The organism is Paenibacillus sp. F411 (assembly GCF_017582705.1).
Lineage (GTDB): Bacteria > Bacillota > Bacilli > Paenibacillales > Paenibacillaceae > Paenibacillus_AQ > Paenibacillus_AQ algicola.
On the sequence record NZ_JAGFIP010000009.1, the window covers coordinates 1 to 115,343 of the forward strand.

General features: G+C 51.9%; 96 protein-coding genes and 1 tRNA gene (1 of these 97 running past the window's edge). 75 read left to right on the plus strand and 22 right to left on the minus strand.

All coding sequences use genetic code 11. The annotated features are described in order from the left end of the window. Positions 1 to 326: 326 nt before the first annotated feature. Together JJQ72_RS10830 and gyrA are read right to left on the minus strand one after the other, a co-directional pair. Positions 327 to 1,439 (minus strand): HD-GYP domain-containing protein, encoded by a 1,113-nt coding sequence (locus JJQ72_RS10830; protein WP_208203689.1) that lies wholly within the window; start codon positions 1,437 to 1,439, stop codon positions 327 to 329. 168 nt (positions 1,440 to 1,607) lie between these two features. Further along, positions 1,608 to 4,103, minus strand: a complete 2,496-nt coding sequence (gene gyrA, locus JJQ72_RS10835) for a DNA gyrase subunit A (RefSeq protein ID WP_208203690.1) — start codon at positions 4,101 to 4,103, stop codon at positions 1,608 to 1,610. 351 nt (positions 4,104 to 4,454) lie between these two features. On the opposite strand from gyrA, the gene JJQ72_RS10840 reads away from it, so the two are divergent. Beyond that, complete coding sequence (locus JJQ72_RS10840; protein WP_208203691.1) at positions 4,455 to 5,240, plus strand: YheC/YheD family protein; 786 nt, start codon at positions 4,455 to 4,457, stop codon at positions 5,238 to 5,240. 58 nt (positions 5,241 to 5,298) lie between these two features. Here JJQ72_RS10840 and gyrB read toward each other — a convergent pair whose 3' ends face one another. The 8 genes from gyrB to JJQ72_RS10880 all read right to left on the minus strand — a co-directional run bounded on the left by gyrB (position 5,299) and on the right by JJQ72_RS10880 (position 14,528). After that, complete coding sequence (gyrB, locus tag JJQ72_RS10845; RefSeq protein WP_208203692.1) at positions 5,299 to 7,209, minus strand: DNA topoisomerase (ATP-hydrolyzing) subunit B; 1,911 nt, start codon at positions 7,207 to 7,209, stop codon at positions 5,299 to 5,301. A 42-nt stretch (positions 7,210 to 7,251) separates the two neighbouring features. After that, on the minus strand, positions 7,252 to 7,503 hold the full coding sequence (gene remB / locus JJQ72_RS10850) for an extracellular matrix regulator RemB (protein ID WP_208203775.1): 252 nt from the start codon (positions 7,501 to 7,503) through the stop codon (positions 7,252 to 7,254). A 13-nt stretch (positions 7,504 to 7,516) separates the two neighbouring features. Then, the gene (recF, locus tag JJQ72_RS10855; protein WP_138223896.1) at positions 7,517 to 8,629 is read right to left on the minus strand and encodes a DNA replication/repair protein RecF; all 1,113 of its coding nucleotides are present in this window, start codon (positions 8,627 to 8,629) and stop codon (positions 7,517 to 7,519) included. Positions 8,630 to 8,683: 54 nt separating this feature from the next. After that, complete coding sequence (yaaA, locus tag JJQ72_RS10860; RefSeq protein WP_138223895.1) at positions 8,684 to 8,899, minus strand: S4 domain-containing protein YaaA; 216 nt, start codon at positions 8,897 to 8,899, stop codon at positions 8,684 to 8,686. Positions 8,900 to 8,938: 39 nt separating this feature from the next. Next, positions 8,939 to 10,081 (minus strand): DNA polymerase III subunit beta, encoded by a 1,143-nt coding sequence (gene dnaN, locus JJQ72_RS10865; RefSeq protein WP_138223894.1) that lies wholly within the window; start codon positions 10,079 to 10,081, stop codon positions 8,939 to 8,941. 196 nt (positions 10,082 to 10,277) lie between these two features. Then, positions 10,278 to 11,624: a chromosomal replication initiator protein DnaA gene (dnaA, locus tag JJQ72_RS10870; RefSeq protein WP_138223893.1), complete on the minus strand. Its 1,347-nt coding sequence runs from the start codon at positions 11,622 to 11,624 to the stop codon at positions 10,278 to 10,280. Between the two features lie 553 nt (positions 11,625 to 12,177). Then, a complete protein-coding gene (gntK, locus tag JJQ72_RS10875; protein ID WP_208203776.1) occupies positions 12,178 to 13,713 on the minus strand; it encodes a gluconokinase in 1,536 nt (511 codons plus the stop codon). Positions 13,714 to 13,853: 140 nt separating this feature from the next. Further along, positions 13,854 to 14,528, minus strand: coding sequence for a GntR family transcriptional regulator (locus JJQ72_RS10880; protein WP_138227937.1), 675 nt, complete (start codon positions 14,526 to 14,528; stop codon positions 13,854 to 13,856). A 512-nt stretch (positions 14,529 to 15,040) separates the two neighbouring features. Between JJQ72_RS10880 and rpmH the strand changes: the two genes are divergently transcribed. From rpmH to JJQ72_RS10940, 12 genes are all read left to right on the plus strand, one after another. Further along, positions 15,041 to 15,175 (plus strand): 50S ribosomal protein L34, encoded by a 135-nt coding sequence (gene rpmH, locus JJQ72_RS10885; RefSeq protein ID WP_138227544.1) that lies wholly within the window; start codon positions 15,041 to 15,043, stop codon positions 15,173 to 15,175. Positions 15,176 to 15,360: 185 nt separating this feature from the next. Then, a complete protein-coding gene (gene rnpA, locus JJQ72_RS10890; RefSeq protein ID WP_138227543.1) occupies positions 15,361 to 15,711 on the plus strand; it encodes a ribonuclease P protein component in 351 nt (116 codons plus the stop codon). A gap of 74 nt (positions 15,712 to 15,785) precedes the next feature. Further along, positions 15,786 to 16,658 (plus strand): YidC/Oxa1 family membrane protein insertase, encoded by an 873-nt coding sequence (locus tag JJQ72_RS10895; protein ID WP_138227542.1) that lies wholly within the window; start codon positions 15,786 to 15,788, stop codon positions 16,656 to 16,658. Next, positions 16,655 to 17,428 (plus strand): RNA-binding cell elongation regulator Jag/EloR, encoded by a 774-nt coding sequence (gene jag / locus JJQ72_RS10900; RefSeq protein WP_138227541.1) that lies wholly within the window; start codon positions 16,655 to 16,657, stop codon positions 17,426 to 17,428. The genes JJQ72_RS10895 and jag overlap by 4 nt, the downstream gene beginning before the upstream one ends. A gap of 149 nt (positions 17,429 to 17,577) precedes the next feature. Further along, complete coding sequence (gene mnmE / locus JJQ72_RS10905; RefSeq protein ID WP_138227540.1) at positions 17,578 to 18,954, plus strand: tRNA uridine-5-carboxymethylaminomethyl(34) synthesis GTPase MnmE; 1,377 nt, start codon at positions 17,578 to 17,580, stop codon at positions 18,952 to 18,954. A 118-nt stretch (positions 18,955 to 19,072) separates the two neighbouring features. Beyond that, positions 19,073 to 20,965, plus strand: coding sequence for a tRNA uridine-5-carboxymethylaminomethyl(34) synthesis enzyme MnmG (mnmG, locus tag JJQ72_RS10910; protein WP_208203693.1), 1,893 nt, complete (start codon positions 19,073 to 19,075; stop codon positions 20,963 to 20,965). A 3-nt stretch (positions 20,966 to 20,968) separates the two neighbouring features. Then, the gene (gene rsmG / locus JJQ72_RS10915; RefSeq protein WP_138227936.1) at positions 20,969 to 21,691 is read left to right on the plus strand and encodes a 16S rRNA (guanine(527)-N(7))-methyltransferase RsmG; all 723 of its coding nucleotides are present in this window, start codon (positions 20,969 to 20,971) and stop codon (positions 21,689 to 21,691) included. 465 nt (positions 21,692 to 22,156) lie between these two features. Beyond that, complete coding sequence (gene noc, locus JJQ72_RS10920; protein ID WP_138227538.1) at positions 22,157 to 22,975, plus strand: nucleoid occlusion protein; 819 nt, start codon at positions 22,157 to 22,159, stop codon at positions 22,973 to 22,975. A gap of 247 nt (positions 22,976 to 23,222) precedes the next feature. Continuing rightward, positions 23,223 to 23,984 (plus strand): ParA family protein, encoded by a 762-nt coding sequence (locus JJQ72_RS10925; RefSeq protein ID WP_138227537.1) that lies wholly within the window; start codon positions 23,223 to 23,225, stop codon positions 23,982 to 23,984. Beyond that, positions 23,977 to 24,822 carry a ParB/RepB/Spo0J family partition protein gene (locus JJQ72_RS10930; RefSeq protein WP_138227536.1) on the plus strand — a complete coding sequence of 282 codons (846 nt, stop codon included), beginning with the start codon at positions 23,977 to 23,979 and terminating at the stop codon, positions 24,820 to 24,822. The genes JJQ72_RS10925 and JJQ72_RS10930 overlap by 8 nt, the downstream gene beginning before the upstream one ends. Before the next feature lie 103 nt (positions 24,823 to 24,925). After that, complete coding sequence (locus tag JJQ72_RS10935; RefSeq protein WP_208203694.1) at positions 24,926 to 26,074, plus strand: aminotransferase class V-fold PLP-dependent enzyme; 1,149 nt, start codon at positions 24,926 to 24,928, stop codon at positions 26,072 to 26,074. Between the two features lie 35 nt (positions 26,075 to 26,109). Then, positions 26,110 to 26,610 carry a DUF4446 family protein gene (locus JJQ72_RS10940; protein ID WP_208203695.1) on the plus strand — a complete coding sequence of 167 codons (501 nt, stop codon included), beginning with the start codon at positions 26,110 to 26,112 and terminating at the stop codon, positions 26,608 to 26,610. Here JJQ72_RS10940 and yyaC read toward each other — a convergent pair. After that, a complete protein-coding gene (gene yyaC, locus JJQ72_RS10945; RefSeq protein ID WP_138227534.1) occupies positions 26,582 to 27,187 on the minus strand; it encodes a spore protease YyaC in 606 nt (201 codons plus the stop codon). The genes JJQ72_RS10940 and yyaC overlap by 29 nt on opposite strands. Before the next feature lie 136 nt (positions 27,188 to 27,323). Between yyaC and JJQ72_RS10950 the strand changes: the two genes are divergently transcribed. From JJQ72_RS10950 to JJQ72_RS10975, 6 genes are all read left to right on the plus strand, one after another. After that, the gene (locus JJQ72_RS10950; RefSeq protein ID WP_138227533.1) at positions 27,324 to 27,572 is read left to right on the plus strand and encodes a putative Se/S carrier protein; all 249 of its coding nucleotides are present in this window, start codon (positions 27,324 to 27,326) and stop codon (positions 27,570 to 27,572) included. Positions 27,573 to 27,601: 29 nt separating this feature from the next. After that, entirely contained in the window at positions 27,602 to 28,483 is an 882-nt protein-coding gene (locus tag JJQ72_RS10955; RefSeq protein WP_138227532.1) for a mechanosensitive ion channel family protein, read from the plus strand. Positions 28,484 to 28,559: 76 nt separating this feature from the next. Next, positions 28,560 to 28,778 carry a DUF951 domain-containing protein gene (locus tag JJQ72_RS10960; RefSeq protein WP_208203696.1) on the plus strand — a complete coding sequence of 73 codons (219 nt, stop codon included), beginning with the start codon at positions 28,560 to 28,562 and terminating at the stop codon, positions 28,776 to 28,778. Positions 28,779 to 28,884: 106 nt separating this feature from the next. Then, positions 28,885 to 28,975 (plus strand) — tRNA-Ser (locus tag JJQ72_RS10965). 600 nt (positions 28,976 to 29,575) lie between these two features. After that, positions 29,576 to 30,802, plus strand: a complete 1,227-nt coding sequence (locus JJQ72_RS10970) for an S-layer homology domain-containing protein (protein WP_208203697.1) — start codon at positions 29,576 to 29,578, stop codon at positions 30,800 to 30,802. Between the two features lie 20 nt (positions 30,803 to 30,822). After that, positions 30,823 to 31,257 (plus strand): hypothetical protein, encoded by a 435-nt coding sequence (locus tag JJQ72_RS10975; RefSeq protein ID WP_208203698.1) that lies wholly within the window; start codon positions 30,823 to 30,825, stop codon positions 31,255 to 31,257. A gap of 235 nt (positions 31,258 to 31,492) precedes the next feature. On the opposite strand, the gene JJQ72_RS10980 is transcribed toward JJQ72_RS10975, so the two are convergent. Further along, the gene (locus tag JJQ72_RS10980; protein ID WP_397333208.1) at positions 31,493 to 31,690 is read right to left on the minus strand and encodes a YjzC family protein; all 198 of its coding nucleotides are present in this window, start codon (positions 31,688 to 31,690) and stop codon (positions 31,493 to 31,495) included. Between the two features lie 278 nt (positions 31,691 to 31,968). Between JJQ72_RS10980 and rpsF the strand changes: the two genes are divergently transcribed. The 32 genes from rpsF (at position 31,969) to JJQ72_RS11140 (ending at position 66,063) form a co-directional block, all read left to right on the plus strand. Then, the gene (rpsF, locus tag JJQ72_RS10985; protein WP_138227529.1) at positions 31,969 to 32,253 is read left to right on the plus strand and encodes a 30S ribosomal protein S6; all 285 of its coding nucleotides are present in this window, start codon (positions 31,969 to 31,971) and stop codon (positions 32,251 to 32,253) included. 43 nt (positions 32,254 to 32,296) lie between these two features. Then, the gene (ssb, locus tag JJQ72_RS10990) at positions 32,297 to 32,785 is read left to right on the plus strand and encodes a single-stranded DNA-binding protein (RefSeq protein WP_138227528.1); all 489 of its coding nucleotides are present in this window, start codon (positions 32,297 to 32,299) and stop codon (positions 32,783 to 32,785) included. 20 nt (positions 32,786 to 32,805) lie between these two features. Beyond that, entirely contained in the window at positions 32,806 to 33,078 is a 273-nt protein-coding gene (gene rpsR / locus JJQ72_RS10995; protein WP_138227527.1) for a 30S ribosomal protein S18, read from the plus strand. A gap of 477 nt (positions 33,079 to 33,555) precedes the next feature. Then, positions 33,556 to 34,236 carry an SOS response-associated peptidase gene (locus tag JJQ72_RS11000; protein ID WP_138227526.1) on the plus strand — a complete coding sequence of 227 codons (681 nt, stop codon included), beginning with the start codon at positions 33,556 to 33,558 and terminating at the stop codon, positions 34,234 to 34,236. Positions 34,237 to 34,830: 594 nt separating this feature from the next. Next, positions 34,831 to 36,591 (plus strand): ABC transporter substrate-binding protein, encoded by a 1,761-nt coding sequence (locus JJQ72_RS11005; RefSeq protein ID WP_208203699.1) that lies wholly within the window; start codon positions 34,831 to 34,833, stop codon positions 36,589 to 36,591. Positions 36,592 to 36,662: 71 nt separating this feature from the next. Next, the gene (locus tag JJQ72_RS11010; RefSeq protein WP_138227524.1) at positions 36,663 to 37,625 is read left to right on the plus strand and encodes an ABC transporter permease; all 963 of its coding nucleotides are present in this window, start codon (positions 36,663 to 36,665) and stop codon (positions 37,623 to 37,625) included. A gap of 12 nt (positions 37,626 to 37,637) precedes the next feature. Then, a complete protein-coding gene (gene opp4C, locus JJQ72_RS11015; protein ID WP_208203700.1) occupies positions 37,638 to 38,561 on the plus strand; it encodes an oligopeptide ABC transporter permease in 924 nt (307 codons plus the stop codon). Between the two features lie 11 nt (positions 38,562 to 38,572). After that, positions 38,573 to 39,550: an ABC transporter ATP-binding protein gene (locus tag JJQ72_RS11020; protein WP_138227522.1), complete on the plus strand. Its 978-nt coding sequence runs from the start codon at positions 38,573 to 38,575 to the stop codon at positions 39,548 to 39,550. After that, positions 39,547 to 40,512 (plus strand): ABC transporter ATP-binding protein, encoded by a 966-nt coding sequence (locus tag JJQ72_RS11025; protein WP_138227521.1) that lies wholly within the window; start codon positions 39,547 to 39,549, stop codon positions 40,510 to 40,512. The genes JJQ72_RS11020 and JJQ72_RS11025 overlap by 4 nt, the downstream gene beginning before the upstream one ends. A gap of 161 nt (positions 40,513 to 40,673) precedes the next feature. After that, the gene (locus JJQ72_RS11030; protein ID WP_208203701.1) at positions 40,674 to 41,627 is read left to right on the plus strand and encodes a D-alanyl-D-alanine carboxypeptidase family protein; all 954 of its coding nucleotides are present in this window, start codon (positions 40,674 to 40,676) and stop codon (positions 41,625 to 41,627) included. Positions 41,628 to 41,887: 260 nt separating this feature from the next. Then, a complete protein-coding gene (locus JJQ72_RS11035; protein WP_208203702.1) occupies positions 41,888 to 42,901 on the plus strand; it encodes an LCP family protein in 1,014 nt (337 codons plus the stop codon). Positions 42,902 to 43,138: 237 nt separating this feature from the next. Beyond that, positions 43,139 to 43,579: a CBS domain-containing protein gene (locus JJQ72_RS11040; protein WP_138227518.1), complete on the plus strand. Its 441-nt coding sequence runs from the start codon at positions 43,139 to 43,141 to the stop codon at positions 43,577 to 43,579. A gap of 161 nt (positions 43,580 to 43,740) precedes the next feature. Further along, the gene (locus tag JJQ72_RS11045) at positions 43,741 to 44,043 is read left to right on the plus strand and encodes a MazG-like family protein (protein ID WP_138227517.1); all 303 of its coding nucleotides are present in this window, start codon (positions 43,741 to 43,743) and stop codon (positions 44,041 to 44,043) included. Beyond that, a complete protein-coding gene (locus JJQ72_RS11050) occupies positions 44,040 to 44,966 on the plus strand; it encodes a DUF2232 domain-containing protein (RefSeq protein WP_347880745.1) in 927 nt (308 codons plus the stop codon). Before JJQ72_RS11045 ends, JJQ72_RS11050 begins: the two co-directional genes overlap by 4 nt. A gap of 11 nt (positions 44,967 to 44,977) precedes the next feature. Beyond that, a complete protein-coding gene (locus JJQ72_RS11055; RefSeq protein WP_138227515.1) occupies positions 44,978 to 46,969 on the plus strand; it encodes a DHH family phosphoesterase in 1,992 nt (663 codons plus the stop codon). Further along, positions 46,966 to 47,409, plus strand: a complete 444-nt coding sequence (rplI, locus tag JJQ72_RS11060) for a 50S ribosomal protein L9 (RefSeq protein WP_138227514.1) — start codon at positions 46,966 to 46,968, stop codon at positions 47,407 to 47,409. Before JJQ72_RS11055 ends, rplI begins: the two co-directional genes overlap by 4 nt. Next, the gene (dnaB, locus tag JJQ72_RS11065) at positions 47,409 to 48,773 is read left to right on the plus strand and encodes a replicative DNA helicase (protein ID WP_138227513.1); all 1,365 of its coding nucleotides are present in this window, start codon (positions 47,409 to 47,411) and stop codon (positions 48,771 to 48,773) included. The genes rplI and dnaB overlap by 1 nt, the downstream gene beginning before the upstream one ends. 241 nt (positions 48,774 to 49,014) lie before the next feature. After that, on the plus strand, positions 49,015 to 50,301 hold the full coding sequence (locus tag JJQ72_RS11070; RefSeq protein ID WP_138227512.1) for an adenylosuccinate synthase: 1,287 nt from the start codon (positions 49,015 to 49,017) through the stop codon (positions 50,299 to 50,301). Between the two features lie 246 nt (positions 50,302 to 50,547). Continuing rightward, a complete protein-coding gene (locus tag JJQ72_RS11075) occupies positions 50,548 to 51,201 on the plus strand; it encodes an ICP22 family protein (RefSeq protein ID WP_208203704.1) in 654 nt (217 codons plus the stop codon). Positions 51,202 to 51,408: 207 nt separating this feature from the next. Next, positions 51,409 to 52,995, plus strand: a complete 1,587-nt coding sequence (locus JJQ72_RS11080; RefSeq protein WP_208203705.1) for a M23 family metallopeptidase — start codon at positions 51,409 to 51,411, stop codon at positions 52,993 to 52,995. A gap of 235 nt (positions 52,996 to 53,230) precedes the next feature. Continuing rightward, on the plus strand, positions 53,231 to 53,953 hold the full coding sequence (gene yycF / locus JJQ72_RS11085) for a response regulator YycF (protein ID WP_138227933.1): 723 nt from the start codon (positions 53,231 to 53,233) through the stop codon (positions 53,951 to 53,953). Positions 53,954 to 53,961: 8 nt separating this feature from the next. Beyond that, complete coding sequence (gene walK / locus JJQ72_RS11090; protein ID WP_208203706.1) at positions 53,962 to 55,791, plus strand: cell wall metabolism sensor histidine kinase WalK; 1,830 nt, start codon at positions 53,962 to 53,964, stop codon at positions 55,789 to 55,791. Beyond that, positions 55,788 to 57,074: a YycH family regulatory protein gene (locus JJQ72_RS11095; protein WP_208203707.1), complete on the plus strand. Its 1,287-nt coding sequence runs from the start codon at positions 55,788 to 55,790 to the stop codon at positions 57,072 to 57,074. Before walK ends, JJQ72_RS11095 begins: the two co-directional genes overlap by 4 nt. A 65-nt stretch (positions 57,075 to 57,139) precedes the next feature. Beyond that, a complete protein-coding gene (gene yycI / locus JJQ72_RS11100) occupies positions 57,140 to 57,877 on the plus strand; it encodes a two-component system regulatory protein YycI (RefSeq protein ID WP_208203708.1) in 738 nt (245 codons plus the stop codon). 25 nt (positions 57,878 to 57,902) lie between these two features. After that, positions 57,903 to 58,706 carry an MBL fold metallo-hydrolase gene (locus JJQ72_RS11105; protein WP_138227506.1) on the plus strand — a complete coding sequence of 268 codons (804 nt, stop codon included), beginning with the start codon at positions 57,903 to 57,905 and terminating at the stop codon, positions 58,704 to 58,706. A 567-nt stretch (positions 58,707 to 59,273) separates the two neighbouring features. Continuing rightward, positions 59,274 to 60,638: a S1C family serine protease gene (locus JJQ72_RS11110; RefSeq protein ID WP_208203709.1), complete on the plus strand. Its 1,365-nt coding sequence runs from the start codon at positions 59,274 to 59,276 to the stop codon at positions 60,636 to 60,638. Positions 60,639 to 60,866: 228 nt separating this feature from the next. After that, a complete protein-coding gene (locus JJQ72_RS11115; RefSeq protein WP_138227932.1) occupies positions 60,867 to 61,034 on the plus strand; it encodes a CxxH/CxxC protein in 168 nt (55 codons plus the stop codon). Between the two features lie 370 nt (positions 61,035 to 61,404). Then, positions 61,405 to 61,884 (plus strand): 23S rRNA (pseudouridine(1915)-N(3))-methyltransferase RlmH, encoded by a 480-nt coding sequence (rlmH, locus tag JJQ72_RS11120; RefSeq protein ID WP_138227504.1) that lies wholly within the window; start codon positions 61,405 to 61,407, stop codon positions 61,882 to 61,884. Positions 61,885 to 62,170: 286 nt separating this feature from the next. Continuing rightward, on the plus strand, positions 62,171 to 63,022 hold the full coding sequence (locus JJQ72_RS11125) for a hypothetical protein (protein WP_208203710.1): 852 nt from the start codon (positions 62,171 to 62,173) through the stop codon (positions 63,020 to 63,022). A gap of 90 nt (positions 63,023 to 63,112) precedes the next feature. Further along, positions 63,113 to 63,298: a hypothetical protein gene (locus JJQ72_RS11130; protein ID WP_208203711.1), complete on the plus strand. Its 186-nt coding sequence runs from the start codon at positions 63,113 to 63,115 to the stop codon at positions 63,296 to 63,298. Positions 63,299 to 63,426: 128 nt separating this feature from the next. Continuing rightward, positions 63,427 to 64,113, plus strand: a complete 687-nt coding sequence (locus JJQ72_RS20755) for a helix-turn-helix domain-containing protein (protein ID WP_208203712.1) — start codon at positions 63,427 to 63,429, stop codon at positions 64,111 to 64,113. Between the two features lie 201 nt (positions 64,114 to 64,314). Continuing rightward, the gene (locus tag JJQ72_RS11140) at positions 64,315 to 66,063 is read left to right on the plus strand and encodes an ABC-F family ATP-binding cassette domain-containing protein (RefSeq protein ID WP_208203713.1); all 1,749 of its coding nucleotides are present in this window, start codon (positions 64,315 to 64,317) and stop codon (positions 66,061 to 66,063) included. A gap of 105 nt (positions 66,064 to 66,168) precedes the next feature. Here the strand turns inward: JJQ72_RS11140 and JJQ72_RS11145 are convergent, their stop codons facing one another. Further along, positions 66,169 to 66,642 (minus strand): DinB family protein, encoded by a 474-nt coding sequence (locus tag JJQ72_RS11145; protein ID WP_138227490.1) that lies wholly within the window; start codon positions 66,640 to 66,642, stop codon positions 66,169 to 66,171. Positions 66,643 to 66,772: 130 nt separating this feature from the next. Between JJQ72_RS11145 and JJQ72_RS11150 the strand changes: the two genes are divergently transcribed. Then, positions 66,773 to 67,507 carry a class I SAM-dependent methyltransferase gene (locus JJQ72_RS11150; RefSeq protein WP_138227489.1) on the plus strand — a complete coding sequence of 245 codons (735 nt, stop codon included), beginning with the start codon at positions 66,773 to 66,775 and terminating at the stop codon, positions 67,505 to 67,507. Between the two features lie 39 nt (positions 67,508 to 67,546). Here the strand turns inward: JJQ72_RS11150 and JJQ72_RS11155 are convergent, their stop codons facing one another. From JJQ72_RS11155 to nikA, 5 genes are read right to left on the minus strand one after another with little or no spacing between them, the layout of a single operon-like run. Continuing rightward, the gene (locus JJQ72_RS11155) at positions 67,547 to 68,308 is read right to left on the minus strand and encodes an ABC transporter ATP-binding protein (protein ID WP_138227488.1); all 762 of its coding nucleotides are present in this window, start codon (positions 68,306 to 68,308) and stop codon (positions 67,547 to 67,549) included. Further along, positions 68,305 to 69,114, minus strand: coding sequence for an ATP-binding cassette domain-containing protein (locus tag JJQ72_RS11160; RefSeq protein ID WP_208203714.1), 810 nt, complete (start codon positions 69,112 to 69,114; stop codon positions 68,305 to 68,307). Before JJQ72_RS11160 ends, JJQ72_RS11155 begins: the two co-directional genes overlap by 4 nt. Further along, the gene (nikC, locus tag JJQ72_RS11165; protein ID WP_138227486.1) at positions 69,111 to 69,947 is read right to left on the minus strand and encodes a nickel transporter permease; all 837 of its coding nucleotides are present in this window, start codon (positions 69,945 to 69,947) and stop codon (positions 69,111 to 69,113) included. Before nikC ends, JJQ72_RS11160 begins: the two co-directional genes overlap by 4 nt. Next, positions 69,944 to 70,903 (minus strand): nickel ABC transporter permease, encoded by a 960-nt coding sequence (nikB, locus tag JJQ72_RS11170; protein ID WP_138227485.1) that lies wholly within the window; start codon positions 70,901 to 70,903, stop codon positions 69,944 to 69,946. Before nikB ends, nikC begins: the two co-directional genes overlap by 4 nt. Continuing rightward, complete coding sequence (gene nikA / locus JJQ72_RS11175; RefSeq protein ID WP_208203777.1) at positions 70,900 to 72,450, minus strand: nickel ABC transporter substrate-binding protein; 1,551 nt, start codon at positions 72,448 to 72,450, stop codon at positions 70,900 to 70,902. The genes nikB and nikA overlap by 4 nt, the downstream gene beginning before the upstream one ends. A 368-nt stretch (positions 72,451 to 72,818) precedes the next feature. On the opposite strand from nikA, the gene JJQ72_RS11180 reads away from it, so the two are divergent. After that, complete coding sequence (locus JJQ72_RS11180) at positions 72,819 to 74,000, plus strand: stalk domain-containing protein (protein ID WP_138227484.1); 1,182 nt, start codon at positions 72,819 to 72,821, stop codon at positions 73,998 to 74,000. Between the two features lie 184 nt (positions 74,001 to 74,184). On the opposite strand, the gene JJQ72_RS11185 is transcribed toward JJQ72_RS11180, so the two are convergent. Continuing rightward, positions 74,185 to 74,682 (minus strand): lactoylglutathione lyase family protein, encoded by a 498-nt coding sequence (locus JJQ72_RS11185; protein WP_138227483.1) that lies wholly within the window; start codon positions 74,680 to 74,682, stop codon positions 74,185 to 74,187. Between the two features lie 108 nt (positions 74,683 to 74,790). Continuing rightward, on the minus strand, positions 74,791 to 75,540 hold the full coding sequence (locus JJQ72_RS11190; protein WP_233281082.1) for a hypothetical protein: 750 nt from the start codon (positions 75,538 to 75,540) through the stop codon (positions 74,791 to 74,793). 299 nt (positions 75,541 to 75,839) lie between these two features. On the opposite strand from JJQ72_RS11190, the gene JJQ72_RS11195 reads away from it, so the two are divergent. The 13 genes from JJQ72_RS11195 to JJQ72_RS11255 all read left to right on the plus strand — a co-directional run bounded on the left by JJQ72_RS11195 (position 75,840) and on the right by JJQ72_RS11255 (position 97,809). Next, on the plus strand, positions 75,840 to 76,904 hold the full coding sequence (locus JJQ72_RS11195) for a GGDEF domain-containing protein (protein WP_279591717.1): 1,065 nt from the start codon (positions 75,840 to 75,842) through the stop codon (positions 76,902 to 76,904). 55 nt (positions 76,905 to 76,959) lie between these two features. Continuing rightward, positions 76,960 to 81,342 (plus strand): helix-turn-helix transcriptional regulator, encoded by a 4,383-nt coding sequence (locus JJQ72_RS11200; RefSeq protein ID WP_208203716.1) that lies wholly within the window; start codon positions 76,960 to 76,962, stop codon positions 81,340 to 81,342. A 139-nt stretch (positions 81,343 to 81,481) separates the two neighbouring features. After that, on the plus strand, positions 81,482 to 88,624 hold the full coding sequence (locus JJQ72_RS11205) for an InlB B-repeat-containing protein (protein ID WP_208203717.1): 7,143 nt from the start codon (positions 81,482 to 81,484) through the stop codon (positions 88,622 to 88,624). A 191-nt stretch (positions 88,625 to 88,815) separates the two neighbouring features. Then, positions 88,816 to 89,403 carry a sigma-70 family RNA polymerase sigma factor gene (locus tag JJQ72_RS11210; RefSeq protein WP_208203718.1) on the plus strand — a complete coding sequence of 196 codons (588 nt, stop codon included), beginning with the start codon at positions 88,816 to 88,818 and terminating at the stop codon, positions 89,401 to 89,403. Further along, the gene (locus JJQ72_RS11215; protein WP_208203719.1) at positions 89,378 to 90,079 is read left to right on the plus strand and encodes a DUF3600 domain-containing protein; all 702 of its coding nucleotides are present in this window, start codon (positions 89,378 to 89,380) and stop codon (positions 90,077 to 90,079) included. The genes JJQ72_RS11210 and JJQ72_RS11215 overlap by 26 nt, the downstream gene beginning before the upstream one ends. Before the next feature lie 121 nt (positions 90,080 to 90,200). After that, a complete protein-coding gene (locus JJQ72_RS11220; protein WP_243896027.1) occupies positions 90,201 to 91,160 on the plus strand; it encodes a sigma-70 family RNA polymerase sigma factor in 960 nt (319 codons plus the stop codon). A 74-nt stretch (positions 91,161 to 91,234) separates the two neighbouring features. Further along, a complete protein-coding gene (locus JJQ72_RS11225) occupies positions 91,235 to 91,660 on the plus strand; it encodes an SRPBCC family protein (protein WP_138227476.1) in 426 nt (141 codons plus the stop codon). Beyond that, on the plus strand, positions 91,657 to 92,085 hold the full coding sequence (locus tag JJQ72_RS11230) for a VOC family protein (protein ID WP_208203720.1): 429 nt from the start codon (positions 91,657 to 91,659) through the stop codon (positions 92,083 to 92,085). Before JJQ72_RS11225 ends, JJQ72_RS11230 begins: the two co-directional genes overlap by 4 nt. A 140-nt stretch (positions 92,086 to 92,225) precedes the next feature. Further along, entirely contained in the window at positions 92,226 to 93,674 is a 1,449-nt protein-coding gene (locus JJQ72_RS11235; protein WP_208203721.1) for a DEAD/DEAH box helicase, read from the plus strand. 245 nt (positions 93,675 to 93,919) lie between these two features. Beyond that, positions 93,920 to 94,978 carry a siderophore ABC transporter substrate-binding protein gene (locus JJQ72_RS11240; protein ID WP_208203722.1) on the plus strand — a complete coding sequence of 353 codons (1,059 nt, stop codon included), beginning with the start codon at positions 93,920 to 93,922 and terminating at the stop codon, positions 94,976 to 94,978. 37 nt (positions 94,979 to 95,015) lie between these two features. After that, positions 95,016 to 96,017, plus strand: coding sequence for an ABC transporter permease (locus tag JJQ72_RS11245; protein WP_243896035.1), 1,002 nt, complete (start codon positions 95,016 to 95,018; stop codon positions 96,015 to 96,017). Next, complete coding sequence (locus tag JJQ72_RS11250; protein ID WP_208203723.1) at positions 96,014 to 97,060, plus strand: iron chelate uptake ABC transporter family permease subunit; 1,047 nt, start codon at positions 96,014 to 96,016, stop codon at positions 97,058 to 97,060. The genes JJQ72_RS11245 and JJQ72_RS11250 overlap by 4 nt, the downstream gene beginning before the upstream one ends. Beyond that, positions 97,057 to 97,809, plus strand: a complete 753-nt coding sequence (locus tag JJQ72_RS11255; RefSeq protein WP_208203724.1) for an iron ABC transporter ATP-binding protein — start codon at positions 97,057 to 97,059, stop codon at positions 97,807 to 97,809. The genes JJQ72_RS11250 and JJQ72_RS11255 overlap by 4 nt, the downstream gene beginning before the upstream one ends. 83 nt (positions 97,810 to 97,892) lie before the next feature. Here JJQ72_RS11255 and JJQ72_RS11260 read toward each other — a convergent pair whose 3' ends face one another. Next, positions 97,893 to 98,129 (minus strand): DUF6953 family protein, encoded by a 237-nt coding sequence (locus JJQ72_RS11260; RefSeq protein ID WP_138227469.1) that lies wholly within the window; start codon positions 98,127 to 98,129, stop codon positions 97,893 to 97,895. A gap of 297 nt (positions 98,130 to 98,426) precedes the next feature. Here JJQ72_RS11260 and JJQ72_RS11265 point away from each other — a divergent pair, with 297 nt between their 5' ends. Further along, the gene (locus JJQ72_RS11265; protein ID WP_208203725.1) at positions 98,427 to 101,396 is read left to right on the plus strand and encodes an S-layer homology domain-containing protein; all 2,970 of its coding nucleotides are present in this window, start codon (positions 98,427 to 98,429) and stop codon (positions 101,394 to 101,396) included. Between the two features lie 427 nt (positions 101,397 to 101,823). On the opposite strand, the gene JJQ72_RS11270 is transcribed toward JJQ72_RS11265, so the two are convergent. Beyond that, entirely contained in the window at positions 101,824 to 103,347 is a 1,524-nt protein-coding gene (locus JJQ72_RS11270; RefSeq protein WP_208203726.1) for a chitobiase/beta-hexosaminidase C-terminal domain-containing protein, read from the minus strand. Positions 103,348 to 103,608: 261 nt separating this feature from the next. Between JJQ72_RS11270 and JJQ72_RS11275 the strand changes: the two genes are divergently transcribed. The 8 genes from JJQ72_RS11275 to JJQ72_RS11310 all read left to right on the plus strand — a co-directional run. Next, entirely contained in the window at positions 103,609 to 104,721 is a 1,113-nt protein-coding gene (locus JJQ72_RS11275; protein WP_208203727.1) for an MBL fold metallo-hydrolase, read from the plus strand. A gap of 233 nt (positions 104,722 to 104,954) precedes the next feature. Beyond that, on the plus strand, positions 104,955 to 107,525 hold the full coding sequence (locus tag JJQ72_RS11280) for a choice-of-anchor I family protein (protein WP_208203728.1): 2,571 nt from the start codon (positions 104,955 to 104,957) through the stop codon (positions 107,523 to 107,525). 32 nt (positions 107,526 to 107,557) lie between these two features. Next, positions 107,558 to 109,264 carry an S-layer homology domain-containing protein gene (locus tag JJQ72_RS11285; protein WP_208203729.1) on the plus strand — a complete coding sequence of 569 codons (1,707 nt, stop codon included), beginning with the start codon at positions 107,558 to 107,560 and terminating at the stop codon, positions 109,262 to 109,264. A gap of 159 nt (positions 109,265 to 109,423) precedes the next feature. After that, entirely contained in the window at positions 109,424 to 110,548 is a 1,125-nt protein-coding gene (locus JJQ72_RS11290; RefSeq protein WP_208203730.1) for a glycosyltransferase family 2 protein, read from the plus strand. Beyond that, positions 110,545 to 111,699, plus strand: coding sequence for a glycosyltransferase family 4 protein (locus JJQ72_RS11295; protein ID WP_208203731.1), 1,155 nt, complete (start codon positions 110,545 to 110,547; stop codon positions 111,697 to 111,699). The genes JJQ72_RS11290 and JJQ72_RS11295 overlap by 4 nt, the downstream gene beginning before the upstream one ends. Next, on the plus strand, positions 111,696 to 112,625 hold the full coding sequence (locus tag JJQ72_RS11300) for a glycosyltransferase (RefSeq protein ID WP_208203732.1): 930 nt from the start codon (positions 111,696 to 111,698) through the stop codon (positions 112,623 to 112,625). Before JJQ72_RS11295 ends, JJQ72_RS11300 begins: the two co-directional genes overlap by 4 nt. Then, on the plus strand, positions 112,618 to 114,291 hold the full coding sequence (locus JJQ72_RS11305; protein ID WP_208203733.1) for an ATP-binding cassette domain-containing protein: 1,674 nt from the start codon (positions 112,618 to 112,620) through the stop codon (positions 114,289 to 114,291). The genes JJQ72_RS11300 and JJQ72_RS11305 overlap by 8 nt, the downstream gene beginning before the upstream one ends. Before the next feature lie 16 nt (positions 114,292 to 114,307). Continuing rightward, positions 114,308 to 115,343, plus strand: the 5' portion of a protein-coding gene (locus tag JJQ72_RS11310; RefSeq protein ID WP_208203734.1) for a glycosyltransferase. 353 nt of this gene lie beyond the right edge of the window; only the first 1,036 of its 1,389 coding nucleotides appear in the window; the start codon lies at positions 114,308 to 114,310; the stop codon falls past the right edge of the window.

Below are 115,343 nucleotides of genomic sequence, written 5' to 3' on the forward strand. Positions count from 1 at the left end.
CCTGAGCCAGGATCAAACTCTCCATGAAAGTTGAGTTCAATTGCTCATTTCAAAACTGACGAGATTATAAAATCTCATTGTTGATCTCACCGTAAGGCAAGATCGGTTTAACTCACTCGTTGTTCAGTTTTCAAAGATCAATTCTGTTTCTTTCGCTTCGACAACCTCTCGTCTCAGCAACTTTTATAGTATATCACGTTCCAAGCAACTTAGCAAGCACTTTTTTGAGGCTTTTTAAATTTGATGGATGCTGTGATTAACATCATCGCTCGAAGCGACAAGAAATAATATATCACAGCATCACGGCTAGAGTCAACCTAGTTAGCTCAGGAAATAACTTCCTCAATATGGAGCTGCCTTTGCTGCATCAAATTTATGATCTGTCCCTCAATAGATACCATTGGACGTGTGGGGTGCTGGCTGTCTGTAAATACAATCTCTCCTACCTTTTGCGAGCTGAGCTTAACCTTGGTTCCATGATGCAGTGCAGTTACCTTTTGAATAAAGGTCTGCACAATGACGGGATCCAGCTTGCCGAATGCCTCCAGCTGAATCTGCTCCAGGACCAGGTATGGGGACTGCGCGCTGCCATAGAACTTGTCCAGCGTCATCGCGTGGAAAATGTCAGTCACGGCCACAATCTTGGAATAGATATGGATCTTGCTTCCGTCCAGCTTCAGAGGATAGCCAGAACCGTCCACTTTCTCATGGTGCTGAAGCGCGGCAAGACGTACGCCCTCATTAATAGCGGCTACATTCTTGAGGATCTGATAGCCGTACGTGGTATGCCGGCGCATCTCCTCATTCTCTTCCCCGGTAAGGCGGTTCGGCTTGTTCAGCAGCAGAGGATCAATCCTTACGTTTCCGATATCATGCAGTAGTCCTGCAAAGGCGACCTGAATCCAGTCCTTCGACGGGAGGCCCAGCCATTGGGCGAGCTTGTACGAAGACAGCGCACACAGAACCGCATTATGGTATCGATAATCATTCCGATTGGTCATGCGTGGAGCAAATTTGAGAACATCATACTCTTTTTGGTGCTCCATCAGATGCTCCATCTGCTTTCGGACCTCATAGATGCGCAGCTCGCCAGCAATGGCGGATTGATAGCAGGACTTCACCAGCGTCAGCATTCTATCGTATTCTTCATGCAGCGGCAGATCCTTCTTGAAGGACTGCTCATGAGCTTCTGGACTCACATCGGGGTCAGCAAACAGCAGAGAAGGCTTCTGTCCTGCTGTTTTTACGGCCGGAATCTTGTTGCCATCCCCCTCGGCACCTTCGATATCGACCTGCTGCACCATAAATGCTTTGAGAACGTCCAGATCCCGGGGCAGCAAAATCTTCCCCTTCTGCATCAAAAGGCCGCCCAAAGGCGTATGTACATCCTGGGTTAATTTGACTCCGGCTTTTAAATCACTAACGGATTTGATCGTCATGATTAAACCTCTCCACCTGTTCTGTCAACGGATTCCTTGCGCTTGGTATACAAATTTTTACTTATTTATCCATAGTATATTACTACCTGATCCATCTGCACAAGGCTTATCTCACGTAAAAAAAAGAAAGCATGGATGCTTCCAGCACCCATGCCCCTCTCTTGCTGCCTACACATCCTGCTCAGTCGAAGGCTCGTCTCCTTCAAATGGAGCATCTTCATCCTCATCCTCAGCAGGCTCCTCGCTCTTATCTACACGGCAGACGGTCGCCACATGGTCATCCTCGCGAATGTTAATCAAGCGGACGCCTTGGGTGTATCTGCCCATGGTAGAGATGCCCTCCATGCTTGTACGGATAATCGTTCCGCTGGCGGTAATCACCATCAGGTCCTCTTCCGATTTCACGACCTTCAGGCTGACAACAGGACCGTTCTTCTCCGTTACATTAATCGTCTTGATGCCGCGTCCGCCGCGGGTCTGGGAACGATAGTCTGAGACCGGTGTACGTTTGCCGTAGCCCTTGCTCGTAACGATCAGGATATCCAGCTCCTTGTCCACCACATCCATGCCGATGACAGAATCCCCGTCGCCCAGCGTAATGCCCTTGACTCCGGTTGCACTCCGTCCCATGGATCTGACGTCACTCTCTCCGAAGCGTATAGACATCCCGTGTGCGGTACCCATAATGATCTCCTGCTGGCCGTCGGTCAGCTTCACATCGATCAGAGAATCCTCTTCCCGCAGATTAATGGCGATCAATCCGCCCTTGCGGATGTTCACATAATCCTCGAGCGGTGTTTTTTTCACGATACCTTCACGGGTGGCAAAGAACAGATAGTCATTGTTCTCAAAGCTCTCTACCGGAATAACAGCGTTAATGGTCTCTCCCTGTTCAATCTGGATCAGGTTGATGATCGGGGTTCCACGTGCAGTCCGGCTCAGCTCTGGAATCTCATACGCCTTCAGGCGGTACGCCTTGCCCTTATCCGTGAAGAACATGAGATAGTGGTGCGAATTGGTACCGAACAGGTGCTCCACGAAATCCTCGCTCTTCGTCCCCATACCGACCACGCCCTTGCCGCCGCGCTTCTGACTCCGATAGGTGTTGGCAGGCAGACGCTTGATATAGCCAGTATGGCTGATCGTAATGATAACCTCTTCGCGTGGAATCAGGTCTTCATCCAAAATGCTGTCCTCGCCCACAATAATCTCTGTGCGACGATCATCATTAAAGCGTGACTTGATCTCTTCCAGCTCATCGCTGATGATCTGCAGCACAAGAGATTCATTAGCCAAAATTTCTTTCAGCTCGGCAATCTTGGTCAACAGCTCCTGATATTCATTCTCGATCTTCTCACGCTCGAGACCTGTCAGGCGCTGCAGACGCATATCCAGGATGGCCTGAGACTGCTCATGGCTAAGCCCAAAGCGCTCCATCAAGCCCTCGCGTGCCGCCTCTGTGGTCTGTGAAGCCCGGATTAGAGCAATAACCTCATCCAGATGATCCAGCGCAATACGGAGACCTTCGAGAATATGGGCTCGTGCTTCTGCTTTTCTTAATTCGAATTCTGTACGCCGGCGAATAACGATCACCTGATGATCCAGGTAATGGTGCAGCACATCGCGCAGGTTCAGGATCTTCGGCTCATTGTTCACGATCGCGAGCATGTTGATACCGAAATTAGACTGCATCGCAGTATGCTTATACAAGTTATTCAGCACCACGTTAGGATTCACATCGCGTCTGAGCTCGATTACAATACGCATCCCGTTACGGTCGGACTCATCGCGCAGATCTGTAATGCCGTCAATCCGCTTCTCACGCACCAGCTCTGCAATCTTCTCCACCAGCCGCGCCTTATTCACCTGATAAGGAATCTCATGCACCACGATCCGGGCCTTGTGATTGTTCTCCTCAATGGTAGCCTTCGCGCGCATCGTCACTGAGCCCCGGCCGGTCTGGTAAGCCTGGCGAATGCCGGCGCGCCCTACGATATAACCGGAGGTTGGGAAATCCGGGCCCTGAATGTAATCCATCAGCTCCAGCGGCGTAAGGTCCGGGTTCTTGATCAGTGCCTGAACGCCGTCGATGACTTCACCCAGATTATGCGGTGGAATATTGGTAGCCATTCCGACCGCGATCCCCGATACGCCGTTGACCAGCAGATTCGGATAGCGCGCCGGCAGCACAACCGGTTCATGCTCTTCTCCGTCATAGTTCGGTGCAAAATCAATCGTTTCTTTATTAATATCCCGCAGCATTTCCATTGCCAGCTTGGATAGACGGGCTTCGGTATAACGCATTGCAGCCGCCATATCTCCGTCAATGGAGCCAAAGTTACCGTGGCCGTCGACCAGCATATAGCGCATGGAGAAATCCTGAGCCATCCGTACCATGGATTCATAGACCGCAGAATCACCGTGCGGATGATACTTACCAATGACCTCACCGACAATTCTTGCGGACTTCTTATAGGGTTTATCGGGTGCCATGCCAAGCTCGGACATCGCGTACAAAATACGGCGGTGTACCGGCTTCAGTCCGTCACGCACGTCTGGCAGAGCCCGGCTGACAATGATACTCATCGCGTAATCCATAAAGGATTCACGCATTTCCGTACCGATGTCACGATCTTTAATTTGGGAGAAATTTTCTTCCGCCATGCTGGGCCTCCTTCATTTTCCTATCAACCATGCCCTCATCTATGTGAAAAAAGCAGAAAAGTAACCATGAAAACGTCTGCATATACCCATAATTATATTACTTTCACAAAAAGAGTACAATTAAACGTCAACGCACTCCGGCCTATGAAAACTGTACTTTTTGGCTTCAGGCTAGGGATACGCCCTGCCTTCTGCATCCATCTTCACATACACTGCAAAGCAAGGGATTTGAATAATTCTTCGAAAAGAAATGCAAATCTTCGCATCTTTATATTATACCATTGTTTGCAGTCCTTGTCCTGACTTTTCAAGAGACCGGACCCCAATGAAACCGGAAAGGAATGAGCAAGGTTGACTGTACAACGCGTTTCCAGCAAATGGGCTAAAACAAAGATCCTGCTTCTTAACAAAGACCTGGCCTCCTATGTACCGGATACTCGAATTTACTCCTTGTCGGAACTGCAGCAGATGCTTGATGCGTACACTCTCGTATACATCAAACCGGATCAGGGCACGTACGGCAACGGGGTTATGTGTGCTGAAAAAGTTACAGTTCCGCTGTCAGAGCATTCCGGCGGCATTTCCGCCCAGTACATCCTTCGCTATGAAACCAGCACGGAAGCCTATAAAGAGCTCGACTCGCTGCACAGGGCGATCACCCAGCTTTGCGCCGGCAAAGAATATATTATTCAAAAGGGAATTCGGCTGCTGAAGCAGGGCGGAAGTCCTTTCGATCTAAGAGTGCTTACGCAAAAAACTCCTGACGGCGGCTGGGAAAGCACTGGAATCATCGGCCGGGTCGCCGCCCATCAAAAAATCATCACCAATCATCACAGTGGGGGCACGACCGCCCATTTCAGAAGTCTGATGAAAGAGCATATGAACATGGAGGAAACCGAGCAGCTTCGCCGGAAGCTAAAGGACCTTGGTGTGCGGACCGCAAAGCAGCTACAGAAGAAATACCGAAACCTGAAGGAAATTGGCTTAGATATCGCAATTGATGAACGCTTTGATATCTGGATCCTGGAGGTCAACACCAAGCCGGCGCTATTCCCTTTCAAGAAGTTTTTTAAAAATCCTGCTGTCTACCGCAAGGTCAAAAAATACGCGCTTGCTTATGGGCGCCGCAAGCTCTGAGGCTGCAAAAAAGCGTGCCGCTTTCCATCTCGGGAAGGGCACGCTTTCCATATATTATTTAGATATCCAGGTTACGCACAGACTTGGCATGCTCCTGAATGAAGTCCCGCCGCGGCTCAACATTATCCCCCATGAGGGTATCAAAAATGCTGTCGGCAATAATAGCATCCTCAATCGTAACCTGAAGCATTGTGCGGCTCTCAGGGTCCATCGTCGTCTCCCACAGCTGCGCTGCATTCATCTCACCAAGGCCTTTATAGCGCTGAACGTTAAACTTGGCGTTCTCTCCGAAGCCGGCGATGATTTCATCCCGCTCCCGCTCCGTGCCCGCATAACGGACCACCTTGTTACGCTCCACCTTAAACAGCGGCGGCTGTGCGATATACACGAAGCCCGCTTCGACAATCTTACGCATGTACCGGTAGAAGAATGTCAGCAGCAGGGTACGGATATGAGCTCCGTCTACGTCAGCATCCGTCATGATAATGATCTTGTGGTAACGAGCTTTATCCAGGTCGAAATCATCGCCAATGCCGGTACCGAGTGCCGTAATAATCGCCCGGATCTCGGTATTGGACAAGATACGGTCCAGCCTCGCCTTTTCGACGTTTAGAATCTTGCCCCGCAGCGGCAAAATAGCCTGGAAATGGCGGTCTCTGCCCTGCTTGGCAGATCCGCCGGCGGAGTCGCCTTCGACGATGTACAGCTCACTGATCGAAGCATCCTTGGAGGAGCAGTCGGCCAGCTTGCCCGGCAGTGCACTGACCTCCAGGGCACTCTTGCGGCGCGTCATCTCCCGCGCTTTACGGGCTGCTTCACGGGCACGAGATGCCTGCAGCGCTTTATCCAGAATCCGCCGGGATACCGACGGGTTCTCCTGCAGGAATTCCTGCAGCTTCTCTGAGAAGAGGGATTCCACGATGCCACGTGCCTCACTGTTGCCGAGCTTCGTCTTCGTCTGGCCTTCAAACTGCGGCTCCGGAATCTTGACCGAGATAATCGCGGTTAAGCCTTCACGCACATCGTCCCCGGTCAGATTGCCGCTGTTGTCCTTGATCAAGCCGGCTTTACGGGCATAATCATTAATAATCCGGGTGAGGGCGCTCTTGAAGCCGGATTCATGGGTTCCGCCCTCATGCGTGTTGATGTTGTTGGCGAAGGAATAAATATTCTCGGTATAGCTGTCATTGTACTGCAGGGACACCTCAACCTGAATATTGTCGCGGGAGCCCTCTACATAAATCGGATCCTCATGCAGCGCCTGCTTGTTCTCATTCAGAAATTTCACGTACTCAATGATGCCGCCGTCATATTTGAACCGGTTGCTGGCTCCCGTGCGTTCATCCATCAAGGAAAGGGCAATGCCCTTGTTCAGGAAGGCCAGCTCGCGGATGCGAGTCAGCAGTGTCTGGTAATTGTATTCTGTCGTTTCCGTAAAAATCTCGGGATCCGGCAGGAAGGTCACGGTAGTGCCATGCTCATCACTATCCCCAATCACCTGAATATCATATTGCGGAACACCCCGATGGTATTCCTGCTGATACACGTGGCCATCGCGTTTAACCTGAACGACCACCTTGCTCGACAAGGCGTTCACGACCGAGACGCCGACGCCATGCAGACCGCCGGACACCTTGTAGCCGCCGCCGCCGAATTTACCCCCGGCATGGAGCACTGTCATGACGACCTCCAGCGTGGATTTCTTCAGCTTGGCATTCTCACCGACCGGAATACCGCGACCGTTATCAATGACCGTAATACTGTTATCCTTATGGACGATAACCTCGATCTCATCACAGATGCCGGCCATCGCTTCATCAATGCTGTTATCCACCACTTCCCAGACCAGGTGGTGCAGCCCCTTCTCGCTGGTGGATCCGATATACATCCCCGGACGTTTGCGGACGGCCTCCAAGCCTTCCAGCACCTGAATCTGATTCTCATCATAAGCCGGTTGATTCATAGACATGCCTTCACCTACTTTTACAGATTGTTAAGCCAGTAGCGATCGTTAAGCGTTCGCAGTAAATAAGTTTGCTCGTTTCTTGAGCGTAGCCGAGGAAATAGGAGAATAGTAAACGATGCCCTTGGTCACGACAATGGATTTAGGATCCTCTTCGCCGATAAACTCAACCACCTTGTTCTGCCTGGCATGCGTAATGAACTGCTTGGAGACCTTTGAGGACTTCTCAATCGAAACATCAAAGATGCCAACCAGCTCCGAGGACCGGATAATCTTCTCGCCACCCAAATGAATATAGATTGAAATCCACTCCTTAGAGGTCCACTTGACCGCTGTGAACCGTATAAATGCGGGCATCCTTTAATTTATCAGCATTGAGGCTCTCTACGCCTGTCGCCGTAATGAACGTCTGTACCTTGCTTTGAAAGGTTTCAATCAGCTGTGTCTGACGGTACGGATCCAGCTCCGACAGCACATCATCCAGCAGCAGCACCGGATACTCTCCGATCTCCTCCTGAATAAGCTCGATTTCCGCGAGTTTAAGGGACAGCGCGGTTGTCCGCTGCTGACCCTGGGATCCATACGTCTGCACTTCCTTGCCGTTTATATAAAAGGCCAGGTCGTCTCGATGAGGACCTGCCAGCGTCATGCCGCGTCTGATTTCCTGATCTTTCACTTGTGATAATTTTATCATAAACGCCTCAAATAAGACAGCTTCATCTTCTTCCTCCGTATTGGAGAACGAAGGCAGGTATAGCAGCTGCAGCTCCTCCAGGCCGTTCGTAATCCCCTGATGGATGCTTTCCGCCCACTTTTGCAGCTTTTTTATAAATTGTTTCCTCTTCTTTACAATTTTAACACCGTGCTCAACAAGCTGGGCATTCCAAATATCCAGCATCCCCTGCTGGGAGGCATCCTTCCCCCATAAGCTCTTCAGCAGATTGTTGCGCTGCAGCAGCACCTTCTGATATTGCTGCAGATGAAACAGATAGCTTGGTGTTACCTGTCCGATCTCCATATCGAGAAACCGGCGGCGGATGCCGGGTGTACCTTTTACAATTTCGAGATCCTCCGGAGCAAACATAACCACATTCAGCGTTCCGATAAAATCGCTCAGCTTCCGCTGCTCCAGCCCGTTAATGCGTGCCTTCTTCCCCTGTGTGGAAAGCGACAGCTCCAGCTTCAGGCTGCCGTATTTCTTCTCCACCTCGGCGGCCATATGGGCATGGCTCTGATCAAAAGCGATCAGCTCCTTATCCTTGGAGGTGCGATGGCTTTTGCTCAGGGCAAGAACGAACAGGGCTTCCACCAGATTGGTTTTGCCCTGTGCATTTTGACCGATGATTAAATTAACGTCTCCGAAGGAATCCAGATGCAGGTGCTCATAGTTGCGATAGTGCTGTAAACGGATGTTTTTCACAAACAAGCGGATTCACTCCCTATTGTTGTCGCCGCATTTAGGTGTTTAGCAGCTTCCCTCTTATTGTGCAGCGACCTGGAAGCTTCCGCAATCCTCCACCTCGACCTGATCTCCCGGATACAGCTTCCGCCCTCGGCGCTCCTCGCTCTCTCCGTTTACCTTCACCATGCCCTCCTGCAAAAGAGCCTTGGCCATGCCGCCTGTGGATACACAATCCGCCAGCTTCAAAAATGTATCCAGCTTAATATATTCACTGTGGATAGTTATTAATTTCATATCTGATCCTTTCGGTCCCGCTGATCTGGGGATAACTTTTTAGTTGGTTGTGCGGTACGGCAGGATGATATACATGCTGCGGCTGTCATCCAGAGGCTTCAGAATAATCGGGCTCATCACACCGGTAAAGGCAATCATCAGCTGCTCGCTCTCAACGACCTTCAGCACGTCCAGCATATATTTGGAGTTGAATGAGATTTTCAAAGGCTCGCCCTTGAATTCTGCCAGCTCGAGCTCTTCACGAACCTTCCCCAGCTCGGAGGAGCTCGATGAAATTTCAATGCCTCCATGCTCCATCGTCTGCATGCGCACAATATTTGTTTTCTCCTCTTTGGACAGCAAATAAGCACGGTCGATGGATTCGCTCAGCTTTTTGGTGTCAAGAATGAGTTCTGTTTTGTGCGTAGTCGGAATAATTCTAGTAGTGTCCGGGTAAATCCCGTCCAAAATACGCGAGTAAAAGAGCACGCGGTCGATTTTGAACAGCACTTGATTGTCAGCAACGACAATATCAACGAGGGTGTTCTGGTCTGGCACGATTTTGCTCAGCTCATTCAGCGTTTTGCCTGCAATGACGATATTGTTGAATTTCATCTCCTCAACGCCATCCAGCTTGGCAGAGCGGGTAGCCAGGCGGTGACGGTCCGTTGCCGTAAACTTCAGCTCTCCCTCTGACAAATTCCAGAGCACGCCGGTTAGAATCGGTGTCGTCTCGTGTGTGGAAATGGAGAAGACGGTCTGCTTGATCATATTTTTGAGCAGATCGCCAGGGACAGAGACACTTTGGCTGTCATCAATGCTTGGCAGTACCGGGAATTCTTCAGGGTCCAGGCCAACCATCTGAATTTCGGTAGCACCTGCAGAGATAAAGGTCTGGAAGTTCTCTTTAACCTCCATCTGCACCTCGGAAGAAGGCAGCTTCTTAATAATCTCCACGAAAAATTTAGCAGGCAGCACGACACTGCCGGGCTGGTCCACCTGCACAATGGTCTGCTTCTCATCCTCTGCCGGGATAAAGGATTGAATCGATATATCCGTATCGCTCGCGGTTAAGGTAACCCCCTGGCGGTTCACATCCAGCTTAATCCCGCTCAGAATCGGAATCGTCGTACGGCTGGAAATGGCTTTGGATACATGTTGAATGGATTCGTTCAAAAATGATTTGAGGATACTGATTTTCATAGTTTCACTCCTTGAGCAATTTGAAGAAGCACGGATGATTAAGCATTGCCGGAAAGCATCGTCTTCTCTATGGATATATCTTTATTAATTAATAGTATTAGTAGTAGGGGCGCTGAATATGTGGATAAGCTCGATAAACCCCATAAAATTAAGCCTATCCACATGTGTACAGAGTGTGCATAGGCTTTGGACTTGTTCAGGTAGGGTTTTTGATTTTCTCTGTAATGTTGTTGATAACTTTAAAGAGCTCCTGATCGGCCTTGATCGACTGCGTGATCTTCTCATGGGCATGGATGACGGTAGTATGATCACGTCCGCCAAAAGCCTCTCCGATCTTGGGCAGGGAGTAATCCGTCAGCTCGCGGGACAAGTACATGGCAATTTGCCGCGGAAATGCGACAGCCTTAGTTCTCTTGCGGGCCTTGAAATCCTCAAGCCTTAAATTATAGTACTCGCCAACCTTCTGCTGGATGTCCTGTATCGTGATGATTCTAGGACGGCTCGAAGGAATGATGTCCTTCAGCGCTTCGGCAGCCAGATGGGTCGTGACATCCTGATTCGTCAGAGAGGAATAGGCAACCACGCGAATAAGCGCGCCTTCCAGCTCGCGGATGTTCGTATCAATCTGATTGGCAATGTACATCATCGCCTCATTCGGAATGTCCAGGTTCTCGGCCTTGGCCTTCTTGCGGAGGATGGCGATCCGGGTCTCCAGATCCGGCGGCTGAATGTCGGTAATCAGTCCCCATTCGAAGCGGGAGCGCAGCCGTTCCTCCAGTGTCGGAATTTCCTTCGGCGGCCGGTCACTGGAAATAATAATCTGCTTCCGTTCCTCATGCAGCGCGTTAAACGTATGGAAAAATTCCTCCTGGGTCGATTCCTTCCCCGCCAGAAACTGAATATCGTCAATAAGCAAAATATCAACGTTGCGGTATTTGTTGCGGAAGCTCTCCGCCCGGTTGTCCCGGATGGAGTTGATGAACTCGTTGGTAAACTTCTCGGAGGAGATGTATACCACCTTACTGCTTGGATTGTGCTCCAGAATATAATGTCCGATCGCATGCATCAGATGGGTCTTCCCCAGCCCTACTCCCCCGTATAGAAAAAGAGGATTGTACGCCTTCGCCGGCGCTTCCGCGACAGCCAGTGAGGCAGCATGGGCAAAACGGTTCCCCGAGCCGATAACAAAGGTATCAAACGTGTATTTCTGGTTCAGCATATGCGACTGGATCTCATCGCTGGACACCTGCATAGCCGGTGCCGGCTGCTGTGGTGCAGGCTCCGCCGACTTGACCTCCTCAATCACAAAGCGTACATCCACCTCCTTGCCCAGCACTTCATACACCGTTGTGCTGACCAGCTTGGTGTATCTGCTTTCCAGCCATTCCACGGCAAAGGTGGTTGGGGCGGAGATGATGACGGAGTGATCGTTCAGCGTCATTGCTTTGGTGGCTTTAAACCAAGTGTCAAAGCTCGGCTTGCTCAGCTTGGTTTGTATGATCGATAAGATTTGCTGCCATAGTTCGGAAGTATGGCTTTCCAAAACCGTCACTCCTTTAAATCTCCAAATCCGGCGCCAGGCGCCACAGTACAATTGTCGAAAGAAAATGAATGATGTAGATTTATCCCCAGAGCTAGACCTTTATAAAAACAAAAAAAGATGGATAAATTGAAATTGTTCACAACTTTATCCACAGCCTGTTAATAATATGATGGGTACATTCACATATTCACATCCAAAAGTAATATCATCATAGCAAAAGAGCGCCCTGTTTTCAATGCATGGAAGGAATTTATCCACAAATTCAAGACGTTGTGCATAATTATTATTCACACCACTATATATTGTTTATAAGCTGTTCAGCTTTCGACATCTTTTGAGGAAGAGCGATAAAATTTGTACACAGCTTGTCCGGAACAAAGGGGAGGAAATGGGGATCATGTCGTCCTGTGGATGAATGGAGTCGTGTGAGTGCCTGTGGGTAACTGAGGATCATGGTTTGAAAGAAGTGTTTGTGACGGGAGCAAAAAAAAGCGGCGGCCGCACCGAAGTGCGGTCGCCGCTTTTGGATGAACAGCAGGGGAATCTTGAAATATTAGAAGCCGGCTTGCTCCTGGCTGCGCTGAAACTCCGCAATGGCCTCATAATCCTCTTCCAGCTTGCGTGAAATACGGATGAAAATCGGAAGCAGCTTCTTATAGACAGCGGCGTTCTCTTCTACCGGCCGATGCTCAAAGGTGCCGCCAACCATCTGGCTTACGATGTCGAGGCTGCTGCTGCGGCCGGTGGCGTACAGGCCCAGCACCACCGCTCCGAGACAGGAGCTTTCATAGCTTTCCGGCACGATCACCTGCTGATCGAAAATATCGGCCATCATCTGCCTCCAGATGGGGGAGCGGGCAAAACCGCCGGTGGCATGAATGATGGACGGGCGGCCGACCTGTTCCTCCATGGCTAGCAGGACGGTGTACATATTGAAGATAACGCCCTCTAATACGGAGCGGATCATATGCTCCTTCTGATGATTCAGCGTCAGGCCGAAAAAGGAACCGCGGGCGTTAGGATCCCACAACGGGGCCCGTTCTCCGGTGAGGAAGGGATGAAACAGCAGTCCATTGCTGCCTGGCGGCACCCGCTCCGCGATTTTGGTCAGAACATCATAGGCGCTGATGCCCATCCGTTTGGCCGTTTCGATCTCCGAAGCAGCCAGCTGATCACGCACCCAGCGGAAGATCATTCCGCCATTGTTCACCGGTCCGCCGATCACCCATTTGTTTTCGGTGAGCGCATAGCAGAAAATACGCCCCTTGGGATCGGTCATCGGCTGATCCACCACGGTACGAATTGCCCCGCTTGTGCCGATCGTGGCGGCTACGACGCCAGGCTTGATCGCATCGACGCCCAGATTGGACAGCACACCATCGCTCGCTCCCACTACAAAAGGGGTAGAGGGGGAGAGCAGCATGGCTGCGGCATAGCCGGCATTCAGTCCCTGCATGACATGAGTCGTCGGTACGAGCTCGGAGAGCTGTGACTCCTGAATGCCAGCAATGCGCAGCGCTTCCTGATCCCAGCGTAATGAATGAAGATTCATCATCCCCGTAGCGGATGCAATAGAGTGATCGACGACATATTTTCCAAACAGCTTGTAAAAAATATATTCCTTAATCGAAATAAATTTCTCCGTCCGCTCAAAAATTTCTTTCTCATCCTGGCTCAGCCACATCAGCTTGGTGATGGGAGACATGGGATGAATGGGTGTGCCGGTTCGGAGATACAGCTCATGACCGTTCATCTCCTTCTTCAGGCGACTCGCCCAGTCCGAGCTGCGGTTGTCCGCCCAGGTAATACAACGAGTTAACGCTTTCCCGTCCTTGTCCATCGCGATTACACTGTGCATAGCGGAGCTGAAGCTGACGAACATAACCTCTGAAGCATCAATGCCGCCCTGCAGCATGACGTCCTTCACGGAAGCAATAACCGCCTGAAAAATCTGCTCCGGCTCCTGTTCAGCAATTGAAGGAGTCGGTGTGAGCAGGGGATATTCTTCACCGGCCTTGGCGACAAAATCACCATTGTCCTTAAATAGTACCGCTTTCGTGCTGGTCGTTCCGATGTCTACGCCGATCATATATTGTGATTTCACAGCTTCATTACCTTCCTTTACTGAATGTTTAGTAGAGTTTAGTCTTATGTATACTTGTCGACAACCTGAAAAGCAGTGTAGAGACTGATGAACAGCATTCTGCATGAGGGAACGCCTGTTGCGACCTAGCCGGGAAAGCTTTGATGGAGGGTACGGCGTGAATCTTCAAAATATTCCTTCACCGCAGCCTGCAGCCGGACCTCATCGCGGGATTTCAGCGAGTCCAGTAAAAGCCGGTGCTTGTGCAGCACGGCTTCAAGCCGGGTGCCGCCTTCCTGAAAAATCCGCTCGGTTGTAATGAGCATCACCGTCATAATGATGGGCCGAATGCTTTTCCATAAATGCAGCATCCGCTGATGCTTCGCCTCTAGAACCACCATCTCATGAAATGCTAAATCCTGAAAGGAAAATTCCACGGGATCGCGGTGCCTGGCGGCTAGCTCCATCCGGTCTAAGATGTGCTGAAGCTGATCCATCCATACGGTGTGACCGTTCATCAGCATCCGGCTCTGCACAAAGCTCTCGATCAGGTACCTGACATCATAAAGCTCCTCAACATCCTTTTGACTCATGCCCTGTACCACCGCGCCCATTCGCTTCAGCGTGATCAGGCCTTCCGCCGACAGCGTTCTGAACGCTTCCCGCACAGGAGAACGGCTCGTTCCGAAATGACCCGCAATCCGGTTCTCAGACAACACGTCTCCCGGAGAAAGCACGCCTTTAATGATTTGCAGCCGGAGCTCGCAGGAAATTCTCTCCCCAAGCGAAGCGCCCTGCAGCCAGCTTACTGGGTATTGCACATTCATGAGCTTCCATCCATTCCTCTTTTTAAAAATAGGGATACCCTATTTTACCACACCTTGCACAAGGGCGCCGCAGCCAGGATCAAGTCATCACTGTCGCCGTACACCAAACTTTACACGTTCGGTCATATAGAACGAATGATACCTTCACCTAGACTGCCAACTTTAAATGATGGCCCTGGTCTATAGCTTGTAGAAGGGATCAGGCTGCTGACTTGAACCAGCTGCGCAGCCCGACATAGCATCCAATTCCGAAAAAAAGAATTATCCACATGGGGATAATTCTAAACATTGCCGGGAGGGGGGGCTGAAGCTGTGGAAAACTTTTTGGAGCGGGAAAGATACGAGCTTACTTTGGGCATTGACTTCAGTGATTTAGTATGATTAAATATATAAAGGCGTTTTCTGTGAGATGTATGGAATGTTTTCAATTGCGACGATCTCTTGAATGAAGACCGTTCATGCTTGAATATGACAAGATCAGATTCCTGTAAGGGGGTGCAACCATCATGAAACAGACTTTTAAACCGAATGTAAGCAAGCGCAGCAAAGTTCACGGCTTCCGTAAAAGAATGAGCTCCAAGAATGGACGTAAAGTACTGGCTAACCGCCGTCAGAAAGGCAGAAAAGTACTGAGCGCTTAATGCTGGGCCCTGAAGACCACTGCGGTGGTCTTTTTTTCTTGAGAGCATGGCAGCAGTCTTATAAAAGAGGAAGGACCGTTTATAAAGCTGCTGCGGTGCCGATACTATTTTATATAGTAGAAACTTGCCGGAGGCAGGGAATATTACATTTCCTTCATTACGAGTCGGCAGACCGGGAGAGACGGATGGAAAAGAAGCTGCGTTTACGGAACCGGGCCGATTTCAGCCGCGTTTATCGTCATGGTAAATCTTTTGCCAACCATCAGTTTGTGGTGTATTGGTCCCGCAAAAAAGAGGTTGAGCAGTTTCGCGCGGGGGTCTCGGTCAGCAAAAAGGTGGGCAACGCGGTTGTCCGCAACCGGATGAGGCGGCTGGTCAAAGAAATTGTGCGCCATCATCAGGATGAAATTATAGAGCAGATCGATCTGATCTTCATTGTCCGTAAGGGAGCCCTCGGCAAAACCTATCAGGAGCTGGAGAAAAGTGTACTGCATGTGTTGCGCAAATCGTCACTGTTAAAGGCTAGGAAGCGGTGAGGTTGTGTTTATTTGTGCATATAAATATGGTATGATTTACGTTGGAATGGAATGGTTAAGAGAGGGGTTATGAAGTGTCGCTAACAAAGACAAGACGAGGGAAATGGATCCTCCTCACCGCTTTGCTGGTGCTGTCCATGACGGTGCTGTCGGGGTGTGCTCCTGGTGAAGACCAGATGCGCAGTATTGACGACCTGAAGAATGGGGGCTTCTGGCAGAGCAATGTCGTGTATTACTTTACTCTAGGTCTCGACACCTTTGCCGATTGGTTTAACGGGGAATACGGTTTATCCGTCCTTGTAATGGTGTTGATTGTCCGCACCTTGATCCTGCCGTTAACGCTGAAGCAGGTTCGCAGCTCCAAGGCCATGCAGGCTATTCAGCCGGAGCTGATGAAGATTCGCGAGAAGTACAAGGATCAGCCGGAGAAGGTTCAAATGGAAACGATGAAGCTGTTCCAGGAGAACAAGGTAAATCCGATGGCAGGCTGTCTGCCGCTGATCGTACAGATGCCGATCTTTATCGCGTTATATCAATCCATCTACTTTAACGGACCGCTTCGCTCCCATGAATTCCTGTGGATGCAGCTCGGTGATCCGGACAAGCTGTTTATTTTGCCGGTGCTGGCTGCTGCAACAACGTACCTGCAAACCAAGATGATGATGAAGATGAACCCGTCTCCTCAGATGGGTGTGATGCAGTTCATGCTGTTCGTATATCCGATCCTGATCTTCGTGATGTCGTTCCAGTTCCCGGCGGCACTGCCGTTGTACTGGTTCTACAGCAATCTGTATACGATCGTGCAGAACTATTTCTTATACCGCAACAATGACAAGACTGTACTTACCGCGAATGTAGCGGCGGCCACAACTTCCTCCGTTCAGAACAAGAGCAAAGGGCCACGGAACGGGAAAAAAGGGAAAAAAGGAGCCAAGAAATCAAGATGAATAAACTCGTCGCAACAGGAAAAACCGTTGAGGATGCTGTCAACCAAGGACTTGCCCGGCTGTCTGCCAGCCGGGATCAGGTATCGGTTCAAATTTTAAGTCAGCCGTCCAAAGGATTCCTGGGATGGTTCAGCCGGGAAGCGAAGGTAGAGCTTACCCTTCAGGCTGAACCTGCCCGCGGCGACTCACTTGATCCCAATAAGGCATATGCTTCTACCCAGGATGAAGCAGCAACAGCTGTGGAAGTCCCGGATGCTTCTGAAACAGAGGCAGCTGCAGACCGCGCGCCGGCAGTCTCCCCGGAAGCGGCAAAGGATAACGATCCCTTTGAGGAGGCAGTAAGCTTTCTCATAGAGACCGGAAAGGCGATGGGGCTGAGTATTACGGTGCACGTTGAGCACGGCCATGATCAAACGACCCTGAACATTTCCGGGGATGATCTCGGCATGCTGATTGGCCGTCGCGGCCAGACGCTGGACGCGCTGCAGTATCTCGCGAACATTGTAGCCAACCGCTACGCTGACCGCTACCTGCGAATCGTACTGGATGCCGAGAATTTCAGGGCCCGCCGGCAGAAGACGCTGGAGGGACTGGCGGACCGGCTCGCGAAGCAGGCAGTCAGTACGAAGAAGGAAGTGGCGCTGGAGCCGATGCCGGCTTCAGAGCGCAAGATCATTCATGCACGACTGCAGAATCACGCTGCTGTGAAGACGTACAGCAAGGGTGATGAGCCGAACCGCCGTGTTGTTATTAGCAGCCGGCGATCGTAAAGAAGATTCCATCGCAATGACTCCTTGACCAGTGAAGGGGTCATTGTTTTTTTAAGAAGACACAAAGGCAGGCTGAACAAAGAGCTTTAAGATGACAGGATAACGGCGAATTAGCCGATGATGATATAGAGAACAGGGGGCTTTACAGCATGCTCAGTGATACAATTGCGGCGATATCGACGGCAGTCGGTGAAGGCGGCATTGCTATAATTCGGGTCAGCGGACCTGAGGCTATACAGGAAGTGGAACACATTTTTAAGAGCAAAACCCCGCTGTCTTTAGCGGAATCTCACACGGTTCACTACGGTCATATTGTAGAGCCGGAGCTTGGAGAGAAGCTTGAAGAGGTGCTGGTTACTGTGATGCGTGCTCCCCGGTCGTTTACGACTGAGGATGTGGTAGAGATCAGCGCTCATGGCGGCGTTATCGCCGTTAAACGGGTTATGGATCTGCTGCTCCAGCGCGAGGTGCGGCTGGCCGAGCCGGGAGAATTTACGAAGCGGGCGTTCCTGAACGGACGCATTGATCTGTCGCAGGCGGAGGCGGTCATTGATCTGATTCGTTCGAAGTCGGACCGTGCTTTTTCCGTGGCGCTCAAACAGGTGGAGGGCAGTTTGTCCCGCCGGATTCAGGACCTCCGATATACGCTGGTGGAGACGCTCGCCCATATTGAAGTCAATATTGATTACCCGGAGCATGATGTGGAGTCCTTGACCTCCGTGTTCATCAAAGAGAAGAGCGAGATCGTCATGAATGAGATTGACAGATTGCTCAAGACGGCGCAAGAGGGAAAAATCCTGCGAGAAGGCATCACCACAGCGATTGTGGGACGCCCCAACGTTGGTAAATCCTCTCTGCTGAACACACTCGCCCAGGATAATAAAGCGATCGTAACGGATATACCGGGCACTACGCGCGATGTTATTGAGGAGTTTGTGACGATTAACAATATTCCGCTGAAGCTGCTGGATACAGCCGGAATCCGTGAAACGATGGATGTGGTGGAGAAGATCGGCGTCGAGCGTTCCAGGCATGCTGTGAACGAAGCGGATCTCATTCTGCTCGTCCTCAATGCCAGTGAGCCGCTGCACGAAGATGAATTGGCATTGATGGAACAAATACGCGGTAGACAATGCATTGTGATATTGAATAAAATGGACTTACCTCAGCAGCTGGATCTGGATATTGTGCGGCGATATTATGCCGATGAGCTGATTGTGCCGATGTCGGTGAAGGCGGAGGAAGGTATTGATTCCCTGGAGGAGGCCATTTCCGGACTCTTTTTCAGCGGGAAGATTGAAGGCGGCGATTTGACCTATGTCAGCAATGTCCGTCATATTGCGCTGTTGAAGAAGGCGAGAAGATCGCTTCAGGAAGCCTATGACGCGGCTGATCAGATGATTCCGATTGATATGATCCAGATTGATGTAAGAATGGCCTGGGAGCAGCTGGGCGAGATCCTGGGTGAAGCGGTTGGCGATTCCTTGATCGACCAGATTTTCTCCCAATTCTGTTTGGGAAAATGATTGTAAACCCACATGATTTTGGGATATATGACATGACTTAGGGGCTGAGAATGACAGCCTTATATATAGATTGATCTGAGTTTCGTGAGTCAGTACAACAATATGAGGAGGATATACCATGAGTTATGCAGGTGGCACTTATGACGTGATCGTCGTTGGTGCAGGCCATGCCGGTGTCGAAGCTGCACTTGCTTCTGCCCGCATGGGTGTGAATACGTTGATGGTAACGATCAATCTGGATATGGTTGCATTTATGCCATGTAATCCATCGATTGGCGGACCGGCGAAAGGTCATGTGGTGCGTGAAATCGACGCTCTAGGCGGTGAGATGGGCCGCAATATTGACAAGACCTTTATTCAAATGCGGATGCTGAATACGGGTAAAGGTCCGGCTGTGCATGCGCTGCGTGCTCAAGCGGATAAGTTCTCTTATCAGCATACGATGAAAGAGACGATGGAGAAGGAAGAGAAGCTCACGCTTCGCCAGGGCATGGTGGACCGTCTTCTTGTCGAGAATGGGGAGTGTGTCGGCATCGTGACTCAGACCGGCACGGAGTATCGGGCGAAGTCGGTCGTGCTGACGACAGGCACTTATTTGCGCGGCAAGGTCATTATGGGCGAGCTGATGTATGAAAGCGGCCCTAACAACCAGCAGCCATCGGTCAAGCTGGCAGAGCATTTGCGGGAGCTTGGATTTGACCTGGTGCGCTTTAAGACGGGGACGCCGCCGCGAGTCCACAAGGATACGATTGATTTCTCCAAGACAGAAATCCAACCGGGGGATGATAAACCCAAGTTCTTCTCTTATGAGACAAAGGGCTCGGACAATGAGCAGCTGCCTTGCTGGCTGACCTACACGTCACTGGATACGCATCAGATTATTAATGATAACCTGCATCGCGCCCCGATGTTCTCCGGTGTCATTGAGGGCACGGGTCCGCGTTACTGTCCATCGATTGAGGATAAAATTGTCCGTTTTGCCGATAAGCCAAAGCATCAGATTTTCCTGGAGCCGGAAGGTAAGAATACGAAGGAGTACTATGTTCAGGGCCTGTCTACGAGTCTGCCCGAGGATGTGCAGTTAGCGGTGCTCCGCTCCATCCCGGGGATGGAAAAAGTGGAAATGATGCGTAATGGCTATGCGATTGAATACGATGCGATGGTGCCGACTCAGCTGTGGCCATCGCTGGAAACGAAGCGCCTGCCGGGTCTGTTTACTGCAGGACAGATCAATGGCACCTCCGGCTATGAGGAAGCAGCAGGGCAGGGGATTATGGCAGGCATTAACGCTGCACGCAAGGTACAGGGTAAGGAAGCGGTCGTATTGAGTCGTTCCCAGGGCTACATCGGCGTTCTGATTGATGACCTGGTTACGAAGGGGACGAACGAGCCGTACCGCCTGCTGACCTCACGGGCAGAATACCGTCTGCTGCTTCGCCATGACAATGCCGATTTGCGTCTGACGGAAATTGGTCATGAGATCGGGCTTGTGTCCGAAGACCGCTATGCGGCCTTCCTGCGCAAGAAAGAGCTGGTCGAGCAGGAGATCGAGCGTCTGAAGGCAGCCAAAGTGAAGCCATCGGAAATAAATGTCTTGCTGGAGTCTGTGGGCTCAGCCCCAATCCAGGATGGAAGCACGCTACTCACCATTTTGCGCCGTCCAGAAGTAACCTATGGACTGGTCGAGAAGCTGTCCCCCTCGGAGGCAGAACTGGATGAGGAGATGAAGGAGCAGGTAGAAATCCAGATCAAGTATGCTGGTTATATTGAGAAGCAGCTAGGTCATGTGGAGCGCCTGCAAAAGATGGAGCAGAAGAAGATTCCGGAAAATATTGAGTATGAGGACATTCATGGTCTCGCGATGGAAGCAAGACAGAAGCTGAACAAAATTCGTCCGATCTCCATCGGCCAGGCCTCGCGGATCAGTGGGGTTACCCCGGCAGATATCTCCATTCTGCTGGTGTACCTGGAGCACTATAACCGGGTAACGGCTGCGAAAGGAACAGCTTAAATGATGGATGACATTCAGGACCATTTCAGTTCTCTATTGAAGGAGCAAGGGATTGAAGTCAGCGCTGCTCAGCTGGAGCAGTTTGAGAGCTACTACCGGATTTTGGTGGAGTGGAATCAGAAGATGAATTTGACGGGCATTACAGAACGGGATCAGGTGTACACGAAGCATTTTTATGACTCGCTGAGCCTGGCCTTTCATCTGGATGTGAAGTCGATATCTACACTTGCGGATATTGGCTCAGGAGCAGGATTTCCCGGCATTCCACTCAAAATTGCTTTTCCTCATATCAAGCTGACGATTGTGGATTCGCTCAACAAGCGTATTCAGTTTCTGAAGCATGTGAGCGAGCAGCTCGGTCTGCAGCAGGTAGAGCTTATTCACGGCAGGGCAGAGGAGGTTGCTCGGAAGCTGCCTTACCGCGATGGATTTGATCTGGTGACTGCACGAGCCGTTGCCCGCATGACCCTTCTCAACGAATTCTGTCTCCCCTTCACGAGAGTTGGCGGTCAGTTTGCCGCTATGAAGGGCAGTGATCCTGCAGAAGAAATCAAGGAGGCTTCCCGAAGCTTAAAAGAGCTTAGAGGGAAGCTGAAGAAGGTGCACTCCTTCACCTTGCCGGTTGAAGAATCTGCCCGCCACATTGTCATTATTGATAAAACGGCCGCAACACCTGCTAAATATCCGCGAAAGCCGGGTATGGCAGTGAAGTCGCCGCTGCTATAGGAGCACCCATTAGAGAATGTTTCACGTGAAACATTCTCTTTTTTTATTGCTGATTTATGGTTGTCAGGAAGAGAGGGAGTGCCGCTAAGTGAATGGAATAGATGGCATTGTCACAGAAATGAAGGAAAAAAAGGGGAGACTCTAGAATAGGATTATCGTACAATTAGTGGTAGAATAGAGTGGTAGATTGAAAGCGGAATATGTCTCTGTGCATTAGAATGGATGACTTTGAGCTTGAAGAGGCTGATCGTTCTAAAGAGTGACAATTGAGACATTCACAGCTTCATGATCAATTTGTACTGTGTAGCGCAGCTAATAGGATAGATCGTTGAACCATTTCATACAACAAGTGGAACCATGAGTAATATCAGGCAAGGCAGGCCGCGCAGGAAGCAACCGGAGCAGACACGCTTCGCAGCGTGGCAGCTGTCCATGCAATCATGAAATTAGGTGGTTATATACGGGATGAAAGAACAATTTTCGAAGTTATTTGGTTTAACGGCGGATCGGTCTCCGGGGGATGAAATTAAGCAGATACCAGTCAACGATGTGGTCAGCAGTCCATATCAGCCGAGAACCATTTTTGATGATGAGAAGATTGATGAGCTGCTTCAGACGATCCGGACTCACGGCGTAATTCAGCCAATTGTTGTGCGCATGCGCAATGGGGTCTATGAGATTATTGCTGGTGAGCGTCGCTGGCGGGCGGTGAAGAAGCTGGGTCTGGAAACTATACCGGCGATTATCCGGGATTTCAATGACTCTCAGGCCGCCTCGATTGCCTTGATTGAGAACCTACAGCGAGAGGGGTTGACCTCGATTGAGGAAGCGGTTGCTTATCAGAAGCTGATTGATCTGCATCAGTTAACTCAGGAAAGTCTGGCACAGCGTCTGGGCAAGAGCCAGTCCACAATTGCGAACAAGATCCGTCTCCTTCAGTTGCCTGAAGACGTGAAGAATGCATTGATGGAGCGCAAGATTACGGAACGTCATGCCCGTGCACTGCTGTCTCTGGATCAGGAGGAAACTCAGCTCAAGGTGCTGGCGGAGATTATTAGCAAGGAACTGAACGTGAAGCAGACGGAGGCCCGGATTGCTTTATACAAGGAAATGACGAAGGCGAAGAAATCAAAGCGTATTTCCTTTAGCAAGGACGTTCGATTGGCATTGAATACAATCCGTCAGTCCATTGATATGGTGTCCGGTTCAGGCATGTCGATCAAGACGACAGAGAATGATCATGAAGATCATTACGAGATCGTGATTCAAATTCCTAAGAGATAAGATGCAAATGGCCATTATAACGAATTCAAAAGCTTGAGAAGCCATGAATGGTGTGTCCCTGGGAAGGCAGGCCGTACGGGCGGGGTGAGAATCTGACCCAAGCCCGGCGGTGACGTATGACGGCTTGGCGGTCATGCTCCTGGAACGGGCGAGGACAGCATGGATTAAGACAGCAAGGCAGGAATTTGGAGATCATCAGGCCTCCTGCAGCCCATTTGAAGAGTCTTCCTACATTGAGGTGAAGTAAGTGTCAAAAACAATTGCGATAGCAAACCAAAAGGGAGGAGTCGGTAAAACGACGACCTCTGTAAATCTGGGTGCAGGACTGGCTTCCATCGGCAAGCGGGTACTGCTGGTGGACATTGATCCCCAGGGCAATACGACAAGCGGTGTCGGGATTAATAAAGCGGATGTAGAGAACTGCATTTACGATATTATTATTAATGATGTGCATCCGAAGGATGCGATCAAGCCGACGAACATAGAGGGACTACATATTATACCGGCGACTATTCAGCTGGCAGGAGCGGAAATTGAGCTGGTTCCGACGATATCCAGAGAGGTTCGCCTCAAGAAGGCTCTGTCTCTGGTGAAGCCGATGTACGATTATATTCTGATCGATTGTCCACCCTCGCTGGGGATCCTGACGATTAACTCCTTGACTGCAGCCGATTCCGTCATCATTCCGATTCAATGTGAATATTACGCGCTAGAAGGATTAAGCCAGCTGCTGAACACGGTTCGGCTTGTCCAGAAGCATTTAAATACGTCGCTGCAAATTGAAGGTGTTCTGTTGACGATGCTGGATGCACGAACGAATCTGGGCATTCAGGTCATCGAGGAAGTGAAGAAATATTTTCAGGAAAAAGTGTACCGGACCATTATTCCGCGCAATATTCGTTTGAGTGAAGCCCCGTCGCACGGTCAGTCGATTATTACGTATGATCCCCGCTCTAAAGGGGCGGAGGTATACCTGGAATTGGCAAAGGAAGTGGTTTCTTATGAGTAAACGTTTGGGAAAAGGGCTGGATGCGCTGATTCCTTCCTTGTCGATTAACGAGGATGACAAGGTTGTTGAGATCCCGCTCAGTCAGCTTCGGGCTAATCCTTACCAGCCCAGAAAAACGTTTAATGATGAGGCAATCCAGGAGCTCGCTGAATCCATTCGTCAGCACGGTGTCATTCAGCCGATCATAGTCCGCAGTGTCTTGAAGGGCTATGAGATCATTGCCGGTGAACGCCGCTTCAGAGCTTCCCAGTATTGTGGTAAAGCAACGATTCCAGCTGTAGTTCGAGCCTTCAGTGATCAGCAGGTTATGGAGATTGCTCTGATTGAGAATCTTCAACGGGAGAACCTGAATGCAATGGAGGTTGCGGTAGCGTATCAGGGATTGATGGAGCAGTTCTCCTTAACGCAAGAGGAGCTGTCCCTTAAGGTGGGTAAATCTCGCTCTCACATCGCCAACTTTCTAAGGCTGCTATCTCTGCCCGATGAAGTGAAGGAATATGTTTCACGTGGAACACTGTCTATGGGACATGCTCGCGCTATTGTTGGCTTGAAGGAGCCCGCGCTAGTGAATCAATTGGCAAAGCAATGTGTACAGCAGGAGTGGAGCGTCAGAGAGCTGGAGGAAGCGGTTCAGAATGTAGACCGTAAAGCTTCCGAGAAGGAAAAAGCGCTCAAGACCAAGAAGCGGGACCCCTTCATCGATCATATGGAAGAGAACCTGAGGGAGCATTTTAAGACAACGGTGAAGATTAAGCACAACAAGGACAAGGGCAAAATCGAAATTAACTATTACAGCAAACAGGATCTGGAACGATTGCTGGAGCTGTTAGGAAATTAACAACGAAAGCGGAATATCACATCTGGATGGAGAAAGGCATGTCGGTGTTCCTGAAATGCAGAGGAGCCGAGATGTCTTTTTCTCTGGAATGAAGAGGAGGTGGATGGGCTTCGTGATTTATCTAGATCATGCAGCGACCTCATGGCCGAAGCCACCGGCGGTAATCCAAGCGATGAAGAAAGCGATGGATGAGGCTGGAGCAAATCCAGGGCGGGGCAGTCATAAAATGGCCGTTCAAGCCTCACGCGTGCTGTTTGGGACCCGCCAGAGTCTGGCAAGCCTGTTTGCAGTGAACAATCCCAATGACATCATCCTGACCTCCAACACAACCTCTGCGCTAAACCTGGCTATAAAGGGATATGTGAAGCCGGGAGATCATGTCATTGCTACAATGGTGGAGCATAATTCGGTGCGGCGGCCGCTGGAGTATTTAAAGCGTACGGCAGGTGTTGAAGTGGACTATGTTACGCTCAGTCCAGAGGGTGAACTGGAATTATCGGCTCTAGAGCGAGCCTTCCGCAGTAACACCTCACTGGTCGTCTGCAGCCACAGCTCCAATCTGCTGGGTTCCATTCTTCCGGTTGCGGAGATGGGTGCCTTGGCTGAGAAGCATGGGGCTGTGCTGCTGGTGGATGCCGCTCAAAGTGCTGGCATGCTGGACATTGATGTGAAGCAAATGAACATCGGGATGCTGGCTTTCCCCGGGCATAAAGGGCTAATGGGACCGCAAGGAACCGGCGGGCTGTATCTCTCTCCGGAGATCGAGCTAGAGCCTCAATGGCATGGAGGCACAGGAGGGCAGTCAGAGGCCCCGGAGCAGCCCGATGTGAGGCCTGACCGTTACGAGGCAGGGACCCCGAATACTGCTGGCTTTGCCGGCCTGCAGGCGGGTATAGAGCAGGTGCGGGCGTGGACGATCGAGAAGGTCTACCGGCACGAGTGGGAGCTGTCACAGCTAATGCTGGAGGGGCTGGGCTCGATCCCGGGCGTAGAGCTGCTGGGACCGGGCGCAGGCAAGCCACGGACAGGCATTGTATCCTTTGTGACGGAAAGAATGGACCCGGCGATGCTGGCCTTTCGATTAGATCGGGAATATGAGATTGCCGTCAGATCCGGGCTGCATTGCACCCCGCTGGGACATCAGGCAGCCGGAACGGAGCGCAGCGGGGCAGTGCGGGCAAGTGTAGGCATGGGGACGAGCAGGCAGGATGTCCAGACGTTAATCCGAGCTGTGAAAGAAATTTTGGCATAGACCGCAGATTTTGATGGGAGAAGGAATGAACAAGCATGTCTGAATGGAATGAATGGATTCTTGAACAGCTTCACTGGGTCGCAGCGGGAGCCGTTCTGGTCATCCTGCTGCTATGGATCATCGTGTTGGTACAAGGCTTAAAAATACGCCGCATGTCTAAAAAATATAATGCCATGATGTCCGGCAGCGGCGTAGAGGACCTGGAGTCACTGCTCCTCAATCTCAAGATTCAATTGGATGCTGTCGAGGAAGAGCAGGGGCAGCATCGTGAACAGTTGGCAAGCGTTGGGACTGCGCTGCTCGGGATCAAGACCCGAACCGGTATTGTTCGTTACAATGCGTTCGGTGAACGCGGGAACGATCTGAGCTTCTCCCTTGCGCTGCTGAGCAAGAAGGGAGACGGTTTGGTGCTGACAGGGTTATATAATCGGGACAATTCCTTTGTATATGCCAAGCCGGTCAAGAACAGCGAGTCGTCACATACTCTTTCCCCGGAGGAGAAAGAGGCTATCCGTCTTGCGCTGCAAGAAGATTAGAGCGATGCCAGTCTTTCATTGCACAGAACAAGCAGCTCGCGATAATATCGGATAAACGCATAACGAGACTCAATCTTGTATTTTGCAGAACAAAATACTCCATAAAGCCGCCGACGTTCACGATACCTGTAATATGGATATCGCCAACCGGCGGCAATTCTTTATTTACGCCGGCTCCCGGCTTCAGGGGACCATCGCTGATCTGGATGGAACCGACACTTGCAGTTTGGCCTAAACATGCGTCTACACCGATAATATAGGGGTTATCGTACGTACTGTAGATCATGCTCAGTGTATCCTGCAGGTTCATGGCATGCACAGGATCATCCAAGGTTCCATACAGATGAAACATGCTGCTGTGATAGCGGGCCAGGGCGGTGCCGACGAGCGGTCCGAGACAGTCCCCTGTCGAGCGATCCGTTCCGATACATACAACCACCAGGGGACGGCAGCCCACCCCGGCTGATAAATGATAGAGCAGACGATGAATCAGAGCAGGGTGGATTTCAGGGTCGCTATGTGATAATTTCAAGCTAGGTGTAGTCGGAAGGGACGGGCTGTTTACGGGACGTTTCATGGAATCTTCCTTTCGTCTGCAAATGGTAGTATCAGTATATGGATGGCAGCTTGTTTTTATACTTGGTATAGGGGTAAAAAAAGAAAGATTGCAATATTCAATAGAGGGGTATATTGGGATAGAGAAGGGATGCAGGATGGAAGGATTATTAATTATTGCGTTTGATTCTACACAGCAGGCGCTGCGTACAGAAATGCTGCTGGAGTATAAGGACATTGATATGGACATATTTCCAACGCCCAAAGAAATAACAGCGGGCTGTGCGCTCTCGATCCAGTTTCCGGAGACGGAGCTGGAGGAAGTGCAGTCCATCATCGTTTCTGAACAGGTTGAGATCAGGGGAATCTTCAAGCCTCTTTCTAATGGAGGCTATTCAAGCATCTAAGACTTCAAAGTCAGAGGGGTAGATAGCCAATGGTGCAGTCTTCAATGTTGACCATTCAGCAGAAAGCAGAGAAAACGGTGGATGAGGCTCTCAGTATAGGCGAGCGATTCTGGAACAAAATGAGTGATCCGGATTTATGGCTGGCCATTGCTTTTGGAGCCATACGGATTCTGGTCATTATCCTTCTTACGCGTCTTATTATCGGGGTCATCAACCGGCTGATTCAGCGGTTTCTGGAGAATCAGCAGAAGAGTCGGATTAGTGTGAATCCAAGGCGCTTTGTCACCGTGGGAGAGCTGCTGCGGAATGTTACGTCCGTCGTGTGCAACTTTGTAATGATTCTGCTGATTTTGTCAGAGTTTAACTTCGATCTGGGGCCGCTGCTTGCCGGTGCGGGAGTGCTGGGACTTGCAATCGGCTTCGGGGCGCAAAGCCTGGTTAAAGATGTGATTACGGGATTCTTTATTATTTTTGAAGATCAGTTTGCGGTCGGCGATGTGATCAAGAGCGGAGAGTTCCGGGGCACTGTAGAAATGATTGGTCTTCGTACAACACGGATTAAGGGCTTAGGCGGAGAAACCTATATGATCCCGAATGGGTTGATTACAAGCCTGACGAACTACTCCTTGTCCAACTCCCTCGCGGTAGTGGATCTGCCGGTCAAGAATGAGAAAAGTGTGCAGGATACACTGGCTTTAATTAAACTGGCACTCACAGGTCTTGAAGAGCAGGTGGAGGCGATCAGAAGTCAGCCTGAGGTGCTGGGTGTTCAATCTCTTACGACAGCTGAATATGTCGTTCGGATTGCAGCGGAGTGCCGGCCTAATGGTAAGGAAGAAGTGGAGCGGGCTATGCTGCAGGCCATCAAGGAAGCGATTGAAGTGAGAGAGCTAAAGTCGATGGAGGGTTAAGACGGACAGGGCGTGGCATAGTGCGTTTTAAAGATAACAGCAAGTGAAGGGGTTTAAGAAAAAGGGGGATCTGGAGATGGAGCGGAAGGTGTTCCAGCTGGGAGATATCGTACAAATGAAGAAGCCGCATCCCTGCGGCAATAATGAGATGGAAGTTATACGGATGGGGATGGATATCCGCATCAAATGTACAAAGTGTCAGCATAGCGTAATGGTGCCAAGACTGAAGTTTGAGAAAAATATGAAAAAGGTGCTGCGCTCCAAGGAACAGACTGCTGACGAGGGAACGCTGTAGGTTAGCGGGATCGGCGGCGCCGTGCTGGCGCCGCCGCCAAGGTGGCCGATCCACCAACCAACCCTTTGACAAGCTAAGCATTCCATGATACAATAAATCTTGCTGTGGAAAGGTACCCAAGAGGTCCAAGGGGGCTGACTCGAAATCAGTTAGGCGTCGCAAGGCGTGCGTGGGTTCGAATCCCACCCTTTCCGCCACTTATGTTACAGCCCGCTGTTATGCGGTTTACAGTACGGTATGTGAGGCGTAAGCTGATCGATTTACATACGATAAGGCGCTAGCTGATTGCGAAGAACGCCTTAATAATTCCGGAATACTCTCAACGTGATTATCGCGTAGGGGGTATTTTTGCGTTATAGACAAAAAAACGGACGTAAGACGGTAAATATGCGCAATCCAATAATTAACGTTGGTCCTCCGTCATATATGCTTGCAGAGGCGGTCGACTTCGTCATTAAAGTTAAATTAAAGTTAAGCGCGCCAATAACTTAAAGGAGCGTACGATACGCGGCTATATTCAGAATATGGACCGCTCTAAGAATGTTCGAGTGAACAAAGAAAAGGCCGCAGAAGCATTCTTTAATGATATGTACCTTAACTTTGGAGTAACTGACGATCCTATAGGCCAAGGCACAAAAGCAGTTTCCCATGGATATTGGAAACGTCCACATAATCCGATAAAAAAGTATAGGTAAATGGCGCCCCTAGTTTTTACAAATAAAATGAAAATAGAAGAACAGGCACAGGCGATCCTTAGACCTAATCAAACTAAATTTTAGTTGAGGAGAAGATGAAAGATGAAAAAGGTTTTGCTCTCGGCATTAGCAGCGGTCACGCTTTTAACGAGTAGTTATACGTCAGCACCACCTAAAGTGGAAGCAGGGGTAGTGGATACCGCAAAGGACATTATTACTGCCGTTACTGCGAAGTTTAAAGATGTGAAGGGTCATTGGGCTGAAAGTATTATCGCCAAGGCATATGATCTGGAGTTGATTTCTGGGTATAAGGATGGTTCGTTTAAGCCGAATGGCCAAATCACTCGTGCAGAGTTTGCAGCCATCCTCAGTCGTACCACGAAATTACCTTCGGTAACAAATAGCGAACCGTTCACTGACCTGAAGGATCATTGGGCCGGATTTGCCGTCAATCAACTTGTCGCGCAAGGTTTTATTAACCCCAGTGATTATCCAAACGGATTTAATCCGAACACAAAGTTGACTCGCTACGAAATGATGAAATGGATTTCTAATGGGCTTATGAATTCGAATGACTCATTTAAACAGGCTTTTCAAGACACGATAAACACGTTCCTTCCTACACCAGAGGCGATTCGCAGGGAGATTAGTGCTGATAAGGTTCCGTACATTGCATTGGTCCGTGGCACGGGAATCGTAGGTGGATTTGAAGACGGAACTTTGAAACCGCAAAACACTACAACCAGGGCGGAGGTATCTGCAATCCTTCTCCGTTATATGGACGTAGAAGGAAAAAATGCATCTGCTTACCCTGAACTAAATGAACTGAGAGAGGTTGGGACAACTGGCACCAATGTTATCAGTCTCACAGGCTACAGGTACACAAAAGGAAACTTTGCCGAAATAATAAACACCCCTGTTACGTTAGAAAACAATTCAGCTCAGTACAAGCTTAAAAAATTAATCGTTATTGACGCTCGATCTGCAGATCTGAAAGGTGTCTATTCCACGCTCTTCTATCCTAAGATTGAGAATTATCAAAAAGGAAGGTACATAACCCATTCGGAACTGGATTTCACTTCTTTAATTGATAAACCAAGTACATTGACTTATAGCCAAGGATTGAGATCAACACTTCTTACTTTCTACAGAATCTCAGATAAAGAATATATTAATTCTGTAGGCATTGAGACTTGGCCGCAAATTACGACAGGGTACTTCAAAAAAAATGAAACCAAGACAATTTGGATAACCGGCACTGTAGGAGTCAAAGGAAAATACTCTATTGAAAATGACAAAGGCCAAATTGTGGCTTTTCAAAAAGATTAAGACAGATAGCAGGTGAGAGAATGCCCAAAAATAAGAGATGGACATCATATAGTTACTTTAGCATATTTATGTCGTTGGCAGTTCTTACAGGGAGTACTATAGGTACCAATATCAGCAACACTGCACATGCAGCTGATCCCTATGCACCCAAAAGTCAAACGATAAGCGAAACAGTTCAAGCTGAACCTGTATTAGCGAACCACGGAACATACTGGTATCAATTGGACAGTGGAAGGTTTAAGGCTGATTACGGTGAAGGGTCGGTAACAGTTTCAAATGCGGGAAATCGTAATGACCCGTTTCATGCGAATGAACAAGTAATACCAGATAGTGTTTATCTTTCAAACTATCCTGCAACTCCATGGGACGCACAACGTTTGTGCACAGGTATTTTTGCATGTAGTCACATTAAGCATAACAAAGAGAGGCCCTTTCAGGCCTCTCATGCTGGTTAGACGGTGCATGTGATGTTGTCGAATCAGAACTAACACATGCTGCGATACTTCGGTGAAGAGCATTTCACTTGTCCAGTGGTCAAGCTTTCAGCTAATTCCCTCCGCATGCTTTAAGTTCAGAGCTGGATCCTATGCGTAATTCGGCTGAATCATCCAACGGAACCACACCTCTCTCATTGCACCGCCTGATAATATTGTGACCCGTTTGACGCAGATTATACGTGCCTCAGCGCAATTATTTGGGCTGGACGTGACGTTTGTTTTTCCATACCCGATCTTCATTGGATACATCCGGGAAGGTGTCTCCTGCCTTCATCGTGATCTGATGGGGGTCCTGGATCCCCATGATATGGTCATTCTCTCCGACCTCAATATAGATACCATTGTTAGGCGCTTTGTCACCGCCACGAAATTTGCTGCGTTCACCCATCATGCATCGCCTCCTAATCAGGATATGAATATTACCGCTTTAGGATTTCCCGGAAAGGGCAGCCTGATAGCAGGAAAGAAGAGGCAGTCCCTGAAAAGATCTTATGTAAAAAGGGAATATGACCGAGAGAAGGAGCAGAGGCTTCAGAAATAATCATGCTAAAATGGCAATTATCCTTGCTTTTCGATCATCCGTTCTGGTATTATATTATGGTGCGAGTTTACGCTCGCTCCTTGCTCCCAACCTGGATTGGGGGCCGAAGTCCATAAGGAGGTGAAGTTATGCGCAAATACGAAGTGATGTACATTATTCGTCCTGACATTGAGCAAGAAGCTGTTCAAGCTGCAGTCGAAAAATTCCAAGGCATCATCTCCAACGGCGGAGAAATTACGAAGCATGATGTAATGGGTAAGCGCCGTCTTGCGTATGAGATCAAGAAATTCCGTGATGGTGTTTATGTTCTGGTTAACTTTACTGCAGAGCCTGCAGTCGTTACCGAGCTTGAGCGTATCATGAAAATTTCTGACGAAGTAATTCGTTATCTCATCACAAACGACGTAGCCTAAGACGTGGGTTTGTAATTGAATTCGTTCTAAGGAGGGGATTGGATTGTTGAACCGTGTCATTTTGATCGGCCGGCTAACCCGGGATCCTGAGCTGCGTTATACACCAGCAGGGGTTGCGGTCACTCAGTTTACGCTTGCCGTAGACCGTCCGTTTACTGGACAAGGCGGGGAACGCGAAGCGGATTTCATCCCGGTAGTAACCTGGAGACAGCTCGCGGAAACCTGTGCGAACTATCTGCGTAAAGGCCGTCTGACGGCTGTAGAAGGACGCATTCAAGTACGGAATTACGAGAATAACGAAGGTAAGCGTGTATACGTGACTGAAGTTATTGCAGATAATGTCCGTTTCTTGGAATCGAACCGTGACAGCGGCGGAGGCAGCGGACAACGTGAGGAATCCACGTACAACGGAGGAAGCAGCAATAGCGGCGGAAACCGGGGGAACAGTGGAGGTTACTCGCGCAACAATCAGGATCCTTTTTCCGATGAAGGAAAACCGATCGATATTTCGGATGATGATTTGCCATTTTAATAAGGAAGGACTGACTACACATGGCTTTCAAGCAAAGAGAAGGCGGAGACAACGACAAAAGACCGGCACGCCGTGGCGGCCGCAACAAGCGTCGTAAAGTATGTTTCTTCACTGTGAACAAGATCACTCACATTGACTATAAAGATATCGATCTCCTCAAGAAGTTCATCAGCGAGCGCGGCAAAATTTTGCCACGTCGTGTGACTGGAACTAGCGCGAAATACCAGCGTGCACTGACGATTGCGGTTAAACGCTCCCGTCAAATCGCATTGCTTCCATACACTACAGAGTAATAGACTCTGCAGAACGAAACAGTCTGCCATTGCGGCAGGCTGTTTTTTTATTTCTTTTTGTAGACGCCCATCCGGGTTCCATTCCTCTCTTGTCTATCCCAAGTAGACAACCGGACATGCCATGTCACGCTGGAGCAATACCTTATACATAGCCGCAACTCATGGCATCCCTGACAGACGCTTAGCGAACGTTAACAAAGGATAAGGATGAGTAGACATTCGAGGAGCAAGATCCGCTCCATTAAAGGAAGAATGGGGATTCCTAAAGATGAAATAGGAGTACCGTCAAAAATTTTCCTTCATTATATATGCCCTCAAACTAACCTCAATCTGAATGCTGGGATTCACCCCATAAACATGGTCTATAACCCACACCTTCCATTGTATCATCAGTGTCCACTCAGGAAGGACATTCACAGCACATGCATAGAATTCCTCATTTATCCAAATGCTATGGAAAAAAAGGAGGACAACATCATGTGCAGACGCTTTTCTATGTCCGCGTCGCTGGACGAGATTCAGAATCATTTTGACATTAGACGGGTCATTTACCCTTACAAGAGCCGGTACAATATTAGCCCGATGCAGAGCATGCCGGTGATGATGCTGGATCACTTGGGTAATCTGGTGCTTGATGAGTATCGCTGGGGACTGGTGCCCTATTGGGGGAAGGATGCGGTTAATGCGGACCTTCAGACGGTCTATGCCAACCCCACCTATAGCAAGAAGACGGTAGAGCAGCGCCGCTGCGTCATCGCTTGTAACGGACTGTACTACTGGAGAACGGTAGGCAAGCGAAGATATGCGGTGCGCGTTGTGACTGAGAATCACGAGCCCTTTGGTGTAGCCGGCTTGTACGAGGTATGGAGAAACGCGAAGGGCGAGGAGACCCGCACCTCCACCATGCTGATGACAGATGCGAATGTGGCGATCCGCGAGTTTGAGCCGCGTATGCCGGCGATTCTGTCAAGCGAAGGCATCGCGGCCTGGCTGCAGCCGGAGAACGCCAGCATTCAGCGGCTGCAGCGCCAGCTCAGAACCTACGAGGCACCGATGAGCATGTATCCGGTAACTCCATTGATCGCCAATGATTTGCATGACCATCAGCAGTGCATTGAGGAGATGGACCTAAAGGCAGCATGGGTGAAATCGGTGTAGGACTCAGCTTCAGATGAGGGGGAGCTCCAGCGGCATTGGGGCTCTTTTTTCAGAATAATGAATTAAACGTTACACCGACAGATACAAAAGAGAACCTTTACCGCGTAAACGATGAAAATCCACATCTGAATTTTACGCAACATTTAATCTTTCTTTACATCATCAAAATAATATGCAATTTACCAGCCAGTTTATGTTATATTAGTTAACACAGAAGTTCAAAAAAACTCAAATTGAAATGAAAGGGAGATGTATTTGCGGATAATAAGCTGCCGTTTCTGAAAACACGGAGGATCTTCATCCAGATTTATGCTCATAGAAAGAGTCTTAAAGTCGCGCTGGGAAACATTTTTTATATCAAATTTCAAAAAAGTGATTGACGTCATCTAATTTTACACGTATCATAACATTAATTTTACAGAATAGAAGATATGTGAATGTCTTTGCAACTAATTGACCATTGGTATATTTTCTGAACTGTAAGGGGAGTCATGATTTCACCGTCGTCAAGCTTTCGCTTTGTCATTATGTATGGATAATTTCTAAATTATCCTGAGAAATGATAAGCACCATTATTTTGAAGGAGGATTAAGCATGAAGAAAAGAATGTCGCTGCTGCTGGTAATGCTGTTGATGGCTGTTTCTGTATTGGCTGCATGCTCCGGCGGCAACAGTGCTGAAGAGTCAGGGGACACTGGAACACAGCAAGAGGCGCCTGCTAACAACGAAGGGGAAAACACAGAGGAACCTTCCGAAGGCGAAGAAGAAAGCTATGGTTATTTCGAAGCAGAAGATCCATCCAAGAACCCGACTACCGCTACAGATCGTACAGATACGCTGATCATCGGTATGACTTCTCCAAAAGGGGTATTCAACCCTTACTTCTGGCAAACGGCGTATGACAAGTACGTTGTAAACACCATCTTTGACACTTTCCTGGAAGTTTCCGGTGACGGTACTTACACAGAGAGCCTGGCAGAGAGCGTGGACGTTTCCGAGGACGGCCTGAAGTACACCTTCAAGCTGAAGCCAGGTGTAACGTACACTGATGGCACGCCAATGACCGTAAACGACTATGTATTCGCAATGAAGATTATGCTTGATCCAGCTTACGATGGTGAGTCCGACATGATGTCTATGAAAATTGTGGGCTCCAAGGAATATAAAGAAGGAGATGCTACTGAAATCTCCGGTATTAAAGTCATTGACGATCTGACTGTAGAAGTTACTGTAGAAGAAGCTACAGCGTTGACTCGTGACTACCTGGGTGATGTTGCCCTGATTCCTCAGCACTACTATGGCAAGGACTTCAAAAAAGGCGACATGGATTCCCTGAAAACTCTGCATGACAAGCCACTGGGCAGCGGTCCTTACATTATGACCAAGTTCTCCCCAGGACAAGAGGTTGTATTCGAAGCGAACGAGAACTACTTCAAAGGCGCTCCGAAGATCAAGAACCTGGTTTACAAAACAACAACAGATGAAACTATGCTTCCAATGCTGCAGTCCGGTGAAATCGACATGGACATGATCACAGTAAGTGAAGATAACGTAGAAGAAGTGAAGACCATGGGCTTCCTGGATCTGAACATCTTCCCTACGAACGGTTACGGCTATGTAGCATTTAACCACAATGTAGAGAAGTTCCAAGACCAAAAGGTTCGTCAAGCTCTGATGTACGGTCTAAACCGTGCAGAGATCGTTGAAAGCATCTACGGCATTTATGCCAACCCGCTGAACATTCCGGAATCCAGCGTCTCTTGGGCTTTCACTGATGAGAACGTAGAAACTTATGATTTCGATCCGGAAAAAGCGAAAGAATTGCTTGCAGAAGCAGGCTGGGCTGCAGGTGCAGACGGCGTCCTGGAGAAAGACGGACAGAAATTCACCATCGACTTCTCTGCAACAGCAGACAACCCGGTTGTAGAAGCACTGCTTCCAATCATGACTGCAAACTATCAAGACCTGGGCATCGAAATCAAAGCAGAAACGCTGGACTTCAATGCCATCATGGATAAGAAAGACCAAGGTAACTTTGAAATGTTCTTCGCAGCATGGGGACTGACTCCAGATCCGGACAACACCGTTTATATTACAGATGGTGCACAGAACGATACTGGATACTCCAATGCTACAGTGGATGAGCTGATGCAAAAAGGTAAAATGGAGCTTGGCGGTCCTGAAGCACGCGCTGAGATCTACAAGCAAATGTACCAAGAAATGAACAAGGATCTTCCGAACCTGTTCCTGTATCAAAGACGTGATGGCTGGGCGATCAATAGCCGTGTAAACGGTCTGGACATTACCGCCTATAAGGATTTCCCTTACAGCCTGTATCAAGCAACACTTGAATAATAACATCTAGGAAGGATATGCTCAGTCCGCGAGGACTGAGCATATCCACTTATATGCCGGGAGGAAAGATTATGAAGCAGTATATCATCCGGAGGCTGCTGCAGATGATCCCGACACTGATCGGGATTTCCATACTTGTCTTCGCCATATCCGCTATGGTGCCAGGCGACTATATTACTGCAAAGAACAGTCCGAGTATGACGGCTGAGAAAAAAGCCGAGCTTCGGGCTATTTATGGTTTGGATAAGCCGCCGGTTGAGCGTTATTTCACCTGGGCCGGAAACATGGCAACAGGAAACTTTGGAGACTCACTCCAGCACAAACAGCCTGTAACAAAAGTCATTGATAACTATGTATGGAACTCATTCATTATTGCATTTGCCAGCTTGGTGTTAAGCTGGATCTTGGCTATATTTGCCGGGGTGTTCTCGGCTAGATTTCAGTACTCCTTTTTTGATAAAGTTGTAACGCTGCTAGTCTTCTTATTTATGTCTCTACCATCCTTCTTTATCGGTCTTCTGCTCATTAAGGTGTTCTCGCTGGAACTGGGCTGGTTCCCTGTCGGCGGAATGACAACGGCCGGCTCCAAAGCGACGGGCTTCGGGTATATTTGGGACGTTGTTGAGCATGCCTTCCTGCCGGTTCTGGTATTGACGATGCTTAGTACAGGAAGCTTGACCCGGTATTTCCGGACAAGCATGCTGGAGGTTATTCGTCAGGACTACATCCGTACCGCGCGCGCGAAAGGCTTAAAGGAACGGACAGTGATATTCAAGCATGCGCTGCGTAATGCCATGCTGCCTGCAATTACGCTGATGGGCTTCGAGCTGCCTGCATTGTTTGGCGGTGCGATTATTCTGGAGAGAGTCTTCGTATGGCCGGGTATTGGCCAGGTTTATCTGGAATCTATCAACGTGCGTGACTATCCGTTCATGCTGGGCTTCACCATCTTTTTGGCCGTGCTGACATTGATCGGAAACCTGATTTCCGATGTATTGTATGGCGCCGCAGACCCAAGAATCCGTTTAAAGTAGGAGGAGATTATTTTGTCCCTGGAGGCTGCACCTCTTGATACGAAAACCCAAGTCCCTGTAAAGCAGCCGGATTCTCCGTGGAGAATTGCGTTTCGCCGTTTTGCGCGCAATCGTTTGGCTGTGATTGGACTTTTGATATTAGTGTTTATGTTTCTGTTCAGCTTCGTGGGACCGTGGTTCTCACCCTATGAGCTGAATGATTATAACGTCAAGAACAAGAACCTGGCACCTAATGCCGAGCACTGGCTCGGTACAGACAAGCTGGGCCGGGATATCCTGCTGCGCCTGATGCTGGCAGGCAGAATCTCTCTGACCGTAGGCTTGGTAGCGACGGGGATCTCCATCCTCATCGGCGCTACACTGGGCGCACTGGCTGGCTTCTATCGCAAGCTGGCGGACACCGTGATCATGCGTCTTGCGGATATTTTTATGGCGCTTCCATCGCTCCCGATCCTGATTATCCTGGGTGCGATTCTGTCTGACCTGAAGGTAGACCCGGCTGACCGGATCTACTTCCTGATGCTGATTCTCGGTATTCTGGGCTGGACGACGATTGCCCGCCTCGTGCGCGGACAAATTTTGACCCTGCGGGAGCAGGAATTCATGCAGGCGACAGAAGCGCTCGGTCTGCGGGACCGCCGGAAGATCTTCCGTCATTTGATGCCGAATACAATTCCGATTATTATCGTTACAGCTACACTGGGTGTCGCGGGGGCCATTATTTCCGAATCGGCGCTCAGCTTCCTGGGTATTGGCGTGGTACCTCCGACGCCGTCATGGGGAAATATGATCTCGGCTGCCAACAGCCTGATTGATTTCCGCAAAAGACCTTGGCTTTGGATTCCGCCCGGTATGTGTATCCTCATTACCGTGGTGGCGATCAACCTGATCGGTGACGGTCTCCGTGACGCTCTGGATCCAAAAATGAAGAAGTAGGAGATGCGCTCATGGCAAAAGATTTAGTAGAATTTCGCAATTTAAAAACGCATTTTCATACATCTGCGGGCACTGTCAAAGCCGTTGACGATGTCAGCTTCAAGATACGAGAAGGCGAAACCGTATGTGTGGTCGGTGAATCCGGCTGCGGCAAAAGTGTAACGGCCATGTCACTGATGCGGCTGATTGATACACCGCCAACGGGTGGAGAAATCCTGTTCGAAGGCAAAGACCTTCTGAAATTAAATAAAAGTGATATGAGCCAGATTCGCGGGAACGAGATTGCGATGATCTTTCAGGAGCCGATGACGTCCCTGAATCCCGTGCTTACGATCGGGGAGCAGATCATTGAACCGATCATGCTGCATGAGCTGGTGAGCAAGAAAGAAGCTCGCACTCGTGCCATCGAGCTTATCAACCTGGTCGGCATTCCGCGTCCGGAGAAGATCTATGAGTCCTATCCGCATGAGCTGAGCGGCGGTATGAGACAGCGGATCATGATCGCGATTGCGCTGAGCTGTAATCCGAAGCTTCTCATCGCGGATGAGCCGACAACGGCTCTTGACGTGACGATTCAAGCTCAGATTTTGGATCTGATGCGTGATATCAAGAAGAAATTCAACACATCCATTATGCTGATTACGCATGACCTGGGTGTTGTGGCCGAAATGGCAGACTACGTGGTAGTTATGTATGCCGGCAAGGTCATTGAGCAGGCACCGGTGATCGAGCTGTTCCAGAATCCGAAGCATCCGTACACCAAGGGTCTTCTGAAGGCTAAGCCGATAATTAACCAGCGCCAGGAGCGCTTGTACTCCATTCCGGGCTCCGTACCGAATCCGGTCGATCTTGGCAACAACTGCCACTTCCATGACCGCTGCGAGTTCTGCATGAATATTTGCGTGGAGAAGGAGCCGCCGCTCGGTACAGACCCTAATGGTCATAAAGTCGCCTGCTGGCTGTATGAAGAGGAGGGGAAAGCACAATGAGTGAAGTACTGCTCGAGGTCGATCATCTTAAAAAATACTTCCCCATCCACGGCGGCGTGTTTCAGCGTAAAGTCGGTGACGTAAAAGCCGTTGATGACGTCAGCTTCTCGATTCGCAAGGGCGAATCCTTCGGCCTGGTTGGCGAATCCGGCTGCGGCAAGAGCACCATCGGGCGGACGATTCTTCGCCTGCTGGAGAAGACGGAAGGCAAGGTCATTTTTGACGGCAAAGATCTGCACAGCCTGTCGAAGGAACAAATGCGCGAGATGCGTACGAAGATGCAGATCGTATTTCAGGATCCGTTCAGTTCCCTTAACCCGAGAATCAAGGTCGGGGAAGCGATTGGCGAGGCGCTGCTGGACCACAAGCTGGTTAGCCGCAAGGACCTGAAGGCGAAGGTCATTGAGACCCTGCAAATTTGCGGACTGGCCGATTATCACTACGACCGGTTCCCGCATGAATTCTCCGGTGGTCAGCGTCAGCGGATCGGGATTGCCCGTGCGCTTATTATGAACCCGGAATTTATCGTAGCGGACGAGCCGGTATCTGCGCTGGACGTATCCATCCAGGCACAGATTATTAACCTGCTCAGTGATCTGCAGCGCGATAAGCAGCTCACGTATCTGTTTATCTCTCACGATCTCAGCGTGGTAGAGCATCTGTGTGACCGGATCGGCGTTATGTATTTGGGCTCTATGGTGGAAATGGCGAGCAAGGATGAGCTGTTCCGCAATCCGCTGCACCCGTACACCAAAGCGCTGCTGTCAGCGATTCCGGTGCCGGATCCCACTTTGAAGCGGGAACGCATCGTGCTGAAAGGCGATATCCCGAGCCCGGCGAACCCGCCGTCCGGCTGCAAGTTCCACACCCGCTGTCCGCTGGCGTCGGACATTTGCAAACAGCAGGTGCCGGAATACCGGAACATGGGCGACGATCACTTTGTAGCCTGCCATTTTGCATAAATATATTCATAGGTTTTGAGAGCAGCGGCGAATCCTCGCCGCTGTTTTTTGTGTTCTGGCAGCGCCCATGCTCCTGCTGTCCAAAAAAACTTTAAAAAAATGTGAAAAAAAGAAGACCAAAACCGCTTTTCAACCGTCTATATAGTATGGAGGGTTACGCGATGAGGAAAAAGTGGTTTTGGGTTGTGATGATGATGTTGATTGCTTTCCCGGCAGGCTCACTGATGCTCGCCGGTGCCGATTCCGGCAAACGGCCACAGACGCAGGCTAAGGCCGTCGTACTGCTGGATCTGCAGAGCGGCCGGATATTGTATAGCCATAATCAGAATGCTCCACTGCCTTCAGCGAGCATGCCGAAGCTGATGACACAGCTGCTCGTGCTCGATGGCGTCCGTTCAGGTGTTATTCACTGGGAGGACAAGGTAAAGGTCAGCCTGGCAGCGAGTCAGTCCCAGGGCAACCGCCTGCGGCTTCAAGCCGGTGAGGTCGTGACGGTGCAGGAGCTGTTTCAAGGCGTCGCGTTCTACTCTGCCGAGGATGCAGCAATGGCTCTGGCGGAGCATATGTCTGGCACGGAGAAGGATTTTGTTCACCTAATGAATCAGCGCTCCCGGGAGCTGGGATTATCGCCGCAAACGGTATTTTATCCATCCGCACAGGCACAGCAGAAGCACCCCGGCAAGGACGGAAGTAAGCCGGCTGCAAGCAGCACCCGAATGACTGCGGCAGATACAGCCCTTTTGGCGGCTCATCTCATTACGCAGTACCCCGAAATTCTGGACACCTCAAGCCAGACCCAGATCATGATCGCGGGCAAGGACTTATATTTAAGCAGCAACAACTGGATGCTTCCATCCATGGCCGGTCCCTATGCCTATGAAGGAACAGACGGACTGAAGGCCGGCTACTCAGAGCAGGCGGGGTATTGCTTTACAGGCACAGCCCAGAGAGGCGGCACCCGCCTGATCGCTGTCGTGCTCGGTACGGGCAGCAGGGAGCAGCGGTTTGAAGAGACGCGGAGGCTGTTTGATTATGGCTTCAGCAAGAATATGACACTGCAAGAGCGGCTGAACGACTGGCTCCATCCGGAGAAGGCGACGGTTGCTCTTTTTTAATCTATGGCAGGTACGTAATTGTGGATGAATTATGGAAGTTTTACCGATCCCTTCACAGGAAGACTCAACATCGTTTACAATAAAAGTGATGCCCCGGCGGATGGTCTTGCAGCCTGCAATGAACACGCCGGTCATGATGCGTCATCAGGGCGCATATTCGTTTAATGAATGAAAGGAGGCGGCGAAAGAGTAGCTTCCGCAAACATGGAAATCAGTCAGCCCCAAGCTATTATTTTATAAAAAAAGAAGGAATATAACTCATGAAGAGGAAAATGATATATATCACCCTGGCCGCAGTTATGCTGCTCGGCGGGCTGGCGTTTCTGTTTCGCTCCCAACTGACCGTGCTGGCTTTTGACCTGTTCATGGCTGATAAGGTGGAGAACTCGCTGCAGCACTCATACAAGCCGCTGCAGAGCGAGCAGGCCCCGGAGCCGGCGGTGCTGCAAAGCGAGCCGTTCAGCGTCATGCTGCTGGGAAGCGATCAGCGGGAGGATGAGCCGGCACGCTCCGACACGATGATTATGGCGGTGGTACGTCCGAAGGAATCGAATATATTGCTGATCTCGGTCCCGCGGGATACGTATGTGGAAATGGTCGGCCGCGGACATAAAGACAAGATCACGCATGCCTTTGCCTTTGGCGGCCATCAGATGGCGCTGGACACGATGGAAGCATTTCTGGATGAGGACATTAATTATTATGCATCGATTAACTTTCAGGGCTTGAAGGACGTCATTGACGCTATGGGCGGCGTGGAGCTGCCGATTGGCAAGGACATTGTGAACAAAGGCTGGAATCACGACAAGTTCACGATCAAGGCGAATCAGCCTGTCTATTACGGAGAGGATGCGCTCAATTACGTGCGCTACCGTGAGGATAGTGATTACAACCGGACGAAGCGGCAGCAGGTATTCCTCGATGCCGTAGCCAAGCGGCTGAAGGAGCTGGATCAGATCAGCAGAGTGCCGGAGTATATCGAGGTTATGGGAGAGAACTTCCAGACGGATATGCAGCCTAAATTTATGGTGGACCTGGCGAAGCAGCTCATGGCTGGCGGCAAGCCGGAAATGACGACAATGACGATTATGGGTGAAGGTGTGCGCTATGGCGGCGTTTTTTATAATGAAGCTTATGAAGAGGATGTTCAGCTTGCCAAGGATATGATCGACAACTGGATGAACCCGGACACGCCGGAGTCCCAGCTCATGAAGCCGGAAGCAGAAGTCGAGGAACAGTCTCAGCAGCAGAACACTGTAGAAGCGGAAGAATAATGAAGCAGGCCGGATCATACGGACTGATATAGTGCAGGATGAGTTAAATCAGCAGTCCGGATTGTCTGGCTGCTGATTTTGTGTCCTGTAAGCCGATATGTGTTGGAGAAGGATTTCAATAATAAAGCGCTTGCAAATTCACGCCATACGGTGGCGTACGGTCGCATAGATTGAAAAAAGAGCGACGGCGGACATCTGAACAAGAGCGTCCGTGTTTAGAAGGAGGATTCAGGAATTATGAATATCGCGTTTTTTTTGCTGCCGAAGCAGGAGGTTGTCTGCCTGACTTGGGATTCCACGCTGCGGCAAACGCTGGAGCGGATGGAGTACCACCGATATACGGCGGTGCCGATTCTGGATAAGGACGGACAGTATGCGGGGACAGTGACGGAGGGAGATCTGCTGTGGTACATGAAAAACTCGGATGGCCAGATCACGTTTGAGAATTCCTCCCGATTCTCGCTGCGAGACGTTCCACTGCGGATGGAGATCAAGCCGGTCTCGATCGAGGCGAATATGGAGGATCTGATCAACCTGGCGAAGGTGCAGAACTTTGTACCGGTAGTGGATGATATGAACCGCTTTATCGGCATCGTCCGCCGCAGCCAGGTCATTGAATATTGTGAAAAATTCGTTTCAAGGGAGCCTGCCGCTGAATCCAGCGGGGCCTCGTCCTGAAGACCATGAGCCAAGAATCGGGCCTGCGACCGCACTTTGAAATTCAAGCGGCGCAGGCTCGTGCTGTATGTTCGAGACTGCTGCTCCCCGCTCGCTTGGTGTGGGGAAGGCGCTTTTATGCTATAATCAGCAATAAAGCTTTTTCACGGGAGAGATGAGGCTTGCCAAAGGATTTGGATGTTGCCAAGAGAGCCAAGGTCATTGAGTGGCTGAAGACGGAGGTCGTTGACAATGTGTCCCGGCTGTTCAAGGCCTTGTGGGAAGGAAGCACCGGTAAGGTTGGGGATAGTCTGGCCAGCCTCATGATGAGCTCTTACATACTGGGGCGCAGACTGGGAATGTCCTACAAGGATTTGGATGGGCTCCTACTTGAAAAGCTAAAAAAACACCAGCAGGAAGGCCATCAGCTGGAGGACTGGTATCAGGATATTTCAGCACTCCAAGAACATTTGCGTAAGAGGTGAACCTATTGAAACAGCGCTTTGCGCCTGCAGTCTGGAGCATCATTTATTTACTCTTGCTGCTGTCGTTACTTACACCGTTTTCCATGGTAACTGCATTTCTGCTCGTTGTGCCGGTTGCCGTTCTATTCGCTGCACTGCCTCTAAAATTATTCGTGCTCCACATCGTGCCGGTCTGGCTCGCAGTGGCTTTGATTCACCCGATTTTTCTAGTTATGGCTGCGTTCTTCCTGGTTCCGGGCGTCATTATGGGACAGCTGTACCGTAAGCAGGAGCCGGCGATGAAGGTGCTTCGCTACGGCCTTGCGGCGCTGCTGCTGGAGCTGGTGCTGCTGTTAGTAGTCGGAACGGCGTTTTTCCAGCTGGATGTGAACCAGTATGTAGATGAGATCGTCACCATGACCACGCAGCCTCTGGAGGATATGGGCAGCAGCGGCGCTTTGACTGGAGGCCTGACTTGGACCGCCGAGCAGAGCGAAGCCATCAGCCGCATGACCCAGATGATGCTGCCGTTTGCCATGATTCTCAGCTCGCTTCTGATTGTTGCTATTACGCATGCGATCGCTCGCCCGGTGCTGAACCGGATGGGGGTTTCGGTACCGGCGCTGAAGCGTGCCAAGGACTGGAGACTGCCGCGCTCGCTGATCTGGTATTACCTTCTGGTCGTCATTCTGGATTTTGCGAGTCAGGATTCGGACAGCCGGTTCCTGGAGGTCATTGTCGTTAACGCCACGCCGCTGCTGCAGCTGTGCTTTATGATTCAGGCGCTGGGCTTCTTCTTCTTTCTGGCCGATAACCGGAAATGGCATCCGATCCTGCCGATCCTGTCAGCCATTCCGATTGTTCTGTTCCCGCCGATGCAGATTATCGGCATTCTGGATCTGGTGTTTCCGCTGCGCCAGGCATTTAGTAAAAACAAAAGATAGGGTGATCAGTCATGCCTAAATTTCTACAGAAACGCTGGCACGGCTATTATACCGTCTGGGCGTTTGCTCTGGTCCTTTTGCTCGTGATTTTCATATCGGCTTATAATACCTGGCTGGGCTTGATCGGCCTGTTCCTTTCCCTGGCCAGCGGCTACGGCATGCTGAAGGCGGAGATGAAGGCGCGGCGGGATCTGGTGGAATACATCGGAGATTTATCCTTTCGCATCCGCAGGGTGGAAGGGGAGGCTGTAAGCTCCCTTCCCTTTGGCATTATCCTTTATAGTGAGGACAAGACGGTAGAATGGAGCAATCAGTTCGTCGGGGGGATGTTTCCGCACCGCAATCTGGTCGGAATGCCGCTTGCAGAGCTGTTTCCGGAGCTGGTGGATACGCTGCGCGAGAAAAAGGAATCCAAGGAAGGCCTGCCCAAGGAGGTTCGGCTGGAGCTGTCGCATGATGAGGAATACTATGGCGCTACTGTCATACCGGACGAGCGGCTGATTTACCTGGATGAAATTACGGAGCTTGTGAATCTGCGTCAGACCTATGAAGAGGAACGGCTCGCCATCGGGATTATGATGATGGATAACGTGGATGAGGCCAGTCAGGGCATGGATGATCAGCAGCGGACCGCGCTGCTCGCCAGAGTTAGCAGTCAGGTCACGGATTGGGCGCGTGAGTTCAATGTGTATCTCCGGCGGCTCTCCTCCGAGCGGTTTCTCATGATGCTGAACAAGCGGTCTTTGGATGCGCTGGAGAACAGCCGGTTCGTGATCCTGGATGAGGTGCGGGAAATGACCGCGGATCTGAAGGTGCCGCTGACGCTGAGCGTCGGGCTGGCTTTTGGCGCCGATGATGTCACAGAGCTGGGTCAGCTGGCGCAGTCCAGTCTGGATATGGCGCTGGGGCGCGGCGGCGATCAGGCCGCGGTAAAAGCAGGTCAGCGCCTGTCCTTCTACGGCGGCAAATCGAACGCCGTGGAGAAGCGGACCCGGGTGCGCGCCCGAGTCATCTCACACGCGCTTCGCGATTTGATGCAGGAGAGCGACCGCGTCATTATTATGGGCCACAAGCTGCCGGATATGGACGTGATCGGAGCGTCCATCGGGGTGCTGAAGGCGGCGCAGCTGTACAATGTGGAGGCGCATATCGTGCTGGAGGGTCTGAATCCTGCCGTGCAGCGCATTATGAACGAGGTGCGCAAGGAGGAGAAGCTCTCCGGACGCTTTATTTCTCCGGAGCAGGCGCTGCAGCTGCTGACGCCGCACTCCCTGCTGGTGGTGGTAGACACTCATAAAGCGTCCATGACGATGGAGCCGCGCCTTGTGAAGCAGGCGAGCCGGGTCGTTGTCATCGACCATCACCGGCGGGGCGAGGAATTTATAAACGATGCCGTACTGGTCTACCTTGAGCCTTACGCCTCCTCGGCCTGTGAGCTCGTGACCGAGGTGCTGCAGTATATTCATGAGCGGGTGTCCCTGACGCCGCTGGAGGCGACCGTGCTGCTGGCCGGCATTACCGTGGATACGAAGCATTATTCGCTGCATACAGGCTCGCGGACCTTTGAGGCCGCCGGGTTCCTGCGGCGCCACGGAGCGGACACCGCTTTGATTCAACGGGTGTTAAAAGAAGATTTGACAGAATTTATCGCTAAGGCAGAGATCATCAAACATGCTAGAATGGTATATGGACATATCGCGCTCGCCGTGACGCATTCCGGGCAGCAGATTTCACAGCTGCTTATTGCCCAGGCCGCCGATATGCTGCTGAATATGACCGATGTCCAGGCTTCCTTTGTCATTAGCGAGCGGACCGACGGACGGATTGGCATCAGCGCCCGGTCGATGGGACGCATGAACGTACAGATGGTGATGGAGCGGCTGGGCGGCGGCGGCCATCTCACCAATGCAGCGGTACAGCTGGATACAACGCTGGAGCAGGCAGAGGTGCAGTTGATGGACGTGCTGGCTGATATTGAAGCGAAAGAGGGGTTATTTGAATGAAGGTTATTTTTATAAAAGATATGAAGGGCCAAGGCAAGAAAGGCGAAGTGAAGGAAGTATCTGAAGGGTATGCAACGAATTTCCTGTTTCCACGCGGTGTGGCGCGTCCGGCGACGGACGGCAACATGAAGACGCTAGAGCAGCAGAACCTGTCCGAGGAGAAGCGCAAGCAGCAGGAGAAGGACGAGGCGGCAGCACTCGGCAAGAAGCTGGAGGATATGACGATTGTGCTGAAGGCGAAATCCGGGGAAGGCGGCCGCTTGTTCGGCGCAATTACGAGCAAGCAGATTGCAGAGGCGCTGGCAGCCCAGAAGCTGAAAATTGACAAGCGCAAGATTGAGCTAAGCGATCCCATCCGGACATTGGGCGTTACCCAGGTACCGGTGAAGCTTCACCCTGAGGTGAAGGCGACCCTCAAAGTACAGATTACGGAGGAATAATGAGCGGAGAAGCTTATTTCGATCGGGTGCCTCCCCAGAATCTGGAAGCAGAGCAGGCGGTGCTCGGCGCGGTGCTGCTGCAAAGTGAAGCGCTCATCACCGCGATGGAGCGGGTTCAGAGTGAGGACTTCTACGACAAGTCGCACCAGATGATCTATGAGGTCATGGTGCAGCTGGGCGAGGAAGGCCAGCCGATCGACCTGGTGACCCTCACCTCCAGGCTGCAGGATAAAGGGCAGCTGGAGGAGATCGGCGGCGTCAGCTATTTGGCGAAGCTGGCACACGGGGTACCCACCGCTGCGAACGTAGATTACTACGCCCAGATGATTGAGGAGAAGTCGATGCTGCGGCGGTTGATCCGCACGGCGACTCAGATCGTCAGCGAGGGCTATACCGGCGGGGAAGATGTGTCGGGCATGCTGAGCGAGGCGGAGCGCCGCATTCTCGAAATTTCCAACCGCAAGTCGGGCAGCGGCTTTATTGCCATCCGGGATGTGCTGATGGAAGTGTTCGAGAAGGTAGAGACGCTTCACCAGAATCGCGGGAATACGACCGGCATTCCATCCGGGTTCGTGGATCTGGACAAGATGACGAGCGGCTTTCAGCGAAACGACCTTATTATCGTCGCTGCGCGGCCGTCCGTCGGCAAGACTGCCTTTGCGCTGAACATTGCGCAGAATGTCGCCATTCGTGCCAAAGAGACCGTCGCCATCTTTAGTCTGGAGATGTCTGCACCGCAGCTGGTGCAGCGGATGATCTGCGCCGAGGCGAACCTGGATGCGGGCGTCATGCGGAATGGAGATTTCAAGGGCGATGAGGACTGGTCGAAGCTGACGATGGGCATTGCAGCCTTGTCGGAGGCGGAGATTTATATCGATGATACACCAGGGGTAACGGTGGCGGATATCCGCGCCAAGTGCCGCCGCCTGAAGAAGGAAAAAGGGCTAGGCATGATTCTGATCGACTACCTGCAGCTGATTCACGGCCGCGGCAAGGCCGGAGAGAACCGCCAGCAGGAGGTATCTGAAATTTCCCGTACACTGAAGCAGATTGCGCGGGAGCTGGAGGTTCCGGTCATTGCCCTCTCCCAGCTCAGCCGGGGTGTCGAGCAGCGGCAGGACAAGCGTCCGATGATGAGTGATCTGCGGGAATCCGGCTCCATCGAGCAGGATGCCGACATTGTCGCCTTCCTGTACCGGGATGATTACTACAATCAGGAGACCGAGAAAAAGAACATTATCGAGATTATTATCGCCAAGCAGCGTAACGGCCCGGTCGGCACGGTCGAGCTCGTGTTCCTCAAAAATTTCAACAAGTTCGTCAATTATGAGCGCACGCATGCCGACGCCTTTGCAGCCGGATAGCGGCCTGTCCCAATTCCGAACAATCGTACATGTAAATGTGCGATTGTTCGTTTTTGATTTGACATAAAAAAAAGAGGCTGTTACACTGGTATTGCTGCCCAAGGGCGGCAGATCTGCGGCAGGTTGAATACGGTCCAAAGAGACCGGCTGCTGCGGCTACGTTCAGATTTTTATGTAGATGTGTATATGATATGAAATAATAAATAATATATGGTGAACATCACCGGGCGGAGGAATGAATATGTCAACGGTAGTCGTTGTGGGAACACAATGGGGAGATGAAGGAAAAGGGAAGATCACGGATTATCTGGCGGAAAGCGCTGACGTGGTGGCCCGCTACCAGGGCGGTAATAACGCCGGCCATACCATTCTGATTAATGATAAGAAATTCAAGCTGAGCCTGATCCCATCCGGGGTATTTTATACGGATAAGATTTGCGTCATTGGCAACGGCATGGTAATTAACCCGGCAGCGCTGCTGGAGGAAATTCAGTACATTCACGAGAACGGCTTCAGCACAGACAATCTGGTGATCAGCGACCGCGCGCATGTTATTATGCCGTACCATATGGTGCTGGATGCGCTGGAAGAGGACCGTAAGGGACCGAACAAGATCGGAACGACCCGTAAAGGGATCGGCCCGTGCTATATGGATAAGGCGGCTCGTAACGGCATTCGGATTGCAGATCTGATGGATGCGAAGGAATTCGAGCTGAAGCTCCGCCATCTGATGAACGAGAAGAATCAGGTGATTACCCAGGTGTACGGCGGTCAGGCGCTGGACGTGGAAGAGGTACTAACAACCTACCTGCAATATGCCGAGCAGATTCGCCGCTATGTCAAGGACACCTCTGTTGTCCTGAACGATGCGATTGACGATGACAAGAAGGTGCTGTTCGAGGGCGCTCAAGGCGTTATGCTCGATATTGACCAGGGTACATACCCGTATGTGACGTCTTCCAACCCGTCGGCTGGCGGCGTATGCATCGGCTCGGGGGTAGGCCCGTCCAAGATTCAGCAGGTGATCGGGGTTGCGAAATCCTACACGACGCGTGTGGGCGATGGACCTTTCCCGACAGAGCTGAACAACGAGATCGGTGACTTTATCCGGGAAAAAGGACATGAGTACGGCACCGTGACCGGCCGTGCCCGCCGCGTCGGCTGGTTCGACAGCGTAGTCGTCCGCCATGCCCGCCGCGTCAGCGGCATCACCGGACTGTCGCTGAACTCTCTCGACGTCCTGAGCGGACTGGAAACAGTGAAAATCTGTATCGCGTACAAATACCGCGGTGAAGAGATCACGCATTATCCGGCAAGCCTGAACATGCTCGCTGAGTGTGAAGCGGTATATGAGGAGCTGCCAGGCTGGAGCGAGGACATTACCGGTGCGAAGACGATGGATGACCTTCCGGAGAACACTCGCCGCTATGTTGAGCGTGTCGCCGAGCTGACCGGTATTCCGATTGCTATTTTCTCCGTTGGCCGTAACCGGGAGCAGACGAACCAGATTGCACCAATCTACGTATAATGACGGTAACACTGCCGTGGACGTGAGCTTCTAGGGTCATGGCAGCATCAATCAAGATCTAAATGTAAAAGGCCTGCTTCGGATGCTTATGCTTCCGGCGGGTCTTTTTTTCGGCCGTCGATTGCGCATAAAAAATGGTTCCCCTAGACAACTTAAGAGGTTGAACTTTCAGTCGTCCGTCCATACTGAGTAGAGAGGAAGGACGAGCCGTGTACAAGAAGTACACAGGAAGGAGGGGAGTTATCTATGCGCATGCTGCGATGGCTGATCAAAATCAGCGTGGCTGCGGTACTCATCAGCAGTCTGACGATCCTGACGACAGGATGGATCGTCAGCACGTATCTTCAAGCCGTGCTGACCAGCTTCAATATCGAGCTGGAAGGACAGCCGCTGGGCTTCGGAGGAATTGTCAGCTCGATGTTCGGCTCCGAGAGTGACAGAGACCATCAAGAGCAGGGTGGCAGCGGAGCCGAGGCCGAAGCTCCTGCCGACAGCGTACCTGACGCCCCGGCAACAGATGGGGAACCGGCGGAACCTGGTGGCGGGCCGGGAGCAGATGTTCCTGCCGGCAGCGGCAGTGAGGCGGGGGATCATGATGAGGCACCGGAAGGCTCGCTGCCCGTCATGGGCGGCGTGGAGAAGGAGCCGGGCACACTGGAGGATCAGGAAATTGTCATGAGCCCGGATGATTTAGGAGAGAAGAAGAGCAGCCTGACGCCGGACGAGAAGGAAGAGATCTTCACGCTGCTGATGACCAAGCTGCCCCAGTCCGAGATGCAGCGGATTTCTGCCGCGATGGAGAATGGATTAACGGCTTCGGAGCTGGAGGAGATCGAGAAGGGCATCTCGGCGTATTTGAGCCCAGAGGAATTCAAGAGATTGATGGATATGCTGAAATAGCCTGATGAAGAAGGAAGCCTGCTGAAAACGCAGGCTTTTTGTCGTTTTTTGCAGACTTGCTTCGAAACTTCGTGCTGTGGTACAGTTAACGAGGCAGCAAAAAGTTAAAATTTTGACACCTTTAAAGCAATCGTTGCAGAGACGCAGCTTAATGATAGAATATAACGGTTTCTTACATGGGATGTACAAGGAATAAAGGAGAACAGTATGAAGCGTTTCCAGATATTCAAGTGGGTTCAGCGTCTTCAGGACCGTTTGAAGACGTCATCCGCTCCATCAGAGGGGCTGCAGGAGCAGCATGGGCCACCCGTATCAAAGGCGAAGCCTGACAACAGCGCGGCTACTCCGGCTTCAAGCTCAAAGCGCCGGACGCTAAAGGTTATTTATATTACAGCTGGGATTCTGCTGGCCGCAGGCGGAGCGTTTCTGGGGGGCCGGGAGTATGTCAATGCGAATACGGTTCCCTTTTATCAGGTCTACGTTCATGGAGATCTGGTGGGTGCCATCAACAGCGATGACGAGCTGGAGAAGCTGCTGGGGCTGAAGCAGCAATATTATGATGAGAAATACCCCGGGGTAGATATGGTGCTGCATACGGATGCCATAACGACCCGGATGGAACGGGATTACAAGCCGGAGATCCACGCCGAGGAGACGCTGGCGAAGCTGGACGGGATGCTGAAGGCATACGCCCGCGGCGTGGAGCTGAAGCTGGATGGGCAGACGGTCGCTATTGTGAAGGATCAGGCTGCCGCACAGGCTGTGCTGGAGGCAGCGAAGGCCAAATATGCGCCTGCAGCTAACGCTGCTAAAGAGAAGGCCGGCAGCTCTGCCAAGGCGGCGCTGCCGCTGCAGAAGACGAGCGCCGGCTCCAGCGCTGCTAACGCCTCTGTCTCTATTATGGAGGAGTTCTCGATATCCGGCGTCAAGGCGGACCCTAACAAGGTGCTGGATGTCGAAGCGGCTGTTGCTGCATTGACGACAGCGAAGGAGCAGCCGATCACGTACACGGTGCGGGAGGGAGATACCGTTTCCTCCATCGCCCAGGCGCACAGCATGAGCAGCCAGGAGGTATTCCAGCTGAATCCCGGCCTCGAAGAGAAATATGTGGGGATCGGTATGGAGCTGAAGCTGACCTCGCCGAAGGCACCGCTCACCGTCCGCACGGTAGAGACCGTGACAGAGGACATGCCGAGCAAGCCGGAGACGATTGTGCGTACCAGTGACGAGCTGCCGCTTGGCAAGCGGAAGGTCGTGCGTCCCGGACGGGATGGCGTCAAGGAAGTGAGCTATATCGTCACGAAGGAGAATGGCGAAGTTGTTTCCAAGCAGTGGGTGAGCCAGGAGGTGACGGAGCCGGCTCTGCCGGAGGTCGTATATAAAGGCACCAAGGTCGAGAAGAAGACCGTGGCCGCAGCTTCTGCGTCTTCAAGCAAGATGTTCGCCTGGCCGGTGAGCGGTGCGCGCATTACGAGCGCTTACGGCCCGAGATGGGGAAGCAAGCACGAGGGCATTGATTTGGTAGGCGGCAGCACGATTATGGCCTCGGCGCCGGGTAAGGTTATTTTTGCAGGGACCCAAGGCAGCTACGGCAAGGCCGTTTTGATCGACCATGGCAATGGCTATCAGACTCTGTATGGACATCTGAGCAGCATCTCCGTTTCGGTCGGCCAATCTGTAAGACAGGGCGGCAAGGTCGGCATAATGGGCAGTACAGGGCGCTCCACCGGCGTACATTTGCACTTCGAAATTCGCAAGAACGGAAATCAACTAAACCCTATGCAGTACCTATAACTTGTGATATACTGACACTACCAAGCACGACATAAGCCATTTTTGGTTTTATATATCATAACTTAACCAGAGACAACCGCTCCCGCCAGGGGCGGTTTTCTCATTGTAAGGAAGCTTTCTGAGTGACTGCGCTCTGAGCAGAAGGGATCCCCGCCCTCCCTGATGTCAGGGACAAGCAGGTATGGTAAAATAGGGTCAACTACGGCTCAAGTGAAGGGTTGGGGTGAACAAGCACATGCAGGGAACGATTCTGGTGGTGGATGATGAGCAGCCCATCGCTGATATTTTAAAGTTTAATCTGGAAAAAGAAGGCTATGACGTCATCTGCGCGTTTGATGGCATCAGTGCTGTGGAGCTGGCGCTGTCCCGTCATCCGGATCTGATGCTGCTGGATCTGATGCTGCCGGGCAAGGATGGCATGGACGTATGCCGCGAGATACGGGCTGCCGGCCTGCAGACACCGATCATTATGCTCACCGCGAAGGACGGGGAGATTGATAAGGTGCTGGGGCTGGAGCTGGGTGCGGACGACTATGTGACCAAGCCGTTCAGCACGAGAGAGCTGCTGGCCCGGGTGAAGGCCCAGATGCGGCGGCAGCACAAGAGCCCCTCGACAGAGCAGAACGGCACGGCACCGGGCGGAGAAGAGCAGGGGCTGCGGCTGCTGGAGCTGTTCATTGATACCGACATGTATATGGTCTACAAGAGCGGGGAAGCGCTGGATCTGACCCACCGCGAGTATGAGCTGGTCTATTACCTGGCGAAGAACGCCGGCAAGGTGATGACACGAGAGCATCTGCTGCAGGCGGTATGGGGCTTTGAGTATTTCGGCGATGTCCGTACCGTGGATGTCAGCATCCGCCGTCTGCGGGAGAAAATCGAAGAGAATCCGAGCAAGCCGGAGTATATTTTGACCAGGCGGGGGCTGGGCTACGTGATGCGCAGTCCCAAGAAGTGAGCCTGTCCATGAAGTGGCTCTCCTTCTTCCGCACGATTCAGGCGAAGGTCATTATTATTTATGTGCTGCTCATTCTGATTGCGATGCAGCTGATCGGTGTGTATTTTGTCAGCGCGATGAAAAATTCACTGACGAGCAATTTTACGACGGATTTGCAGGAGCGGGCGGAGCTGATGTCTGTCCTGGCCGCGAAGACGCTGGCCGGCGGAACCGATGGTGAGGAGGATCCCGTAGAGAGCCTGCAAATTATGGTCAACAACCTGTTTAATCTCGATGGCGCTGAAATTCAGGTGCTGGATGCGACGGGGCGCGTGCTTACGACTTCCCTCTCCTCCCAGGCGGAGTATGTCGGGAACAAGAACACCCAGACGGTGGTCAGCCGCGCGCTGCAGGGGATTCGCGATAATGAAGAGAACATTCTGGATGATGACGGTATCCGCAAGAAGGTTGTGGCGAAGCCGGTCATTTACAATGGCAAGATCGTTGGAGCCATCTATATTGTAGCGAGTATGAACGAGCTGTATGAGACGATGCAGTGGATTAATAATATTTTTATATCCGGGATCTTGCTGGCATTGGGACTGACGGCGGTGCTCGGTGTCATTCTGTCGCATACGATCACCCACCCGATCAAAGAGCTGACAAAGCATGCACGGGCAGTGGCGGAAGGACGCTTTACCGAGAAAACACCGGTGTTCGGCAGCGACGAAATCGGACAGCTTAGCCAGGCCTTCAACTATATGACGAGCCGCCTGCGGGAGGCGCTCTCCCAGAACGAGGAGGAGAAGGAGAAGCTGGCGTCCATTCTGACCAACATGAGCGATGGCGTGATTGCAACCGATGAGGCTGGGCGCGTCATTCTGATGAATCGGCGGGCGGGGCAAATGCTCGGCGTCGAGGGCGAAGAGCTTGCCGGACAGGAAATATCAGCCCTGCTGGGTCTTGCCCAGCCGGAGGGAGATGCGCTCTCCCGGGGAGAAGGGCTCGATTCCCGGCTGCTGGAGATTGCGCCGCGCGAAGGGGACCCGGCGCTGACGATGCGGGTGACTTTTACACCCATTCACCGGCGCGACACCGGCATTACCGGTACGATTGCGGTGCTGCAGGATGTTACGGAGCAGGAGCAGCTGGAGTCCTCCCGCCGGGAATTCGTAGCGAATGTATCGCATGAGCTGCGCACACCGCTGACGACGATCAAGAGCTACACGGAAGCGCTGGGAGACGGCGCGCTGGAGGATACCCAGCTGGCGTCCCGGTTCGTGAACGTTATTCAGAACGAGACGGGGCGGATGATCCGGCTCGTCACGGATCTTCTGCATCTATCCCGCCTGGATTCCAAAGAAGCCGCGCTGCGCAAGCAAAAGGTGGACATTGTGGAAATGCTGGAGGATGTAGAGGACCGGTTCTCGTTTCAAATGCAGCAGAAGGACATTACAGCCGTTATTGATGTGAAGGAGGGTATCTCTCACGCCATGCTGGACCGCGATGGCATTGACCAGGTGCTCGACAACCTCATTTCCAATGCGCTGAAATATACCCCGGACGGGGGCAAGATTACGATGGAAGCGGCTTTAACAGGACAGGGTATGCTGTCCCTGTCAGTCAGCGATACCGGGATCGGGATTCCGAAGAAGGATTTGGAGCGGATTTTTGAACGCTTTTACCGGGTGGATAAAGCCCGTACCCGCAATATGGGCGGAACGGGTCTGGGTCTCTCCATTGCCCGGGAAATTGTACGGGCCCACGGGGGCCATATTACGCTTCACTCCGAGCTGGAGCAGGGCACCAAGGTAACCTTTACGCTGCCGCTGGTGGTGGAAGGAGGCAAGAGCGCATGATGGAGCGCGTGAAGACGGCATTTTTGGCTTTTTTGGTGCTGTGTAGTCTGATCCAGAGCTATTTCCTCATCTACCGCCTGCCAGGCAGTGAATCGGTCGTGCAATCGGGAAGCTCCTACATCGAGACAGACGAGATGGGACCGGAGGAGCGGACTGAGAATCTGATCTATCCGAAAAATATGGTCGTTCACCTCGGGGAGGACAAGCATACGGTGTTCTATCCCGGCCAAATGTTCTATGACCTGATCTATAACCGGATTAAGGGACGCACGTTTGACAGCTTTCAGCGGCGGAGTGTCAGCAATATGGACTGGTCTGCCCTTCGCCGTGCGACACAGGGAATTGAGCTGAACTTCGGCTCCGGCATGCCGGTTACGCTGCTGCAGCGGGTCATGCAGATTACGCCGGACTCCTTGTTCGAGGGAGAAAGCATCCACAAAATGTGGCTGTACAGCGTAGAAGGCGAGCCGAAGGTGCATGTGCTCTTTTTCAGTACGGAAGGAAATGTTGTGTATGAAGCGGCCCAGGCCGATTTAACAGCGCAGGATATCGGTCAGCTCGTGGATTTCGGGCAGGATTGGGTGCCGTATACGCTAAGCGAGGATGCTGCCTACTATATTCCGGAGGAGCCGCTGCCGATCGTCTCGCTGGAGCTGACGATGAACAGCTATACGGTAGAGCAGATGCAGCGAAGCCTGTTCTTTGACCCTGGCATTACGCGGAACATTCGGGAGCGGGACGGCTCGGAAATCTACACAGACGGCAAACGGAGCCTCCAGGTGGATGAAAGCCAATACCGGATTAACTATACAGATCCCGCCGCGCCGCCTACCGGCGAGAACAATCCCGGACGGGACGTACTGACGGCGATCAGCTTCGTTAATCAGCACGGAGGCTGGAGCGGCAGCTATCGGCTGAGCCGGACGCAAGACGTTCAGGACAGCCGCCGGGTCGAGTTTCAGCGGTACGATCTCGGTCTTCCCGTACTGGACACCCCGGGACTGAACTACGGTCTTATGACGCTGGAGCTGCAGCAGGGGACGGTGACCTCTTATGAGCGTTCACTCCTGTATGCAGAGCCGGTAGAGAAGGAGAAGCGGCTGGATCATCTGCCTGGCGGCGAGGATTTAAGGCAGGTGCTGTCACAGCTGCCGGACAATGTGTCCATTGCCGGCCTGCAGCCCGCCTACCGGCCTGCCTTGACCGGGAACACCCTCGTGCTGACGCCCGTCTGGGCCGTTGTACAGCCCGATGGCAGCTTGACGGATCTTAGTGGACTGTAACGGCAGCGGTCAGAACCCTGCTGCGCAGCAGCCTTGAACACACCTAGCGAGAAGGAGGACGGAGGATGGATTGGGGACGGGCCAAAAACGTATTGATTTACGCCTTTCTGCTGCTCAATCTGGTGCTGGGCTACCAGCTCTGGATGGATATGCGCGATCGGGCGGGCGCGAGTCCGGACTTCACCTCCTTGTCCGGGGCGACCCAGCGCATGATGGAGGAGAACCGGATTCAGGTGCTCAGTCCCATCCCGGCTGAAACGCCGCAGCTGCCCAAAATATCATATACCTACCGTCCCGACGCACAGGGTGATCCGGTGCCGCTGGAGCAGCCGGTGGATACCCGGCTCATCTACGGAGAGCCGAAGGAGCTGCAGAGTGCGATCGGGAATCAGATTGCGGATCTGGAGCAATACCGCCATGATCCGCAGTCAGACCGGGAGAGTACATTCGTCTACCGGCCGCTCGTACATGGCCAGTGGCCGCTGTTTAATGTAGAGCTGGAGCTGTTTCACGAGAGCCAGAAGATTGAATTCTACCGTGAGCCGGTGCTGGAGATCGAGCCGACAGGAGATGTGGAGGAGCAGAAGGTGCTCTCGGCCTCCAAGGCGCTCAGTACGCTGATCGAGCGGAATGTGATCCCGCCGCGTTCGTCCGTGAAGGACATCCAGCTGGGGTACTACGGGCAGATGTTCGATACGGAAGTGGAGCTGGCAGCTCCTGCATGGCGGTTTACGCTGGATAACGGGGAAATGATTTACGTTCAGGGCATCAGCGGGGACGTGTTTACACCGAAGAAGCCATAAAGCAAACATAAAGGGAGTGGAAGAAATGGCGATATCTTTTTCCGTACTGTCGAGCGGCTCTACAGGCAATGCGACGATCGTCCGGAACGAGGATACGACACTGCTTATTGATGCCGGTCTCAGTGCCCGTCGCATTGATGAGCTGCTGAAGGAGCGGGAGATGTCCGGGGAGGAGATCGACGGCATTCTGGTCACGCATGAGCATTCTGATCATATTAAGGGTCTCGGCGCAGTCGCGCGGAAATACAATCTGCCGATCTATGCCAATGAGAAGACCTGGGAGGCCATGAACCGCTCGATTGGCAACATTGCGGAGGAGAACCGGATTGTGCTGCAGAGCGATGAGGTGAAGGATTTCGGCACCCTGCGGGTAGAGCCGTTCGAGATTTCCCATGATGCGGCCGAGCCCGTAGGCTACTGCTTCTATGACGGTGATCAGAAGCTGGGGGTCGCTACCGATCTCGGCTATGTCAGTGACAAGGTGATGCGGGCGATTGAGGGCTCGGATGTGCTCGTGATGGAATCGAACCACGATATCGAGCTGCTGCGCATGGGCCGCTATCCGTGGAACACGAAGCGCCGCATTCTCGGCGATCTGGGGCATCTGTCCAATGAATCCGCGGGCGAAGCGCTCAGCGAGCTGCTGACCGGCGATACCAAGCGGGCCTATCTTGCCCATCTGAGCCGGGATCACAACATGATGGACCTCGCCAAAATGACCGTGCGGGACACGATGGAGGACCGCGGCTGCTTTTTCAAGGACAGCGAGTTCAAGCTGTGCGATACGTACTATGACCGCTCTACCCCATGGGATGAGCTGAAGAAATAAGTATTATAATTCATAGCATGAATGACAGGACATCACCCTTTCCAGGACGATGGCAATGGTAGTGGCAATGGCAATGGTAGTGGCAATGGCGGACACCCCTTTATGTTCGGAGTAGGAGCTCTTACTGCGGATGGAAAGGGGTGTTTATTCAGGTGAAGCAGGAACCTCAGGAATGCGACTGGAGGATGACGCGAGATCACTATAAACTGGATGTAATTTACATAAAATATTACACTCGCTTGACACAGAAATCACGGTCAAAGACCTGGTGTTGTGGTACAATGAACGAAGTACCGGAAGGTTGAAGAATACCGGGAAGAAATGACCACCGGGCAAGGAAGCATGCCGATTGAGGGCTTGTTTCTTTTTTCGTCCCTGGACTGGTAAAACTATGGTTGAAATGCAAGGAATTGATAGATGCTTCTGCAGGGCTGAACGGTGGTAAAGAATAGGTAAGAAGTACGCTTTTTGAAGTGGCAGCTATGAACAGTGCAACTTTTTGGCGGATGTAACAGTTATATAATAAGTACATATATTTTCGGACGGGACCAAAGGGGGAGCGGCCATATGGGGTTGTTTGATGATGATTTTTACTCAACGAGAGTATCCGGACGGGAGAGCAGGGAACTGAAGAAGGCCCCGGCCCCGGCAAAATGGCGCGTCAGCCGCCGCCGTAAACCGCTGTCTACGCTTCAAATTTCCGCGATCAGCTCGGTATGCAGTGCCCTGATTGCGGTGCTGCTGTTCAGTCTGCTGACCGGACATTCCACCGGCTCATCCCCGGCTGCAGGCCTGAGCGGCCATGAGCTTACCCCCACGAACGGCGATCCTTACGAGCGCCTGGTGAATGCAGCTGCCAAGGTAAGGCCCTCGGTCGTCAGTGTTGTCACCCATAAGGACCCGGAACCGGTGCTTCCGGAGGAGCAGGAGCTGGCTCCAGATGAGGCCTCCCCGGAGGATGAGTCGTGGCTGGAGGAGCTGCCGGAGGATTTTGATTTTGGAGAGAATTTCGATTTCGGTGAAGAGTTTGCTCCAGACGGCGGGATGGAGGAGAACTCGCTGGGGTCGGGTGTGATTTTTAAGAAGATAGAGAACAAAGCATATATCGTGACGAATAACCATGTGGTGGAGGGCGCTGACCGGCTGGAGGTCGTGACGGTGACCGGCGAGAGCAAGGATGCGGTGCTGATCGGCACCGATAAGGTGAGTGATCTCGCCGTGCTGTCCATTGACAGCAAGGGTATCGGTGAGGTTGCCGAGCTGGGAGACTCCTCCAAGCTGCGCCTCGGCGAAACGGTGTTTGCGATCGGCAATCCGCTGGGACTGGGCGATTCGCTGACGTCCGGCATTATCAGCTACACGAACCGGGTCATCCCGGTCTCCTTGAATCAGGACGGCGTGTATGACTGGGAGGCAGAGGTCATCCAGACGGATGCCGCCATCAATGAAGGCAACAGCGGCGGCGCGCTTGTGGATCTGAACGGCCGCGTGATCGGAATTAACACGATGAAGATTGCGGAATCCGGCGTGGAGGGACTGGGCTTTGCGATTCCGGTCAATGACGTGACAGAGATTGTGAAGGAAATTATGATGACCGGCAAGGTGGCGCGCTCATACCTCGGTGTCTACACCGTAGACCTGGGCAATCCGTACGCCCCTCTGAGCAAAAAGGATCTGGAAGAGCTGAAGCTGCCGAAGGATGTGCAGGAAGGCGTTGTCGTCCTGGATGTGCTGGGACCGGCCGAAAAGGCAGGACTGAAGCTGAATGATGTGATCACTCAGTTCAACGGCAAGCCGATTACGACCACCTTGGAGCTGCGCAAGTTTCTGTACCACGAGACGAAGGTCGGCGACAGCCTGAACGTGACGCTTTACCGCGAGGGCAAGCAGCAGGATCTGAAGGTGAAGCTGGAGGAGAAGCCCGGGGAGTAGGGAATAGCGGAGCTGTTCCTGCATATGCGCGGGGCGAGCCTCGAATTCCCTCCCCGCACGAGACCGGCACCGGGTGCTGTTGACAGCGCGGTGCAGGGGGATGCCTGAGAATACGGGTTTCTTTTTAAGGCGACGTGTGTTAGAACTGAAGAGTGGCCATACTGTGAACAACAGGGATGACAGATCGGAATACATGCGACTTGGGATGGACAGAAAGGGATGCTTACCATGTACGTTGTGTGCAAAGAGCACGTAGAATTGGCAATTGAGAATTTTGTAGACGAGTTTGAGGACGCTCCGGACATTGTGGATCTGAAAGAGACCGAGTTCTCCGATTGGGATCCTCCCGTCAAGTGCGTGGAGTGCGAGCGGCATGCGGAGTTTCTGGTAGTGTAGCTTTGCAAGGCCTCTGGGCTTCAGGACGCGAAAGAGAGCGTCAGGCGTGTAAGCCAAGTCATAGAATAGATGAGGGGAGAGCGTGCTTGGGCGCTCTTTTTTGTTTTGGGGATTGGAATGGGAAGAGTGGGGTTGTGCAGGTGCGTTGGAGAGGTAGAGTATGGAGCGGGGTACAGCGTCAGTGTGAGATTGAGAACGAGTGAGCCAATGGCTGCGGCAGCAAGGTGTTGGTTGGGTTGGAGAAGGAATGTGTGTGATTGAGAGAGGGAGAGGGACGAACGAGAAAGAAAACGGCTGTGGCCGCCAGAAGTGGCTGGGTTAGAGAAGGATCCTATGAGTGTGGCTGTGATTGAAAAGGAGATGTGTACATATGCTGATTCAGATTATCGGTGTGGGCAAGCTGAAGGAGAAGTATCTGGTGCAAGGCATTCAGGAGTACGCGAAGCGCCTGACGCCGTATGTGAAGTTTGAGGTGCTTGAGGTGCCTGACGAAAAAGCACCGGATTCCCTGAGCGAGGCTGAGGTCGCTCAGGTGAAAGGGCGCGAGGGGGAACGCATCCTCGCGCTGATCCGGGAGAGCGCGCATGTGATCGCGCTCGACATTGGCGGCAAGCTCTGGAGCTCGGAAGAGCTTGCCGCTGAGCTTGACCAGCTCGGCACGTATGGGACGAGCCATGTCGTGTTTGTCATCGGCGGGAGCCACGGGCTCGCCGATGGGGTATTGCGCCGCGCGCAGCGGCGCTTGAGCTTCGGGCGCATGACGCTGCCCCATCAGCTCATGCGCCTGGTGCTGGCGGAGCAGGTGTACCGGGCGGTGAAGATTAATCGGGGGGAGCCTTATCACAAGTAGGGCGAAATTTTTGATCTAAACTACGTACGGGGCGCAGAAAGTCATCCCGAAGCGTCATGTAGCTGATAGGTAAGTTCATGGAAATGGGCATTAAACAATACAAATTAAGCCGCGACAACTACTTAGGGTCAAGCCCCGTAGTCGAAGGGGTTATTTTTGTTTTACACACTTTTTATTCTTTGTTTATTTTTTTAAGGCAATGTTTATATTGAAAAAGGTAGACGGCCATGATATTATAATTCTAGACATTACGTATTATCATTACCTTATTTGGAGGGACCGAGAAATGATCAACGAGCAGATGAAGATTTTGAATCAGATTAAAATTGCACAAGGTGAATGGTTGCGGGCGCATACAGAGGAGGCGAGAGCACATGCGGAGGTCGAACGATTACTCCAGTTATTTATGGCAAGTAAGGATTTAAATCACCAGCCTGAACCCACAAGCGATAAGCAAAACTTGAACGCAGAGTTGTTCCTGGGGGTTACGGATGTGTACTTCGCTGAAGAGGGTGAGCGGTTAAGATTAGGTAATGCAAGAAAGTCGGGGCGACGGGTGAATGTAGAAATAACCAATATGCTCAGCGACTTTTTTAACCGGCATCTTGGGGAGGGTTATACTGCGGATCGAGAAACTGATGGTTCCGTATACGTGTGGAAAGATGGCAGGCCGATAAGTGCGATTCGATTCATTACCGACATGGGATTTATTCGTGGAGAAGCTTGGTACGAAATTGCAGACGGGTTGGTATCCAAGGTAAGACATGGATTGAAGAAGCATCAGATATTTTTTATTGTTGGGTCACTTCGAAACGGTCTGGATCTTGGCCAAGTAGAAAGTTATTTGGGGAAAAAGGTCGTATCGGGCTGGCAGTTCATGCATGATCGTGAAGCTGTAAAGGAGTACGTTGCGAAAGTTCAGGCGCGTACGACGTGCTTAGCGGATCCAGAAAAGCAGCTTATCTTTTTGGCAACCGGAGCTCATCCAAATGTACTTGCAGATGACATGTATAAGCTTCCCGCCGATTTGCGGGACGAAAAGCGAGTCGAAGTACGCAATTACGAGTGGATTCACAACATTGATACTCTTATCGATCAAATCAAACTATTAGGCGACTGTACAAACGTAGGCTTGTAGAAACGAATCAAGCTGCTCAGATGATTAAGCAATTATCCATCCAAGGGTAATTTACCTAACAGATACACCTTAAAGAAGGGATGATTTTATATGCCAGTCAATCACTATTTGCATTGGACTGCTTCAGATTTACAGATGATCAAGAATATTGCTTCCTCACTACTAACGAAGCAGGATATGTATAATCAGGCTTCTGCTATTGCTAATTCATTTGGGCGAACTGAGGCAAGTGTTTGTAAAAAGATTGAACAATTAAATGGTTGGTTCTGGGCATAAGGGTGATTCTTTAGATTATAATGTTTAACTTATGACTAAGTGTTGGGGCTTTCCAATCATATGATATGCTCCCCTTACGGTAGACAGGTGAAATAATAAAACCTGTTTTCGTGAGGGGAGCATTTTTTGTGTCCAGAAAAATAGAGCGGAGTGCCTCAGAGAAATTTGCCATTATTCAAGAAATCAGGCTGGGACATATCGGAGTTAAAGCTGCAGTGAAAAAATACGGTATTTCTAAATCAACTCTTGCTAAATGGAGACGTCGTTATGAGGTTCACGGATATGAAGGCCTAGAAGTACGGACCCATTATCGAAGTTACTCTGCGGAGCTTAAACTCCAAGCAGTACTAAATTATTTGAATAGTGGACTATCAAAGTACCAGATTATCGACAAGTATAACATTGCGAGCCGAAACCAACTCACTAGATGGATCGACAAGTATAATAGTCATAGCAGCCTAAAAACCTATACAGGGGGAACCAAAGCTATGACGAAGGGTCGATCTACAACGTGGCAGGAACGGATAGAAATCGTTCTGTACTGCCTTGCAAATCAACACGATTACCACAAGACAGCAGAACAACATAAAGTCTCCTACCAACAAGTGTACCAATGGGTAAAAAAGTTTGAAGATGGGGGTGAAGATGCACTAAAGGATAGGCGAGGCAAGAAGAAAACGCCCGAGGAACTGACAGAGGCTGATCTTCAAAGACTCGAAATGAAGAAAATGAACCGTTATCAGCTTTATCACGTCCTCTTTCCGTATAGAATGTTATCGTACCACAATCCCCCTCATTCGTCTCTTACAGAATAGTCTGCGCTAGGTCTTGGAAAAATAAGCAGCACCCATGCAGTCATACATGAAAGCAGCATGCATAACCCTTCTCAAACCCGCAGTCTCAAGCATTGAATTTAGCAGCAAACAGTGTTAATCTGAGGTGCGGCAGACCCCCACAGTGGAGAGGCTGCAGCACTTCTAATCAACTCCATTTCAGCTACCAGGAAAGGTAAGACCATGATTAAAGTTGAACATTTATCCTTCTCGTTCCCGCAAAAGGAACTGTATACCGACATTTCGTTCACGCTCGAGGAAGGGCAGCATTGCGCCTTTATCGGAACCAGCGGCAGCGGCAAAAGCACCCTGATCGAAATTCTGATGGACCCGGACAAGCATGTGTTTGACGGCAAGCTGGAGATCGATCCCAGCTGTCGAATCGGGTACGTTAGTCAGTTCTCGCAGGTGGACCCGGCAACGGACATGACCGTTTTTGAATATATGAGTGAAGCATTTACAAGGCTCCAGGAGCAGCTTAACGCAATTTATGCTGAAATGGCGACCACTCATGATATGGATTCCCTGATGGAGAGATACCAGCTCACGCTGGACGCGCTGGAATCCATGGGCGGGGACGATGCGGAGAGCCGGATTCATAAGAAGCTGAATCTGGCCAATCTGGCGAAGCTCAAAGACGTTAGCGTAACCTCGATAAGTGGCGGAGAGTTCAAGCTGATCCAGGTCATGAAGGAGATGCTCACGAACCCGGACCTGATGATTATGGACGAGCCTGATGTGTTCTTGGACTTCGAAAATCTGAATGCGCTCAAAAAATTAATCAACTCCCACAAAGGCATGCTGCTCGTCGTTACGCATAACCGCTATCTTTTAAATCATTGCTTCAACAAAATCATTCACCTGGAGAATACAGAAATTCAAGAGTTCGACGGAAGCTATATCGAATACCATTTCTCGCTGCTTCAGACCAAAATCGAGCTGCAGGAGATCGCCGCCGCTGAAGCCGAAGAGATCGAGCGATATGATCACATCATTGACAACCTCAGAGCGATCGCGACTTACAATTCAGAAGCATCCCGAGGCCGGGCGTTAAAGGCCCGAGTGAGGTTCCAGGAAAGGCTGGAAGCGCGCAGGATCAAAGCGCCGTTCGTCGAGATCAAGCAGCGTGATATCCACTTCGGGCTGGAGCATGAAATGGAAGACGATGTACTCGTAAAAGTAGATCATTATAGTGTGGCCTTTGACGAGCTGCTGCTGGATAACGTACACTTCGAGATCAAATCCACGGATAAGGTCGCGATCATCGGTCCAAACGGGACCGGGAAGACGACGTTGCTGCGGGATATATTCCGGAACCAGCATCCGTCGATTCAAGTCCACAAGGATGCCAAAGTGGCGTACTTATCTCAGCTTCAAGGCGAAACACTGGAAGATGCCAACACGATCCTGCATGAATTCATCGACGCCGGATTCAACACGTATGACGAGGTCAGAGCGTATTTAGCGAGCTACGGCTTTGAGGGAGAGATTCTTGAGCAAAAGATCGAATCGCTGTCCGGCGGAGAAAAAAATATACTCCAGTTGGCTAAGGTCGCGGCCAGTCAAGCCAATCTGCTGCTGCTTGATGAACCCACAAGCCATCTGGACGTCTACACACAGATCGCGCTCGAAAAAGCCATCCTTAACTATAAAGGTGCGATTCTAATGGTCTCGCATGATTTCTATTCCGTCGTCAACGGGATGGACTATGTGCTGATCGTGGAGCATCAGACCATCCGTAAAATGAGTATGCGAAAATTCAGACAGATGATTTACGCGAGTCATTTTAATAAAGACTACCTAGAAACGGAGCAGAAGAAAAAGTCCGTCGAAATGCAAATCGAATCGGCCTTGAAAGAAATGGATTTTGAGCTAGCCAAGGGATTGGTTGACGAGCTGGAGGGATGGATCAAGCGGCTGTCTGCGCTCTAATCGCTCTCGCTCTAGTGTGCGCCACAAGCTTGGGACATTCCGGCAAGAATCATCGAATATTGGACAAGAGGAGCTCCGCTAAAAGCGAAGCTCCTCTTGTTAAGCTTACTCGAACAACGGAACGTTTGGCTCGAGCTTAAGGTTATGAACGATCATGGAATGCAGCTGCCCCCGGTGATGAAACAGGTGTGCCTGAGTATCCAGCAGCCATTCGTAGCGCGAATGAACCACTCCAAAGTACGAAGTTCTTTCCTGAAGCAGCTCTTCTTCGCTTAACTTGGCTATGCCTTCTTTTAGATAAGCATAATTGTGAAGCAAGGCCTCAGTGATGGCTTTCCGATTGACTTCGGGCTCAGCTTCTTCGTAGAATTGATCCATCTCCTCCTCTGAAGCTCCTGCACCGATCAGGAAATCAGCTTTACATATTACCGACATATGCGAGAGTAACTCACCCATCGACCATTTTCCTTCCGTCGGCCTAAAGTTCAGGTCTTCTTCGCTGAGCATGTCGATCAATTTGACGATAGAGTGTATTGCCAAATCCATCTCTTTCAAAACACCCATACAATAAACGTTCATCTCGTGTGCTCCTTTGGTAACCATGTAGTCCGTTTTTATTTCAAGCCTAACCTACGGTAATATTATGTAATAAAATCCGATAAATAAATAGATGGTCATTGCTATTTGAAGATAGGAGGCTTCGGTTACTGTGAAACAGAATAAATACGATGATTCAGAATTTTTCGAAAAATATAGTCAGCTGCCTCGCTCGCTTGGCGGGCTGGATGCTGCTGGAGAATGGAGCACCTTTCGCGGATTGCTTCCGGAACTGCGTGATCAAAGAGTACTTGATCTTGGCTGCGGCTTTGGCTGGCATTGTCGCTATGTGCGCGAACGTCAGGCCAGGTCCGTCATTGGTGTGGAGATCTCGGAGAACATGTTAGAGCGCGCTAAAGCAATGACCGTCGATCCTCAGATTGAGTATCGGCATCTCGCCATTGAAGACATTGATTTTGCGGAAGAGGAATTCGACGTAGTCATCAGTTCTTTAGCGCTTCATTATGTGGAGTGCTTCGACACGATCTGCCGTAAAGTGTATCACTGCCTTGCACCTGGAGGGACTTTCGTTTTCTCGGTGGAACACCCGATCTTTACCGCGTTAGCTGCCCAAGACTGGTGCTACAGCCCGGATGGTGAGAAAGTTCATTGGCCTGTCGATAACTACCACAAGGAAGGATTACGGCAGTCCAATTTCTTGGAAAAGAATGTAGTCAAATACCACCGTAGTGTTGCCACCCAAGTCAATGCATTAATAGATTCCGGTTTTAGACTGACAAGGCTTTCCGAGCTTCAACCGAGCCAAGAGATGCTGGATAACAATCCTGCCTGGCAAGAAGAATTCCGACGCCCCATGTTCTTATTAATTTCAGCAGTGAAGAGCTAGGATAGAGCGTAGTGTATCCTCCGCATTATTACGCCTTCTTCAATACATCGAAACCAATTCCTTCGTATAGGCATGGCGCTCCTCATGAAATAACTGCTCCCGTGAACATTGATCGATCAGGCGGCCGTCCTTCATCACGAGGATGCGCGGGCACATTTGATAGACGGCCGCGAGATCATGCGAGATGAACAGATACGACAGCCCCAAGCTTTCCTGCAGGGAGGATAGCAGCTTCAGTACAGCACCTTGGGATAAGACATCGAGGCTGGCGGTCGGCTCATCGAGGATCATTAATTCCGGCTCGATGCTGATGGCCCGGGCGATGGTGACCCGCTGGCGTTGACCGCCGCTTAATTCATGCGGGTACCGGCTGCCAAGCGAGGCCGGGAGTTCAACGGCTTCCAGCAGCTGCTGCACATAACGGTCCAGGGACGGTACTGTAAAATGCTTCAGAGCAAGCTCCTGCTTAAACTGTTCATAGGGATCGACTAAGCTGTCCCTGACAGTCAGCTTGGGATTGAGTGCGGCGGCCGGATTCTGCAGCACGATCTGGATATGCCGGCGCAGCGGCCGCAGTTTGCGGCCGTGCAGCTTTTCCATGTGAACGCCGTTCAGCAGGATCTCACCGCGGTCGATGTCCTCTAAACGCAGTAAGCAGCGGGCCAAGGTGCTTTTGCCGCAGCCGCTTTCCCCGACCAGTCCCAGACTTTCCCCGCGCTGCAGTTCAAAGGACATGTTATGCACCGCAGGCTGACCCTGCTGATAAGACTTGGTTAACTGGTTCACTGTTAACAGGCTCATTCCGGATTCACTTCCTTCAGACCGGAAAGAAGGTAGCCCTTCGGGGTCGGTAATGTAGGCGAGCTTTGAATCAGCATTCTCGTATAAGGATGCTTGGGGTGGTCAAGAAGCACATGCTTGCTGCCCGACTCCACGATCTCCCCTGACTTCATGACGGCAATGCGGTCGGCATACCGCTTCACATGACGCCAGTCATGCGTAATGAACAGAATGGTGCAGCCGATTTCCTGCTGCCTGCTGGCCAGTAGCTGCAGGATGGTATGGCCGGATACGCTATCCAGCGCGGTCGTAATCTCATCGGCAATCAGCAGATCCGGTGAGAGCAGAAGGGCCAGCGCAATGGACACCCGCTGCAGCTGCCCTCCGCTTAGCTGAGAGGGATAGCTGCTGTAGAGCTCTTCTCCTAACCCTACAGAGACCAAGGCCTCCAGCGCCTGACGCTTCCGGTCTTCAGGGGAGGCTGTCGTATGCGTCTTCAGCACCTCGTCAAAATGCTGCCCAATCCGGCGAAACGGCGTAAAGGAGCCATGGTAATCCTGGAACACATAAGAGATGGAGCGTCCGCGCAGGGCGCGAATACGCTCTGGGGCCATGCCCAGCAGCTCCTCACCCTTGAACTGAATGCGGCCGCTAGCGGTCAGATTCGGAGGAAGCATCTGTCCGAGAGCCTGTGCAAGCAAGGTTTTGCCGCTGCCGCTTTGTCCCACAAGGGCATACCACGCGCCCTTCGGAATCGAGAGGGAGGCCTGCTGAATGATATTCTGCTGTCCGCTGCGTACGGTGAGCTGGTCTATGGACAGAATCACGGCTGCACCTCCTTTTTAACATCAAAATAATCTCTGAAAAAATCACCAGCGAGGTTCGCCGCCAGCACCACGGTAACTATCGCCAGTCCGGGGTAAAGCATAAGCTCGGGCCTGGATTGAAAATAAGGGCGGGAATCATTCAGCATAGCTCCCCACTCCGGGGATGGCGGCTGAACGCCCAGGCCAATATAGGAGAAGGCGGAGATGAGCAGTATGATTTTGCCCAGATCCAGGCTGGCCATGACGAGAACGTTGCCCATGATATGCGGAAGCAGGTGCTTGTACATGATGCGAACATCCGATAAGCCGTGGCTTCTCGCCATGAGAACATAGTCCTTCTGTGATTCTGTCAGGATGGTGCTGCGCACCAGGCGGGCGTATTTAACCCATTTAATAATGACGACGGCAAGAATCAGGTTATGGATGCTGGCACCAAGCAAACCGGCGAGCAGAATCGCCACCAGGGTATCCGGGAATGACAGAAAAGCATCGGCAATCCTCATGAGGATGCGATCGGTAAGCCCCCGCCGATAGCCGGACAGCAAACCGATGGGAATGCCGATCAGCAGGGAGGCTGCTAACGCGAGCAAACTATAGCCGACAGTCTGCATCCCGCCCAGCAAGAGCCGGGTTAGTACATCCCGTCCCAAGTGATCGGTGCCCAGCGGATGAAACCAATTAGGGGCTGACAGTTTTTGGCTTAAATCGGTCTGATTCGGGTCATGCTGCAGGTACAGGAATGTGTAAAGGGCTGCGGACATCATCGCAAAGATTACAATTCCTAATACAATGAAGCGCCAAGTGTGCTTATGGAAGCTTTTGATCCTGATCATGGTGAAATGTCCTTTGCTTTCAATGTCAGCTTCGATGTCAGTTCCGGATTCAAGAAGCGATACGACAGGTCCACTGCAGTATTCACGATGAACACAACGATCCCCATCACGAGAATATATCCTTGGATCAGCGGGTAATCACGCTGTTTAATCGCGTCTAGAGCCAGCTTGCCGATGCCCGGATAAGCGAATATCACCTCAATGACAACGACGCCGCCAATCAGGCCGCCAAGGCTGACACCAAATACAGTAATGACCGGAGGCAGGCTATGGCGCAGTGCATGAACGACAAACACGCGGGAAGGAGACAGCCCGCGCGACCTTGCTGCAGTGATGAATTCCCGGCTTAACGAATCCAGCAGACTGGAGCGCAGCAGCCGGACGTAGACGCCGGACATGGCGATGCCCAGCGTGAAGGAGGGCAGCAGCAGTGAGGTGAAGCCATCTCTCCCCATCGTGGGCAGCCACCCGAGCCGGACACCAAACAGATCGACGAGCAGCAGGCCGAGCCAGAAGCTGGGGATCGCTGCTCCTAGAATGGACAAAGCTCTGCTTGCATGATCCAGCCAGCTGTTCCGGTATAACGCAGCCAGTGACCCCAGCGGAATAGACAGAAGCAGCATGACGAGCAGCGAGCTGAAGGTTAATTCCAGCGTGGCGGGCAGCCCTGTAAGGATCATCTCCATGACCGGCTGCCCAGTAGCATAGGATTCCCCGAAATCCAGCCTGATGAAGTTCAGCAGCCACTGGCCGTATTGAACGAGCAGCGGTTCATTGAACCCCATGTCCTCGCGAAGCGCCTCCAGCTGCTCCTGGCTTACGGCCAGCTCATCCACCTTCAATAGCTGAAGGACCGGATCGCCCGGAGCAAGGCGAAGGATTAGAAAGCTGATGAAGGTAATGAAGAGGAGCAGCATCAGCATTTCTGAGAATTTACGAAAAAGCAAAGAAATCATAGATTCACATCCAGCTTGTTCGTGATCATGTAGTATTCACTTTTGGACGTCACCCAGTTCATAACTTTGTCTTCGTTATAAGCTACAATGGTGGCCGGATGGAGGACAAATGCGTTGTACACCTGATCCCGGACATAATTAGCGGCCGCTTCAGCTAGTTCAGCCCGCTTCTCTGTATCCACGGTAACGTTCAGCTCATCAATCAAGGCAGTCAGCGCCGGATCTTCAGTCCCGCTGAAGTTCAGCGCTCCCGTAGGATGATAGGTGGCATTCAAATAATAGCCCGCATCTCCGCGGGGAGCTGTCAGGTTACTGTATGTGGCAATGTCCCAATCCCGATTGGAAGCCATATACTCTTCAGGGGTATCAATCTGGCGAATATTCACCTGAATGCCGATCTCTTTAGCATCGGATTGGAATACCTGAGCAATCAGCGGCAGATCCGCTCTAGCAGAATACGTCAGCAGGGTGAGCTCGAGAGGCTGGCCCTCTTTTTGCATACTGCCGTTCTGAAGCGTATAGCCTGCCTGGCTCAAATAGTGTACCGCGGCGTCTTTACCTGATTCCAGGCTGTTGCTGCTATAGGACGGCGCGAACGGAAGTGAAGGCAGGAACGGGCCCACGGCGGTCTCGCCGTAACCCAGCAGGATCGACGCTACAATCTCCTCCCGGTTAATCAAAGCATCAACGGCGCGCCGGACATCAATATCCTGCATGGTGCTGCGTTCCAGGTTCATAGTCATCTGGTGCACCCGGAAGGTAGCTGTGGAATGTACCGCAATGCCTTTTGCTTGATCCAGCATCTCCAGTCCATTGACCTCAGGACGATAGACAATATCGACTTGTCCCGACTGCAGTGCCAGCGAGCGGGCATTGGCATCTTCATTGAACATAAAATCGACAGTATCCAGCGGAGATGCGCCGTCCCAATACTGATCATAGCGGACGAGCTCCAGCTTGCTTCCGGGGGAGAAGGATTTCAGCTGGAAGGGTCCTGTACCTACGGGACGATTCACGAAGTCGGTTTCTGTTACATCTATAATAGAAGTGTTCGGGTGGACCAGCTCGGATATAAATTCAGGAAAAGGCTGCACCGTCTTGATGCTCAGCTTCTGTCCGTCCGCTTCAATGGTATCAATCTTCAGGGCATTCTTGATCGCCACACTTTCCTTCAGCGCCCGATCCAGCGAAGCTTTGACGGCTTCTGCCGTCATCGGTTTACCGTTCTGGAAGGTGACGTCCGGGCGCAGCTCAATGCTCCAATGCTGTCCGTCCTCGCTGTCCCAAGACTGAGCGAGCCACGGCGCTACCGTAAGCTGCTCCTCGTCCAGCTGGACCAGAGTTTCCGTGATGCCTGCGTTGAGCGGGACATAGCTGGAGCCGAGGTGGGGGTCTAACGAACTTGTAGAGAAATTATAAAGGAAGCGAATATGCTTCTTATCTTCTGAAGAACCGGGCTCAGAGGTACGGGCTTGTCCGCATGCGCTTAGCAACGAAAGGGAAAGCGTAAAGATAAGGGTGAGTAAAATCTTACGGGGGTTCTTCATGTTCAAGATGTTCAAGATTGTTGCCTCCTAGAAGTAATGGTTACGATTAGGATTTGATTATAATGTAATCATTACGATTAATCAATGTAATTCATAGGATGAGAAGGTTCAGTAAATATGATTTAAGCAGGGGCGCCGAGCCGTTTCCTTCTGGGAGCGTCTCGGATTTCACGTCATGACAGAGGAGCATCATGAATGGCAGCTTATGCATATGGGGCAGCACTTGCGTAAGTACGCATGGCCTTCATCAGAGGGATAAGGAAAAAGAATATGGAAGCAGCTGAAACTATTGTTCATCCTTCCATATAGTGCTACACTACCATATAGTGGTACATTAGTACCTAATACTTGGTAAAGTGAGGAAGTACATGAAGAAGCTATTGCTGTTACTACTGTCGGTTTCCTTCTTATTCGTTTCGATGCCTGCATCTGCAGCCAGCCCGATTCGAGTGAAGGTGAACGGAGCCCTGCAATCCTATGACCAGCCGCCGGAGATGATTAATGGAAGTGTCCTGGTTCCCTTGAGAGGGATATTTGAGTCCCTTGGCGCAAGCTTGAGTGTAACCGGTAAAAATATTAAAGCCGTTCATAAGGACACCGTCGTCCATCTGACCATCGGCTCCGCTGCGGCCACGATCAATGGTGCAGGGGTCAAGCTGGCGCAAAAAGCAGTCGTGATGAACGGTCGAACCCTCGTCCCGATCCGCTTCGTCAGCGAAGCGCTCGGTGCAGAGGTGAAGTGGAGCAGTGCCGACCGTATGGTATCTGTATCCAGCCGCGGAGCTGCGCAAGCAACCCCGGAGCCTGTACCACCGGCTGCCGTTCCAATCGAAGACATGAGCAAAATTGATCCATTGAATGAAAAGCTGTACAAAGGCCAAGCCCTGGTTACGTTTTCATACGATGACGGTTTTCTGAGTTCGTATAACAATGCACTGCCATTGCACTCGAAGTATAACATGGCGGGGACGTTTAATATTATCGGGGGTAAGGTTTACTCCGGCGAACAGAGATTTATGAACAGCTCCCAAATCTGGGCCGCGCATGATCTCGGGATTGAGATTGCATCACATACACAGACCCATCCGTTTTTGACGAGCAGCACGGAAGCGGAGATCCGCGAAGAGTTTAAGACCAGCAAATTTATATTAGAAGATTTAGTTGGAGAGGTGTCCACCATTGCGATCCCGAACTCTGACTATAATGATGCGGTGAGAGCCATCGCGGTAGAATACTTTGATGGTGTTCGTGTCTATAACAGGGATACCAACCGCGCGGACAACTACGATCCGCACTGGCTGAAATCCTTTGCTGTTGTGAATACGACAGAGTTCTCCACGATTCAGGGCTGGATCGATCGGGCGATTGAAGAGAAATCCTGGGTCATTATTATGCTGCACGGTATTACAGAAGAGCGTTTAGGGGAATATGAGACGACTCCGCAAATTCTGGGGCAAGTGATGCAGTATATTAACGATCAAGGAAAAGACAAGATTATGCCGGTAAGCACCCGGGATGGCGTACGATTGATGAATAAGGAATTCAAATAATACGGAGATCAAGTAACACGGAGCTTATGCAATATCAGCCATGATATGAACGACATGGCCTGGGCTAGAAATCAATAGCGCCCTGTGCGCTCCCATGAGAATAAAGGGGATGCTTCTCCCAAGTGCGAGTCTGATGAGACCAGCAAGCACTTGGGGAGCATCCCCTTTTTTACGGCGTCAAGATTTATTGATAGGCTCCTGAAGAGTAGGTTACCTCATAGCTGTGGCTGTAGACCTCGAAGATAATCCCGAAGGGATCCTCCACATAACACATTCTGTACGGCTTCTCATTCGGATAATATTCTCGGATAGGCATTCTTTGCTTGCCGCCATGGTCCACGATCTTTTGTACCAGCCCTTCAATATCTGGATCCTGAACACAGAAATGGAATACGCCCGACTTCCAGTACTGAAAGTTATGGTCCGGCTTCTCGTGATTCGGAAATTGGAATATCTCGATTCCAATCCCATCGGAGGTCACCATATGTGCAATACGGAATGACCCCCAGCCCTTGCCGAATACGTCGGAGCACATGATTCCGATCGCGGTATCGTTGTCCTCCACAATGTCTGACGGCGGCATAACGACATACCAGCCCATCACGTCACGATAAAAGGTGACGGCTTGCTCTACATCGCTCACGGATAAACCGATGTGTGAAAATGCTCTTGGATAAGTCATGGTTCATCTCCTTTATCTTTAGCGGTTGTTGATTGGCCTAAACCTCCATAGTATATACGCTCGGGCTTGCCGTCAAACGGCGGCGGTGGAATAATTCCTATGACCTGTTTACGGTGTCCACTCATCATGCACGATCCCGACGAGGGAGCGGTCCATATCGTTCTTCTCGAACACAAGGCGAAGGCTGCGCCAGTCGATACCCTCGTATTGGGGATCAACCCCATCAATATAGAACTCTACATAATCATGCGTTTCTTCAGGGTACACCTCGTTCAGATTGTTCACGGTCGTCCCCTTGCCGATGGACTGGTTGACATGGACCTCCGCATCCTCCAGGAAGCGGGCATCATACACAAATTGTTTGTGGTATTCCGCGTAGGGCAGCTCAATGACATGTCCGCTTCCCGCGAAATGCCCCCACACCCGGGCTGTATCTCTGGACAGGGCCTCAGTCAGCTCCTCCCGGCTCAGCGTCTGGTCGTTCTCGAGATCGACGTGCGCATAAGGAGAGAAGCGCACGCCCTTCTCCGGGTGAGCCCAGGCCGCCACAGCTTCCATATCGCCTGACTTCAAGGCTCGCATTACGGTGACAGCAGCCTCTTTGGCTGTCGGGGGCATGCCCTCGTCAGGTGCTTTTTCCTCATCCGGTTTCTCAGCCGATGGCTGATCGGACTCCTGATCCCGCTCTTCCTCCGCGGCGACTTCCTCATCCGGCACTGCGTCGGGGCTTTCCGCCGGCGGGTCGGATGGACTTTCTTGCTGCGGGGGAGGCGGCGCTCCTTGGGGGCTTTGCGCTTCACTGCAGCCACTGAGCAGCAGTGCCCCGGCAAACACAGCCATATATCCGTATCTGTTCATGCTTCTCATCCCCTTTCTTCTATTATAAGCTGTAACTAGACGCGGGTTTGTTCCTTTTTACCTTCACCGAGTGTTGCCTTGTGCATCATTAACCACTCCCCAGATCGTATAAGCACCGCCCAAAGGGGCTTAGAGTCCCTTCATCTTACCCCGCACCAGCGAGAACAACGGTTGCCGCTAGGGCACGAATATGATATATGTAACACAAACTGACAACATTCGCGTTTTGTAGAGGGAGATGGGTTGGGTTGCTGTCGTTAATCAATGATCTGTTTATCAATCTTTGTGTTCTTATTGCGTTGATCTTTATTTACTTACAAATCAGATGGAGGTTTGTTCCGCTGGGGCAGCATTTTCAACTCTACCCGGCTGTTGTCGATGGGGTCGCGGGAGGGGTTCTCGGGTACGTGTTGATGAGCTTTTCCATCCAAGTCACGGCAGAAACGATCGTTGATCTGCGGTTTATCCCACCGATGCTGCTCATTTTGTTCGGAGGCGTGATGTCAGCGGTGGTCAGCGCCGTCCTCATCATCGCGGGTCGATTTGAATTCGGATTTACAACCTCGGCGGTAGCGGCGATGGTTCTGATGGCTATTCTGGTGATCGGATTTATATGGGTTCAGCAAGTACATCGAAAAAAATATCCCGACCTGAATCAATACAAGCAAGGCTTGCTGATGATTATTTTTTCCAACGTCGTATTTAGTGTAATTATTACTTATTTGGTGCAGGATGCCACAATTCTGGCCTCTTTAATTCCTACCTACTGGGTTATTTCGATGATCGGCGGCCTGACCTCGGTGTTTTTTGTGGAGTATATTCTGAAAACCCAATACCTGCTCCTGAAATATGAAAAAGAATCCACGACCGATTTCTTGACGGGTCTCAATAATGTGCGTCAATTCGATGCAATCTGGAATGAGCTGATGCACCAGGCGATGGATAAGAAGGAGCGGCTGTCGCTGTTTATCATCGATATTGATCATTTCAAGCATGTGAACGATACATACGGCCATCCGATCGGCGATAAGATTTTGGTCGAGCTGGGAAAAATCCTGAAGAGCACCACGCGCTCCTTCGATGTCGTCTCCCGAAACGGCGGCGAGGAATTTTCGGTCATTCTGCCGGACTGTCCTCATCCACAAGCCTTAGACATTGCAGAGCGGGTTCGGCAGACGGTAGAGGCTCACCCTTTTCCAGTCTCATCCAAAGAAAGGATCAACATCACCATCTCCATCGGCGTGGCCACCTACCCGGAAACCGTGGGCGATCCCAACCAGATGGTGGACAGCGCGGACGAGTGCTTGTATGAAGCCAAGCGCGCAGGGCGCAACCGGGTGTGCGGAAATTATGAGGGGAAATAATTGCGAAACCAGAAGTATGTAGAAAAAGAAATGGCAACAGGAGGTCTGCACAACGATGAATGAAATTGTGGATATGACCCTGAGAGATTTCATGGACCAGCATGTGAAGGTCATGGAGCCTACCCTCTTTTTTTCAATGGCACTGCAGATGGCGGACCTCATCCATGAGCGGCACCAGTGGTCTGCAGGCCCTTGCGGGATTGACCCCGAACAGATCGGCTTGCAAAGGGACTTGAGCGAAGCGAAGCTCTATTGGCTAAATTCACCGCCGGAGATCTCGGAGCGGAGGTATGCTTATATGTCTCCAGAGCAGACCGGACGCATGTTCAGGGAGCCGGACCATCGGAGCGATCTGTACGGGCTCGGCGTTCTGTTCTACGAGTGGCTGACCGGAGAGACGCCATTTCAGGCCGCCACGATGCATGAATGGACCCATGCTCATATGGCGATGCTGCCCGTTCCGGTGGTGTCCAGGCAGAGACAGGTCCCGAAGATGCTGAATGATCTCGTAATGAAGCTGCTCGCCAAGTCGCCGGAGGAGCGGTATCAGAGCGCGCGCGGGCTCCAAGATGATCTCCGGATCTGTGCTGATGCCTGGGTTACAGAGGGAACGATTGCTTCTTTTTCACTGGGGGCTCTTGATGATCGGAGTGTGCTGCGTCTGCCTTCCAAGCTCTATGGCCGGGATTCGGAATGGCAGGCGTGGCAAGAGATATACGGCCGCTCCATTCGCGGCGCCAAGGAATTGCTGCTCATCGGCGGCCATACAGGAAGCGGCAAATCTGCACTTCTGAGAGCGTTTCAGAACGATGCATCGCAACAGGGGGGCTACAGCGCGTCAGGCAAGTGTGAGCCGCTGCTGGAATCGAAGCCCTATGCTCCGTTTATAGCGGCCGTGACGAAGCTGATTCGGCAGAGGATGGCTGCAGGTGAAGCGCAGCGGGAGCCATGGAGAAGAAGGCTTCTGGACGCCGTAGGAAAAAGCGGAAGCGTTCTGGTTCAGGTCATTCCTGAGCTATCCTGGCTGCTGGGAAAGCATCAGCCCCTGGAGCCCTTGTCTCCCCTGGAGGCGACGAACCGTTTCCGAAGTCTGTTCGGCAAGGTGATTCAGGCATTTGCGGATGAGAAGCACCCGCTGGTGCTGGGGCTGGATGATCTGCAGTGGGCGGACTCCGGCACTCTTCATCTGCTGTCCGAGCTGTGGCAGCACTCTTCCCTGAAGCATGTTGTCATCATCGGTACGTATCGGGAACACGAGGTAAGTCAGGGGCACAAGCTCCAGGAGCTGCTCTTGAAGACCTCGGAAGCAGACGCAGCCGGGGTCTCGGTCATGAACGTTCACGGCCTCACCTATCACGAGGTTCTGCACTACCTCTCCGACTTGCTCCAGGAAGAGGGCGATGCACTCCAGCCGTTTGCGGATGTACTGTACCGGCAGACGGCTGGTAACCCGCTGTATATCCACAAGATGGTAGAGACCTGTCATGAGAAGCAGTGGCTGTGGTTCCATGCGGATGAGATGTGCTGGAAATGGGACCTTCAGGCGATGACTGAAATGGCCGGCTATGGACAGGTAGCGGATCTGATCCGCAGCCGGGTGCATGATCTTCCCGCACCTACTCGCAAGGTTTTGCGTGTAGCGGGTTGCCTGGGCGCTTCGTTCGAGCTGGATAAGCTCGCGCTCGTGACAAAAGACAGTCCGGAGCAGCTGATCCAGGCTCTGTCGCCCGCGGTAAGCGAGGGATGGCTTATGCCGGAGCCGGGCCGAATGAGATTTCTCCATGATCAGGTGCAGATGGCGGCCTATGAGCTGAATCCGGAAGAGCTGAAGGCGCAGGCTCATCTGGACATCGGCCGCTCACTGCGGGAATCACTTCACGCCGAAAGGGATGAGGAGCGGCTGTTTGAGGTCGTGCATCATATGAACCTGGGCCGGGAGCATATTGCAGAGCAGGCAGAAGCGGAGCAGCTGGCGGTCCTAAATCTGAGATCCGGGATAGCTGCTAAAGCTGCAGCTGCCTATGGACAAGCGCTGGAGCTCTTGACAGCAGGGGTGCAGCTGGCAGAGGCAGGAGGCTTGGCAGAGCCGGACTGGCTGTATGTTCAGCTTCTGCTGGAGCGCAGTGAATGCCTGTATTTCTGCGGACAATGGAAGCAGGCTGAAGAGGATCTGCATCAGCTGCTTCTACATACTGAGGCTGTAGAGGTACGAGCACGGATTTACACGATTATGATTATGATGTATGCCTTCCATCGGAGCCTGGAGAAGGCGGCAGACACCGCGCTCCAAGCCATGCAGGAATTCGGCTTCTCCATCCCCTCCTCCACATCCCGCGCCTCCATTCTCCTGGAAGTCGCCCGCACCCAGCTCGCGCTTGCGCATAAACGCATGGAGCTGAGCACCCTGCCGAGCCATGATGATGCCGCGCATCAAGCGCTGTCTGATATTGTGATGGTCTCGAGCACTGTGATTTATGTCGTGAACCCGGAGCTCGCAGTCGTCATGTTCGCCAAATACGTACGGCGTTCCTTGCAGCAGGGTCTTGGGGATGCATTCGCTATTGCACTGGGCTCCTATGCTATTGCGCTGGCCTTCGGCCTTAGAAATGACAAGCAGGCGCTGCATCTTGCCGAGACCGCCTGGCATTATGCCAAGCAGTCGGACAGCCTGCTGCTGAAGGGCAAGATTCGGCTGATTACTGCGCTGGTAAAGCAGCATGCCCAGGCCGAGCAGATTGCACCTCTTTTTGAGCAGGCTGTACAGCTGAGCCTCGAATGCGGAGATCTCGTGAGTGCGGGCCATGCAATGTCTTGTCACGTGATGGTTTGTGATGGGGAGCTCAAGCACCTAGACCGTCTCGTGCATGCCTATGAGGAGCAGTACGGACAAGTGCTGGATCAAATCACATTACGAGTGCTGTATATCTCTAAACGCTACGTCGAGCTGCTGCAGCATGGCAGTGAAGGACAGGCGCTGCAATTCCGTATCCCTTATATGGTGGAGGAGAAGCTTCACCCCGGAGCAGAGGTCGGCCGTCAAGAGAAGGGCAATTGGTTCTATTATTATACATGCAGGCTGGAGGTCGCCTTTATTTACTCCCGGTATCCCGAGGCGGTGACTCTGGCCGAAAAGGCCGGGCGCTTCAAGAGAGAAATCATGGTGACGATTCATCAAAAATATAGCTTTTATCATGCCCTTGCCCTCATGGCCGAAGCTGCGCCATTATCCAGACTGCAGCCGGATCAGCGAACGACCCTGCGCCGATTGATGAACCGGATGCGAGCATGGAGCAAGTCCTCGCCAGACACGACACTGGCCAAATACCGGATCATGCAGGCCGAGTACGCGAGAGTGAGCCGCAAGAACGAGAAGGCATTACGCCTTTACGACCTGGCGATCGAGCATGCCCGGCAGGCCGGCGATGCTCGGGAAGCAGCCATTGCGGCGGAATTGGCTGCAGGCCTTTGTCGGCGAATGGGAGATCTAACCTTGGAAGCAGCCTATCTGCAAAAAGCTTGCGAGGCCTATGCGGCCTGGGGCGCAGCGGGAAAGGTGAGGCTGCTGCAGGCTTCACACCCTGCGCTGACGGTTCAAGCATCCGGCGAAGCGGAGCAAGGCGAAGCCCCGGACTTACAGCCAAGCCTGAAGCTCGCTTTGGCATCAGCAGCTCTTCATAGTGCTAATCTCGGCAGGGAGCTCGATTTGGAGCTGCTGCGGCAGATGGCGGGTCTTTCGCATCACGATCACTCCGAGCGGCGCCTGCCGGAGAAATTCCTGCAGCTGGCGCTGCATACTACCGGCGCCGAGCGGGGAGTAGTCTTGTTATGCGAGTCCGGGAGGATGACGGTTGAAGCGAGACTGGAGCTGAACGGAGGAGGGCATGGCTGCGAGATCCAGGACTGCTACGCATCCAGTGTGGTTCAGTTCGTTCAGCAGACAAAAGAACCGGTCGTCGTGGGCGATGCCGGGAGCAGCATATTTGCGAAGGATGACTACATTGTGCAGCAGAAGCCGCGCTCCATGCTGTGCATGGCGATTCGGGATGCTAACCATCAGGAAGGCATTCTGTATCTGGAGAACAATTTAACGGCGGGTGCTTTTACCAATGAGCGGGTGGATATGCTGGAGCTTGTATTTTCGCGAATGGTGTACGGAGAGCTGAAGCAGCTGGGGCGTCTGGAACGTGACGTTCAGAAGCCGCAGGCCATGAAGGCACAGACGTCTGAGCCAGCCGTATTGGTCGATCCGTTGACCCGCCGGGAGATGGAGATTGTTCAGCTGCTTGCAGAGGGCTTATCCAACAAGCAGGTCGCGGCCTCTCTCCATATCACGGAAGGCACGGTAAAATCCCATGTGAACCGAATCTATGGCAAGCTGCAGGTGAACAGGCGTGTGCAAGCCATTCAAAAAGCAAGAGAGCTTCAGCTCATAGAATAAATGCATAGGGTCATGCAAGCAGGTGTTTTTTTGTCGAAACTATAACTTTCGGTAGATGCGGTAAACCCTCTCGAACTCTACGATGTAGGCAGGAACAGAAGCAGGCAGCCTACAATATCGTCTAGCGGGAGGATTCAATTTGAAAACATGGTATACGCGCTATATTAGTCTATTATTGCTCATTTGCATGACGCTATCGCTGCTGCCGGCCGAGGCAATGTCCGCCTCCATAGGTACGGTGAATTCATCCGGCTCAGCACAGGGGGAGCCGGAGCCGCACATCAACTGGCATGATGTCTCTTTGGCTCCTTCGAGTTTGAGCTCAGAGATCAAGACATCGTTTCAGGATGTGAAGGCGGCAGACTGGTATTACCCTGCCGTTCAGTATGTGCAGCAGCACGGTATTTTCAGCGGGACAGGCAACGGGAACTTCACCCCTCAAGGCACAATGACAAGGGCCATGTACATCACCGTGCTGGGGCGGATTGCTGGGGTTGATATCAGCGGCTATACGGCTCCGGTGTTTGAGGATGTACCGCCGGACTCCTGGTATGGACCTTATGTGGCCTGGGCCGTGGAGAAAGAAATAACGACCGGGACAGGCGGCGGCAGGTTTTCCCCGGAGGGGATCGTGTCCAGGGAACAGATTGCTGTGTTGACGCTGCGGTATTTTGAAACAGTCAACGTGCATTATGAGAAAAACGGCAGGATCGAGACGAAGCCGAAGGATATCGCTGCGATTTCTCCATGGGCCGTCGATGCTGTCATCAAGCTTTGGCAGGCTGGCGTGCTTAAGGGCGATACCCAAGGCCGATTCAATCCCAAAGCCAAAGCAACCAGAGCAGAAGCTGCGGTTCTCAGCATGACGAGCCATGAGGTGATTCTGGCCTTCAAAGAGCAGGAGGAAGCTGCAGCGCCGCCCGCAGTACCGGAAGCTCCAGCTATTCCTGCGGCGCCATCGCCAATCGTTGAAAGCCCGGGCAATCCCGGTGGCGGCAGCCCTTCGGCATCGACATACATCATTTCATTTGAAACGAATGGAGGCACTGCAATCCAGAGCCTGTCCTATGCAGCAGGTGCACCGGTAAGTCAGCTTCCGGTTCCTGTGAAGGCCGGGGCTATTTTTCAAGGCTGGTTCAAAGATGCCGCGCTGACTCAGCTGCTCCGGGATGGAGAGCCGGTGACAGGCAGTATGATGCTGTATGCCAAGTATATCGACAGCGTTCATGAAGCGGTGCAGAGTATTCCAAGTGTCACGGTGCTGGATCAGTCCCCCCGTTTCACGCTGGGGATCCAGGAAGCTACCGGGTCCCTGACGGCCGAGCAGGTGAGGGCAGGCATGACGTTTGAAGCCCCGGCGAATCCAGGCTTTGCCGGTATTCAGGTGACCGGCTCGCAGGGCACATTTACGGCAGCGGCCCAGGAAGGGGCTTTTGAAGAAGGGAATACATATCAGGTTACGCTAACGGACGACAAGCTTTCTTTTACCGGACAGGATCCCTCGACGCGGGTTTATGTCTTTAGCATTAGCAAGCAGGCGGTTGCGCAGCTGCCTCTGAATCCTGAGCTGATCTATGTCCCGGCCTCCGAAGTGCAAGGCATGTCCCGGGAGGGGACACCCATGTCATTACATTCGGTACCGGTGATGCGCGCCAGCGTGACGAACGGTGGGACGGCGCTGTCAGCGGCAGATGTTACGAACGGGACGTTTAACTATGCCGGCAGCATGAGCATTGACGTGGGAGATACAGTGTCCATTTACGAAGGGACTCGGCCCGATCAGCGTACGGTTAACACGACCGAGGCCGATAACGGTGAAGTCGCGTATGTAGAAATTACAGCAAAGAATGGAACGACCTACACATACACCAGCGCTGATGCGGAGGAGGTGCTGCTTAAACCGGATGTGCTGCCTGTCAGCAGTGCTTCGGATATAGACGGCGATCCTGACAATAACTCTATTACGGTAGATCACGCTGCGCTCAATTTTCAGGACAGCAAGTATGCACCGCTGGGACTCAGTGAGCTGACTACCGTACAAGAAGGGGATTACATCGCCTTTTACGAGGGAGAATTCGGAAGTCAGTCCAGCTCTGCGGGCTACGCCAGAATTACCTCTGTCACCTCAGCAGGTTCAGAGGATATTATTACCTATACTGAAGTGACCTCTGAGGACATTGCGAGTGCGCTGGATTTCTATCAGAAGCAGCGTATAGATGGCGATGAGCTGTTAGAGGATGCCCAGGAGGAGAGGCTTGAGGCGCAGATCAAGCAGCAAGCGATCGAAAGCGGATTTGTACAGGAGGCCGCTGATTATCTGTCAACCATGGCTCTGCAGACCGACGGGTTCAAGCAGCGGTATGATGAGCGCAGCATCGCGGCATCCAAAGGCTCAGATATTGAGGTTAGTGTGGAGAATCTGACCGTTGTGCCTTCCATCGGCACGAAGCTGAAGCACTTCCCCGGACATACCGGTGCTAGTGTAACACTTCAGGTACAATGCGATATTATCATTGATACCGATGAGGGCAATGATGACAGCTTTATCATCCACATGACGAGCACATTTGAAGAAGAGATCCGCTTTGAGCTCGGGATCAACGGCGATACTCAGGTGAAATGGTACTGGTTCATTCCGATCATTCAAGACTACACCATTACCGCCAATCTGGATGCTTATACGTATACGGGCATCAATATCACAGCAGAGATGGGCACCATCGAAAAAGATAAAGGCCCGGACTGGTCACAGGCCAGCGACATCACGAACATAGCGCAGCAAATGCAGGCGCTGATGGATGGCGTGCAGATGAAGGAGACATTAAACGCGTCAACCCTGAAGCAGATGTATCAGGAGCTGCTCCAGAACGAGACCGAGTGGGTGCCGCTCTTGAGCCAGGAGCTTCTGCAGCAGAAAAAGAGAATCTGCTATGGCGTGATCGAAATCGAGTTCACGGTCAATTTCGTCATCAGTCTGAATCCCAATATTACGCTCGGCAGCGATTTCGGCTATAAAAGTGCGAAGCGATATTCTGTTACTGTACGTGTACTGAGCAGAACGGGTGCCAGCAACACGGTCAGCTTGTCCGGAGATGGCGAATATCATATCAAGCTGTATGTACTGGGAACGCTGGGGCTGCGGGCAGGCATCCAGATGCAGCTGAAGGCTGGCCTGTTCAGCGTCGATTTGAACAGCGTCGGGTTTGAAGTGGAAGCAGGGCCTTATTTGAAGCTTATGGGGTATTTTTACTATCAGCTGGTGTATACAGCGGCAGCCGGGACACAGACCCAATCCGCGGGAGCCATGTATATGGAGATCGGGATTTACCTGGAGTCTATTTTTGCAGCTCAGCTCGGAAATGGAGCTCTTTCAGCGCAGGTTCCGCTCTATTCCAATGAGTGGCCGCTCTACTCTGCAGGATCGCAGCTGAGTGTGGATGATTTTGTATATGTGCAGGAGGATACGCCTGTGATCCAAATGGTCAAGCGGCTGGAAAGTGAGAGCCTGCCATCCCGGCTGTTTACCATGAGTGCGATGGATTTGAAGTCGGGAGAGGTGATCGAGAAGGTCTATGATGCATCCCAGTTCACCATCGAGATGACAAACCCTGAATTTAAGTATGATGCGGCCAAAAATGTAATTACGGTGACGACGAACAAAGGGGCTACGCATGGAGAAATGGTGCTCACCTGGAAGCAGGCGCCGTTAGCGTTCACCTCCGCGCCCATCAAGCGGGTCGTTGAATTGAGCTGGATTAACAATGATTATACGAAGTTTCTGCAATTTTACCCGGGGAATGGAGATTCTTCGCTCCTGCTGAGAGGTCAGTATAATGAGAAGATTGTGCCTCCGGCGCCTCCGGTGAGGGCTGGTTATACGTTCAAGGGCTGGTACACAGAGGATGGCAAAGAGTATATTGTCCCTGACCGGATGCCCGAAAATCCGGAGTGGCTGTACGCCAAGTGGGAGCCGAGAACCGATACACCGTATAAGGTCGAGCATTATTTGATCGATTCCAATACGAATGAAGCTTCCCTTGCAGCTACAGAGAATTTGAAGGGGACCTCAGGGACGGAGCTCCGCATTTCCTCCAATAAATATCAAAGTGAAGGGTTTTTGTCCGGATATGTTGGAGGTGTATACATCAAGGGAGACGGCTCGACGGTAGCCAAAATCTATTATGAGCGCCATTATGCAACGCTTACCTTCAGCCTGGGCTACCGGGATTCCCGCGGCAATGAGCTGTTCACAAGGTCGATCACCGCGAGAAACGGGAAGAACATTTCGACGCAAATCCCGGGGGCGTTCAGAGCGGGATACACATTTACAGGCTGGTCGTCAGCAGTGCCAGCGGTGATGCCGACGAAAGACATGACGTTCACGGCGACCTGGCGAGAGAATGAGGATACCCCTTATAAGGTGGTGCATCTGCTTCAGGATCTGCCAATTCTTAGTGCTAATGCTGCGGGTCAGGTAAGCTATACCGATGCTCTGACTTACAGCGTCGCGGAATCCAATTCGTTTAAGGGGACGACGAATGCGGCCATTCAGGCAGCCCCGAAAAGCTTCGATGGCTTCACTTATGACAGCAGTGCCCCGAACACCTTGACTGCAAGTACAATTAACGGGGACGGCAGCAGTGTGTTAAGGCTGTATTACAAACGGAACCGATATCAGGTTACATTCGATGGGAACGGCGGTGCCCTGTCCAGCTATCCATCCATGATTCCACATGGAGCCAGTATACGGACCCCGTCGGCTTACCGCCAGTATGCGCAGTTCGAAGGCTGGTCGCCGGAGATTCCGGCTGTCATGCCGATGAGAGATATGACCTTCCAGGCGGTATGGACATTTGCCGACGGACTTTACCTCGCCTATCACTCGAAGGAGACGCTGCAAGGCGGGGCGTATGAGCCGCTGGACAATCCGGAGAAGCTGTACGCTCAGGCAGGCTCAACCGTAACGGCAGCGCCAAAAGAGTACGTGGGCTTCACCTATGACACCAGCGTGCCGGAAAGTGTGTCCAGCGGCACGGTCAATCTGGACAGCACCAACCCGCTTCGCTTGAAGCTCTATTACAAGCGGAACAGCTACAATCTGACCTTTGATGCGAACGGAGGGACAGGCGGCACGGTCATCCCGGTGAAATACGGAGCGTCGATCCTTGCATCAGACATTCCAAGGCCTGTGGTTACCCGGGAAGGGTATTTGTTCCGGGGCTGGATTCATCCTGATCCGCCAGCGATTATGCCGGCTCAGGATGTCACATTCATCGCCGATTGGAGTCTGGCTGCTCAGGTCGCTACGGCCGATATCAACAATACGGCTCCGGCAATTGGAGATACCCTTGCGGTTACGGTTCGTATGAGTGACAGCAGCTCGCCAGACGGTCAGGTGATCTATCAATGGCAGGTGGAGACGGCTGTCGGCAGCGGAGTGTATCAGAATGCTGTTGGTTCTGGCAGCACAGCGGCAAGCTACATCGTCACCGCCGCAGAGTCACACAAGAGGCTGCGCGTCGTTGTGACCGGTGTCGGTCAGGCTGTGGGAGAACAGATTAGTGCCGCGACCGAGCCCGTACTTGTTCTCGTTATCGGTGTTACGACAGATCACGTACAGCCTGCCGCCGGGGAGGCTGTGACCGCCCTTGTTACGATGAATGACGGTCAGCCTGCGGGCGGGCGTGTCAGCTATCAGTGGCAGGTGGAGACGACTGCAGGAAGCGGGAGCTATATCGCAGCTGCCGGGACGGGGAACGAGAGTCCGGTTTACACGGCAGCGGCTGACGATGTAGGAAAGAAACTGCGGGTAGTCGTGTCGGGAGTGAGTCCCGTGGCGGGATCACACACAAGTCCAGCAACCCAGGCAGTAGCCGCAAAGGTATCCCGGGTTACGATTGATAATACGACCCCATCACTTGGGGACATCCTAACGGCTGATGTCGTGATGAGCGACAGCAGCATCGCAGGCAGCCAGGTGTCTTACCAGTGGGAGGTTGAAACGACAGCAGGCAGTAGCATCTATCAGCAAGCGCACGGGGCAGGCAGCAATACGGCAAGCTATACAGTGGCTGCCGCTGATTCGGGCAAGAGGCTTCAAGTGACTGTTCGAGGTGTAGATCCGGCAATCGGCACGGAGACTGCCGTCACGAGCGCGGTTACGGTACGTGTACTAGGTGCAGTCATTCAACCCTCAGATCCATGGGTGGGCACCACCATTCATGCCGATGTGACCATGGCAGACGGACTTCCGGCAGGCAGCCGGGCTGCCTATCAGTGGCAGGTGGAAACGGCCCCTGGAAGTGGAGTCTATCAGGATGCATCCGGTCAGGGAAGCAGTACGTCAGCCTACATGGTTGCCGCAGCAGATGGCGGTAAGAGGTTGCAGGTTGTCGTAACAGGCATCCATCCCGGAGTCGGTACGGTCATTAGCGCTGCGACGAATGCAGCTACGACGTCCCCAGCGGATGAGTTTATTTCGAATGCGAAGGCAGCAGGGCTTACCAGCATCACCAAGCTGTCCAGCACTGAAACGGTTGTTGCCGGCGACCATAGCTTGAGTGCCAGTCTGCGGGTGCCTGCAGGCATTACGATGAACGTCAACGGTAATCTGCGAGTGCTTGCCGGTACTACCCTTGCCATTGATGGAACGGTTCACGTTTACGGCAATTTGGGCGAGCTTAGAAATTCAGGCACGGTTCTCGTCGAAAGCAGCGGTACAGTCGTCATCAATTCTGGCGTCAGCAATAGCGGGACCTGGACCAACAACGGCACGATTCAAATTCCAGCGGGACAGGGCGGGACCATGCGGTCGGAATACAGCTCCACGCTGAATGGATCAGGCCGCATGGATGTGTCCGGCAGATTAGAGTTTGACTTTGCCAATGTTAATCTGACGGGCCCGGTGGAGTTTACCTCATCTGCGCTGCATGTCGTAAACGGCTTTTCTGTCATCAGCAAAGATCCTTCTTATCTGACGCTGTCTACAGGTGCAGGTGTGACCTTAACGTATGTAAACGGTGTAGCCGAGTATACGTTGAACGGCAATGCGACCGTAATGGTTAACTTTAGCATAAAGCCTGACCAAAAATACGTGATCGCAAGCACTTCAGCCCTTCGGATTGTGAGCGGCCGCACGCTGACCATTGATGCGGGCGCCCTTATGGTTAACCAGGGGACACTGACGAACGATGGCACCATCACGAATCATGGAACACTGAATTCAACCCAGGGTACGATCGTCAACAATGGCTCTATAAACGGCAATACACCAGAGACATAGGCTTCACCCCAACACAACCAGGATGTCCTCCTGCCGCTAATGCGGTCGGAGACATCCTGTTTTTGTGCGGGTTGCCTCGCTGTATCTGTGATATTGTGGAAGAAACGTTCAAATGGAGAGAAAGTAAACCGAACCTTTTTCCGGCATCCGGCCAATATAAGGTGAAGTTCAGTATATAGGGAGGGCCCCCCGTGAAGGAAGTGAAGATCCAAGAGTTGTTAACGCGGATGCTGCAAGAGGAAGACTCTGCGTTCGAGGAGTTATACAGGGAAACCCGAGAGGATGTCTACCGGATGGTGGCATGCTTGATTCCGAACCGTCAGGATGCGGTGGAAGTTGCCAATGAGGTATATGTCCAATTATGGAGGTCTTATCGTGACTATGATCACACTCGGCCGTTTCGCTTCTGGCTCCACGGCATTGTGATTCGAGTGAGTAATCAACACCGGAGAAGCCTGTGGCGCAGCTTTCGCCGATATGATGTGCTGAAGCGGGCGTTGTCCACAGCCCCGGCACAGGACGAACCCATAAGCCGTCTGGAGACGAAGGATGAGCTGCTGGAGCATGTTATGAAGCTGTCAAGTAAACTGCGCACCGTAGTAGTGCTGCGCTGCTATCACGATTACAGTCTGGAGGAGACGGCCTCGCTGCTGCAGGTTCCGGTCGGGACCGTCAAATCGCGTTACCACGCTGCAATTATGAAGCTGCGTAAAGAGTGGAATCACATTTCAGATGAAAAGGTGGAGAGTACACATGACTATCGAGCAACACATTCGTAAATCCCTTGGGCATTATGCACACAGCATCGACGTTCCATCAGAGCTCGATGCAGCCGTTGCCAGGCATCTTAACAAAAGATATAGAGGCCGAAGAACCACACCCTTCCGGCGTGCGGTCCTTGTGGCGCTGATCAGTGTTTTTGCAGTGACGGCCACAGCCTTTGCGGCCAGCCCAGAGCTGGCTGATCGGATTTATGGTTCATTTGCAGAGCTGAAGAAGACGGTCGTGACGGTGACCATGCAGGAGTACCAGAAGCTGGGTATGAAGCTCGGCGGCGCGAAAAAAACACTGGGTGAGGATTACCCTGCCTTCGAGCAGCAGTTAAAGCAAGTGGTCGCTGCCAAGGTGGAGTATGCCAACAAGCATTATCAGATCGACTTTCTGGCTCTGCCGCCCGAGACCTATGCAGAATTAAAGATGCTGTATGCAGAAATACAGCCCTATTTTGACCAGCTGAATGGCCAGCCGATTGCTCAAGAGGTGCTTAGTGCTGAACAGTATGATCGCTACATGGAAGCACAGCTGCAGAGGGAATCAATCCTGGCTCAGTCGGGGGTCAATCCGAGCGATGGACCGGTGGAGCTCGGTGAGCTGCCGGTCGAGCTGCAGCCTGCGTATAAGGAGGCTCAGCAGACGATTTTCGAGCTGGAAGAGAGCATGAACAAGGGAAAATAAAAGCTATCATTCAGGAAAGAGGCACTCTCAACAGAGTGCCTCTTTCCACTTCACATATGAATCTATTATGATAAAGATACTACATAGATCAATCTCCATACCATCCAATGTATAGGAGGAAATGATGAACGATACGACAGCAGAGCTGGAATATTTTCAAGAGGTCAAGCAGGAGCTCACTTACTACTGCTACAGAATGCTCGGATCCATGGAGGATGCCGACGATGCCGTGCAGGAGACGCATATTCGGGTGTGGCAGCACCGGAGCTCATTTCGAGGGGAAGCCTCCTTCAAGACCTGGGTTTACCGGATCGCCTCTAACCTGTGCCTGGATAAGCTCAGGCAGGCGAAGCGCCGGATTCGTCCCGTAGATCATTTCGATCCCGCTGCCGACATTGTAGAGCCCCGCGATACGCTGCCGCCTTCCCAGTGGGTATGGCCAGCCCCGGATTTCGCGGAGAATCCGGAGGACCGGATGATTCGAAAGGATACGCTGCAGATCTGCTTTATTGCGCTGCTGCAGGTCCTGCCTCCCCGTCAGCGGGCAGTATGGATCTTCAAGGACGTCTTTGAGTGGCCCACCAAGCACATTGCTGAGGCTCTGGACATGTCTCCCGCTGCGGTAAACAGCGCACTTCAGCGAGCAAGAGCGGCGCTGGATCAGGAGCAGCTCCGCTCGGATGAATATGCCAGGACCGGCATGGAGCCGGATCAAGAGCTGCTTAACAGATATGTAGACGCATTTGAGCAGTTTGATATGGATACCCTGGTGGCGTTATTCCATGAAGAAGGCCGCATGTCGATGCCGCCGTTCAATATGTGGATCAAGGGCAGAGAAGATCTGCGTCAATTTTTCTCCCTTACGCGATGGCATTGTGAAGGGTCCCGGTTTATCCGGACCACGGCCAATGGTGGCGTTCCTGTATTGGCGCAGTATGTACCCGGCCGTACCCCAGACGTTCTCGTTCCCTGGGGCATTCATATGCTGGAGGTGCGGGAGGGGCATATTGATCATGTTCAGAATTTTATTCATACGCCTTTATTTAGAATATTTGGTCTTCCACTCGAAATACAGCGATGAATTTTCGCCACACCATACGTCTATAGGAGTGAGAGCTGTATAAACCAACAATTTGATGAAAGAGGTGTTGATCCATGAACAATCCATCTGCTCCTAAAGTAACGGTAGAAGCGACGGTTCAGGCTCCGATTGAGAAGGTATGGACGTATTGGACCGAGCCGGTCCACATTATGAAATGGAGCTATGCGACGGAAGAGTGGCATGTGCCGAAAGCGGAGAATGACCTGCGGGAAGGCGGGGCTTTCCTCAATCGGATGGAGGCGAAGGACGGCAGCATGGGCTTCGATTTTGATGGTGTATACGACACTGTGAAGCCTCATCAGGAGATCACCTACACGCTGGGAGACGGCAGAAAGGTTGAAATTCTCTTTGAGGATCAAGGTGGCGTGACGAAGGTCGTTCAGACCTTTGAAGCAGAAGCCACGCACGCTGTGGAGATGCAGCAGCAGGGCTGGCAGGCGATCATGAACCATTTCAAGCAATATACGGAGCAGGCATGAAGATGAAGCTGGTTCCATACATCACATTAGAGGGCCGAGCGAAGGAAGCGATCCAGTTCTACAAAGAGGTATTTCACGCCGAGGTGCTCTCCAGCACCACGTACGGTGAAATGCCGGGCATGTCTAATACATTTACAGAAGAACTAAAGGATCTGGTGGCGCATGCCAAATTAAAAATCGGTGATACGGAGCTTATGCTTTCTGATGCGCCAGCCGGATCACTGTCACTTGGAACTGGAAACCGGGTTACTATTTGTATTACGACGCACGCTGTCGAGCATGCTAGGGATATTTATGAAGCTCTGCGCCAAGGCGGGCAAGTCAATATGCCTTTCAGCGAAGAAGCTTTCAGTCCTGGGTTCGGTGATGTCACAGATCCATTCGGCGTAACTTTCCAGATTTATACGGAAATTGAAACCTTCTAAATAAGTTCTGGAGTCGGCCTGCTTAGGGCTCGACTCCTTTCTTTTTGCTTGAGTAAATCATGGTATAATCAATGAACGGAGCGCTCCAAGCCGGTAATGCTAAGCTATGAAAAACGTTGTCTACACAAAGAGGTGTGTTTATGAATGAACGAAGTTTTCAGGATTACCAATTAAGCGAGGATATTCTCCGCGCCTTGGATAATTTGGGATATCAAATGCCGACAGAGGTTCAAAGCAGTGTGATTCCCTCTGCGCTTAAGCAGAAGGATATGACCGTGAAATCCCGCACAGGAAGTGGGAAAACGGCAGCTTACGGCATTCCAATCTGCCAAATGGTAGAGTGGGATCAGAATCGGCCGCAGGCCTTGATTTTGACGCCGACGCGAGAGCTTGCCGATCAGGTTAAGCAGGATATGATGAATATCGGGAAATACAAACGAATCAAAGCAATTGCGATTTACGGCAAGCAGCCATTTGCTAGACAGAAGACGCAACTGACATACAGAAATCATGTGGTTGTGGGCACGCCAGGACGGATTATGGACCATATCGAGAAGCAAACGATCGATCTGGAGCAAGTGAGATTTCTCGTGATTGACGAAGCCGACGAGATGCTAAACATGGGATTTATTGAGCAGGTGGAGAAAATCATTCGCGAGCTGCCCAAGAATCGGTTGACTATGCTGTTCTCCGCCACACTGCCAAAGGATGTCGAGAATTTATGCCACCGATATATGAACCATCCGTTGGATATTGAGGTGAAGGCAGGCTCGGAAGCGACAAATCAGATTGAGCATTCGTTATATATGGTAAAGGATGAGGACAAGCTTCAGTTACTCCGGGCAATCACCGTGATCGAGAATCCGGATCGTTGTATTATTTTTTGCCGAACGCAGACTAGAGTCGAGGTCGTTTATAAAGAGTTGGAAAAACAGGGATATCCCTGTAACAGAATCCATGGAGGCATGGAGCAGGACGAACGCACTCAAGTGATGAACAAGTTTAAGCTAGGACACTTCCGCTATCTGATTGCTACGGATGTAGCCGCAAGAGGGATTGATATCGAGAACATCAGTCACGTCATGAACTATGATCTTCCATTGGAGAACGAGAGCTACGTACACCGCACAGGTCGAACGGGAAGAGCCGGGCAATCCGGGAAAGCGATCTCCTTTGCCAAGCCGAATGAAGAGAAATTCATTCTGAATATTGAAGCCTATATCGGGTTTGACATCCCTAGGAAATCAAATCCATCCGCAGAAGCAGTGACACGGGGAAAGGCGGCTTTTGAAGCGAAGTCAGGGAAGCAGCTATCGGTTACAAAAGGCCGCGGCTCTCGCCTGGGGCAGGATGTAATGAAATTGTATTTTAATGGCGGAAAGAAAAAGAAGATCAGAGCTGTGGACTTTGTAGGTACTATAGCCAAAATCGAAGGTGTGTCGGCAGCGGACATTGGGATTATTACCATAGAAGATCATGCTTCCTATGTGGATATTCTTAATGGCAAAGGCCGAATAGTGCTTCATATGATGAAGGATACGACCGTTAAAGGGAAGCTTCTCAAGGTGCAGGAAGCGAACAGAAGCTAACATTTAAATGAGGCAGCAAGAGAAGGTCCCGGGAGCGATGACAACTCTCCGGGACCTTTATAGTTTCTCTATCCAAACCACAGTACAGGTAATGTGATAAAAAAAAGAGGTTGCTATTATTTTGGATCCTGCTATACTTTAAAAAGAAATTGTCATTGATAATAATTATCATTATCATTATCACTGATAACCGGGACATCGCGATGAGTTTCGAAAGTATACATACAAAGGAGAGGGAAAGAGAAATGAAAAAGTTCAAATTTAGTATTGTAATGCTGGTGTTCGTACTGGTGCTGGCGGCATGCTCCACCGGGAACGATACGACAGGCAGTACAGAAAGCAACAGCGCCAGTGAGAATACAAGCACCACCACGACCACCGAAACGACGCCAGCCGCCACAGAGCCGGTTCAGCCAACGACCGTTGAAATTACCGATGCTCATGGCAAGGTTACCGTGCCTGTAAATCCCGAGAACGTTGTCGCGCTGGACAACCGGACGTTTGAAACGCTTGCGAACTGGGAGATCGAGCTGGCTGCGGTTCCTAAAGGCGTTATGCCTGCGGACTCCCCCTATGTAGCAGATGAGGGTGTTCAGGACATTGGCAATCACAGTGAGCCTAACCTGGAGATTCTGGCGGCTGCCAATCCGGAGTTAGTCATTGTAGGGCAGCGGTTTGCTGATTACTATGAAGACATCAAGAAGCTGGTGCCGAATGCAGTCGTCATCGATCTGAACTTCGACATCTCTGCCGAATCCGGCGCCCCGGGTGACAACCTGGTCAACGGACTGAAGGATGCGACGCTGAAGCTGGGACAGATTTTTGATAAAAATGCAGAGGCAGAGCAGCTGAATGCTGAATTCGATCAAGCTATCGCAGATGCAAAAGCAGCCTACCAGGATACCGAAACGGTAATGAGCGTCATTGTTTCCGGCGGCAACATCGGCTTCTCGGCTCCGGTCTCTGGACGCGTCTGGGGCCCGATGTACGAAATCTTCGGATGGACATCGTCCCTGGACATCGACAACACCTCGTCGGATCACCAAGGGGATGAAATTTCTGTAGAAGCGATCGCGCAGAGCAATCCGGATTGGATTTTTGTCCTGGACCGTGATGCTGCTATTAATTCAACCGATCCGAAGGTCCCGGCTCAGGATGTTATTGATAACGCCCCGGCGCTTCAAAATACAACCGCGGTCACTGAAGGAAATATCGTCTATGCACCGAATGATACGTACACGAATGAGTCCATTCAAACGTACATCGAGCTGTTCAACAATCTTGCTAATAAGCTAGCCGAGTAGTATAAAGGAGCACGCTATCGTGTCTAACCATATCGTCATGGGGGCTGAGAGAACATCTCAGCCCCATCTTTCTAACCATAATAAAATATGGAGCACGCCTTTTGTCCTGGCGGTCATTACGGTCCTCATCCTGGGCGTAATCTCTCTATTTACGGGCGTCTACGATATTTGGGGTCAGGAGGACGGCTGGGAAATGTTCTGGATTACCCGGGTTCCGCGGACGATTGCGCTCATGCTGACCGGTGCCGCCATGGCGATGTCCGGGCTGGTCATGCAGCTGGTGACTCAGAATCGCCTGGTAGAGCCCACAACAACCGGAACGATCGAATGGGCGGGTCTGGGCCTTCTGGTCGTATATGTGCTGATTCCTGCGCCAACCTTGGTTGAGCGGATGACCGGTGCCATTTTGTTCTCCTTCGTCGGCACGATGGTTTTCTTTCTATTCTTGAGGCGGGTGCGGCTGCGTTCGTCCTTGATTGTGCCTATTATCGGGCTTATGCTGGGCGCCGTCATCTCGGCGGTCTCTACGTTTATGGGTCTGTTTTTTCAGATGCTGCAGGTCATTGAAGGATGGTTCGTCGGCTCTTTCGCAGCGGTACAGGCGGGAAGATATGAGTATCTATGGATTATTGTCATCATTACGATCCTGATCTTTATCTTTGCTAACCGGCTGACGCTGGCAGGCTTGGGAGAGGATGTGGCGACGAGTCTCGGGCTGAATTATAACCGGCTTATTATACTAGCGAATGCGTTGATTGCGGCGGCGGTGGGCATTGTGGCTGCGGTGATCGGTAATCTGCCCTTCCTGGGATTAATTGTGCCGAACATCGTCTCGATGTTCCGGGGGGATGATCTCAGAAGCAATCTGCCGTGGGTATGTGTGCTGGGCATGGGCACCATTATGCTGTGTGACATTATTTCGCGCACGATTATCATGCCGTTCGAGGTACCGGTGTCCTTAATTCTGGGAACATTAGGTGCGGTTGTATTTATTGCGATTTTACTGCGGCGCCGCAAACCGAGGAGGAGGCCACGATGAACACCCATGTAAATACTTCGGCCTCTCGCAGCGTCAAGGCTGCCCGATCCGTGAGCGCCTTTCGCTCCCGCAAGGAACAAAAGCGCTACTGGCTGCTGCTTACCAGCCTGATGATGCTAGGTCTGCTGTCCACTTACGGACTTCTCGTATATAACAATCCGGTGCCGGTAGACTCGCCATCGTTCATTCCGGTCGTCGAGAGAAGAATTGTCGCTGTCGTGGCGATGCTGATCGCGGCCGTATGCCAAGGGCTATCGACAGTAGCTTTTCAGTCCATTACGAACAATCGGATTATTACGCCTTCGCTGCTTGGCTTCGAAACCCTGTACTCTACGATTCAGACGAGCACGATCTTCTTATTTGGCGCGGGAACCCTGGTCAGCTTTACCGGTACCGGTCCGTTTCTGCTTCAGGTGGTCATCATGGTCTTGATGAGCTTGATCCTGTACGGGTGGCTGCTCTCCGGTAAATACGGCAACCTGCAGCTTATGCTTCTGGTCGGGATTATCATCGGGGTGGGTCTCAGATCTGTCTCCACGTTCATGAGAAGAGTGCTGACGCCATCGGAATTCGATGTGCTGCAGGCAAGGCTGTTCGGCTCGGTCAACCATGCGGATGCTGCATATTTCTCTATAGTCATTCCAATGGTTCTTCTCATTGCCGTGCTGCTGTTTGTCAGTGCAAAAAAGCTGAATGTGTTATCGCTCGGGAAGGATGCCGCCGTTTCTGTGGGCGTCAAATATCAGCCGAGCATCATCTATATTCTGATCCTGGTCGCTATTCTGATGTCCATCTCTACGGCGCTGATCGGCCCCTTGACCTTTTACGGCTTTCTGGTGGCCATGCTAAGCTATCAAGCGGCGCCGACGTATGATCACCGATATATTTTTCCGATGGCGCTGGCGGTAGGCTTCTTCGTCCTGACAACCGCATATTTCTTGATGTATCATGTGTTTGATTCGCAGGCTGTCGTCTCGGTCATTATCGAGCTGTTCGGCGGCATACTATTCTTAATCGTACTTTTAAGGAAGAGGGCGCTATGATCCAAATCAATCAGGTTAAAAAATCATACACCGATCAGGTCCACATTGGTCCTTTGAACCTTGAGATTCCCAAGGCAGGCCTGACCTCTTTAATCGGTCCTAACGGTGCCGGAAAGTCAACCACGCTGCTGATGATCGGCCGGCTTCTGAATATGGATGAAGGCCAGATCCAGGTGGCCAATATGGATGTGTCCACATCCAAATCCAAGGACCTGGCGAAGATCATTACAATTTTGCGGCAGGAAAATCACTTTGTGACGCGGCTTACCGTAAGGCAGCTTGCCGGCTTCGGACGCTTCCCGTACTCCAACGGGCGGCTCACGAAGGAGGATGAGCGGATCATCTCCAAATATATTGATTTTCTGGACCTGACCGAGCTGGAGGACCGCTATCTGGATGAGCTCTCAGGCGGTCAACGGCAGCGGGCCTATGTCGCCATGGTGCTGTGTCAGGAAACGGAATACGTGCTGCTGGACGAGCCGCTGAACAATCTGGACATTGCCCGGTCCGTGCAGATGATGCAGTATTTAAGGCATGTAGCGGACGAATTCGGCCGAACCATACTGACCGTAATGCACGATATTAATTTTGCGGCTAAATATTCCGATAGCATCTGTGCGATGAAGCATGGGCAGATTGCGGCGTTTGGTACGGTAGCGGAGATCATGAAGCCGGAGCTGCTGACGGATATTTTTGAGACGAGGATTGAGATTATTCAAGGTCCGTACGGGCCGATCGCGGTGTACTGAATGTACAGCGAGGCTCTCCACAGCCATCCCTTGAGAGGGGTGGCCTGACCCCGGAGAGGTGAGCCTCTGAAGCTTCAAAAGCGTTAAGTCCACGCCCATAAAAATCCATCACGATCCCAGGCGATGCGGCCGCCATGAAGCTTGCGAAAAGCCTTTTTGACCTCCTTGGACAGTGAGGCATTGCCGTTCTCATTGACAAAGACAAAGCTTTCCCCGAAATGCGCCTTCACATAGGCAATGGCATCGCTTTGATGCAGCTGCCCCGTAGATCTGATCTCCTGCACCATCCATGCTGCGACCTCTTGAGCGGTTGCTTCCATGCTGCTGCTCCTTTCTGGTAGAGTGGTTTTTAGTTATTCTACAGCTTCATTATATATGAAGTGCTGCAAGCAGGAACATAGATCTTTGCGAAGACAAGCACATATACGATGTTCTCAAAGACTAGAACTAGTAAAAAAGACTTATTAATACTAGATAATCAGGAAAATAAAGGTGAAATAAAGTCAAAAGTCGCAGATTTTCTTCATATTTTCGACATTTCTCTTCCATTATTCGACAATGATTGATATGATCATGGTAACTTATGCTCAATCAACCCGAAGGAGAGAAGATTTGAAATGATGCTAAAGACACAAGCACAAAAGATGAAAGCGTTATTATCCCTGTTGCTCAGTGCCATGCTGGTGCTGACCTCACTGACCCCGTTCAGCAGTACAGCACACGCAGATCGGGTGGTTTACCAGCCTCATGAGAATGTAACACCGGGGTATACTGGGCCGTTGACTTGGACGAATTATAGTGTTCCGTTTAGCCTTGAGGTTCCACAGAATGAGATGACGTATCCCTTCTTTATAGATATCGATTCTCAAGATAACGTATACACTACGAAACTGTCAGCCAGTATGACAGATTCGGCAGGAAGACCGAAAGGGAAAATCGAGAAAATTTCTAAGGACACCCTGCAAGTAGAGGATATTTCTTTTGGCCAGACGTTTAATAATCCAGTCGGTATTGCTGTAGATGCTGCTGGCAACATTTATGTGTCCGATAACAGTATTTTTAATGTAGCGTTAAACCACAATGGCAGCATTTCTAATGTAGCAAAAATTTATAAATTGCCTGTTGGCACCGAGGAATGGGAAGACATTACTCACGGGGTTAACATGCAATATGCGATGGGGATTGCGGTAGATGCTGAAGGAAATGTGTACGCTGTTGACAGCCAGTACATAGTCGAAGATGATGAGGTGCCTGTTAACCATATTTGGAAGCTTGAGCCTAACTCCGATACATGGACTACACTTCCAGGATCAGATGCTGTATTAAATAACCCACTTGATATTGCAGTAGATGGAGCAGGAAATGTATTCGTCAGTGATATGCCTGCTAGCGGTTTCATGTCCCAAACGTCTATTTACAAACTGCCGGCCGGACAGGATACCTGGCTGAATGTTACACCTGTATCTAATGGAATGAATGATATGTTTATTACCATGGGTATTCATGTTGATCCTTTTGACAACCTTGTTGTAGTAGACTTCATGAAATCAAGAGTATTAAAACTCCCTTATGAAATGAGTGCTGATCATTGGGAAGAGCTCCCATATGTCACGCGTGAGCAGTCTATGATCATGGATGTGGCTGTAGATCATTCTGGCTATACCTACGGTGTAAATTTGACAGGCTTTAATATTGTGCGTCTAATGGCAGCCATCGTTTATGACAGTAATGGAAGCACAACAGGTATGCCAGTAGTAGATTCCACGGCGTATTTCCCGGGTGAAACAGCCCTTGTGCTCGGAAATACGACGAATATGACAAAAACAGGACACTATTTCTCGGGATGGAACACGATGCCGGACGGTACAGGAACCTCATACTTGCCGGACGATAGCATCACCATGACAGAGAGTGTCACGCTATACGCGGTCTGGTCGCAGCAGCCGACGGTACCGACTCCGACTCCGGTTAACTTGGCCAGCTTGAAGCTGGATGCAGGCAGCTATAGCCTGCCGATCGGTGCTACTCACCAAACGGTGGTCACAGCCGTGTATTCTGATCAAAGCGAGCTGCAGCTCTCTAGTGGAGTAGAATTTTCATCCAGCAATACCAATGTGGCTGAGGTCAACGAATCAGGCCAGGTGCTTGCGCTTGCAAGCGGAACGACGGTGATTACTGCGGTGTATGGTGGGCAGCAAGCGCAAGCAGCCGTAACGGTTCCGGTAATTGCTCCTGTACCTGACCCTGAACCTGTTGTACCTACTCCTACACCTGCTCCTGTGAATGATACTCCAGGCAGCACGAATAACACCACTCCAGTAAACCCGGTCAATACCGGCGTGAAGATTATTGTGGATGGTGTCGAGCAGGAACAGCTGGCGACAGCAAAGAAGGACATCATTAACGGGCAATCCGTAACAAAGATCTTAGTAGATACACAAAAAGTAATGGACAAGCTGGCCCGTGAGAACAATAAGCAGCTGATCATTCCAGTTAGCGGCGACAGCCCGTCTGTGGTTGGACAATTAAGTGGAAACCTGATCCAAGCGATGGAAGACAAAGGTACAGAAATTCAAATGGTCACGGATCGTGGGAGCTATGCATTGCCGGCATCCCAGATTCAAATTAGTAAAGTAGCAGAGCAAATGGGTGTAAGCATCAAGCTTGAGGATATTCAGGTACAGATTGAAATTAAGGAAGCTTCCAAGGAGAACACCGCTCAAGTTGAGGCAGCAGCACAGGCGGGAGGGTTTGCATCCATCGTTCAGCCCATAGATTTTAAAGTATCTGCTTCCTCCGGCGCGGACGTAGTTGAAATCAACCAATTTGAAAGTTATGTTACACGGTCGATCGCCCTGCCGGATGATGTCCGTCAGGACAACATCACGACAGGTGTAGTGCTGACGTCTGACGGCAGCCTGCACCATGTGCCGACAATGGTTATAGAACAAAACGGCAAACGCTATGCGGTCATCAACAGCTTGAGTAACAGCACGTATTCTGTCATTTATAATCCGGATGAAATGCCGGATACTGCAGGCCATTGGGCGAATGCAGCTGTTAATGATATGGCTTCTCGCTTAATTGTTACAGGTGTATCAGAGACGGAATTCCGTCCCAACGCCTCTGTGACACGAGCGGAGTTTGTAGCGATGGTTCTGCGCGGCCTGGGCATTCAAGGTGCTGCCTATACGAATGCATTTACGGACATTACAGCGGATGCATGGTATGCACAAACCGTACAGGCGGGCATGAACTATGGCCTGATTAGCGGGTATGCTGACGGCTCCTTCCAGCCTCAGGCACTAATCAGCCGTCAGGAAGCTACCGTTGTGCTGTCCCGGGCAGCGGCCATTGCGGAGCTGGGCACCGCGATGGATGAGGACAAGGCAGAGCTCCTGCTGTCCACCTTCACGGATGGCAATGAAACTGCAGGCTGGGCGCGGATGAAGCTTGCAGAAGCCATTGACCTGGGACTGATTCAAGGCCGCGGCAGCAGGCTGGATGTCAGTGCCAGCCTGACCCGTGCTGAAGCAGCCGTGCTGGTACGCCGCATGCTGCAAGCAGCAGATTTGATTAACTCCTAGTATTTAGCATGATAAGAAGACCTCTCCTTTCTAGGATGAGGTCTTCTTTTTTTCGGTATAGCTTAACCTGAAATAGAAAAACCCCCGGGTCATTTGACCCCGGGGGAAGCTGGATTATGGCTTTGTAAGCTGGGCGTTTTGGTGGCCGAATTCAATTTCGTTACTGTTTAGATCGAGCACGCCATGTATGCTAAGGTTAATTACGGTATCGCTGGCAAGGTCAGCGTACCATTGTCCAAGGTCAAGGTCGACGGTATTGCTTCCGTGTGCAGATACATTAACAGTTTCAGGATTCCTAGGGAACTGATGTATTTCTTGCGTATCTATGAACTCGTAGTTCACTCTGTTCCCAGCGGATTGAGCATTCACATCCCGATTGAAAGTAATGCGCAGGATATTGTCTTGAACGTGCTCCAAGTTAACTACCTTATGGTTGAGGCGGTGTTACTACATCCAGCCTGACAGGAATAGAGAACTTGCCTGAGCCATTACTTGCAATGAGATAAATGCTGTAAGCTGTACTATACTCTGGCAGATGTCCAGTATAGATGCTAACCTCCTGATTGGCTGAAACCGGATATTGACCTGAAAAAATGGCATTTGTATCGTTATGATTGTTTCCATTTATAATCTGCTGAGGGCTCAGGGGCATCTCTTGATGATCAACGACGACAAAATAAACGGAGCTATCTTTATCGACATTGAGCAGAATGTGAAAGTTCTTGCTGTTTGCAGGTAAGCCTTGTCCCAGACGTGGGTAGCCGGAAGTAAAAGCCGGTGCATCTGGATCCTCGACGACATCCTCCATGACATCCAGGGTATAGACTAACGTCAACATTTCACTATCCTGAGATGGAGATTTGACAGCAATCGCTTTAATGATGACGTCCTCTGTGATCGAGATCGGGGCATCGTACAGCATGCTTTGATTTGTAGGTGTGCTTCCATCCTTAGTGTAGTAAATTGAAGCACCCTCCGTTGCGGATGTCAGGGTTATAAGTGTCTCTTCTGCCACAGTTCCCTCTGGAATATCAGCCGTTGGCATCGCCGCCTGCTCTAGCACCGGCGGTACAGGAGGAGTTACAGGCTCGGTAGGCACTGGAGGCTCAACAGGCACTGGGGGCTCCGTAGACACTGTAGGATTAGTAGGCACTGGAGGCTCAACAGGCACTGGAGGCACTGGTGGCACCGTTACCGGAGGCTCTACAACCGGAGGAGATACAATGACCGGAGGCTGCACGGGTACAGGCTGCACGGTTTTTTCCTCCTGCTGTTTCTTCTCTTCCTCAAGGCGCTGCTTCTCTTCTACCTGCTGTACGTAGACGTTTTTAGCTTCGTAGGAGGAAGTGACCAGCAGATCTCGGACAGCAGGAACAGTGCCGCCAAAATTGCCATCTGCGCCGTTAACCATCAATTTCTTCTCCAAAGCGAGCGCTACATAACTCTTCGCCCAATCGGAGACCGTTTCATCCTTCACGGGAGGCGTAGACAACGCTTCTTCTTTCATGTCCAAGCCCCTCACAAAAAAGGTGGCCAGCTGTTCTTTCGTGACTTCCCCGGCAGGATTGAAGCGGTCCGAGGATACTCCGTCCGTAATCCCGGCTGCTTTGATAGCTTCAATATAAGGCAGTGCATAACCGTTAGCCGGGTCATCCGCCTTTACATCCGAAAAGGAGGATGTCTTCACATTTTTATCGACTGTGAGTCCAAAAATCAAGGCAGCGACTTTTGCGAATTGAGCGCGGTTCATTTCTTCCTTCAAACCGAAAGTGCTCTCGCTAACTCCTTCAAACACACCTGCACTGATCATGGCATCGAACTTGGCTTTGGTGGCAGCATCCAGATCCTTCAGGTCCGTAAAATCTGCAGAGGATTTGGCGGCAACGGAGCCGAGAGGACCCAGGGTGAGACACAGCAGCGAGAGAAGCAGAAAACTTAACCATTTCTTCATTCCAAGCAACACTCCTTTAATGTTCAAGTGATAAGCTACTCATTGTATCGGCTATAACTGGGCCAAAATGTAGGGGGTTTAATGGATATTTACGGGGAGGAGGAGCATGGTTCACTGCTGGTTCACGAATATTTACAAATCGGAGTGTCCATGGCTGAAAGGGGGGTCGGCAGCCGCTGTGCTTTAGTTTCATGAGAAGCTTTCTTTATGATAGTATAGACATAGGCAAGCGTCGATTTTATCAGGAAAGGAACGAAAGGCATGATTTATATATGGATCGTTCTTGCAGCAGTTATTTTGGGAGCGGTGTTGTTTATGAGCCTGCATCCTGTGTTTGGGGGCAGTCCAACTCGGGGACAGGTGGCCCGGTACAGCGAGATGAAGAACTATACCGGTAACCGGTTCAGAAACCTGGAGACGACCCGCATGAGCATGAATGTCTCGGATTTATTGTCCATGACGAGGGATTCAATGATCGGGAGGAAGGAGCGTACGCCCAAGGCTGCCCTGCCCATGGTTAAGACGGATTGGAGCCGTATAGATCGTGCAGAGGATCATGTGACATGGTTTGGGCACTCCGCTTTTTTACTTCAGATGGATTCCAAGCATATTCTCGTTGACCCCATGCTCGGTATGATGGCTTCGCCGGTCTCCTTCGCAGGAAGTAAGCGGTACAGTCAGGATGTGCTGCAGATGATACACGAGCTTCCGCCGATTGATGCGGTTCTGATTACGCATGACCATTACGATCATCTGGACTATCCGTCGATCTCCAAGCTGCGGCATAAGGTCCGTCATTTCTTCGTGCCTTGTGGTGTCAGCGCACACCTAATCCGCTGGGGGGTTCCGGAGGATGCCATTACGGAATTGAACTGGTGGGAGGAGCGGGAGTTTGAGGGCCTGCGCCTTGTGCTGACACCGTCGAAGCATTTCTCGGGCAGGGGATTGCTGAATAAGGACACGACTCTTTGGGGAGGCTGGGTCATCCTGGGACAACGGACGCGCGTATTCACGAGCGGGGATGGCGGATACGGGGCTCACTTTAAAAAGATCGGGGAGACATACGGCCCCTTTGACCTGGCGCTGGTCGAAGGCGGTCAATATGATCATCGCTGGTCTTGGGTTCACATGACTCCCGAGGAGGCCGTGCAGGCAGCAAGGGATGTGCAGGGCGCGCAAATGATGCTAATCCACTGGGGGGCATTTACCCTGGCTTATCACGGCTGGACCGAGCCGATCGAGCGTGCGCTGCCAGCTGCGGAGCAGCTGAACATGAAGCTGGTTACTCCCCGGCTGGGCGAGACCATTCCTCTCATTCAGCAGGATAGAGGCGAGGCGTCCGGGTGGTGGAGAGACGTTGTAGAGAAGCCATAAACATACAATCCGATCGGATACAGCAGCACTAGCAGGAAGCTCCATTCAGAGATGAATGGGGCTTTTTGACGCGCTTTTACAGAAACCGGCCTCATATTTAACATCGCTATGACCTGAGCCTAGCTTTTTTTCACTATGATAGATGAAGTGAACGCTCACATGGAATCTTTGATATCGTCATGATCGTTGCAGTTGTGGGCAGACCAGATCAAGCAAAGGGGAAGGTGTGCAAAATGATAAATTCAAGGCTGCGCAGAAAAAGAATACTCGGCTTCATCGCCGGGCTGCTTGTGTTTGTCCAGCTTGTAGTCAGCTTTGTGGGCGTGCATGCAGCAGAGGAGAGTGCTGTCGGTCCCGATACGATTTTGATTCACCAGGTGTACGGAGGTGGCGGCAAGAGCGATACACCGATCAGCCATAGCTTTATTGAGCTGTACAATCCGACGGAAGCGCCGATCAGCCTGGAGGGCTGGAAGATAGAATATTCATCTCTACGCAGCGCGGGGAACCCCGGCACCACGGCTGGGGAATGGGTGGCGCTGGAGCTTAGCGGCATCATTCCATCACATGCTTCTTATCTAATTCGGGGGGCGGCTGAAACGACCAGTGTCAGCCTGCTTCAGATGGATTCCTTTGATCTAGATTGGACAGGCCGTTATATCGACAATGACCAATATAATGTGCGTCTTGTGAACGGCAGCGGTGGCGTCGTGGATCAAGTGACTGTGAAGGAAGCGGGTAAGGACGGGGTCGAAGGCCAGGTAATCCCGTCTATCTCCAAGCAAAAATCAATCCGGCGCATTAATTTTAACGATACAAATCAGAACAACACCGATTTCGAGGTTCTGGAATACAAAAGCCAGACGCCGGAATTCATAGCGTTACACCGTCCCCGCAGCCTGGCTGACGGAGCTTGGGGGCTGACGGCGCCGACCGAGCCAACTCCGAATCCGGTACCCAACCCGGCGCCAACTCCGCAAATCCCTGCAGTGCCAGCCGTGGGCGGAGAGCCGGCGGTCCCTGGTGGCCTATCTTACTGGGGCAGCTTCTTCACGGGCAGCCAGAATGAGGACGGTGGCGCGGCCGAAATCGTCAAGTACAACCCGGATAACGGAAATATGTATCTAGTCAACGGTAATGCTCAGACGATCGACATCATCAGCCTCGGAGATTGGAGTGCTGGCAGCGCGTCCTTTTCACTGAAGAAGCAGGTGAGCCTGAGCAGCATGATTCCCGGCTTCACCTTCGGAGATGTGACGAGCGTTGATATCCACACCGGGCACCAGCTCATTGCAGTCGCTGTTCAGGAACAGGATTACGCCAAGAATGGTGCTGTGCTGCTGCTAAATTATGATGGAGATTACGTGACCCATCTGGAGGTAGGCGTACAGCCGGATATGATTACCTTTACGCCGGACGGGCAGTATGTTCTGACTGCCGACGAAGGGGAGCCGCGCAGCGGCTACGGACCGGGAGCCGTAGATCCTAAGGGCTCGGTGTCCATCGTCGACCTGCGTGACGGCATCAACAGCGCCAAGGCGGTTCAAGTTACCTTTGAAGCTTGGGATGCAGCCCGAGCTGAGCTGGTAAATCATCAGGTTATTTTGAAAAAGAACACCCTGCCTTCTGTCGATCTGGAGCCGGAGTACATTGCGGTCGCAGATAACAGCAAAACGGCCTATGTGACCCTTCAGGAAGCCAATGCCGTCGCGGTGCTGGATATCGGGAGCATGAAGTTTACGAGCATCAAGGGACTCGGATTCAAGGATCACAGTCTTCCTGGCAACGAGCTGGACATCCACCGGAACGGCCAGATTGAAATCCATAATTACAGCGTATTCGGTGCGTACATGCCGGATGGAGCCGCTACGGCAAACATTGGCGGCGTGACCTACCTGCTGACCCCGAATGAAGGAGATGCGAGAGAGTGGGCAGAGTATGCGAACATCGGCAGCACTTCGGTAAGCGGCGGTTCCATAGATACACTGAAGAATGAAGAACATGACGGATTAGAGAATGACAAGACGTACATTCTGGGCGGTCGCTCCTTCTCCATCTGGAATGCAGAGACGCTGGAGCTGGTGTATGACAGCGGGAGTGATTTTGAAAAAATCACAGCGGAGCGCTATCCTCATCAGTTCAACGTATCCAATGACAATCTGACGCTGGATCACCGCAGCTCCAAAAAAGGGCCGGAGCCCGAGGATATTAAGGTGCTGGAGGTAGAAGGCAAGGTGTATGCCTTTATCGGGCTGGAGCGGATCGGTGGAATTATGGTCTATGATATTACGAATCCGGCTGAGGCTAAATTTTTCGATTACATGAACACCCGGGACTATAGCGCCAAGATTAAAGGAGATGTCGCGCCGGAAGGCCTGGCGGTCATTAAAGCGGCCGACAGCCCGACCGGATATCCGCTGCTGCTGGCTGCTCATGAGGTCAGCGGAACGGTCGCCGTGTATCAGCTTCATCAGGGCTATGTGGAGCCGGACAACGATGTGCGTCCGCTGAAGCTGGACGTGCAGAAGTCCACCGCATCCGGCATGTCGGTCTATCAGTATTCGGTATCACAGACTCCGGGCGCGCCTGTCTACAGCTCAGGATATGATCTTGTTGTTCAGGTGTATGAGGGTGCAGACTACACAACGCCGGGCCTGACGCTGATCAAGCACGTCCAGAACGGAACAGACATGGTTTCTGAAGAAATTCGTATCGGCCAGAACAAGAAGGTCAAGATTATGGTGGTATCCGCCGTGGACGGCGAAAACATTCAGGTGCTTGCCGATGCTTACGGGGTGCAATAAAGATGAGAAATCTACAACGAAGAGGAACAGGCATGCGCAATTGGGTCGCTGCCTTGGTGATGGTTACATTCGGCGCAGCTTGCCTGCCGCCGGCCGCCCACAGTTCAACACTTCTGCCTGAGGCAGGCGCGGTTTCGGCCCCTTTACAGGCCGTGAGCCAGGCATCCACGCTGACGCTGGAGGCTCCGGCACAAGCTGCAGCGGGTAAGGAGCTTGTCTTTTCCGGAGGGTCCCATTCCTCCGATGTTATTCTCACTGTGCGCAATACGGCAGGTGAAATACTCTATTTCGATACCGTAAAGACGTCATCGAACCAGTATCGCAGCGCGATTACCGTCCCGTCGGCTTGGGCTTCGGGTTCATACGAGGTGTCTGCTGCCTCTGGCGGCAGCCGGGTGACCCGGCCGTTAACGATCCTGGCTTCCAGCCCGCAACATCCCAACAACCCAGATACAGGCTCACCGGGCGGGTCCACGGGCAGTCCGGTCCAACCGGGATCGCCGTTCCCTTCGCCGATCCTGCCGGGACAGACCGGAGTTAGCCCGGATGGAGCGAAGGTGTTCCTTCAAGTGCCTGGAAGCCAGGTGAGCGGAGTCACGAAGGCCGTCGTCTCTGGAGATCAGATGAAGTCGCTGATTGAGCTGTGGAAGCAGGATGCCGGAAGTTCTTCCAAGAAGAGAATGCTGGAGCTTCAGCTGTCTGCAGGAGCGGCATCAGCTAACCGGGTCTCCCTGGAGCTGCCGGAAGGTACAGCCGCCTTGCTGAGCGGCAGCGGAATCCCCCATTTGTCCATCACCACGCCTCTTGCACAGCTGTCGATGGACACGAAAGTGATTCAGGCCTTCCAAACCCAGGTGCGCGGAGCCATGCAGATTGAGGTGTCCAAGATCGAAACCGCTGCAATGCCAGTCCTCGTGAAGACGGTGACAGGGAATCGGCCTGTACTTGATCTAAGCATCCGTCACGAAGGAGGCACCGTTGCCGACTTTGGCGGCGGCACCGTCAAGGTGTCCATTCCATATTCGGCTGCAGCGGGCGAAGCTCGTGACGCTCTGGTTGTATATCATATTGCCGAGAACGGCACCCTGACGGCCGTGCCAAATGGATGGTTAGATTCAACCAACGGGATGTATACCTTTGCCGTTAAGCATTTCTCGATTTATGGGATCGGGTATAACAAGCAGGAGTTCCGTGATGTTTCCGGGTGGTCGCAGAGTTATGTTACGTACCTGGCCGCGCGTGGTTTGGTGCAGGGCTATGGAGCAGACCGCTTTCAGCCTGGTTCTTCCATGACACGAGCGGAGTTCCTGAGCGTGCTCGCGAGGATGTCCGGGGACAGCCTGAGCATTGCCGGGGAGCAGCCGTTCAAAGATGTGAATGCCAGTCACTGGTATGCGGACATTATTCACTGGGCTTCCCGTGAAGGCATTGCTTTGGGCAAAGGCCCGGATACCTTCAAGCCTCATGATCTCATCACCCGGGAAGAGCTGGTCGTCATGCTGGGCCGCTATGTCCGGCATATCGAATATGAGCTGCCTGTGCCGGACGCCGAGGGCAGTCTCGAATCGTTCCGTGATCGCAGCGCGATCAGTGCCTGGGCGCAGGCGGATGTCGAGCAGCTTCAACGTGCAGGTATGATTCAGGGCACGCCGGGTGCATTGTTCCAGCCGAAGGCGGCTGCAAGCCGCGAGGAAGCTGCGAAGCTGCTGGCGCTGCTTCTGCAGGGTATGAGTAAGTAAGACAGCAAATGATAGGTCGAAATTTCACAGCCCCTCTGCACGTTCAGTCGTGCAGGGGGGCTGTGTTTTCGTTGCTTGTGAGTATTTTGTGAGTATGCCCCAGTATAATTGTCGAAATATACATGATTCTGATGTTTATTGTCGTAATAGTGCTATATAATGGAACTAAAATCAGAAGAAGAGTTACTCCTGCCGTGGAATGAATTCAAATTTAACAAAAGCGAGCTGAACACAATGGCTGAACTATCGATTATTATTCCGGTGTACAATGTGGAACGTTATATTCGTAAATGTCTGGATTCGATCCAGCAGCAATCCTATGCGGATTTTGAATTACTGCTGGTGGATGATGGCTCGCAGGACGAGAGCTTCTTCATCTGTCAGGAATATGCGCAGCGGGACAGCCGAATTTCTGTATTTCAGCAGCATAATCAGGGTCCGTCCGCGGCCCGTAATCTGGGTATTCGCCACGCGCGCGGGAATTATATTTCCTTTATTGATGCCGACGACTACATTATGCCGACGATGTTCGCGGAGCTTATTCACGGAATGAAGGAGAGCGGGAGTGATCTGGTGATCAGTCCAATGACGGTTGAGTATGTGTACTTCAAGAACAAGAGAATGCTGCGCCCCGAGCTCGCCTTTGACGGCAAGATCAGCATCTCGAAAGAACATGCTGCAGAAATTCTCTCTCTGTTTGAAACCGCACTCATTAACAGTCCCTGTGCGAGACTCTATAAAGCTAGCATCATCCAGGACTATGATATCAAGATGCCGGATGGAGTTCATTATGCGGAGGACCTTATTTTTAATATAGAGTATCTGAAATACTGCCGCTCGGTGTTTATTCTGAATCAATCCCTGTACTACTACACGAAGAAAAAAGAAGGCTCCCTCACGACCAGCTACCGCCCTCAGCAGTTTCACTCTGTCAACCTGGCACATGATAAGGCGCTGGAATATTTGCTGGGGAGCGTTGGCATTCAAGGGGAACTGGAGCCGAAGGCGTATTATATTTTCGTGCCGAATACGATCATCAGCTTCATTAATCTGTTCTATAAAGACTGTCCCCTGACCCGGTCCGAGAAGCTGGCATATATCCGCAGCATCCTGAACGACCAGAAGGTGATGGACAAGATCGATAAGGCATACAAGCCGGGGCTTCTGCCTCAATTGTACAAGACGCTGCTCCAAACCAGGCGTACCCGGTTCGTGTATTATACCTGCAAGCTATACCGCTATTACAAGCTTTCGCTTCAGGACCTCAGCAGGAGGACGTCTTGAGAAGCGTTCATTATATTTCCTGCGACGAACAGACCGGTTACGGAACGGCCGCGGCCGGTCTGATCACTGCGCTGAAGGCCGCCGGCATCAGGGTAGAGCAGACCTTGATCCGCTCCGGACGCGTGAACCGCGGCGGCATTCTGGTGCGGGAGGAGCGCTTCCCTGCCCGAGCCTCCGCCGAGGCGGTGATCATTCACACCGTGCCGGAATATTACCCGTACTGGCTGGAGAAGACAAGCCGCACGCACCCGCACGCACCGGTCTGGGGCTACACCGCCTGGGAGACCGATCGCATTCCGCCGCACTGGGCGGGACTACTGAACCGGCTGCACGGCGTGTTTGTGCCAAGTCAGTGGAACCGGGAGGTGCTGCTGGCTTGCGGCGTGGAAGTGCCGGTGGTTGTGCTGCCGCATGTGTCAGAGTTTGGTGGGGCGACCCCGCACACAGCGCCAAGTCATGATCTGCAAAAGGTGCTTGCAGAGGCGGAAGGCCGCTTTCTCTTTTATAGCATTGGCATGTGGAATGAGCGAAAGAACCAGCCTTTGCTGATCGAGGCTTTTCGGGAGGAGTTTCACCAAGATGAGAAGGCCGTCCTTCTCTTAAAGACAGACGCGTTGGACTGGACGACCTGCCGCCGCAGCTGGAAGAAGCTGTTTCTCCGGCCGACCTTTGACTCCAGCAGCTCCAGCTTGAAGAAGCTGACGGAAGCGCAGCCTGAAGGAGGACGTATACTGCATGTGACGAAGGAATGGTGTGCCGGCGATCTCGCCTGGCTGCATCAGCAGGGAGACTGCTTCGTCTCCTGCACGCGCGGCGAAGGCTGGGGTATGGGCGCGTATGAAGCCGCCTGGTACGGCAAGGCCGTTGTGATGACCTCCCACGGCGGACAGCTGGATTATTTGTCTCCGGAGGATGCTTATCTGCTGCCGTTCCAGCTGGAGCGTGTGGCCACCGCGTTCGGCAAAGGCTCCTATACCCAGGAGCAGCAATGGGCGGCGGTGGACAAGCAGGAGGTACGCAAGGTATTACGGGCAATCTATCAGGACCCGTCCCGGGCGAAGCATAAAGGCGGGCAGCTTCGGGACAAGGTGTCGCGTGCCTTCCATCCTGAGCGTATTGCCAATACATGCATAGAGGTGCTTTTTCCATGACGATGATTCCCAAGGTGTTTCACTTTGTGTTCGGCTTGAAGCCGCAGACCGAGCCCTTCCATCTCTCGCACTATATGGCGATTGCCTCCTGTATAGAGGTGAACCGGCCGGAACGGGTGTATTTTCACTATGAGCACCTTCCGTATGGGGAGTGGTGGGACCGTATCAAGGATTCCCTGGTGCTACACCCCATTCAGCAGGATGAATCTATGGCCGCCTATGATTATAAAGACCCTTCGCTTGAGCAATACCGTTATGCGCACCTGTCTGACATCTCCCGGCTGGAGATGCTGCTGGAATACGGCGGGGTGTATGCAGATATTGATACGATGTTTGTGAGGCCGATTCCGGAAGAGCTGTACCGCCATCCCTGTGTCATGGGCCATGAAAAAGTGGATCTGAACGTTTCCGCTGCCCGGGAAGCCGGCGGCTCGCTGTGCAACGCTTTGATTATGGCGGAGCCGGGCTCGCGCTTTATTCAGTACTGGCTGGATTCCATCATGCAGGAATTTGATGGCTCGTGGAGTGCGCACTCGACGTTTCTGCCGTACCGGCTCAGCCGCAGCTTTCCGGAGCTTGTTCATGTGGAGCCGGAGTCGTCCTTTTTCCATCTGGACTGGAGCCGGGAGGGCATACGCCGTCTGTTCCACCAGCAGGTGGAGCTGCCGGAGAATGTATACAGTCTGCATTTATGGAGCCATCTGTGGTGGAACAAGGAACGCAATGATTTCACGTATTTTCATGCAGGGCGATTGACGCCGCATTTTATCGCGCACGGCAGCAGCACTTACAGCGCGCTGGGACGTCCTTTTTTGCCGCAGGATGAGGTTTATGCACGGAGCGTGTATCAGAGAGAGGTCTGGAGAAATCGGGTGGAGAACCTGGCTCTTTTCTTCCGCCGCATACAGAGGGCGTGGCATGACTGAGGTGTTGAAGCTGAAGGCGCAATGCTACCGGCTGCGGGAAATTTATGCAGCGGCTCCAGCGGCGCTGAAGTCCAGGCTGCAGCTGGCACTGGGACTGGCCTGCGTCCTGCCGGCTGTGGATCTATTGATCGTATACGTGACCTACGTCCTCGTAATGACGCTGCAGGCAGAGCCTGCCGCGATGGGAGGATGGTCCTTCGGGCAAGAGGATCTGTCTGAACTCATGGGGCTGTTCATTGGGGTAACGCTCCTCAGGCAAATCCTTGAATATATTTCCGTGTGGCAGTCCCGCACCTTCACCCAGCGTTTGTACCGGGAGTATTCGAGCCGGCTGTTACATATGTACATGAATATGTCCTGGAAGGATTTCACCGCCGGGACCCGAGCCGTGAAGGCAAAGCATCTGACCGCAACGGCGCTGGACAGTGCATTTTCGTACCAGGTGTTTTTTAATTTTATCGGCTCGGTCATGAATCTGGTGCTGCTGGCGGGAACGATGCTGGTTCTGGCTCCGGGAGCGGTGCTGGCGGGGCTCGCGGTGCTGCTGCTGTTCGGCCGGCTGACGAGCCGGGTGATGAAGCCCCGGATCAACCGGGCTGCCCATGAGCATAACGTGCATGAGCAGAGCTATTATAACCGCCTGCATGAGAATCTGAATTTGTTTCGGGAGATTCGGGTATTTGGAGCCGAAAAGGTGATGGAGGAGCGGGCGGTCAAGGAGCTGGACCGGCTCAGTCAGGCCAAGATCTCCCTGTCGGTGCTGCCGCATATCCCCAAAATCGCTCTGGAATCGCTGTTCACCCTGGCCATCGGACTCGGCATTCTGTACGTTATTTCGGTCGATCAGGCTGGCACACCGCAGCTTATTGCCGGCCTGGCGTCGTTTACCATTTTGTCCCGCCGATTGATTCCGTCCATGTCCCTGCTCATTTCCTCCTACGCCGAGCTGGAAGGGACACACAGCCAGCTGAGTATCCTGAAGCAGGAGCTTGCACAAGGGGAGCAGGGAGCTGAAGCTCCTTCTCACAGCGTGTCCCTTCAAGAGCCGGAGCTGCTGAGACTGGAGGGAATTTCTTTTGCCTACGAAGACGACAGGGCGATGATGAAGCAGCTGTCTGTGAGCATCTGCGAGGGTGACCGCATTTCGATCTCCGGGGATTCCGGCCGGGGCAAAAGCACGCTCATGATGATTCTCGCCGGCTTCATCCCGCCCTCCCGGGGCCAGATGCATACCTCACGAAGTATAGAGCCGGGTGCAGGGGGGATTGCGTATGTGCCGCAGGAGACGGCGCTGCTGAGCGGGACGATTGCGGAGAATATCAGCTTTACGCAGGAGAGGGCGGATGAGCAGAGGATGATGAAGGTGCTGTCTCTGGTGAAGCTGGAGAGCCTGGTCCGAAGCTTGCCCCAGGGGCTCAACACGCTGGCCGGGGACAACGGCATCCTCCTCTCTGGCGGACAACGGCAGCGGCTGGGCATCGCGCGGGCGCTGTATCATCAGCCGCGTCTGCTGCTGCTGGATGAAGCGACCTCCGCGCTGGATGAAGAGACCGAGCGGCAGGTGATGTCCAGCATTTGTCATGCCATGGGAAAGGGCGCGGTCGTGTTCATCTCGCACCGGAAAGAAAATGCTAAAGCGTTTGCCACCCAGGTCATTGAGCTATAGAGGAAGGGGAGTTTCCATGGATCTGCTGACATCGCGGCCGAGCTTGGCAGTTCGGCCGCCGGAGGTGCCTTGTTCACAAGGCCGGAGGAGAGTGCCTCTGCCACCTCAATACCGGCGCAGGACAACGCATAATGCCCTGCCTCTGGCAGGCCCGGACAACGTGACGGACTGCGCTGCGCCGCGTCCCCGGCTATTGCTGATCTCTCCGGTGTTTCCCGATCCGAACGGAGCCGGCAGAGAGAAGCGGGCTTGTCAGTGGACACAGAAGCTGGAGGAGAGCTATGAGGTTCATATGCTTGTCGTTCTCTCAGGCAGTCAGGCTCCCCCTGACCATGCCATGCTGAGGCTTCACCCCCGGCTTCGCTATATCCATGCCAGCCCGAAAGAGCACTCCAGGGGAAAGCAGCTATGTCAAGCGCTCGTATCTCTGTGCAGTGGACAAATCTCTCATGCCTCTCTGTCCGGCTGGCCGACAATGGGAGAGGAAGAGCAGGAGCAGCTAAGAACCTATTACAGCGGTATGAAGCTGGACAAGATCGTATGCTTCCGGCTCTATCTGAGAGAGTACGCTGTATACCTGCAGCGTCTGACAAGCTGTCCGGCGATGGAGCTGGACCTGGACGATATGGAATCCTCGACGCATTACAAAATCGCGCGCTTGTACCGGCAAGAAGGGCAATGGCCAAGATCTCTCCTCTATATGCTTCGGGGAATGCATTTCAAGCGGGAAGAGGAGCGGATGGGGCGCGACTTTGAAGCCGTGTATGTCTGCTCGGAGGAGGATCAGGCCCTGCTCCAGCACAGGCTGCCGCAGCTGCGCCTTCAAGTCATGCCTAATCGTCTGGCCGGCACGCCGGTGCGCCTTCCGCTTCCGGATACACCTCGTAGCCTGCTGTTTATCGGCTCGCTCGATTATTTCCCGAATGAAGAGGCGGTCTCCTGGCTGCTTCGGGAGGTGCTGCCCCGCCTGAGAAGAGTCCATTCGGCCTGGACACTTCATGTAGCGGGACATACGAGCAGCGAGACCCTGCGAAGATGGCTGAATGACAGCG

Bases quoted from the DNA above. Each gene is read 5' to 3' on its own strand.
- JJQ72_RS10830 (WP_208203689.1), bottom strand. From the start codon at position 1,439: ATGACGATCAAATCCGTTAGTGATTTAAAAGCCGGAGTCAAATTAACC.
- gyrA (WP_208203690.1), bottom strand. From the start codon at position 4,103: ATGGCGGAAGAAAATTTCTCCCAAATTAAAGATCGTGACATCGGTACG.
- gyrB (WP_208203692.1), bottom strand. From the start codon at position 7,209: ATGTCTATGAATCAACCGGCTTATGATGAGAATCAGATTCAGGTGCTG.
- yaaA (WP_138223895.1), bottom strand. From the start codon at position 8,899: ATGAAATTAATAACTATCCACAGTGAATATATTAAGCTGGATACATTT.
- dnaN (WP_138223894.1), bottom strand. From the start codon at position 10,081: ATGAAAATCAGTATCCTCAAATCATTTTTGAACGAATCCATTCAACAT.
- gntK (WP_208203776.1), bottom strand. From the start codon at position 13,713: ATGATCGGCGTAGACATCGGAACGACCAGCACGAAAGCGGTACTATTT.
- rpmH (WP_138227544.1), top strand. From the start codon at position 15,041: ATGAAACAGACTTTTAAACCGAATGTAAGCAAGCGCAGCAAAGTTCAC.
- rnpA (WP_138227543.1), top strand. From the start codon at position 15,361: ATGGAAAAGAAGCTGCGTTTACGGAACCGGGCCGATTTCAGCCGCGTT.
- jag (WP_138227541.1), top strand. From the start codon at position 16,655: ATGAATAAACTCGTCGCAACAGGAAAAACCGTTGAGGATGCTGTCAAC.
- mnmE (WP_138227540.1), top strand. From the start codon at position 17,578: ATGCTCAGTGATACAATTGCGGCGATATCGACGGCAGTCGGTGAAGGC.
- mnmG (WP_208203693.1), top strand. From the start codon at position 19,073: ATGAGTTATGCAGGTGGCACTTATGACGTGATCGTCGTTGGTGCAGGC.
- rsmG (WP_138227936.1), top strand. From the start codon at position 20,969: ATGGATGACATTCAGGACCATTTCAGTTCTCTATTGAAGGAGCAAGGG.
- noc (WP_138227538.1), top strand. From the start codon at position 22,157: ATGAAAGAACAATTTTCGAAGTTATTTGGTTTAACGGCGGATCGGTCT.
- JJQ72_RS10930 (WP_138227536.1), top strand. From the start codon at position 23,977: ATGAGTAAACGTTTGGGAAAAGGGCTGGATGCGCTGATTCCTTCCTTG.
- JJQ72_RS10935 (WP_208203694.1), top strand. From the start codon at position 24,926: ATGGGCTTCGTGATTTATCTAGATCATGCAGCGACCTCATGGCCGAAG.
- JJQ72_RS10940 (WP_208203695.1), top strand. From the start codon at position 26,110: ATGTCTGAATGGAATGAATGGATTCTTGAACAGCTTCACTGGGTCGCA.
- yyaC (WP_138227534.1), bottom strand. From the start codon at position 27,187: ATGAAACGTCCCGTAAACAGCCCGTCCCTTCCGACTACACCTAGCTTG.
- JJQ72_RS10950 (WP_138227533.1), top strand. From the start codon at position 27,324: ATGGAAGGATTATTAATTATTGCGTTTGATTCTACACAGCAGGCGCTG.
- JJQ72_RS10955 (WP_138227532.1), top strand. From the start codon at position 27,602: ATGGTGCAGTCTTCAATGTTGACCATTCAGCAGAAAGCAGAGAAAACG.
- JJQ72_RS10960 (WP_208203696.1), top strand. From the start codon at position 28,560: ATGGAGCGGAAGGTGTTCCAGCTGGGAGATATCGTACAAATGAAGAAG.
- JJQ72_RS10970 (WP_208203697.1), top strand. From the start codon at position 29,576: ATGAAAAAGGTTTTGCTCTCGGCATTAGCAGCGGTCACGCTTTTAACG.
- JJQ72_RS10975 (WP_208203698.1), top strand. From the start codon at position 30,823: ATGCCCAAAAATAAGAGATGGACATCATATAGTTACTTTAGCATATTT.
- JJQ72_RS10980 (WP_397333208.1), bottom strand. From the start codon at position 31,690: ATGATGGGTGAACGCAGCAAATTTCGTGGCGGTGACAAAGCGCCTAAC.
- rpsF (WP_138227529.1), top strand. From the start codon at position 31,969: ATGCGCAAATACGAAGTGATGTACATTATTCGTCCTGACATTGAGCAA.
- rpsR (WP_138227527.1), top strand. From the start codon at position 32,806: ATGGCTTTCAAGCAAAGAGAAGGCGGAGACAACGACAAAAGACCGGCA.
- JJQ72_RS11000 (WP_138227526.1), top strand. From the start codon at position 33,556: ATGTGCAGACGCTTTTCTATGTCCGCGTCGCTGGACGAGATTCAGAAT.
- JJQ72_RS11005 (WP_208203699.1), top strand. From the start codon at position 34,831: ATGAAGAAAAGAATGTCGCTGCTGCTGGTAATGCTGTTGATGGCTGTT.
- JJQ72_RS11010 (WP_138227524.1), top strand. From the start codon at position 36,663: ATGAAGCAGTATATCATCCGGAGGCTGCTGCAGATGATCCCGACACTG.
- JJQ72_RS11020 (WP_138227522.1), top strand. From the start codon at position 38,573: ATGGCAAAAGATTTAGTAGAATTTCGCAATTTAAAAACGCATTTTCAT.
- JJQ72_RS11025 (WP_138227521.1), top strand. From the start codon at position 39,547: ATGAGTGAAGTACTGCTCGAGGTCGATCATCTTAAAAAATACTTCCCC.
- JJQ72_RS11030 (WP_208203701.1), top strand. From the start codon at position 40,674: ATGAGGAAAAAGTGGTTTTGGGTTGTGATGATGATGTTGATTGCTTTC.
- JJQ72_RS11035 (WP_208203702.1), top strand. From the start codon at position 41,888: ATGAAGAGGAAAATGATATATATCACCCTGGCCGCAGTTATGCTGCTC.
- JJQ72_RS11040 (WP_138227518.1), top strand. From the start codon at position 43,139: ATGAATATCGCGTTTTTTTTGCTGCCGAAGCAGGAGGTTGTCTGCCTG.
- JJQ72_RS11055 (WP_138227515.1), top strand. From the start codon at position 44,978: ATGCCTAAATTTCTACAGAAACGCTGGCACGGCTATTATACCGTCTGG.
- rplI (WP_138227514.1), top strand. From the start codon at position 46,966: ATGAAGGTTATTTTTATAAAAGATATGAAGGGCCAAGGCAAGAAAGGC.
- dnaB (WP_138227513.1), top strand. From the start codon at position 47,409: ATGAGCGGAGAAGCTTATTTCGATCGGGTGCCTCCCCAGAATCTGGAA.
- JJQ72_RS11070 (WP_138227512.1), top strand. From the start codon at position 49,015: ATGTCAACGGTAGTCGTTGTGGGAACACAATGGGGAGATGAAGGAAAA.
- JJQ72_RS11075 (WP_208203704.1), top strand. From the start codon at position 50,548: ATGCGCATGCTGCGATGGCTGATCAAAATCAGCGTGGCTGCGGTACTC.
- JJQ72_RS11080 (WP_208203705.1), top strand. From the start codon at position 51,409: ATGAAGCGTTTCCAGATATTCAAGTGGGTTCAGCGTCTTCAGGACCGT.
- yycF (WP_138227933.1), top strand. From the start codon at position 53,231: ATGCAGGGAACGATTCTGGTGGTGGATGATGAGCAGCCCATCGCTGAT.
- walK (WP_208203706.1), top strand. From the start codon at position 53,962: ATGAAGTGGCTCTCCTTCTTCCGCACGATTCAGGCGAAGGTCATTATT.
- JJQ72_RS11095 (WP_208203707.1), top strand. From the start codon at position 55,788: ATGATGGAGCGCGTGAAGACGGCATTTTTGGCTTTTTTGGTGCTGTGT.
- yycI (WP_208203708.1), top strand. From the start codon at position 57,140: ATGGATTGGGGACGGGCCAAAAACGTATTGATTTACGCCTTTCTGCTG.
- JJQ72_RS11105 (WP_138227506.1), top strand. From the start codon at position 57,903: ATGGCGATATCTTTTTCCGTACTGTCGAGCGGCTCTACAGGCAATGCG.
- JJQ72_RS11110 (WP_208203709.1), top strand. From the start codon at position 59,274: ATGGGGTTGTTTGATGATGATTTTTACTCAACGAGAGTATCCGGACGG.
- JJQ72_RS11115 (WP_138227932.1), top strand. From the start codon at position 60,867: ATGTACGTTGTGTGCAAAGAGCACGTAGAATTGGCAATTGAGAATTTT.
- rlmH (WP_138227504.1), top strand. From the start codon at position 61,405: ATGCTGATTCAGATTATCGGTGTGGGCAAGCTGAAGGAGAAGTATCTG.
- JJQ72_RS11125 (WP_208203710.1), top strand. From the start codon at position 62,171: ATGATCAACGAGCAGATGAAGATTTTGAATCAGATTAAAATTGCACAA.
- JJQ72_RS11130 (WP_208203711.1), top strand. From the start codon at position 63,113: ATGCCAGTCAATCACTATTTGCATTGGACTGCTTCAGATTTACAGATG.
- JJQ72_RS11140 (WP_208203713.1), top strand. From the start codon at position 64,315: ATGATTAAAGTTGAACATTTATCCTTCTCGTTCCCGCAAAAGGAACTG.
- JJQ72_RS11145 (WP_138227490.1), bottom strand. From the start codon at position 66,642: ATGAACGTTTATTGTATGGGTGTTTTGAAAGAGATGGATTTGGCAATA.
- JJQ72_RS11155 (WP_138227488.1), bottom strand. From the start codon at position 68,308: ATGAGCCTGTTAACAGTGAACCAGTTAACCAAGTCTTATCAGCAGGGT.
- nikC (WP_138227486.1), bottom strand. From the start codon at position 69,947: ATGATCAGGATCAAAAGCTTCCATAAGCACACTTGGCGCTTCATTGTA.
- nikB (WP_138227485.1), bottom strand. From the start codon at position 70,903: ATGATTTCTTTGCTTTTTCGTAAATTCTCAGAAATGCTGATGCTGCTC.
- nikA (WP_208203777.1), bottom strand. From the start codon at position 72,450: ATGAAGAACCCCCGTAAGATTTTACTCACCCTTATCTTTACGCTTTCC.
- JJQ72_RS11180 (WP_138227484.1), top strand. From the start codon at position 72,819: ATGAAGAAGCTATTGCTGTTACTACTGTCGGTTTCCTTCTTATTCGTT.
- JJQ72_RS11185 (WP_138227483.1), bottom strand. From the start codon at position 74,682: ATGACTTATCCAAGAGCATTTTCACACATCGGTTTATCCGTGAGCGAT.
- JJQ72_RS11190 (WP_233281082.1), bottom strand. From the start codon at position 75,540: ATGAACAGATACGGATATATGGCTGTGTTTGCCGGGGCACTGCTGCTC.
- JJQ72_RS11200 (WP_208203716.1), top strand. From the start codon at position 76,960: ATGAATGAAATTGTGGATATGACCCTGAGAGATTTCATGGACCAGCAT.
- JJQ72_RS11215 (WP_208203719.1), top strand. From the start codon at position 89,378: ATGACTATCGAGCAACACATTCGTAAATCCCTTGGGCATTATGCACAC.
- JJQ72_RS11220 (WP_243896027.1), top strand. From the start codon at position 90,201: ATGATGAACGATACGACAGCAGAGCTGGAATATTTTCAAGAGGTCAAG.
- JJQ72_RS11225 (WP_138227476.1), top strand. From the start codon at position 91,235: ATGAACAATCCATCTGCTCCTAAAGTAACGGTAGAAGCGACGGTTCAG.
- JJQ72_RS11230 (WP_208203720.1), top strand. From the start codon at position 91,657: ATGAAGATGAAGCTGGTTCCATACATCACATTAGAGGGCCGAGCGAAG.
- JJQ72_RS11235 (WP_208203721.1), top strand. From the start codon at position 92,226: ATGAATGAACGAAGTTTTCAGGATTACCAATTAAGCGAGGATATTCTC.
- JJQ72_RS11240 (WP_208203722.1), top strand. From the start codon at position 93,920: ATGAAAAAGTTCAAATTTAGTATTGTAATGCTGGTGTTCGTACTGGTG.
- JJQ72_RS11245 (WP_243896035.1), top strand. From the start codon at position 95,016: ATGGGGGCTGAGAGAACATCTCAGCCCCATCTTTCTAACCATAATAAA.
- JJQ72_RS11250 (WP_208203723.1), top strand. From the start codon at position 96,014: ATGAACACCCATGTAAATACTTCGGCCTCTCGCAGCGTCAAGGCTGCC.
- JJQ72_RS11255 (WP_208203724.1), top strand. From the start codon at position 97,057: ATGATCCAAATCAATCAGGTTAAAAAATCATACACCGATCAGGTCCAC.
- JJQ72_RS11260 (WP_138227469.1), bottom strand. From the start codon at position 98,129: ATGGAAGCAACCGCTCAAGAGGTCGCAGCATGGATGGTGCAGGAGATC.
- JJQ72_RS11265 (WP_208203725.1), top strand. From the start codon at position 98,427: ATGATGCTAAAGACACAAGCACAAAAGATGAAAGCGTTATTATCCCTG.
- JJQ72_RS11270 (WP_208203726.1), bottom strand. From the start codon at position 103,347: ATGAAGAAATGGTTAAGTTTTCTGCTTCTCTCGCTGCTGTGTCTCACC.
- JJQ72_RS11275 (WP_208203727.1), top strand. From the start codon at position 103,609: ATGATTTATATATGGATCGTTCTTGCAGCAGTTATTTTGGGAGCGGTG.
- JJQ72_RS11280 (WP_208203728.1), top strand. From the start codon at position 104,955: ATGATAAATTCAAGGCTGCGCAGAAAAAGAATACTCGGCTTCATCGCC.
- JJQ72_RS11285 (WP_208203729.1), top strand. From the start codon at position 107,558: ATGCGCAATTGGGTCGCTGCCTTGGTGATGGTTACATTCGGCGCAGCT.
- JJQ72_RS11290 (WP_208203730.1), top strand. From the start codon at position 109,424: ATGGAACTAAAATCAGAAGAAGAGTTACTCCTGCCGTGGAATGAATTC.
- JJQ72_RS11300 (WP_208203732.1), top strand. From the start codon at position 111,696: ATGACGATGATTCCCAAGGTGTTTCACTTTGTGTTCGGCTTGAAGCCG.
- JJQ72_RS11305 (WP_208203733.1), top strand. From the start codon at position 112,618: ATGACTGAGGTGTTGAAGCTGAAGGCGCAATGCTACCGGCTGCGGGAA.